A 115,343-nucleotide genomic window follows, 5' to 3' on the forward strand; every position below is an offset into this window, starting at 1 on the left:
CCAGCGCCCGGCTCAGCCGTTGTTGTGGAGAGTCGACATTTTCTTCGGCCCATTTCAGCGCCAGCGACAGCAGCAACTCGAGACCGGTAGCGCCCGGCGTTGCTTCGCCGAACGGCAGCAGTTTTTCATCATCGTCGACCGGCGTATGGTCCGAGCAGATCGCATCGATCGTGCCGTCCAGCAATCCCTGCCGGATCGCGTCACGATCGCGCTGTGAGCGGAACGGCGGCGTCATCCGCGCATTCGAGTCGAAGAAGCCGATATCGACTTCGGTCATATGGATGTGATGCGCGCCAACGTCGCAGGTGATCGGCAAACCCTCCTTTTTCGCGACGCGCACCAGCGCAACACCCGCAGCCGAGGAAATCCGGCACAAGTGCACGCGCGCGCCGGTAGCGCGTACCAACTCAAAAATCGTGTGCAAACGGATGGTCTCCGCCATCACCGGCACGCCGGACAAACCCAGTCGCGATGCCACGGCACCGCTGTTGGCTATGCCGCCATGGCCCAGGTACGGGTCCTGCGGACGCAACCAGACTGTGTAATCAAACGTCTGCGCATATTGCAGCGCGCGCAATAGCACGGTGGTGTCCAGAATCGGCTCATCGGCCTGCGCGAAGCCGATACAGCCGGCCTCGGTCAACTCGGCCATTTCAGTCAGTTCCTTACCTTTCAGGCCGACCGTCAACGCCCCTAGCGGATAGACGTGCGCCTGGTTCAGGGACTTGGCGCGATGCTTCAGCATCTCGACCAGGCCCGGTTCATCCAGCACCGGATCGGTGTCCGGCGGGCAGACCAGACTGGTCACGCCACCCTGCATCGCAGCTTGCATTTCGGATTCCAGCGTGGCCTTGTATTCGTAGCCGGGCTCGCGCAAACGTGCACTTAAATCGACCAGGCCGGGGGCGACTATCAGGCCGCTGGCGTCTATCGTTTTGCTGGCAATGAAATCGGCGGGAGGCTGGCCGACGCCGACGATCTTGCCGCCGGCGATGTACAGGTCTTGCTTGGCGTCGATGCCGTTTGCTGGGTCGACCAGGTGGCCGTTTTTAATGTGAAGTTTCATGTATTAATTTTTTCTTATCCAGGTATTTACCGAAAAACTCAATTCCCAGCCAGAATACTCATCACCGCCATCCGCACCGCAATCCCGAAAGTCACTTGCGGCAGAATCACCGCTTGCGCGCCATCTGCCACCGCAGAATCAATTTCGACACCCCGGTTCATAGGCCCCGGATGCATGACGATCGCATCCGGTTTCGCCAGCGCCAAACGCTCCGGCGTCAAACCGTAGCTCTTGAAAAACTCCTGGGCCGATGGCAGCAGTGCACCGGTCATGCGTTCATTTTGCAGACGCAGCATGATGATGACGTCGACGCCCTTCAGGCCTTCGTTCATATCGGTGAAAACCCGCACTCCCATTTGCTCCAGCCCGCTCGGCAGCAGAGTGCGCGGGCCGATCGCCCGTACTTCCGGCACACCCAGCGTTGTCAGTCCATGAATGTCGGAGCGGGCGACGCGGCTGTGCAGGATATCGCCGACGATCGCCACGGTCAGATTGGTGAAATCCTTTTTGTAGTGACGGATCGTGTACATGTCGAGCAGGCCCTGGGTTGGGTGCGCATGACGGCCGTCACCGGCATTCACCACGTGGACGTGCGACTGCTTGGTGTCGATCAGATGCTTGGCAATCAGGTACGGTGCGCCCGACTGGGCATGGCGCACCACGAACATGTCGGCGTGCATCGCTGCCAGATTGTCGATGGTGTCCAGCAGCGATTCTCCCTTGCTGGCGCTGGATGCAGAGATGTTCAGATTGATCACATCGGCCGACAAGCGCTTCGAGGCAATCTCGAAGGTGGTACGCGTGCGGGTGGAATTTTCAAAGAACAGGTTGAACACGCTTTTGCCGCGCATCAGCGGTACTTTTTTGACGTCGCGGTCGCTGATGCCGACAAACGACGATGCGGTGTCGAGTATGTGCGTGACCACCGATGTCGGCAGCCCTTCTATCGTCAGCAAATGTTGCAGTTCGCCGTTTTTATTCAGTTGGGGATTAAGCATTGTGATGCACCGTCAGGGAGAGTCCGCCATTATCGGCGCGTTGAAGTTCCAGCGATTCGCCAGCGACCAGGGTGACTGTGTCGGCGACAAAATCGGCGGCAATCGGCAATTCACGACCACCGCGATCGACCAGCGCCGCCAGCATGATTTTTGCCGGACGGCCATAGTCGAACAATTCATTGATGGCTGCACGCGTAGTGCGGCCGGTGTACAGCACGTCATCGACCAGCAGGATGGTGGCGCCGTTCACATCGAAGGAAATTTGGGTCGGCTTGACATCGGCTCGCAGCCCTTTTTCGGCAAAGTCGTCGCGATAAAACGAGACGTCGATAAAGCCCAGGCGGTCGCGGTCGGTGAGCTTCAGGGCCGCCATCAAGCGCTCGGCGAGCCAGGCACCGCCGGAATAAATCCCGACCACGGCGATATTCTCAGCGTTCGCCAGGCCGGCTTTTACTTGCGCTTCCAACACTTGATACAGCGCCTCGGCATCGAATTGCGGGGAAATTATTGTCATTGCATTATCTTTTATCAGTATTCAATCTGGTTATTCGGACCGGTCAATCAGCCAAATCGTCGAAATATTGCTGCAATATGATGGCCGCAGCCTGGTCGTCGATTAACTCGCCGCGCTGATGCGGGATCACGGCCGACGAGTAGCGCTCGTCGACCAGTACGGTGGCAACACCATAACGTCCCTGCAGTTGATTGGCAAAACGACGGCAGCGCACGCTCATCTCATGGGCCGCGCCATCCAGATGCAACGGCAGGCCGACGATACAGCGGGCCGGTTGCCACTCCTTGATCAGGGCGGCGATTTCGACAAACTTGGCATCGTGGCTGATGGCGCTGATGATGGTCAAAGGCTGCGCCTGTTTCAGCAAGGTATTGCCGACTGCAACGCCGACGCGCTTGAGCCCGAAATCGAAACCGAGGATGGTTTCCATTAACTCGCCGTCGCTGCGGCCACAGCTTGAAAAACCGTCATGAACTCAAGCACGCCCGGATTCTCCTGTCAGCATATAAGGATCGATGCCCAGCAATTTAACGGCAGCGGCAAACCGCTCCTCAATCGGCAAATCGAAAATGATGGAAGGATCGGCGACGACTGTCAGCCAGCCATTGCGACTGATCTCGTCTTCCAGTTGACCGGCGCTCCAGCCGGAGCAGCCCAGACTGACCATCAATTGCGCCGGACCGGCGCCATGGGCGACCTCCTCCAGCACATCTTTGGAGGTCGTCATCGCGATCTGGTCGGTTACCTTGAGTGTTGATGAATAGGCTTTCAGCGGCGAATGCAGGACAAAGCCGCGTTCAACCTGGACCGGGCCGCCGAACATCACGGGCCGCGAGGACATTGCATCACCGAATTTTCCTCTGCTGTCGGAGTGCGCCGCAGCATGGGTATGCTCGGGAGCGATTTCAAGCGTCAGATCGATGCGCTCAAACAGCACCTCCATAGTCATGTCGGTAGGCCTGTTGATGACTACGCCGAGCGCACCGTTAGCATTATGCTCACACAAATACACTACCGTACCGCCGAACACCGGATCCAGCATGGTGGGCATGGCGATCAGAAAATGATTCGTCAGGTCCATCATCGCTGGACCGGGAAAGTCGGAAGCAGCCGCCAGATTGTCGGGCTGCGGGGATGCTTCGGGATTTTTGTGTTGCGTGGCCATAGCCGACATTTTAGCAGTTTTAAATGTCACGATCTCGCTTTGAATGGCCGCTGTCGTCGGGTAAAGCGTCCCATTTGGAATCGTCGACAGTTGCTCTGCGGCACTCCTGAAAATGTCGGCTTTGATCGATTTTTTCTGCTCCCCTACAATATCGCCACTTCCTTTCGAATAAACGTCCCAATCGCACTCAACAACGCCTCTTCCTGATACGGCTTGCCAAGATACTCATTCACTCCCAGCTCCATCGCATAGGTCCTATGCTTGGCCGCAGTACGTGAAGTAATCATAATGACGGGGATGTGCCGGGTCCGCTCATCGTTGCGGATATTGCGCGTCAAATCAAAGCCATCCATGCGCGGCATTTCAATATCCACCAGCATGACGTCAGGTGTAATCGCCTGCAACTGCTCCAGCGCATCGACGCCATCTTTCGCCAACACCACTTGATAACCTTCACGCGATAACAAGCGCTGCGTGACACGCCGCACTGTCAGCGAATCGTCAACCACCATCACGATCTTTTGGGTACGCAAACCCTGCACCGTTTCCGCCGTGCTGTCTGGCCTAACGATTTCGGCAACGGCACCGACTGTCCGAACCGCATTCAGGGTTCCGCCGGCCTTGAGTTCCGCTACCGCAGTGGTACGCGGTGCGCGCAACTCCTGCGTATAACGTTGCGACAGCGGCACCGGATTCAAAATCAATACAATATCGCCGGAACCCAACACCGTCGCACCGACTATGCCGATCATGCGCGACAATTGCGGGCCAATATTCTTGACCACGACTTCGCGGTTACCAATGATTTCATCAACGTGGATCGCTACGCGATCGTTGTCGCTACGCAAAATCACGATCGGAGAATATTGCTGCGACACGGGCGTCACATCATGCTCACCCAGCAATGCCGATAAATAATGCAGCGGCACCCGTTGTCCCTGCCATAACACCATGCCGTCATTGTAGGCACTCGCCAGCGAATTGGCTTTCAGTTGCTGAACCTGCTCCACCAGTGCTGACGGCACGGCGTAAGTACTCCCGCCGGTCGATAACAGGACGACCTGGGTCACTGCAAGCGTCAACGGCAAGTGAATCGTGAAATGGGTTCCCTTGCCTGCTTCGCTGGCGACCGCCACCCGGCCGCCGAGCGACGCAGCCTCGGAACGCACCACGTCCATGCCGACGCCGCGACCGGCAAGTTCGGTAACATCGGTAACGGTGGAAAAACCCGGCTTGAAAATCAAATCCGTCGTCTCGACATCCGAGAGCTGCTGATCGCTGCCTAACAATCCGATCGACTTCGCCTTGTCGCGAATTTGAGGCAGGTTCAAACCCTGCCCATCGTCGGATAGCTGAATCAATACCTCATTACCGTTCTGACGGATTTCAATCCTCAGTTCACCGATATCGCTCTTGCCTGCGGCGCGCCGACCATCACGGCTTTCGATGCCATGCACGATCGCATTGCGCAGCAAATGCTCAAACGGTCCCACCATCTTTTCCAGCACGCTACGATCAATTTCAACCGTGCTGCCGCGAATATCCAGATTGACGCGCTTGTCGAGCTCTTTCGACACCTGACGCGTCAACCGATACAGGCGTTCGGCGACGCTGGCAAACTGGACCATCCGCACATGCATCAGATCCTGCTGCAAATCGCGGGTCAGGCGTCCTTGCGTCACCAGATCGGTACTGGCATCGTCGACCGTCTTGGTCAGGTTCTTCTGGAGTGAAGAAACGTCGTTGACGCTCTCAGCCATCATCCGCGTCAATTCCTGCAGGCGGGTAAAGCGATCAAACTCAAGTGGATCGAATTCACGCTCGCCGGCCAATGTCATGCGGGACGTAATCTGTGTTTCCGCCTGCATCTCGATCTCTCGCAACTGGCTCCGCAAACGTCCAACGTTTTCCGTCAGCTCCAGCAAAGATTGCTGCAAGGTGCCGATCCCGGACTCCAGTCGTGAACGGGCAATCGATACTTCACCGGCCTGATTCACCAGCCGGTCCAGAATCTCGGCATTGACCCGCACCTGCGCCACGGCAAGGTTGCTTGGCGCCGCGGCCAGCAGTGGCGCCGGAACGTTGCCATGCAAGACCGTGGCCGGCATCAAGGTCGCCAAACTGACCGGTGTGCCGGGATGCGCAGCAGGCGTCTGCTGCGGGCGCTGCAAACTCTCGAACATCTGCACGCCATGATCATAGTGCGCCAGCAATTCATCAATCACATGCGGCGACGGCGTTGCGCTATACAGCGTCGCCTCGATATGGCTTTCCATCTCATGCATATGCTGGCCAAGCACCATCGCTCCGGCCATCCGCGCACTGCCTTTGATGGTGTGCAAATGGCGCAGAATGGCTTGCGCGGTCTCTACCGGAATCGGGTTCGACGCAGAGCTGCCGGCAGCGCCATTCGCAGCATTGGCAGCATTCGTCTGCCAGCTGCGCAATGCACTTTCGATTTGCGGCAGGATGTCGCGCCCTTCCTCCAAAAACACCGGCAGCAAATCGGCGTCAAGCTCGTCTCGCAACGCCAGGGCGGGGTCGAATTCTGCCGGATTCGGTTCGAACACCGGCTGTTTCGCAGACACGACCTGACGCAGCGCAGTCAACGCCGGCGGCGCAATCGATGAAGTTTCAATATCATTTGCTGCTTGCTGCGCCGACTTGACGGTAAGGACCGGTATACCGGATGAGCCGCCAGGCAACGCGCTCTGCGGCTCGGCGGATAAGGCCTCTAAAAACGCCTCTTCCGAGGGTTCGAGATCATCAGCGCGCGCTTCCAGGCCATGCCGCAAGCCATCCAGTTCGCTCACCAACGCCGGCTCGTAATACGGCATTTCGCTCTGCGCGAATTGCTGCAACATCCACTTGGCGCGCTCGACAGCGGATTCAATCATGTCGAATTCCTGCTGACGCACTGGCGTTGGCTGCAAAGCCATCCGCTGCAAGGCCATCTCCAGCGCGTGCGCAACTTCCTGCAACGGCTTGAAGCCCACGGTGGCAGAACTACCCGCGAGCGAATGCGCAGCGTGGATCGATTGCACCGCGACCAGCCGCTCCGGCTCATGACGCCACTCGGAAAAATCGTGCGACAACAAACGCACCAACTGGTCCGTCTCTGCCAGATAAATGTTGTACAACGGCAGACTGATAGACAGGTCGCCAATTTTTTTAATGCTGTCGTCTTGCCGCGTTTCCTGCATGCCTGGAAACCTAATGACCTCGGCGCCGGCATCGGCGGGATCCGGAGGCAGAGCCGTCTCATCCGCGTCGACGTGATTGGCAGGCGTTGCCACATCCGGAAACGCAGAGATCACGTTGTGATTGGCGAATAGTGCCATCTCCGCATCGGATAGCTCCACTTCCTCCGCCTGTGTCAGCGATGGCTGCAAGGCAGCGACCTCGGCCACGGATTCGGCAGCTTCGGCAGCTTCGGCAGCTTCGGCAAATTCGGCAAATTCGGCAAATTCGATAGCTTCGATAGACTCGATAGATTCGGTAGCTTCAGTGGCCGACTCAACCAACAAAAATGTCTCGCCATCGCGTACTTGCTGTGCATACTCAGTCAGCATGTGCGCAGTGCGCGTCGAGCTTCCGTCGGCGTGGATTTCCTTCACCCAGTCCTCCAGAAACAGCCCCGCATGATCCAGCAACGCGTACAAATCCGGCGTACCGGATCTCGCCTCTGACAGCCACAAATTCAGTACTTGTTCGATACTCCAGGATGCGTCGCCGAATGCCATCAGGCCGATCATCCGGCCACTACCCTTCAAAGTATGAAAGGCGCGCCGCAATACCACCAAATGCTCCTGATGGTTTGGTGCCACGCGCGCTTGTGGCACGGTCTCGCGGACGCTGGTTAATACTTCATCTGCTTCTTCCAGGAAAATTTCCAGCAGCTCGGCATCAACCTCTTCGTCGGTCGCCTGTGCAGTTGCCGGCAACACCGTTTCCGGCGCGCTTTCCGTAACATGGAGCGGCACGATCGCGGTCACTATCTCGCTCAACGATTGTTGCGAACCCGAGAAATTCGGATCGTTCAGAATATTGATCGCGGTCTGCGCCCGCTCCGTGGCAGCCTGATCATCGCTCAATGTGGCATCGACCCGCATCTGTACCAGCGACTCTTTGAGTTGCGCCTGCAAGGCGGCATTTTGCGGTTCCGCGGTCAGTGACAGCGCCAACTCCGCTGAGCGCTGCTGGCGCTGCAATAGTTCTTCTTCTACCGTCGGCAAATCAAGAAATGACAAGGATGGCAGCGACTCAACCAATGACCCTGCGGCGTTACTGACGCCGTCAGCTTTTCCGGACCCATCATCGGCAGGAATGTTGTTGGCAACATCGGCCGGCGCAACCTGCGCGGTTGGTGTGACTGTCGGTGCCACGGCTGGCGTTGCGGCCGGCGTTACCGACCGCACCATCGGTTCGTTCAGTGACGCCGGTGCTGCAGTTCGGCGCTCCAGCAGATTCACGCGAAATACGCCGCGCTGCTCATCGAAACTCAAGTGCATATTTTGCGCATCGGACGAACCGGATTGATGCTGCATCTTCTCAATATAGAAACTCAGCGCACCAATGTTCTGGGCAATCCGTTCGAAGTCCTGCTGCTCAGGTTGCACACCGTCTTCGGCCTCGGCAAACCGCTGCAGCGCAGCGCGGGTATGGGCAACCAACGCTAACGCATCCGTCTGCTCCTGTATCGCGAGCGCCCCCTGGATCTGATGCAGGACGTGATCGATTTGAGACAACACTGCGCGTTTTGCCGGCTCATTGAAATACTCGTCGAGCAATTTTTCGATTTGACGCAAACTGGTTAACATTTCACCAGCAAGTACCTTGACAGTTTGCCGCTGCTGCGCCTCACGATAGATATGGTCCAGCCAGCCTGCCGGCTCGGTCGGTATTGCGCCCGACATGATCGATAACAAACGTGCCGTCATCGCATCCGCCCGCTCGGAAAAATTCTCCGGCAAGCGATTAATCTGCGTCAGCGTATTTTCAATAAATAGCAAACTGGTAGCGATCTCCAGTCCTATCGCATCACCTGGTTTGGAATGTGCGGCGTGGCGCGCAATACCGCTCAATTCCCGCAACAACTTGGACAAGGATGACGTGTTCAGTTTGCTGCCGGCCTCGCTCAGACCGAGCATTTCCTGCTCAAACTCATGGGCCGGATTAGCGTCACCGGCGGTCAGCCGATCCCACATATTTTTGGCTCTGGCCAGGTGCTCTTTGGCGGTACGCAAAGCGTCCAGATCGACCTGACCATAATGGCGCGTACGAAAGTCGGCAGGCACCACGCCGTCGAGCCGATAGATGCTGCAAATCTGCGCATTGTGCGCGGATGGGCTCTGTATTCTGGCGATGAAAAACAACGCATCGCGCAGTAGTCGTTCGGAGATGCTCGACGAACCCTGACTCAAGCGGCGCAGCTGTAAATTGATGCGCGCAAACAACTGCTTGACGTACAACTCGTTGGGCACCTGCGCATTCGCGACGCCGTCGGCAAAGCCCTGCATTACCCACCAGAATGCCCGTGCCTGCTGGTTACGCTGGACTTGCTCTATCTCGGCAATCACCGACTGCATGATGGCGGCATTGGCTAATTCGACTGCGCTGTCGGCACTCTTTAAAAAAGGCAGCAGCGCCATCTCGAAACGTTTGCGCAACGGTCGATAATCGATCGCCTGCTCAGTGCCTGCGTGGTCGACTGCGGCAAACTGCGGGCGTATCGTCAGGTCGGGGAAAAACAGATCGGCCGGGTGGATTCTTTCGGCGCCCCGAATTTCCAGCAACGCCTTGTAATAAGGGAATAGTTTGACCGGCTGATGAAGGCCGCCCGACAGCAACTCTTCCAGATATTCGATCAGTGCCTGATAAGCATTTTGAATGCTCTGGACATGCTCCGCGGTTAATTCGATCAGACCTGCCGCTTGCTCGGCTTGTGCGCGATCCAGCAAATCCTCAACGGTTTCGGTAATGATCGTGACACCGTCTATGTCCACCATCTGCAACGCGCCGTGCGCTTGATGCAAATACGTTTTGGCGTGATGTAATGCAGTGGCTTGATCGTGCTGCGGCTCAACCGTGCCGGCAACCTGATGTGAAGCGGGTGCATCTGACGCGGGAACGACCAGCCGCAAAGCGCTGATGGATCGCCCCAGCGCTTCGCGAATTTCGCTGATTACCCAGGACAATGGACCGGTATCGGGCTGCACCTGTGCGACTGTGGAGGAGCTGGAAAAATCGGTGGTCATGACTGCCTCATCGGTTCTAAGGGTGATCAATCGGGAGCTGACCACTACCCCGATTGATTCGACCTGATCTTCTTGAACGTAAATAGTGTGCGCGTAATTTTCTTCAAACTATGCAAGCTGATACTCGCCCAACCGAGCCTGACCTGACCTGCAGCATGGCTGCATACGACGTCTCCATGCTTTGCATGGCAGGTCAGATGGTTGGTGGTCCTAAACCCTAATTGGTGACGCGGAAGCGCGACACCGAACTCTTCAGGTCTTCCGCAAGTTTGGACAATTCACGAATCGACAAGGCCGTCTGACGCGTACCTTCCCGTGTTTTTTCCGTCACTGTAAGAATATTCTGAATGTTGGTTGCAACGCCATTTGCCGAATTCGCCTGTTGTTCGGTAGCCGATGAAATGCTTTGAATCAATTCTGCCAGTCGGTTCGACACGCGCCGGATATCCGACAGCGCAGTACCGGCAGCATCGGATAGTTTCGCGCCTTCGACCACACCCTGGGTCGATTTTTCCATCGCGACCACGGCATCGTGCGTATCGGTTTGAATCGTTCGTACCAGCGCACCAATCTGCTTGGTCGCCGCACCGGATCGTTCCGCCAGGCGCTGCACCTCTTCTGCCACCACCGAGAATCCACGGCCGGCTTCGCCAGCCGACGCTGCCTGAATCGCCGCGTTCAGCGCCAGTACGTTGGTCTGTTCGGTAATGTCGGAAATCAGTTCGGTGATTTCACCAATCTCTTGCGAGGACTCACCCAGGCGCTTGATCCGCTTTGAGGTTTCCTGAATCTGCTCGCGAATTTCGTGCATGCCGGTGATCGCGTTTTCCACCGCTTTGGCGCCCTCGTCCGCCGCGCTCACCGATTGGCGCGCAACGTCGGCCGACTCACTCGCAGACTTGGAAACATCGGTAATCTGCGTTGCCATTTCCAGTACCGCCTGCGTGGTTTCCTGAATATCGCGCGACTGTCTTTGCGACGCCGCCAGCAATTCGATTGAAATGCTTTGCGCCTGATCGGACGCTGTCGTCACTTGCTGCGCGGTGGCAGTCACCCGGCCAACCAGTCCGCGCAATTCTTCCACGGTGTAGTTCACCGAGTCGGCAATCGCACCGGTAATGTCTTCCGACACCGTCGCCTGCACTGTCAAGTCACCATCCGCAACTTCCTGCAACTCATTCATCAAGCGCAAAATCGCTGCCTGATTCTGGTCGTTGGCATTACTCGCGTCCTCTTCCTGCTTGATCGCCTGCAAGCGCTGGCCTTCCGCTTCGATACGGCGCAGATCCGCTTCGTGGGCCCGGCGACGGCCATCCTGCAGTTGCACCCAGGCGATCCCGGCAGCGGCCAGCAATGCCGCCAATGCCGACGCCAGCATCAGCCAGAACGACACGCTTTGGCCATCCTGCGTGGCCCGATAGCTGTCTTGCAACGTACTCAGGCGTTGCTTCAGTACTTCGTTTTCCGTAAAGATCAATTGTTCGGATTGCTTAGCCGACACAAAGTTTTGCATGTTGCTCAGAATCGCCGCAACCGCGACCTGATATTCGGCAAAGTTCTTTTCCAGCTCGGTCAGCTTCTCGCGCTCTTCATCGCTTTTGGCCGCTGGCAGGCGTAATACTTCGCTGCCGTTCAGGAAGCCGCTGACGATATCGCGGAAAGTATTGGTATCCTTGCCGAGCAAGAATGCGGTTTCCGGGTTTACCCCTTCGGAGGTCAGGAATTCATTGGCACTGCGGCCCAGACGCTGGGTCAACATCACCAGTTGCGAAGAGGCGGAAATTTCACGTGGCGTGCCGCCGCTTTGGGCTTTCAGCGTGGCAATCTGTTCGGACAGATCGAGCAAGACCGGTGAAATGCCATTCAGCTTTTGTAACGTCTGACCAAAACCGGTCAATTCTTTTCTCAGCGTCAAAATGGTCTCGGCTGCCTTGTCGGTATTCGACCAGACCTTCTGGACGTCTGCCGCCGCCGATGCCATGTGTGAAGTAGGTCCGGCGATGTTCTTACCCTTATATTCGCCGCCCTTGGTCAGCACACCCAGGTCCAGATTGAATTCCTTGCGGCTGTCGGCCAACTGTTTAAACGCTTCAGGATTGCCCTGGATAGCATTCGGTGTCGCTTTACCAATCCGCTGCGAGTGCATCAGCGCATCGCCGGCGATTTGGGTCTGGATCGAGCTCAGCGTCGCATTCTTGGTGTTCAGCACCAGGAAGACAACCGTCAGCACCAGGGCCGCACCCAACGCCATCAGCAGGACACGCACCTGCTGTTGTCGCGGCAATTTGCCGATCAACGGCAATGGCTTGTCCTGATACGATACGAATAACTCTTCAGGTGCATTCGGCGTGGCAGCCGCGGCTGCAAACGGCTGCGCGCCTGCAGGGCTGGCGTCAGGCCAAAAGGTCGAAGCGTGTGTCTCGAGCGTTTTTGGGAGTGGATCAAACTCCGCCGATGATTCGGCGGAGGATGTCCACTCCGGGCCTGGCGGCGTACGCTCCACCATGACGGTGTCCAGCGGGTCATTCGAAACAATGACATGCTCTCCCGATGCGGTCGCCAATGACGATGCTGACTCGTGACCTGGAAGGTCGCCGCCTTGGACCTGCTCTTCTTTTGCCGCCTTGAACAGGAACGGTAGTTTGAACGCCATTACAGAATCTCCTGATTGCAAATTCGATGCCACCGCTTGCCAACGTCAAATGCTGACATTAACCAACTGGACTCTTAAAAATTGACTTCATACACCTACATGTAAAAACCGGGGATCTTGCACGATCTGTGCCAGATTGAGTTCAGTCCAGAGCTGCGACTCACTATCCAGATAACGTGCGGCACCTGGATCATCGGCAGCTTGCGGTGCCGGCTGCAATACCATTTCGCCGACATTCCGCAGGCCGAGGACACGCGTCACCAGCAAGCCGCTATTGAATGCCAACGCCGGTGCAAACGCGACAATCCGGCTGCCTTTGTCGATCGCTGTCAAAGCCTGGCCTTGGAAGCGCGCAAAATCGATCACGCTAATCAACGTGCCGCGGATATTCGCCAGCCCGAGATACCAATCCCGGGTCAGCGGCACTTTCGTGATGCTATCGACTGCGACAATCTCGCCCGCCTCTTGCAAACGGAGTAGCCAGCGCTGTTGCCCAATCAAAAGCCCTAATTGATTTTGATTGGTATCCGCGCCGCTACGAGCGGCCTGCATCCGCTCCAGCAAATGCGACTGGAATTCGCGCAAACGACTGCGCCGGGCATCCGCATCGGCGCCTGATTTACGCGCAGGCAAGAATTCTGACGGCTGCGTTTGCAGGTCCGAGTTTGATTGACTCATGTTGGTGGGGGCGTGGGGTTAGCCGAGTGCAGCGATTTTTGCCAGCAACTCCTGCGGATTGATGGGCTTGACCAGATAATCGCGCGCGCCCTGGCGCAAACCCCAGATGCGATCCGTTTCCAGGCCTTTGCTGCTACAAATAATGATAGGAATATCTTGCACCTCAGGGTCGCGCGTAATTGAACGCGTCACCTGGAAACCGTTCTGACCCGGCATCACGACATCCATCAGGATCAGGTCCGGCTTGTCGGCCTTGATCTTGTTAAGGATGCCGTCGCCACTTTCGGAAGTGGAGACGGAGTAACCGCTCTTCACCAGAATATCTGTCAAAAAATAACGCTCGGTTGGAGAGTCATCGACAATAAGAACCTTTTGTATGGCCATGTTCAACCTTTTACTTCAATCAAGTCGGAATAGGTGCCAGTGTGGGAAATGCCACTGGCGTTACGGACGGAATGGCAGCGGCAGTCAATGCCGCGCTGGCATCCTGGGTATGCTGGCGTACAGTCTTTAGCAGACTGTCTTTGGTAAATGGCTTGGTCAGATATTCATCGGAGCCGACCATTGCACCCCGGGCACGATCGAACAAACCGTCTTTGGAAGACAGCATGACCACCGGGGTAGCATGAAATCTGGCGCTCTTCTTGATCAGGGCACAGGTCTGATAGCCATCCAGCCGCGGCATCAAAATATCGCAAAAAATCAATGCCGGATTGTGATCGTTGATTTTAGCCAGCGCATCAAAGCCATCCTCGGCGAGGATCACCTCATAACCAGCCTGCTTCAGAAAAATCTCTGCCGAGCGCCGGATCGTACTGCTGTCGTCAATCACCATGACCTTAAGGCTGGCGCTAGCAAGTGGTAGTGTCATGAGATTATCGTCCAAGCCCAATTTGATTTACGGCATCACTGTAACAAAGATCAAGATACTTTAGAACAACATTTCTTAACATTTATTTAGCGCGATAAATTGTTGTGGCTTTTATGGATCGCACCCCGAAAAAGTGGCTTCCACGACAATTATCATGAAGACAATTCGCACCAAAATCGCGACTTTAGGATTTAATTATTGGCTTAGGCGTAGTTGGGCTCAGCAAGATCGACGACTCCACGCTTAGTCCGGCAATTTAAATCGCCACCATCTCAAAATCTTCCTTGCGGGCGCCGCATTCCGGGCAGGTCCAGTTCATTGGTACGTCATCCCATAGCGTACCCGGGGCGATCCCCTCTTCCGGCAAGCCTTGCTCTTCGTCGTAAATCCAGCCGCAGATCAGACACATCCAGGTTTTATAGGCTGGCTTTGATGTTTCGTTCGTATTGCTCACGGCGACAACCCTTCAATCAAGTAAAATGCAAAGTCGGATATCTTAATCTACCCGCCGTGCAAAACCAAACTTCTCCTCTTATATTGACATTCGGCGTTGCCGACCCCGTTGGCGCCGCCGGAATTCAGGCAGATCTTGCCACATTTTCATCCATGGGCTGTCACGGATTGTCCGTGATTACCTCTATTTTGATCGGCGACACTGCGCGGATCGAGGATACCCAGCAAATTGACGCTGACTGGGTCGCTGATCAAGCCCGCGTTCTACTGGAGGATATGCCGGTCGCCGCCTTCAAGGTCGGCGCCGTCGGCAGTATCGAAAGCGTCTCGGTGATCGCTGAAATCGTCTCCGACTATCCCGACATCCCGTTGATTTTCGATCCTTTCCTGTCGGCTATGCCGGATCAGGGCCAGGATAGCGAAGACCTGCTGACCGCGATTCGCGAATTATTAATTCCGCAAAGCACGGTCCTGGTGCTGTCAGCGGTGGAATTGTCGCGCCTGGCAGAGACTTGGCGCGAGCCGTCGGCAGAAGACATGTCAACTGTCGACGCCATGCACATCATCGAGCTCGGCTGTGAATACCTGTTCATCACCGGCACGCCTGGCGCCGCAACGGAAGTCAGCAACACGCTGTTCAACGATACCGGCATTTTGCGGCAGGACAGCTGGCCACGCGTTTCCGGTTCGTTTAGCGGCGCCGGCACCACCCTTTCTGCAGCCATCGCCGCGATGCTGGCAAATGGCCTGGATGTCCCAGAAGCAGTCTCCGAAGCACAGGAATTCACACTGGCAGCGGTGATGGCGGCACAACGGCTGGGCATGGGCAAGCTGGTGCCGGATCGTTTTTTCTGGGCTCGTGAAGAGATGATGGAAGGACTTTCCGAGGATCAGGATCCGCCATCGCCTTGAGCTTTTCTGGCGACCCTGCGCCGTCGCAAACTTGTTTGATTACCGGCGCGCCGGGCGCATCACATCCTATTTTTGAATAAATGCATACCAACATGACCTCCAATAACGATACCCTGTTCGCCCGCGCGCAATTGACCACGCCGGGTGGCGTCAATTCACCTGTGCGCGCTTTCCGCTCAGTGGGCGGCACGCCACGCTTCATCACCCGCGCTGAAGGCCCCTATTTCTGGGATGCGGACGAGCGCCGCTATATCGATTACATCGGCTCGTGGGGGCCGGCCATCGTCGGTCACGCGCATCCGACCGTCATCAAGGCTGTGCAAGACGCCGCCGCACGCGGCCTGAGCTTTGGGGCGCCGACCGAAGGCGAAATCCTGATCGCCGAAGAAATTTGCAAGCTGGTGCCATCGATCGAGCAAGTCCGTCTGGTCTCCAGCGGCACCGAAGCCACCATGAGCGCATTGCGCCTCGCCCGCGGCGCGACCGGCCGCGACAAGATCATCAAGTTTGAAGGCTGCTATCACGGCCATGCCGACGCATTGCTGGTCAAAGCCGGCAGCGGCTTGCTGACCTTCGGCAATCCGACCTCGTCCGGGGTCCCGGCAGACTTCGTCAAGCACACGCTGGTACTCGACTACAACAACGTCGAGCAACTGGAAGACACGTTTAAAGAGATGGGCGACCAGATCGCCTGTGTGATTGTCGAGCCAGTTGCCGGCAACATGAATTTGATCCGCGCCACACCGGAATTCCTGCAAGCGATGCGCAGCCTGTGCACCAAACATGGCACCGTGTTGATTTTCGATGAAGTGATGTGCGGCTTCCGCGTCGCTTTGGGTGGCGCGCAAGCGCTGTACCAGATTCAGCCGGACATTACCGCACTGGGCAAAGTCATCGGCGGCGGTTTGCCGGTTGCGGCATTCGGCGGCCGCGCGGATCTGATGAAACACATGGCGCCGCTCGGTGGCGTCTACCAGGCGGGCACTCTGTCGGGTAATCCGGTCGCGGTTGCGGCCGGCATGACGACGTTGAAGCTGATTCAGGCGCCTGGCTTCTATGAGCACCTCAGCGCCCAGACCACCAAGTTGGCGCAAGGCCTGACCAAAGTTGCGGCAGATGCCGGTGTGGTTTTCTGCGCCGATGCGATCGGTGGAATGTTTGGCTTGTACTTCTCAAAAGAGGTACCGCACACTTTTGCCGAAATGATGTCCACCGACAAAGAACGCTTCAACAAATTCTTCCACGCGATGCTGGATGCCGGTGTGTATCTGGCACCGTCGGCGTTTGAGGCGGGCTTTGTCTCGGCGCAGCATGATGATGCGGTGATCGCCGCGACGCTTGAGGCGGCGCGCGGGGCATTTGCGCAGCTGAGTTAACTGCTCACAGAAAATGAAAACGGCGCTAAAGCTCTTGGTTTTAGCGCCGTTTTTTCCTTTTAGGACTTACGCAAAACGCGGCCTATTTTTGTGGCCGTGCAAGCCCCCAACCGACCTACGGCAACTCTGCCGACCCCATGCGTCGCAAAATCAATCCTGTACGCCTGGCCAGATAGCCCGAGCCCCGATTTTTGTCATAGAAACGCGGCCGCGGCAGCATCACCGCCAGGCGTGCAGCCTGACTGGTGCCGAGATTGGCCGCTGAGGTCTTGTAGTAATGCCGCGCAGCAGCTTCGGCACCGTAGACACCATTCCCCCATTCCACAACGTTCAGATAGATTTCGTAAATCCTTTCCTTATCCATCAGGAATTCCAGCATGTAGGTAATGATGAATTCCTGACCTTTGCGGAGATAACTGCGCTCACCGGATAAAAACAGATTTTTTGCCAACTGCTGGGTAATCGTCGAGCCGCCGACGGCGATTTTGCCTTTTTTACTATTTTTTTCGTAGGCCTTTTCCAGCGCGTCCCAGTCGACCCCCTCATGCTCGGAAAAGTTGGCGTCTTCGGAAGCGATAATGGCGCGCTTCAAATTGGTCGAAATGCGCTTGTACGGCACCCACGTGTATTGCAAGCGGATATTGGGATCGGTTTCCTGCAGCACCGATAGTTGATGCCGCATGAAACTGGTCGAACTCGGATTGTGATCAACCCACCACCAAATCTGCGCGAAAAAATATAACTGCAACGCCAGGATTGCGGCAATTGCGATCAGCAACAAACGCCAGACCAGCTTACCGACAGGCTTCATGTTTATTTTCCAAGCTGCGCGCGTAGTGCGGCATATACGGCGGAGGTTTGCGGACGGACACCGCGCCAGACAAAAAACGACTCCGCCGCCTGCTCGACCAACATCCCCAAACCGTCGCGGGTCGTGGCGCCATGCGCGCTGGCGAATTGCATGAAAACAGTAGCCTGTTTGCCGTACATCATGTCGTAAGCCAGCGTCTCAGGCCAAAAGACACTAGTCGCAATTGGCGGCACATCGGCTTGCAAGCTGGCAGAGGTAGCGTTGATGACGACGTCGAAGCGGTCGTGGACGTCAGCAAAGCCGCAAGCAATAATAGGGTCTTCGCCGGGGAATTTTTGCGTAAATTGTTGCGCCAACTCTTGCGCCTTGGCTACGGTCCGATTCGCCAGTACCAGTTGCGCCGGCTTTGCCTGCAGCAGCGGCAATAAGGCGCCGCGCGCCGCGCCGCCCGCACCTAGCAACAAGACGCGCTTTCCGGCTAAATCGACGCCCGCATTGCGCACGATGTCAGTCACCAGACCGATGCCGTCGGTGTTATCGCCGAGAATGTGTGCCTGATCGAACCTGAGTGTATTCACCGCGCCGGCGGCTTGGGCGCGTGCCGTCAAGGTGGTTGCCAATGCATAGGCATCCAATTTGAATGGCAAGGTGACGTTGGCACCTTTTCCGCCTCGCTGGATAAATTCCCGGACTGTTGCGGCGAAACCGTCCAGCGGGGCCAGCAGGCGCACATAGTCGATATTTTGCCCGGTCTCGCTGGCGAAGCGCGCGTGGATGTCGGGCGACTTGCTGTGCGTGATCGGGTTGCCGATGACGACGTAGTGGTCGGGATGGGTTGAAGTATCAGACATAATTTTTGCTATTTTTTAATTATTCCCGCTTCGCAATTGCGCTTCAAGCAGACCTTCGCGTGAAAAATCCATCGTCACAATGACTTCCCACACATCGTCCTTGTCACCCGAACGCATATTCGCGGGAAAACGGCCAAAAGGTGCGGCCCGTTCAATAATTCTCAGCGCTGCAGCATCGAGGCCGGAAACGTTGGAGCCTCGCTCAATGCGCAGTCCTCCGTCTCTTTTATAAATACTGCCATCCTGATAAATCGGGACCGATACCACCAGTTTCCCGTACAACTTGTTGCCATTTCTTTGCGGAAAATTCAGCGTACCGACGTGTTCTACCCGATCCGCAAAAGTTTTGTAATACATCGCGTATTCGACACCGCGCGTGCTTGGCGTGATCTGGGTTTTCTTGGGACGCTTATTGTAATCTTCGATGTTCTTGGCGATTTCCGCTTCTTTGCGTCGCAGTGCTTTGGCATTCGCCATCATATCGGTGCCGTCTTCCTGCTGTGCCGCATCGACCGACTTATCCTGCGGCGTGGCTTCCGGCACGGAAAATGGCGTTGCCTTTTGTATCTGCGATAGCATTTGCTGCTGCTTTTTCTCCAATGCAGCGATCCGTCGCTGGGCCGTGTTCAGGCTATCGCCATCCTCTGACTGACGCATGTCGGGCAAAGGCGACTTGGCGCGACCAGCATCGGCGTTACCGCCACCGTCCAGATTCGCCTGCGCCAACGCTTCCGCTTTCAGCGGCGCGTTCTTATGCTTGGCGTTGACCAGAATGACTTCCAGCGCAGGATCGGTCGGTTTCAATTTGAAGGCATCGGGCGCAGTAAAGTGCACTGCGAGCACAGCACCATGCACCAGCAACGAAATGGCGATGGCACTAAATAAAAGGCGATTTTGAGAAAGTGATTTCACGCGCAGGAAGAAGGATCGCTAAATAAGTCGTTGGAAAATGGCATAAGCAGCAACAGCTGCACAAGTGACCGGAATTCTACGACAAAGCACCATCGCTCCGTGCAATTTGTCGTAGAAGCTTGCGGAGCTGTTCAGGTTGATGGACTCAAACCGGCAGCTGTGCTGTCTGCGCTGTTGCCGACGCTGTCGTCTGCGATCTCAGCAGTGTCGTTGACCTCGGTAGCGGCATCTTCACCAGCTTCCGGTACGGCTTCGTGCGGCATATCCATTGCCGCATCGAGTTCTTCCGACACTTCGTCATCTTCCAGTTGGTCCATCTGATCGGCCTCGGTGGCAGTCGCAGGCGGCGTCAACACCTCCAGTAACCGTACCTCCACACTCAGGTCGACTTCGTCCCAGCGGATCAAATCGAGCTTCACCTGCGCCCCGCGCGCAACTTGCTGCATGCCCGGCAGCTTGATCACCAGCGGGATGTCGACCAGACGCAGAATTTCGTCTTTCAGCACCACCGCCTCAACCTGTTTCAGCTGCGCTTGCCCCAGCCAGCGCAGACACCAGTAGCGCTCCATATTCGACTGGAAATCGCCATAGCCTGAATAGGCGGCATCGAAAGCGGAAACAATCGCGAACAAATCTGCATCACGCGGTTTGAAGGGCGCCACCAGCGGCGCGGCGACGCCATTTTGGACGCACGCCAAAATCTGCCATTGATTGACCAGGTCGGTGTAACGACGCAACGGCGAGGTGCTCCACGCATATTGATCGACCCCCAAGCCCTGATGTGGCGCTGCGTGCGTCACCATGCGTACTTGCATTTTTGCAGCCCAACCGCCGTTGCCGCCACCTTGCGCGCGGTAAATGCCGGGCACGCCGTGGTCGGCCATCAACTTGCCCCAGGTGCTATTCGCAAAAATCATCAGCTCGGCAACGATCTTGTCGAGCGGTGCGCCGCGCTTGCGACGGGCGATAGTGACGACGTCGTCCTCAACGTAGAAATTGAAATCGACGCGATTGTTCTGCTCCGGGCGCAAACCAAAACTTTCACGCTTGAGCATACGGCCTTGCTCCAGCACCGCAACCCATTGCCACAGGACGGCGATATCCGCTTTATGCGGATAGTCGCCCTCACCGCTGGCCAGATTTTCCTCGGTCACCAGCGCATCCAGGGTGTTGTGGCGCAGGTTGGCGGAAATCGGCACCAGTTCGGCTTTGGTTTCAGTCCCGATCAAGCTCCAGTCCTGCGGGTTCAGCGTCGCATATAACGACAATGCCGGACAATTTTTCCCCTGATCCAGCGAGAACGCGTCAACCAGCGCATCCGGCAGCATGGTGATTTTGTCGCCGGGCATATACACGGTCGACATGCGCTGACGGGCGATAACATCAATCGCGTCGTCACGCTTGATAGCCAAAGCCGGCGCGGCGATATGAATACCGATGCGCACGTTGCCATCAGGCAGCGTGACTACCGACAACGCGTCATCGATTTCAGTGGTGGTCACGTCATCAATCGAAAACGCCTGCACATCGGCCACCGGCAATGCTGCCACCGTCGGAATGCTGATCGCTGGAAAGCCCACCCCTTTCGGGAAAAAATCAAACAGAAACCTGGAAAAGTGCAAATCCTTCGGTGATGCAATCCCGCCAACCGCCAGCATCAAGCGCTGCGGCGTCGTTTGCAGTTCATTGCAGGCGGTTTCGAGCGCCTTGTATTCAATGCTGTTTTTATCCGGCTTGAATAGCAATTGCAGCAGCAGCGGCTTCATCGCATCCGGCAACTGATGGGCTTTCAGCTGTTCGACGTATTGCGCCTGTATCAGCGCCTGTTGCTTCTTTTTCTCTACGCCCGCCAGCGCGGCTTTCAGCGATGCTTCGGGTGCGGCCTTATAACGTCCGCGACCTTTTTTATAGAAATAAATCGGTGCCGAATGCAAACGCATCAACAGTCCGGCAGCTTCGACCGGTAACGGCGCATGCCCAAAATATTCAGCGCCCAGCTCAGCAAAACCAAACTCCTCCTGACCCGCGACTTCCCACAAAAAGTCTACATCGACTTCTTGCGCAATCTTCTGTGCGTCTTCCAACAGTTGTTGTGGCGTCGGCGCGCTGTACTGCAATAACACGTCTTTCGACTTGATCTTGCTGCGCTTGCCGGTTGGCAGTTCGACCTGATAGGCCTCGCCTTGTTGCGACAAAACAGCACCTGCTTTAAAGTCGCCGGACTCTTCGAAAAATAGATTCATTGATTACTTTGCTGATGGATTCTGGGTATTACGGTGACTGCTTAGTTAGCTGATACCGCCTGCATTTAATAATCTGTACTAGCGAAAGGAGCAGCTTGGACGGCGCATGGCGCTACCCAGCGGCTGAGGCTGTTTCCAATCCAGCCTACTCTTTCTTTTTACATACACCATCAATAACGTCATTTTCAATCGCCTGACGTAACATTCGCCGCAATTCATTGATCGCCGGGAAAAACACTTCGGTCACCAGCATCACGCCGCCCTTGCGTCGAAAGGTGGAACGTCGCGCAAATAGCGGCGTGGGAAATCCACGCACCCCGGTCGCCGCACACATGCGCCGCACCAGCGGATGCCCTTGATACAAACGCGCATATTGCAGTTGCCCGCGCGCCACCAACGGATCGCCAAACAAGGTGGTGCCCAGGGAACGCTCACCCAAGGTGCCGAAAAACGGCCATTCCGACGTGGTCGCCGCCAACGACAGGACGGTGTGACCTAGCACCATCGGCCGGCCATCGCAGCGTAGCAATACATCCCGCTCCTGCACCCGTTGCCGCCGTGGCAACGACATCGCGGCATATTCGTCGGCCAGACACATCGCGTGACGCTGATGCAGGCGCTGCACCCGAAACTGCTCGCTATGCGCCATCAACTTATAGGTCAGCGAAGCGCGGTCGGTCAGCCAGTCGCGCATCAGCGCCGATGGATGGACGCCGTTCGCGTGATCATGCCAATTGGCGTAAGCATGCGAGCGCGGCATCAGCGACCTGTCGAAGACGGATTGACGTCCACTCCGCAAAACGCCAACACCGCATCGGCATAGTCCGCGAATTCGCTGATACCGTGATCGCTGCCCTCGATCACCAACTGCCGCGCTTGCGGATAATGGTCCACCATTTCATGCCAGTCGAGCACCTCGTCACCCGTCGCGGCAATCAGAAAATAACGTTGCGGCTGGGTAATCCTGGCAATTGCCAGCGCCTCCAGTTCAGCAATATATTCGCGCTTGAACTCAAACGGCGCATCGGAATGATATTGCGTATGCGTCCCGATGTATTTTTCCAGATCACGCGGCGGCTTCACCGCTGGATTCAATAACACCGCACGGCAACCTGTCTGCTCGGCCAGCCAGGTCGCGTAAAAGCCGCCGAGCGAGGAACCGATCACGGTTAATTCAGAATGATCAGCTTGCGCAATACAAGCCTGCGCGAGTTGGATGGCGGCACGCGGCGAGGCCGGCAGTTGTGGACAAATGTATGCGTTTTCCCGCCCTAATTCCTGCATGCGCTCAGCCAGCAAGCGCGCTTTGAACGACCGTGGCGATGAACGGAAGCCGTGCAGATAGAGGATCATGATCGTGCCTGGGCCGGCGCTGAAGGCGATGTTGAAGCTGACAGCGCATCCAGGATTTTTTGATGCACGCCGCCGAAGCCGCCATTGCTCATTACCAGCACCTGATCGCCTGGCCGCGCAGTCTGCGCCACGGCGGCCACCAAACGGTCGAGCTCATCGTACGCACTGGCTTTGTCACCCAACGCTGCCAACGTCTGGCCCAGATCCCATCCCAGCGCGTCTTTGCCGTTACCTTTGACACCGTAGCCGAACACCAGGTCAGCGTCGATCAGGCTAGCGGGCAATGCAGCTTTCATCGCCCCCAGCTTCATCGTGTTGGAACGCGGCTCCAACACCGCCAGAATCCGGGCGTCGCCGACTTTTTTGCGCAAGCCGGCGATGGTGGTGGCAATCGCGGTCGGGTGATGCGCAAAGTCATCGTAGACGGCAATCCGGTTAACAGTCCCGCGCAATTCCATGCGCCGCTTGACGTTCTCAAACTTGCCCAGCGCCATAATCGCCTGCGCTGCCGGCACGCCGACATGCCGCGCAGCGGCAATCGCAGCAATTGCATTCATGCGGTTATGCTCACCCGTCAACGACCACTGTACGGTCCCTTGGTGGAGACCGTTAAAGCCGACGTCGAAGCTGCCGTCGGCATGGGTAGTCAATGACCAGCCTTGCGCATCGTCCGTGCCAAATAACTCTTTATCACTCCAGCACCCACGCGCTAAAACGCGCTGCAATGCAGGTTCGCGACCGTTCACCACCAAGCGGCCCACGCCGGGCACGGTGCGCACCAGGTGATGAAATTGCGTTTCAATCGCAGCAAGATCGGGGAAAATATCGGCGTGATCGTATTCAAGATTGTTCAGAATCGCTGTTTTAGCGTGGTAGTGAACGAATTTGCTGCGTTTATCAAAAAACGCCGTGTCGTATTCATCCGCTTCAATCACAAAGAAAGGCGACGCCGAAGCATCCTGCCCTTGGCCGGACAGTCGCGCGGAAATACCGAAATTCATCGGGACGCCGCCTATCAGGAAGCCCGGATCGTAGCCGGCATCCTCCAAAATCCACGCCAGCATGGCCGACGTCGTGGTTTTGCCATGGGTGCCGGCTACCGCCAACACCCATTTATCAGCCAGGATGTGCTCGCCTATCCATTGCGGACCGGACGTATACGGCAAACCGCGATTCAAAATTTCTTCCATCAGCGGATTGCCGCGCGACACCACGTTACCTATCACGAACAAATCCGGTGCGAGCGCAACCTGCTCAGCGCCGAAGCCCTGCACCAGCGCTATCCCTTGCGCTTCAAGCTGCGTACTCATCGGCGGGTAGACGTTGGCATCGCAGCCAGTGACTTTATGCCCGGCCTGTTTTGCCAAAACAGCCAAACCGCCCATAAAGGTGCCGCAAATGCCAAGAATATGGATGTGCATTCTAAAGTGTCAACATTCGTAAAAGAAGAATATGGGATTTTACCTGACCCGCCCGTGCCGCCGCCAAAGTCATGCGCATTTATTCAAAGCGTATTTAACTGCGGGCGCATAGGCTATCTGGACCGCCAGGGTGCCATTTGAAGCGCTCTCCACCATCCGGATCTTCCGCCAGTGGGAAGTTAAGATTGAGAGGGCTACAATCACTCATCCGGCATCCTTGCCAAAACCGATAAAGTCTACGTTTGAGTTAGAAATGGAATCTTTATTTAACACCGGATTCCTGGCCGGGCCAACACAGTCCGTGGCAAAGGATCCAGCATCTTGCTGCTCTGGCAACTTGGTATTTACCTCCAAATCACATTATGATGCCGATCATGGTTACCAACCTCCCACCCGATTTTGAGCAACTGCGTACCCAAATCGCTGCCGCAGCGGCACGTCTGATCGCTGAAGATGGTGCCGGTTACGGCACCGCCAAGCGTAAAGCGGCACAACAAATCCTAGGCAATAGCCGTACGCGTGGTGACTTCATGCCGGATAACAGCCAGATAGAAGAAGAAGTGCGTTTATATAACGCTTTGTTCTTTGCCGACACGCAACCGGCCAGACTCGCGCATTTGCGTCGGATCGCAGTCGAAATGATGACCGAACTGGAAGGCTTCAATCCTTATTTGACCGGCGCAGTATTAAATGGCACCGCCGGCGAACACGCCGACATCCATTTGCATCTATTTGTCGACAGCCCAAAGGATGTCGAAATTTACTTATTAAATAAAAATGTCCAGTTCGACATTTCCGAAAGCGAAAACTTCAGCCGCCCGGTAAAACGTCATCATCGGAACGATAGCGAACCACTGGAAACCGTAAGCTTCCTGTATAAACAGGAAGGTATACATTTAGCGCTATATGAAACTGACGACTTGCGCGGTAATATCAGGTTCCCGAGCGGAAAGCGCACTGAGCGCGCCGATCTGGCCGCGGTGCGATCGCTACTCACTGAACAAGAATCCTGATAGCGCAGGCGATGGCATTTCCTGACACGAACAAAGAAACCGAATGAAACGAAAACTACTTCTATATATACCGATTGCCATTCTATTTTGCGCTATCGGCGTCTATTTCAATCTGCACCGTTTGTCGCTGGCAGCACCGCAAGCGCCGGCAGTTGCCAACTTGTTTGCACAATCGATGGTCGAAGCCAGCGGCAAGCAGGAACCCTTGTCGCACTGGAAAGGCAAACCATTAATCGTTAACTTCTGGGCAACCTGGTGCGGACCTTGCGTAGAAGAAATGCCAGAGTTGAATGCACTGCGTGCCGAACTTGTCAAAAAGAATATCCATGTCATCGGCGTCGGCATCGATTCTCAAGACAACATCGCGCAATTTGCGCAAAAGTATAAGATTACCTATCCGCTATATGTCGCTGGAATAACCGGCACGTCTCTGTTGCGGCAATTTGGCAATGACGCGGGCGGCTTACCGTTTACGGTCCTCATCGGCGCCGATGGACAAGTAAAAAAGATGTATCTTGGCAGCATTAAGTTTGACGAATTGCGGAAAGATTTAGCATTATTGTGATTTGGACAAAACCATTTAAATTTTCGTCAACTCACCGGCATTAGCGCCATAAAGTTAAGCAGAAACAAATTTCCCCTTGCCAGTCAAAGTCATTTGACGGCAAAATGCGGCCATCGTCGTCAAACGAAGCTCCATCTCCATGGCAAAAAATATCCTTCTACTCAATGGCCCTAACCTGAATTTGCTGGGCACACGTGAGCCGGAAGTCTACGGTTCGACCACGCTGGCAGATGTAGAGCTGGCAGCCAAGGCGCAGGCAGCCGCTGCAGGCGTTCGACTGGCGCATTTTCAAAGTAACCACGAAGGAGCTTTGATTGACCGCATCCATGCGGCCAAAACGGAAGGTGTGGATGCCATCGTCATCAATCCCGGCGGCTTAACGCACACCAGCGTTGCTTTGCGTGACGCATTGGCTGGCGTTGCGATCCGCTTCGTCGAAATTCACATTTCCAACGTTCACCAGCGCGAAGCCTTTCGGCATCATTCCTACCTGTCGGGCATCGCCGTCGGGGTGATTTGCGGGCTGGGCGTGGAAGGCTATCGCGTTGCCATCGAGTTCGCAGTGAATCAGCTTTAGCCTCAACAGAAATTATAAATTCGTCGCTGCAAATTCGTTGATCTGCCAACTAAAAAACAAGAATGGCAGTTATTTTCATTCGTAAATATTGTTATTCGTAAAACACACATTCTGAAGGATTGCATATGGATTTGAGAAAACTCAAAACGCTGATCGACCTGGTCGCTGAATCGGACATCGAAGAGCTGGAAGTCACCGAGGGCGAAAGCAAAGTCCGTATCGTCAAATCATCGGCATCCCATAAGCAAGTAATGATGATGCAACCACAAGTTGCCCATCAACCTGCGCAAATACAGGTTGCCGCTCCAGTGAGCGCACCGGTAGAAGCTGTGCCGGAAGGCCACATCGTCAAATCGCCTATGGTCGGCACTTTCTATCGTTCGTCAGCGCCAGGCGCGGCGGCGTTTGTAGAAGTCGGCTCGGAAATCAAGGAAGGCGAAACCTTGTGCATTATCGAAGCCATGAAGCTGCTCAACGAAATCGAAGCCGACGCGACTGGCGTGGTAAAGAAAATTCTGGTGGAAAATGGCCAGCCGGTCGAATTCGGCCAACCTTTGTTTATCATTGGTTAAGTTGCAACCAACGGAAAGCTTCTCCAGTCACGCCGGATAAGCTTGCTGATGGCGAATATGAGGGCAGTTTGCGCGCGGCGCATTTGACCTGCGTGTGTCCCTCTTCCCACCAACCTAACGCTTGATAACGCTTGATTCTTAGCGACGGATATACCATTTACTATGTTTGAAAAAATCCTCATCGCCAATCGCGGCGAAATTGCCCTGCGCATCCAACGTGCGTGTCGTGAAATGGGCATCAAAACCGTAGTGGTCCACTCGGAAGCTGACCGCGAAGCCAAATACGTGAAACTGGCCGACGAATCGGTCTGTATCGGCCCGGCACCGTCAAGCCTGAGTTACCTGAACATGCCCGCCATCATCAGCGCGGCGGAAGTGACCGATGCCGAAGCGATTCATCCCGGCTACGGTTTTCTCTCGGAAAATGCTGATTTTGCCGAGCGCGTTGAGCAATCCGGCTTTGTCTTCATCGGTCCACGACCCGCGAATATCCGTCTGATGGGCGACAAAGTCTCGGCCAAACAGGCGATGATCCGCGCTGGCGTACCGTGCGTACCCGGTTCGGAAGGCGCGCTGCCGGAAGATCCGAAGGAAATCATCAAGATCGCACGCAAAATCGGCTATCCGGTCATCATCAAGGCCTCCGGCGGCGGCGGCGGACGCGGCATGCGCGTGGTGCATACCGAAGCGGCGCTGGCCAATGCAGTCACCATGACCAAAACCGAGGCCGGTGCAGCGTTCGGCAATCCGGAAGTGTATATGGAGAAGTATCTGGAAAATCCGCGTCACGTGGAAATCCAGATCCTGGCCGACCAATTCAAAAACGCGATCTGGCTGGGTGAGCGCGATTGCTCAATGCAACGCCGCCACCAAAAAGTCATCGAGGAAGCGCCGGCGCCAGGCATCCCGCGCAAGGTCGTCGAGAAAATCGGCGATCGTTGCGCCGAGGCTTGCCGCAAGATGGACTATCGTGGTGCCGGCACCTTTGAATTCCTGTACGAAAACGGCGAGTTCTATTTCATCGAAATGAACACCCGCGTGCAAGTTGAACATCCGATCACCGAAATGATTACCGGCGTCGACATCGTGCAAGAGCAGATTCACATCGCTGCCGGTGAAAAGCTGCGCTATCGCCAACGCGATATCCAGCTGACCGGCCACTCGATCGAATGCCGTATCAACGCTGAAGACCCATTCAAGTTCACGCCATCGCCGGGTAAAATCCTGTCCTGGCATGCGCCGGGCGGTCCTGGCATCCGGGTTGATTCGCACGCCTACGCCGGCTATTACGTGCCGCCGCATTACGACTCGATGGTCGGCAAGGTGATTTCGTATGGCACCACGCGTGAACAGGCGATCAAGCGCATGCAAATCGCGCTCTCCGAGATGGTGGTCGAAGGCATCCAAACCAACATCCCGCTGCATCGTGAATTGATGATAGACGCCCGTTTCATCGAAGGCGGTACTAACATCCATTATCTGGAACACAAACTGGCCGAAAGACCAGAATTGACTAAATCTGAAAAGAAGTAAGGTTGCACATGAGCTGGACCGAAATTGTCATAGAAGTAGCTCGCAGTCACGCTGAGGCGTTGTCAGACGCGTTGATGGAAGCTGGCGCATTATCGGTCTCGGTTGAAGACGCGGACGAAGGCACTGCGGCCGAACAACCTCTGTTCGGCGAGCCCGGCATGGAACCGGAAGAAGCGGCATGGGAACGTAGCCGTGTGGTTGCGCTGAGCGACCTTGACGCCGATCATGCCGCCATCGTCAACGCCGCCGCCCTGGCTTGCGGCTTGGACGCGGCACCCGCTTATGTGCTACGCGCGGTGGCGGAACAAGACTGGGTGCGGTTAACCCAGTCGCAGTTTGCTCCTATCCATATCGGTAAAAACATCTGGGTGGTACCCAGCTGGCACGATGCGCCTGACGCCGACGGCCTGATTCTGGAGCTCGATCCCGGTCTGGCATTCGGAACCGGCAGTCACCCGACAACCCGGCTATGCATGGAATGGCTGGAAACCCATGTCGGCGCACACAAAGAAGCGTCGGTACTCGACTACGGCTGCGGCTCCGGCATTTTGGCGATGGTGGCTAAAAAGCTCGGTGCCGCGAGTGTGATCGGGGTCGATATCGATCCGCAAGCGATTGAGTCCGCTGCTTACAACAGCGCCCGTAATCATTGCGAAATCGACTACTACCTGCCGAATGATTTCGTTCAGCATTCGGCGCATGGCACCTTCGATATCGTCGTTGCGAATATTTTGTCAGGCCCCCTGAAACTGATGTCTCCCATGCTCTGCGCGCGCATTGCAGCGGGCGGCAGCCTGACTCTCTCAGGCGTATTGGCAGAACAGGCACAAGATGTCATTGCCGCTTACGCACCTTGGATACAGATGACGGTGTGGCGTGAGCAGGATGGCTGGGTTGCCTTGTCTGGAACACTGTCAGCGCTATCGAGCGGGTTGCGCAGCTAGTCATGGCTCTGGCGACCCAATGCCCGCATTGTCAGACCACCTTTCGGGTTGCCAATGACCAACTGAAATTGCGCGCCGGCCTGGTCCGCTGTGGCGCTTGCCGCGAAGTGTTCAATGGCATTGAACATTTGGTACGGCCGGACCATTCGGCATCTGCTGACGCCACAATCCATCCGTCGCCCGGCGAAAACCCCGATCAGGCCGAAGCTGCAGCAATTGCAGGGCCAATTTCAACGCCGATAGCCGCTGAAATAACCTCCGTTCCAACTGAAGCGACGAGCGCAGCCGACACCCCGCTGACACCACAGGATCGAGCCCACGTAACCGCCACCGATCAATCGCCGTCAGCGGCGACTGAAGTGGCGCCTGCGGCCCATGCCGAGCCCTTCCCTTCCGACGCCGCAAGCACCGCCGCGGATGCCAGAGAATTGCTCGCTGAGTCAGCCGGCGCAACACCGTCAGACCCCGAGCTTAACCGCGCCGAACCAACGCAAACTACCGGCGCCGCGCCGGAATCTGCTGCGCAAAAATCAACCGCGGCAGCAACCACCGCCAGATCGCCCAACGTCTGGCACCGTCCATATTTCAATAAAACCGTCAGTGCTGGCAACGAGGATGACCCGTTGCAACGCATGACCTTGTTCCAGGTGGCGCCTGCCGGCGGCGATGAGTTCGATGCTGCTGATGCGTTCGCAACCGGCCACGCAGATTCTGCCGAAGACGATGAGTTGGATCGGCTTATCGATGAATTGCAAAACAAGCCTTGGCGTGGGCAAAAGAAAAACGCTCAGGAAAACACCGTTGGCAGCGACGCCAACGTCATTTATGGCGAAGTCCGCCAGGAGAATGAACACGGCACCGCAAATTCCGGACAGGACGCGATCGCAGAACCAAGTTTTATGCAGCAGGCAAGGCGCAAACAACGCGTCGGCGGCGTCATGCGGACCGGCATGTGGGTAGGCAGTCTCTTGTTGCTGCTCGGCCTGATCGGACAAGCCGGCTACACCTTCCGCGACCAGTTGGCAGCACGCGTGCCGCAGCTCAAACCGATGCTGCACAGCGCCTGCGGCAAACTCGGCTGCCAGGTTGGATTACCGATGAAAATCGATGGAATTTCGATTGAGTCCAACGAACTGCAAGCGATCGCTCCTGCACGCAATTTATTTGCCTTGAATCTACTGATGCGCAATCGAAGCAGCACCATTCAGGCCTGGCCGAATATTGAACTGACATTGAACGACGTCAGCGAAAAAGCGATTTTGCGCCGGGTCTTCACGCCACACGACTATCTGCCGGCAGCGACTGACACGACAGCAGGCTTTGCCCGCGACACTGAGCAGTCGGTCAAGTTGACGTTCGAACTGTTACAGTTGAAGGCTTCCGGATATCGCGTTTATCTGTTTTATCCTTAAATTCTCCTGTACTGCCATTACCCTTCTTCCGATCTACCTCATTCTGAAAACGACTCATGACATCCCTCATCTCCGGTTCGTTGGCGTACGACGTCATCATGCAATATCCAGGCCGCTTCGCTGATGCTTTGCTGGCGGATCAATTACATAAAATCAACGTTTCGTTTCTGGTGCCCACCATGCGTCGTGAGTTCGGCGGTTGCGCCGGGAATATTGCCTACAACCTGAAATTGCTGGGCGGCGAACCGCTGATTCTGGCAACCGTCGGCAACGATGCCGGCCCTTATCTGGAGCGCTTGCAACAGCAAGGTATTTCCTGTGCAGGCATTCGCACCATCGAGTCCACCTACACCGCACAATGCTTTATCACCACAGACACCGACAATAACCAGATCACCGCCTTCCATCCGGGCGCGATGACGCATTCGCATGAGAATACGATCGCCGACCTGACCAGCCGCGACGCGGTCAAACTGGCCATCGTTGCACCCGACGGTCGCGACGGCATGCTGCAACATGCCGAACATGCGGTGGCGCACGGGATTCCGCTGATTTTTGATCCGGGCCAAGGGATGCCGATGTTTGACGGCGCCGAGCTGCGCCACTTTATTGACCTTGCAACCTATGTTGCCGTCAATGATTACGAAGCCGAATTGCTGACCACGCGGACCGGTCTGAGCCTGGCGCAAATTGCCGACCAGGTCACCGCACTGGTTGTGACACGTGGTGAACTCGGTGCTGAAATCTTTACCGTTGGCGGCAAAATCGACATTCCTTGCGTCAAGGCCGAGCGTGTGCTGGACCCGACCGGCTGCGGCGATGCGTTCCGTGCCGGCATGTTGTACGGTCTGAACAACGGCATGGACTGGGCTACCATCGGCCGCCTGTCCAGCTTGATGGGTAGCATCAAGATCGCTGAGCTCGGCCCGCAAAACCATGCCCCGAGTCGCGCCGAAATCGATGATCGATTCCAGCAGGCATTTGGTTACCATTTGTAAATAAAGTATCTAAATTTCACTGCTGATTTTGATACCGGGCAGAGTATATTCAAAAAATGGTGCCTGTCGTCAGTAAACAGGCACATTTATTTGATACTCCCCCTATCCCGCATTCGCAGCGCGCTGATGCGGGATTTCACACTCTGAACTTCGTCTGCGTATGCGCATCCAACTTTGCACCAGGACCACGGAGCAGAGAGTATGAAAAAAATCTTTTCGATAAGCGCGATAGGCGCAGCGCTGCTGCTCAGCGGCTGCGTTGCCGTGCCTTACGACAGCCCTTACCCATATGCCTACGGTGGCGGCCCCTACTACGCGCCATATGGCGGCTATTACGCGGCTCCTTATCCCTATATCGCACCATCGGTATCTTTTGGCTTCGGGTATTGGGGCGGTCATGGCGGTCGGGGTCGGCGCTGATAGCGGCTTTGTTTCACGTTCAATGCGCAAATAGCCATGTCAGATGGCCTCGTAGCGAGTAAGAGGAGTGCCGGAACATTGTTTCGCCGATGTCATGTCTACGCATGATATGGTTATCTTTTTTTTAATGGACCCAAAATGAAACGATGGATTGCCGGACTGGCAGTTTGCGCGACAATCATGGCACCAGCGCTGGCCGCACTCAAAGCGGGCGACAAAGCGCCTGACTTTACCGCCCAGGCTTCTCTCGGCGGCAAGGTATTTACGTACTCTCTCGCCGATGAGCTGAAAAAAGGACCGGTGGTATTGTATTTTTATCCGGCGGCATTCACCAAAGGCTGCACTATCGAAGCCCACTTGTTTGCTGATGCAACCGACAGGTACAAAGCGCTCGGGGCGACCGTTATCGGCGTTTCACACGACAATATCGACACGCTCAACAAGTTCTCGGTCAGCGAATGCCGCAGCAAATTTGCCGTCGCCGCCGACACCAGCCAGAGCATCATGAAGTCTTACGACGCGGTACTTTTTTCTAGAACCAGTTACGCCGACCGGGTCTCGTACGTGATCGCACCGGATGGCAAGATCCTGTACGAATACAGCAGCATGAACCCTGAAAAGCACGTCGAAAACACGATGCAGGCATTGCAGCAATGGGTCGCAAAAAACAAAAAATAAATCACTGGCTACGACTGCTGACACACACAAAAAAGAGCGCGCTTACGATATGTAGCGCGCTCTTTTTTTGATACGTCAAACTATCTAACCGGCTTAACCGGGCACAGTCTTGCGTCGATGCGCGTCAAGATTGGGCAGGAACGCCGCCAGCAATCCAATCAAAGGCAGGAACGAACATACCTGATAGACGAAGTTAATATCGGTCATGTCAGCCAGCTTGCCTAATGCCGCAGCACCAATCCCACCCATACCAAAAGCAAACCCGAAGAATAATCCGGACACGGTACCGACCTTGCCCGGGACCAGCTCCTGGGCGAATACCAGGATAGCCGAGAATGCGGACGCCAGAATCACACCAATAATCACTGTCAGGATGCCGGTCCAGAACAGATTCGCATACGGCAGCAGCAACGTAAATGGGGCGACGCCAAGAATCGATACCCAGATCACCAGCTTACGACCAACGCGATCGCCGATCGGGCCGCCCAACACGGTACCGGCAGCCACCGCAAACAGGAATACGAACAAGTGCACCTGCGCCGATTGCACCGACAGCTGGAATTTATTGATCAGGTAAAAAGTGAAATAGCTGCTCAGGCTGGCCATGTAAAAATATTTCGAGAAAACCAGTAGCAGCAAAATACCGATTGAAAACATGACTTTCTTGCGCGGTAGTGCGATGTACACATGATGTGCTTTCAGCGGCTTGCCCTTGCTGACGAGCCGATGCTGTTGGTACCAATTGCCGATCTGCCACAACACCGCGATCGCCAGTAACGCTGCCAGCGAAAACCAGGCAATGCTGGTTTGTCCGTGCGGAATAACGATCCATGCCGCCAGCAACGGCCCCATCGAACTGCCCGCGTTACCGCCCACCTGGAAGATTGACTGCGCCAGTCCATGTCGACCGCCGGAAGCCATGCGCGCCACACGCGACGATTCGGGATGAAAGATCGACGACCCGGTCCCGACCAGCGCCGCTGCCATCAGTAACACACCATAACTAGGTGCCATCGATAGCGTCAACAAGCCGACCAGCGTGAAACCCATGCCAACCGCCAGCGAATACGGCATCGGATGTTTGTCGGTATACAACCCAACCACTGGCTGCAAAATCGATGCGGTGATCTGATAGGTCAAGGTAATCAAACCGATCTGCACAAAACTCAGGTGGAAATTATCCTTTAGCAACGGATAAATCGACAGAATCAGCGACTGGATCATGTCATTCAAAAAATGCGCAAAACTAATCGCTCCCAACACCCGAAAACCGGTTTTTTCAGTATTTTGCTGATCCTGCGAAGAGGATATTTGGTTGGTAGCTGTTTGCATGGGGAATGAAATAAAAGGGTATCAAAAATACCACGAGAAAGTTGTCTACCTAATAATTAAAAGAGCTTGAACCGGCTCCTCGTCTTGGAATAAATGAAGTGTAAGCAAAAAGACGGCGACTGCTTTAAGATAAAATGTCATGTTCTATCGAATTTCTGCCAACCTCAACATTGATGTCGACACCAATACTGAAACATACCCGGGTAAACCTGGTGGATGTGATACCAGACTTGCATCATCCGGTGCGACTGCGAGCACGCGATCTTGACGCTGCGGCAGTACTGCCGGCGCATACGCATGCATGGGGGCAAGTCACCTACGCCCCGGAAGGCACACTCCGCGTTGCCGTCGGCAACAGCACGTGGATCGTGCCACCGTTGCGTGCCATCTGGATTCCGTCACATGTAGTGCATGAAATCAAGACAATGGAAAAGGCGCAGTTACGCGCCCTGTATATCCATACCAGCGCCACACCGTTTCATGGGAAGGAATGCATCGTACTGGAAGTATCTACGCTATTGCGCGAATTGATTGCGGCGTTATCGGAAGCTGAAGACGGGAGTGTGCGGGAATCGCTTCTGAGCCAACTCATACTGAACGAATTGGCCGATGCCGAAACCCAGGCGATACGCGTCGCATTACCTAACGAGAAGCGCCTGACTACCTTATGCCAGGCCTTGCTCGACGACCCTGGCTCTGCAATGACGCTCGGCGATTGGGCGCAGCGTGTCGGCGCGTCCGAGAGAACCTTGGCACGTTTATTCGAGCGGGATTTGGGGATGACATTCGGACAGTGGCGGCAGCAAATAAGACTAGCGCATGCGGCGCCGATGATCACACGCGGCATGCCGCTGTCACTGGTTGCCGCCGAACTGGGTTACGCTAGCCAGTCGGCGTTTTCGGCAATGTTCAAGAAGACCTTTGGAGAGTCGCCGTCGGCTTTCTTTGCACCTAAAAAAAGCCGCTCACGCAATAAGGTTCAGAACCCACAGGAAGAATGATGATGGCGCTATTACTGCGGCACAGTATCTTTAAACGACGGCCGTTCAGATAATTTATCAAACAGTTTAGTCAGCGTCGGATACGACTCACGCCACTCGATTTCAGGAAATCTGAAACTGATCCAGCCCAACGCGCAACCAACCGCGACATCGGCCAGCGAGTAATGATTGCCGGCGCAAAATGGTTTGTCAGCCAAACCGGCTGCCATTGCTTTCAACCCGGCATCGACCTTGCTGCGCTGACGGGCTATCCAGGCTTCGCTTTGTTGTTCAGGAGAACGTTGCAGACGTTCCAGCCGCATCAAGATGCCGGCGTCCAGCACGCCATCGGCCAATGCTTCCCAGCATTTGACTTCAGCCCGTTCACGCGTGTTGCTTGGGATCAGCTTACCGACCGGTGTCAGGGTGTCGAGATATTCGACAATCACGTGCGAGTCAAACATCGCACCGCCATCTTCCATCACCAGACAAGGTACTTTTCCAAGCGGATTCGAGACTTGAATCGTGGTATTTTCAGCCCAGACATCTTCCAAAACATAGGTATAGTCGAGTTTTTTTTCCGCCATTACGACACGGACCTTACGAACGTAGGGACTACCTAGGGAACCGATCAGTTTCATATGCTACTTATAGAAATAATTGGACCCGATTATAACATCGGGATGTAACATTTTCGGCCACTCCGATTGCGGGCCGACATGCAAAACAACAGATAACCGAGGTCGCAAATGGTAAAATCCGGCTCTGGTTGCATCTCCGGTATTGCATAAGTTTATGACTAATTCGGACTTCTGGACTAACCGGGAGCCGCAAAATTAGCGAAACAGTTACGCCAAAGAAACATTCGGCGCTTTGATTCACTCCTTCTGATCATCACTATCATGTCCCTTACCGCACTTTCTGCCCTGTCCCCGCTGGATGGCCGTTACGCCGCCAAAACCGACAAACTGCGTCCGATCCTGTCCGAAGCCGGGTTCATGCATCACCGCGTTAAAGTAGAAATATCGTGGCTGCAGGCGCTGTCGAATGCGGGCTTTGCCGAAATCACGCCATTTTCGGCCAATGCCAGTGCCCTGCTGGACAAGATCGCCGCTGAATTCAGTGAAGCCGATGCAGCCCGGATTAAAGAAATCGAAGCGGTCACCAATCACGACGTTAAAGCGGTTGAATACTGGCTCAAGGAACAGGTCAAGGATGTGCCTGAACTGGTTGCGGCATCCGAGTTCATCCATTTCGCCTGTACCTCGGAAGACATCAACAACACATCGCACGGCATGATGTTGAAAGCGGCACGCGACAGCGTTTTGCTGCCATCGCTACAACAATTGATCGCCAGGCTGACTGAACTGGCGCACCAGAACGCCGAACTGCCGATGCTGTCGCGCACCCACGGCCAGCCGGCCAGTCCAACCACGCTCGGCAAGGAAATGGCGAACGTGGTCGCCCGTCTGCAACGCGCCACCAAGCGTATCGCGGCTGTCGAGATACTCGGCAAAATGAATGGCGCAGTCGGGAATTACAACGCCCATCTATCCGCCTACCCGACATTTGATTGGGAAACTTTCTCCAAGAACGTCATCGAGCAACGCCTCGGCCTGACCTACAACCCGTACACGATTCAAATCGAGCCGCACGATTACATGGCCGAACTGTTCGATGCAGTGGCACGCACCAACACCATACTGCTCGACCTCAACCGCGACATCTGGGGCTACATTGCACTGGGCTATTTCAAGCAGCGCCTCAAAGCCGGTGAAATCGGTTCGTCGACCATGCCGCACAAGGTGAATCCGATTGACTTTGAAAACTCCGAAGGCAATCTGGGCATGGCCAACGCCGTTCTCAAACATATGTCGGAAAAATTGCCGGTGTCGCGCTGGCAGCGTGACTTGACCGACTCCACCGTATTGCGCAATATCGGCGTCGGCCTCGGTTACACCTTGCTGGCGTATGACAGTTGCTTGCGCGGCTTGAACAAGCTGGAAGTCAATCCGTCGCGTCTGGCAGAAGACCTCGATGCAACCTGGGAAGTATTGGCCGAACCGGTGCAAACCGTCATGCGCCGCTACGGCATCGAAAATCCATACGAGCAATTGAAAGAGCTGACACGCGGCAAAGGCATTTCCAAAGAGGCATTGCGTGAGTTCATTCTGAAACTGGAAATCCCGCAAGAAGCCAAGGATCTTTTGCTGGCAATGACGCCAGCCAATTACATTGGTTATGCGGCTGATTTGGCGAAAAAAATCTAAGGTCCATCGCTCGTCCGTTCCGCTTTTTACACTTGCAGCACCATGAAAAATGGCTACCTCAGCGGTAACCATTTTTTTGCGCGAGCAATTTAACAGTACGTCAATCTGACAACACGACGCGGCAAAAATAAATCATGCCGCTCAATTCACGCTGATTGATGAGTATCGCTCCGCGCCATTCATCCAGCCTTCCATGGCGGCCAGGCGCCACTTTCCGTCTCCCAGCAACGCCAGTTCCTGGGCATGAAACACCGCCAGACTGCTGCGATGGCCGACGCTGACCAGGATGACTTGCGGCAGCGACTGGCGTACCAGCTGATACATCGCATGTTCCAGCCCCTCATCCATGGCCGAACTGGCCTCATCGAGGAAAACAACTTGCGGCCGACTCAGCAGCACCCGGCCGATTGCCAGGCGTTGCTGTTCGCCCAGTGACAGGATGTGGGTCCAGTCGGCTTCGTCGTCCAGTCGTGCGATCAGATGAGCAAGTTGACACTTGCGCAGTATTTCAGCTGCGACATCATCGGTTTGCACGGCATGTGGATAGTGCAAAGCGGTGCGGAGTGTGCCTAACGGCAGATACGGCTTTTGCGGCAAGAACAATGCGTGCTGCGCATCCGGCCTTACGACGCTGCCATCGACGTAAGGCCATAAGCCAGAGATGGCGCGCAGCAGCGTCGTCTTGCCGACGCCGGAACGACCGCGTATCAACAGCGATGCGGCCGGCGCCAATATCAGATTCAGATTTTCCACCAGCGTCACCTGCGCCGGGGTTTTTACGGTCAGGCCATTCACTACGAACGCGTTCTGCTGGTAGCTGATTTGTACACCCGGCAGTTGTTCGGCGGCATCGATCGAGTCGAGGTAGCCGGTCAGGCGATTCATGATGGCACGGTAGCCGGCAAATTCGTCATAGGCATTCCGGAAAAACGATAGCGCGTCCTGAACCTGGCCAAATGCCTGCGCGGTTTGCATCATGTCGCCCAGCGTAATCTGTTTGCTGAAAAAGCGCGGGGCTTGAATAACCAATGGAAACACCACCGCAATCTGGCTTACGACCAAATTCAGGCCTTGAAATTTAAGGGAGCGCGAAACGATCGCCCACATGTTGCCGATCAGACTGCTAAAGCGGGTCGCCAGCGTGCCGCGCTCGACACTCTCTCCGCGAAAAAAGGCAATGCTTTCAGCGTATTCACGTATGCGTATCAATGCATAACGGAAATCCGCATTGAATTTTTCGCTCATGAACGTCAACCGCATCAACGGACGACCGACCTTTACCGCAAAAACCGTGGCGATCAGTACATAGATATAGACCAGAAACACCATGCCGCGCGGTATCTCGACGCCGAACAATGCCAGCGCGCCGGACAAACCCCACAAGATAATGCTGAACGAAAATAACGAGACTACCGAATCCAGCACCCCCATCGACAGCGTCAGCGAACTGGAGACAAAACCCTCCACATCCTGTTGGATACGTTGATCCGGGTTATCGATTTTTTGCGCGACGAACTGCGTGCGGTGATAGGCCTGATTGGCCAACCAGCGATCTACCAGGTCGTTCGTGAGCCACACGCGCCAATGAATCAAAAAAGCCTGGCGCACATAAAAATTAATCAACGCCCGGAAAACGTGCACGGTGGCCAGAATCGAAAAGATGATGATCATGGTCCAGAACACTTTGGCGTCGAGCTTTTGCAGTGCGCTGTAGATGCCGTTGTACCAAAATGAAAACAAGACATTCATCCGCACTGAGAACAGCGTCAGAAAAACAATCCCCGCCAGCCAGACCAATGGCTGCTTGCTGCGGGCAGGCCTGAAAAAATCCCATGTCAGGCGGCGAAACTGTCTTCCCCAAACGGTAAAGCGGGCCAGCATCACAACTATCAGGCTCAAACCGATCATGCTGATAACAAAAGCTTTACTCAACCAGATCAGGCTTTCCAGCAACTCATTATTCCAGTCCATATTTACTCCAGTCCGCGATGCACTAATTACTCGTTACCATTCAGGCCACAATATCCAGGCAACCCTGTCGATAGTAAAGCCGGGCCACGCAATTGTCGAGACGCTCTTGAATACAAGTTCCGACCGCTCCAGCATGGGAGATTTACGCGCTGGCCGCAACTTCCCACTGCCTGGCGAGCGGTAGCTTGAAAAAGAAATAACGCCAGATTACGTCGCCTGAACAAACTTGAAGGCGTCTGACATCGACTTAGATCAAGGCAAAAAAAACCAGTCCGAAGACTGGCTTTTTTATCCGGGCGATGCTTAGACTACGGCACCGTCAGTTTCACTTTTTTCTTTGATCGGCTTGATCAAATCTTCACGCTTCACGCCCAGCCACATGGCAATCGCAGCAGCGACGAATACCGAAGAGTAAATCCCGAACAAAATACCGATGGTCAGTGCGGCAGCGAAATAATGCAGCGTCGGACCGCCGAAGATCAGCATCGACAACACCATGATTTCAGTGCTGCCGTGGGTGATGATGGTACGGGAAATCGTGCTGGTGATCGCGTGGTTCAACACATCCGGGGTGGGCATCTTGCCGAACTTGCGGTCGCGGAAAGTTTCGCGAACGCGGTCGAACACCACCACCGATTCGTTGACTGAATACCCCAATACCGCCAGTACCGCAGCCAATACCGTCAGCGAAAACTCCCACTGGAAAAACGCGAAAAACCCCAGAATAATCACGACGTCATGCAAGTTGGCGATGATCGCTGCGACCGCGTATTTCCATTCGAAACGGATCGCCAGATAGATCACGATACCAACGATCACGAACAGCAGCGCCATCAGGCCATCGTGCGCCAGCTCATCGCCAACCTGCGGTCCGACGAACTCGGTACGTTTCAACTGAACGCCAGGATCCTTGGCCTTCAACGCTGCCAGGACGGTTTCACTTTGCTGCGATGAGCTAATGCCTTTTTTAGCCGGCAGACGAATCATGACGTCTTGCGCGGTGCCGAAGCTTTGGATCTGATTGTCGGTAAAACCAATCTCCTCAACCGTCTGGCGTATGCCTTCGATGTTCGCCGGCTGGCTATACGTGACCTCCATCACCGTACCGCCGGTGAATTCGATCGACAAATGCAGGCCCTTATGAAACAGGAAGAACACGGCCAAGACAAACGTCAACGCCGACACCGCATTCAAAATCAATGCGTGGCGCATGAACGGAATATCTTTTTTGATTCGGAAAAACTCCATCACATTCCTTTCGGTTCGACCTTGCTGCCATTTTTTACCATCCTGCGCTGCAAGATGGCGGCACCACGGTCATATCAATATCTACTTTCTTGCGATTTTTGCAGTCACCAGACGATGAATTAGTCGCCCGGCTTCCAGATTTTACCGATCGACAAAGTGGCCAGTTTCTTGCGCCGGCCGTACCACAAATTAGCCAGACCACGCGAGAAGAACACCGCTGAGAACATCGAGGTCAGGATACCCAGGCAATGCACCACCGCAAAGCCGCGAATCGCACCGGAACCGAAAATCAGCAACGCCACACCGGCAATCAATGCCGTCACGTTGGAGTCGAGAATGGTGTGCCATGCATGTTCAAAACCCAGCGCAATCGCCGCCTGCGGAGAATTTCCTTTACGCAATTCTTCGCGTATCCGTTCGTTCACCAGTACGTTGGCGTCAATCGCCATACCCAGCGTCAGCGCAATCGCAGCGATACCAGGCAAGGTCAGGGTTGCCTGCAAAGTCGACAACACCGCAACCAGCAGCAACAGGTTGACCGACAGTGCGATCACGCTGAATGCGCCGAACAGCAGGTAATAAATAATCATGAAAGCCGAGACGACCATAAATCCGTACATGGTTGAATCAAAACCTTTTTGGATATTCTCGGCACCAAGTTGTGGCCCGATGGTGCGCTCTTCGATGATTTCCATCGGTGCCGCCAACGAACCGGCGCGCATCAACAATGCCAGGTCGGCGGCCGCTTCCGGCGTACCCATGCCGGTAATCTGGAAGCTCGATCCCAACTCGCTTTGAATCGTCGCTACCGTCAGGACTTCGCCCTTGCCTTTTTCGAACAGGACCACCGCCATCGCCTTACCGACTTTGTCACGGGTGGCGGAGCGCATCTTGCGGCCGCCGTCACCATTCAGGTCGATGCTGACTGCCGGCTGATGATTCTGGTCGAAAGACACTGAAGCGTTAGATATATAGTCACCGGTCAGCACTGGATCCTTGTACAAAATCACCGGCGCGTTCTTGCCAACCTTGAACAGTTCCGAACCAAACGGCACCGCTGCGGTGGCTTCAGTACCACGCGTGACCGACTCATCGACCATGCGCACTTCCAGTGTCGCCGTACGGCCAATGATGTCCTTGGCGCGCGACACATCCTGCACGCCCGGCAATTGCACCACGATACGATCGGCACCCTGACGCTGAATGATTGGTTCGGCAACACCCAACTCATTGACGCGTTTGGACAGTGTCAGAATGTTTTGCTGCACACCTTCATCGGTGGCTTTTTTCAACATTTCCGGCTTCAGGGTCGCGCTCAGCTTCGGCTCTGCGCCGGCCGGTCCTTCTGTCAGCACCAGTTCCGGCAACTGTCCTGCCAGCAAATCCTTGGCCTTGCTCAGCGTGTCCTGATCGCGGAAGCTGATTTCAATCGCATCGCCGTTGCGGTCCAGGCCGCTGTAACGAATATCCTTGTCGCGCAGAATGCTGCGGGCACTCGATTGCAAGCCCTGGATACGCTTGTTCATGACCGCGTTGACATCGACTTGCATCAGGAAATGCACACCTCCGCGCAAATCGAGGCCGAGGAACATCGGAAACGCGTGAATGCTTTGCAGCCATTGCGGTGTATTCGGTACCAGATTGAAGGCAACGATATAGGTCGGATCGGTCGGATCGGTATTTAATTCTTTTTCCAGCAGGGCTTTGGCCTTGAACTGGGTGTCGGTATCCTTGAAACGGGCACGCACCGAACCTTGGGTGCCAGCGTTATCGAAGACCACGCTGAGTGGCGTCAAATTGGCTTGCTGCAGGGCTTGCTCCACCCGTCCGCTCAGCGTGCTGTCCACCTTCAAGGTAGACTTTCCACTACTGATTTGCACCGCAGGTGATTCGCCGAAAAAGTTCGGCAGTGTGTACAGCACGCCAAACAATAGCGCGATGACGATCACAATATATTTCCAGAGGGGGTAGCGATTCATAGTGATTCAGCGTTTTGTGTGAGTCCGCAACTTGCTACAAACTCTTACTTCTATAAATAGTGCCCGATACCGATAGGGACGCTTGGGAATACAGGGAGTCTGTCGAACTCCAGCTACGACAGACTCCTTTGGGCCTGACCATTTGAATAGAGCACCCTGGTGGGTGCCCTTGTTCGATCACGCTCAGCACACGATGTTGCGATGCCGATTACAGCGCCTTGATCGTGCCCTTGGGCAGCAACGTGGTGACTGCGCTTTTTTGCAGGGTGACTTCGGTGCCGCTGGCAATTTCCAGCGTCACGTAACCGTCGGCAACCTTGATAACTTTCCCCAATATACCGCCGGCTGTAACGATTTCATCGCCCTTGCCAAGCGCATCCATCATGGCTTTTTGTTCTTTTTGACGTTTCATCTGTGGACGAATCATCAGGAAGTACAGCACAACGAACATCAAGATGATCGGCAGGAAACTGGTCAGATTGCCACCCAAGCCGAACGGACCGGTAGAAGTGGTTGCGGCGGGCGCAGTCTGCGCATATGCAGTAGTTATGAACACGAGAATGCTCCAAGTGGTTGTTTTAAAATAGCTTCGCATTTTAGCATTGGGCGGTGCCGGAATAGCACACTGCTTATTTACCGCTAATTGCCAAGCTTGAATTATTGCCAATAGCGCTATATTTCGAGTCGCCAAAGGTCATTTTTCAGACCGTTGCCAGATGCTGGCAAGCCCTATCGACGCGGGCCTGCAAATGGGGGCAATGACCTGTTTAACAAGAGTTGCGCCTCCGGCAACGAGATCAAACCCCGCGCGCGCGCTCTGCATGAAACTGCGCCACAAACGCTGTGAACCTGCCTTCATCCAATGCATTACGGATGTTTTGCATCAAATCCAGGTAGTAATGCAGGTTATGTATCGTATTCAAGCGCGCACCAAGGATTTCGCCGGTGCGATGCAAATGATGCAAATAGGCGCGTGAGAAATTTTGACAAGCGTAGCAACCACAACTTTCATCGAGTGGCTGTGTATCTTCCTTGTAGCGTGCATTCTTGATCTTCAGATCGCCAAAACGGGTAAACAGCCAGCCGTTACGCGCGTTACGGGTCGGCATCACGCAGTCAAACATGTCGACGCCATTTTCGACGCCGGCGACCAGGTCTTCCGGCGTACCGACGCCCATCAGATAATGCGGCTTGTCAGCCGGTAATTGCGGGCCGATATGTTGCAGCACGCGCATCATCTCTTCTTTCGGCTCGCCGACCGACAGGCCGCCGATCGCAATGCCGTTGAAATCCAGCGCGTTCAAACCCGCCAGAGATTCATCGCGCAAGTGCTCAAACATGCCGCCCTGGACGATGCCGAATAAGGCGTTCGGATTTTCTCCGGCCTTGAATTCATCTTGCGAGCGCTTGGCCCAACGCAAAGACATGCGCATCGACTCCGCGGCTTCGACCTGCGTCGCCGGACGGCCATCGATTTCATACGGCGTGCATTCATCGAACTGCATCACGATGTCGGAATTCAACACTTTCTGAATCTGCATCGAGACTTCAGGCGACAGAAACAATTTATCGCCATTGATCGGCGATGAAAACTTCACGCCGGCTTCGGTAATCTTGCGCATCGCGCCCAGCGAAAACACCTGGAAACCGCCGGAGTCAGTCAGGATAGGCTTGTCCCAGCCCATGAATTTATGCAGGCCGCCAAACTTCTTGACCACTTCCAGACCGGGGCGCAGCCACAGATGGAAAGTATTCCCGAGAATGATATGGGCATCGATTTCTTTCAGCTCCAGCGGCGACATTGCCTTGACCGAACCATAGGTGCCAACCGGCATGAAGATCGGTGTTTCGACCACGCCGTGGTTCAGTTTGACGCGGCCGCGGCGCGCTTTTCCTTCGGTTTTGAGTAGCGTAAATTCAAGCATAACGATTCTTTAAATGATGTTTTCGACCTAAAATCCGGCACATCGTTAAACATGCCGGCCTCCCGTTCGGGGCGAGCGGTTTATATTTATTCATCTTGTCGATACGTCAGCAGCATGGCATCGCCGTAACTGAAGAAACGGTAGCGCTGCGCAATCGCGTGCGCGTAAGCCGCCTTGATGACCTCGTATCCGGCAAAAGCCGACACCAGCATCAGCAAGGTGGATTTCGGCAGATGGAAATTGGTAATCAGACGATCGACGGTCTTGAAACGATAACCTGGTGTAATAAATAACGCGGTGTCGGCGCTGCCGGCCTGTAATTCGCCCGCTTGCGACGCCGATTCCAGCGCTCGCAAACTGGTGGTGCCAACCGCGACCACCTTGCCGCTGGCGGCTTTGGTCGCGCGCACGGCATCCACCGTCGCGGCATCTATCGTGTACCACTCGGTGTGCATTTTATGTTCGGCAAGGTTTTCGGTACGCACCGGCTGGAACGTCCCTGCCCCCACATGCAAGGTAACGTAGGCGAAGTTGATGCCTTTTTGACGCAGGCGTTCCAGCAAAGCCTGATCGAAATGCAAGCCGGCTGTCGGCGCCGCCACCGCGCCCGGTTGCTTCGCGTACACGGTTTGGTAACGGGTCTCGTCAAACGCGTCGGCCGTGTGTTCGATATACGGCGGCAACGGCAAACGACCGTAAGTGTCGATCAGTTCAAACACATCGGCGGGAAAGATCAATGTATAAAACTCGCCGACACGCTCACCGACGGTGACATCGAATGCCTCGGCCAAGCGAATCCGGGTCCCTGCCGGCGGCGACTTCGACGCCCGTACCTGTGCGTGCACGGTACTGTGGTCGATCACACGCTCAACCAGCACTTCGACCTTGCCGCCGGTCGCCTTGACACCAAAAAAGCGTGCTTTCAATACCCGGGTATCGTTGAACACCAGCAAATCGCCGGGCGCCAGCAACGCGACCACATCGGTGAACCGACGGTCGATCAAGGTAGCGCCATCGACATGCAACAGACGCGAAGCGCTGCGTTCGCTCAGCGGCAGTTGCGCAATCAGTTCAGGCGGCAGTGTGAAATCGTAATCGGAAAGAGAATGCATGCTTAACTAAAACCGCGTAAGTAATGAAAGAATCAGGTCTACGGACACATCAGGTTAAAGCACCTTACGAATGCGTCGAGTAGCCTTTACAATGGCAAAAGACCGTCTCATGGCGCTGCGCTTGTATTGCATAAGCACCGCGTTTACCACGAACAACCCGCTATTTTACGCCCAGCCGCCCAATTTACGGCCTATATGCCTGATCCAACGCGAAAACCTGCTCCTGCCACCAGGCCCAACAAGGCCGCCAACGCCACCGCTACGAGCCGTGAAAGCAAGTTGGCGCGGCTCGGATTGCGCACGGATATGGATCTGGTACTGCATCTGCCAGCGCGTTATGAAGACGAAACCGAGGTCGTCAGCATCCACCAGGCCAGCTTGATGGGCAGCACCATTGCTCAGGTCGAAGGCATTGTCAGCAGCTGCGACATCCAGTACCGGCCGCGCCGGCAACTGGTCGTCACGCTGGCCGATGACAGCGGCCAACTGGTGATGCGGTTTCTGAATTTTTACGGTAGCCAGACCAAGCAACTGGCGGTCGGCACACGGGTGCGCGCGCGCGGTGAAATTCGGCATGGCTTCTTTGGCGCCGAGGTGGTCCATCCGACTTACAAAATCGTGCTGGAGGGTGCGCCGCTACCGAGCGCGTTGACTCCCGTGTATCCATCCGGCGAAGGCTTGTCGCAGATTTTTCTGCGCAAATCGATTACCGACGCTATGCAAAAAGTCGAATGGCGCGACACCTTATCGCCGGCGCAGCTGAAAACCTACCGCTTAACACCCTTCGAGGCGGCCGTACGGCTGCTGCACAACCCGCCGCCGGACATCGATGAAGGCGCGCTGGAAGATCGATCGCATCCGGCCTGGGTCCGGATGAAATTCGATGAATTGCTGGCGCAACAACTTTCGTTGAAACGGGCGCAAGTCGCACGTCGCGCGCAAAACGCGCGGGCGTTACCGTTGATCGGCAAATTATCCGATGCCTTTTTAAAGACCCTGCCCTTCACGCTGACCGCCGCCCAACAACGTGTAATGGCAGAAATTCGTGCTGACATCAAAGCGCCTTTTCCGATGCAACGCCTGCTGCAAGGGGATGTCGGCAGCGGTAAAACCGTGGTAGCGGCACTGGCCGCAGCGCAGGCTATCGATAGCGGCTTTCAGGCAGTGCTGATGGCCCCGACCGAAATTCTGGCAGACCAGCATTTCCGCAAAATCGCAGCCTGGATGGAACCGTTAGGCATCAGCGTCGCCTGGTTGACCGGCAGCCTGAAAAAGAAAGAAAAACAGGCCTCGCTGGAACGCATCGAATCCGGCCAGGCACAATTGATCATCGGTACCCATGCGTTGATCCAGGACACCGTGCAGTTTGCCAAACTTGGCCTGGTGATTGTCGATGAGCAGCATCGCTTTGGCGTCGGCCAGCGACTCACGCTACGAAACAAAACGGCGACCGAAAGTAGCGGCAATGGCAGCAACGACGGCTTGCCGTCGGACCTCGTCCCGCATCAATTGATGATGAGCGCCACACCGATTCCGCGCACGCTGGCGATGACCTATTACGCCGACCTGGAAATTTCGGTGATCGACGAATTGCCGCCGGGGCGCACGCCGATTGTTACCCGCAGCGTTGACCAGAACCGTCGCGATGAAGTCATCGAACGGGTCCACGCAGCCGCACAGGAAGGCCGTCAGGTGTATTGGGTCTGCCCACTGATCGAAGAGTCGGAAGCCTTGCAATTGCAAACCGCGACCGAGACCTATGCGATGCTGGCCGAAGCGCTGCCCGACCTGCGCGTCGGCCTGGTGCATGGACGCCTGAAGCAAATTGAAAAACAGGCGGTGATGGACGCATTCATCGCTGGCGCTGTCGATGTGCTGGTTGCCACCACCGTCATCGAAGTCGGCGTCGATGTGCCGAATGCATCGTTGATGGTGATCGAACATGCCGAACGGTTTGGCTTGTCGCAATTGCATCAGTTACGTGGCCGGGTTGGACGTGGCTCGGCGGCCAGCGTATGCTTGCTGCTCTATCAGAGCCCGTTGGGCCGGATCGCCAGGCAACGCCTGATGACCATGCGTGAAACCACCGACGGCTTTGAAATCGCACGCCGCGATCTGGAAATACGTGGTCCGGGAGAATTTCTGGGAGCGCGTCAGTCAGGACAGGCCATGCTGCGCTTCGCCGACTTGAGTACCGATCATTGGATAGTCGATCAGGCTAGTGCTCTGGCGCAGAACTTGTTGCATCATCCGACTCCGGAAAATGTGCTGACGGTAGAAGCGCATTTGACGCGCTGGCTCGCCGGCCGGGAGGATTTTCTGAAGGTGTAAATGGGGGTCTGTTGATGCCGGTCCGGCATGCAGCCGATCAATGTAGGCCGCCGAAACTGGCCGGTTGTCCGGTTTTAGAAGCGGCTTAGAAAATATGCGAAGATAACGACATGACACTGACCGAACTGAAATACATCGTCGCCGTGGCCCGCGTGAAGCATTTTGGCCACGCTGCAGAAGCCTGCTTTGTCGCGCAACCAACACTTTCAGTTGCCATCAAAAAACTCGAGGATGAATTAGGCGTCGTGATTTTTGAGCGTGGCGGCAGTGAGATTTCCGTCACGCCATTAGGCCTGCAGATTGTCGCTCAGGCCGAACGCGTGCTTGAACAAACCGCGACCATCCGCGAAATCGCCAACCAGAATAAAGACCCGCTGGCCGGCCCGCTACGGCTCGGCATCATCTACACCGTCGGCCCTTACCTGCTGCCTCCATTGGTGAAAACCATCATCGACCGGGTGCCCCAGATGCCACTGGTGCTGCAGGAAAACTTCACCGTGCGCCTGCTCGAATTACTGCGCCAGGGTGAACTCGACGCCGCCATCATGGCGCTGCCATTCCAGGAACACGGCCTGATGGTGCAGCCGTTATACGATGAAGATTTCGTCGTCGCCCTGCCCAAACATCACCAGTGGGCCAGCCGCGAGAGTATCCGCGCCGAAGACCTGAAAACCGAGACCATGCTGCTACTCGGGAATGGCCATTGCTTCCGCGATCAGGTACTGGAAGTCTGCCCTGAAATGTCGCGCTTCTCAACCGCCGGCGACGGCATCGCCCGCACCTTCGAAGGTTCGTCGCTGGAAACCATCCGGCATATGGTCGCCTCCGGCATCGGCATCACCGCCTTGCCACGTGCATCCGTACCGGACATCAACGCCAAGGACGGCATGCTGCGCTACGTCCCGTTCTCCTCCCCCCGCCCATCACGTCGCGTAGTGATTGCCTGGCGCAAAAGCTTCACCCGCCACGCCGCGATCGATGCGGTACAGCAAGCGGTGCTGGCTTGCGGATTGCCAGGGGTGGATTTTTTACGCAATGCGGAAGTGATTCAGGGCTAAAGATACAATCGGCCTCTTACTTTGAAGACCACATTCAATCTGGCCCGTGGCTTTCGAAGTGCCGCTCCGCTCTGACGTTGCCACATATCGCGACAATCAAAAACAGGACTTACGCAAAACCGCGCCCACAGCACCAGAACGCCATGAACCGACTCAAACTCTACTTCCAACTGATCCGCCTCGACAAACCCATCGGCATCCTGCTATTGCTCTGGCCCACCCTGATCGCCCTCTGGCTGGCCAGCGACGGCAAACCCGACTGGAAACTAGTCGCCATTTTCTGTCTGGGCACCGCACTGATGCGGTCCGCCGGCTGCGCCATCAACGACTACGCCGACCGCGACTTCGACAAATACGTGAAACGCACTGCCCAACGCCCCGTTACCAGCGGCAAGATCGCCGGCTGGGAAGCGGTAATGGTAGCGACAGTTCTTGCTCTCTTGTCATTGCTGCTCATTCTGCCGCTGAATACGCTGACCAAACAGCTATCTGTAGCGGCCGCCATCATCGCTGGCAGCTACCCCTATTTCAAACGGTTTTTTGCCATCCCGCAGGCCTACCTCGGCATTGCATTCGGCTTCGGCATCCCGATGGGTTTTGCCGCAGTCCAAAATTCGGTACCGCTTGCCGCATGGGTGTTATTGATTGCGAATATTTTTTGGGCGGTTGCCTACGATACCGAATACGCGATGGTCGATCGTGACGACGATCTTAAAATTGGCATTCAGACCTCCGCCATCACCTTTGGTCGTTTCGATGTTCTTGCAGTGATGGCTTGCTATGCCATCTGCTTCGGACTGGTGTTCCTGGTGGGATGGCAATACGGCTTGCGGGGCTGGTTTAGCGCTGGCTTGCTGGTGGCCGTCGCTTTTGCGGTTTATCATTACATACTGATCCGCAAGCGGGATCGGGCCGGTTGTTTTGCTGCATTCCGGCATAACAATTGGCTCGGTGCGGCTATATTTTGTGGCATTGCGCTGGACTATGTATTACGATAGCAACAACATTCCCAATTCTCCTCGGCAATAGGTTATCCGATCAATCCACTTGTTCACCCACATAGAAGAGGTAAATCATGGCTATCAATAACGAATCCGCAAAAGAAACCCGCGACAATCTGGCCGGTGGCCTGAAAGCCGTTATTCAGGATACCGAAGCGCTGCTGGATGAAACAAAAGATAACGTTACAGACCGCTATGCACTAGCGCGCGAGAAATTGAAATCGGCGCTGCAGACAGCGAAATCGGAACTGCCGAAAGTCACCAAAAAAGCGGTGGAAAAGAGTAAGCAGGCAGCGTATGTGACCGATGAATACGTCGGTGACAATCCATGGAAAGCAGTCGGCGTTGCCGCTGCGATCGGCTTGCTGGTTGGCGTAGTGATTGGCCGCAGCAAATAGCAGCCGTTAAAAATGCTGTAAAAAAAATGCGCAATCGCATCGCGAATTGCGCTTTTTTTTGCCCTCGATATCCCCGCGCTACGTTGTATCCCGACAAGCTAGTCGCGACCGAACTCTTCGCCCAGTTCCTTACCGCGCGCCGCTGCCGCTTTCGCCGCCGTAACAATGGCGGCTTTCACCGCACTGGCTTCCAGACTGGCCAACGCTGCGTAAGTAGTGCCGCCTTTCGACGTTACCCGTTCACGCAATACCGACACCGGCTCCGCCGACTCCGCCGCCAACTGCGAGGCCCCGACAAAGGTGGCAATCGCCAGCGCATTTCCCTGTTCTGGGGTCAGGCCCAATTCCTGCGCGGCTTGCTGTATCGCCTCAATGAAATAAAACACGTAGGCCGGTCCGCTGCCGGAAATGGCGGTAACGGAATCGATCAGCGCTTCGTCGTCCAGCCAAACGGTCGCCCCCACCGCACGCATGATCAGATCGGCCGTATCACGCTGCTGTGCCGAAACACCGGCAGTAGCTACCATGCCAGTGATGCCTTTACCGATCAATGCCGGGGTATTCGGCATGCAGCGGACGATAGCGTCGTGGCCATTCAACCAGCGGGCCAGATCAACCGCCTGAATTCCGGCCGCAATCGACAACACCAATTGGCCCGACACATGCGGCAGCAAACCGGCCACCACCTGCTTCATTTGCTGCGGTTTGACCGCCAGCACGACAACGTCGCTGCGGCTGACAGCGGCGTCGATTGCGGTCGACGTAGTCACACCAAATTGTTGCGCCAGTTTCTGCAACGCCTCCGGATTCAAATCAACCACATGAATATTCGCACCTTCGGTCACTTCCCCAGCCAGACCGCCAATCAAGGCGGTCGCCATATTGCCGCCGCCGATAAAACTGATGTTGAGCTTGTTTTTCATGTTTTTTTCCTAATCGCTGGTATGCGTTGTCTGCGTAAATAAATCTTCTGCGTGACTGTCAGGAATAATCCCGCTGCCCAAAAATAGCACTGCCGATACGAACGATCGTCGCGCCTTCGGCAATCGCCGCATCCATGTCGGCCGACATCCCCATTGACAAGGTGTCGAGCATCAGCCCCTGTTCTTGCAATTGTACAAACAATTCCCTGACCCGACGGAACGCTGCGCGCTGCTGCACCACGTCGGCAGTGGGTTCGGGGATGGCCATCAAACCCCGCAGTTTCAGGCGCGGCAAGGCAGCGATCGCCCGGGCCACCGCCAGCGCCTGATCGGGCGCAACGCCGCTTTTACTGGCTTCACCGCTGATATTCACCTGCAGGCAAACATTTAATGGCGCCAGGTCAGGCGGTCGCTGATCCGACAAGCGTTGCGCGATTTTTTCGCGCTCTATCGTGTGCACCCAATCAAAATGCTCGGCAATCGGCCGCGTCTTATTGCTTTGGATCGGCCCGATAAAATGCCATTCGAGGTTCCCGACAGGCGTTGCTGCAGTGTTCACCACAACCATCTTGTCCAACGCTTCTTGCAGGTAGTTTTCGCCAAAAGCACGTTGCCCGGCCGCGGCCGCCTCCAGTACCGCATCAGCGCCAAACGTCTTGGATACCGCCAATAGCGTCACGCTGTCAGCCGGGCGCGACGCCATGGCAAGCGCGCGGCTGATACTTTCGTGTACAGCTTGCAACTTCTGAGAGATTGAGGACATAATCGACTTGGTTGAAAAATGGCCGGTCGGCACAGAATGTGATGCGAGGCCGGCACAGCAAGCCTTCCAGCACTACCTTCCACTAATTAACTAATACAAAAACAGTACAGGGATTATAAATGGACATTACCGAACTCTTGGCCTTTTCGGTCAAGAACAAGGCTTCCGACTTGCATTTGTCTGCCGGTCTGCCACCGATGATCCGGGTACACGGGGATGTCCGCCGCATTAATCTGCCGCCGCTGGAGCACAAAGATGTGCACAGCATGATTTATGACATCATGAACGACGGCCAGCGCAAAGTTTACGAAGAAAATCTGGAGTGCGATTTTTCATTTGAAATTCCGGGGCTGGCACGGTTTCGGGTCAATGCCTTTAATCAGGACCGCGGCGCTGCAGCCGTGATGCGGACCATTCCCTCCAAAATTCTGTCGCTGGAACAACTTAACGCACCACGTATTTTTGCTGAATTATCGCTGAAGCCGCGTGGCCTGGTGCTGGTTACCGGACCGACCGGCTCCGGCAAATCGACCACGCTGGCGGCAATGGTCAATCATGTCAATGAAAATGAATATGCGCATATTCTGACCATTGAAGATCCGATTGAATTCGTCCATCAGTCAAATAAATGCCTGATCAATCAACGCGAAGTCGGTCCGCATACCCACTCGTTCGACAATGCGCTACGCTCGGCATTACGCGAAGATCCGGATGTGATTCTGGTCGGTGAGCTGCGCGACCTGGAAACCATACGACTGGCACTGACGGCGGCTGAAACCGGTCACCTGGTATTCGGTACGCTGCACACGTCTTCCGCCGCGAAGACCATCGACCGTATCGTCGACGTATTCCCTGGAGAAGAAAAAGAAATGGTCAGGTCAATGTTGTCAGAATCACTGCAAGCCGTGATTTCGCAAACATTGCTCAAGACAAAAGACGGCTCCGGCCGCGTCGCTGCCCACGAAATCATGTTGGGTACCCCGGCGATCCGCAGCCTGATTCGCGACAGCAAAATCGCTCAAATGTATTCGACGATACAAACCAGCAGCAACGTTGGCATGCAAACTCTCGACAGTAATCTGACTGATCTGGTAAAGCGCAATATGATCTCGATGGGAACCGCGCGTGCGGCGGCGAAGACACCTGACAATTTCCCCGGCTAACTTCCAATAATATATTTCTCGCATACGTCAGGACACACTATGGAACGCGATCAGGCTACCAAATTCATGCATGACTTGCTGCGCTTGATGCTGAGCAAGCGTGGCTCCGACCTGTTCATCACGGCGGACTTTCCCCCTGCGTTCAAAATCGACGGCAAGGTCACCCCGGTATCGAATCAGCCGCTCAACACCACCCACACCATTGAGCTGGCGCGGGCCATCATGAACGACAAGCAGGCCGCCGAATTCGAGGCTTCCAAAGAGTGCAATTTTGCGATTAGTCCGGGCGGCCTGGGCCGCTTCCGGGTCTCGGCATTTGTACAGCAGGGACGAGTCGGATTGGTACTGCGGACCATCACCACCGACATCCCGAAATTCGAAGATCTCGGCTTGCCCGACACGCTCAAAGAAGTGGTGATGACCAAGCGCGGCCTGGTGATCATGGTCGGCGCTACAGGCTCCGGCAAGTCAACCACGCTGGCAGCCATGATCGGCTATCGCAACGAAAACAGTCACGGCCACATCATCACCATTGAAGATCCGGTCGAATACGTTCATCCGCACAAGAACTGCATCGTCACCCAGCGCGAAGTCGGCGTCGATACCGAAAACTGGGGAATAGCACTGAAGAACACTTTGCGGCAGGCGCCCGATGTGATACTGATCGGTGAAATCCGCGACCGCGAAACCATGGACTATGCGATTGCCTTCGCCGAAACCGGCCATCTGTGCCTGGCAACCTTGCATGCCAACAGTGCCAACCAGGCGCTTGACCGGATCATCAACTTCTTCCCGGAAGAACGGCGAGCCCAATTGCTGATGGACCTTTCATTGAATTTGAAGGGCGTCGTGTCGCAACGGCTGGTACCGCTGAAAGCCACCAAGGGCCGCTGCGTCGCAGTTGAAATCATGCTAAATTCACCTCTGATATCCGATTTGATTTTCAAAGGCAACGTGCTTGAAATCAAGGAAATCATGAAGAAATCGCGTGAACTTGGCATGCAAACTTTTGATCAGGCCTTGTTCGATTTATACGAAGCTGACCAAATCACTTACGAAGACGCATTGCGCAATGCAGACTCGGTCAACGACCTGCGCCTGGCCATCAAGCTGCGCGGCAAGGATGCCAGCAGCCGCGACCTGTCTGCCGGCACCGAACATTTGGGGATTGTATGAGCAACCAAACTAATGCAGCGAACATTTACGACTTCAGCGTCGAACGACTCGATGGTACCCCCTCCACGTTGGCTGACTACCGCGGCAAGGTCGTGCTCATCGTCAACACCGCCAGTGAATGCGGGTTCACGCCGCAGTACGCAGGGCTGGAAGAAATTTATAAAAAATATCGTGACCAGGGATTTGAAGTGCTCGGCTTTCCCTGCAATCAGTTCGGTTCGCAAGAGCCGGGAACTGCGGATGAAATCGGGGCCTTTTGCGAAAAAAACTACGGCGTCGACTTTCCGCTATTCAGCAAAATCGACGTCAACGGCGAGCAGGCCGCGCCGCTCTATCAGTATCTGAAAAGTGCCGCACCCGGCTTGCTCGGCAGTGAGCGGATCAAGTGGAATTTCACCAAGTTCCTGATCAACAGGGACGGTACCGTATTCGACCGCTACGCGCCGCAAACCAAGCCGGATGCACTCACGGCGGATATTGAAAAGTTGCTGGCGAAATCCTGAGTTGATGACGCTTTACGCATCGTTATTGGCCCAGGCGGTTGCCGCAACAATCGCCCGCTGCCAGCCTTTGATATTGGCTTTGACCTCTGCCGCCGGTAAGCCCGGATGAAAGCGCCGGTCCAGCTGCCACTGCCCCCGCAGATCGTCGGTACTGCTCCAATATCCGACCGCCAGACCGGCCAGATAAGCCGCACCGAGTGCCGTGGTTTCCGTTATTTTTGGGCGGACCACATCGACGCCAAGGATATCCGACTGAAACTGCATCAACAGATTGTTTGCCGTGGCACCGCCGTCTACCCGAAGCTCAGGAATGACGATGGCGGAATCCGCTTCCATCGCCTTCAGCACGTCCATGGTCTGGTAGGCGATGCTGTCCAGCGCGGCACGGGCGTAATGCGCCGCGGTGGTGCCGCGGGTCACGCCGAACACGGTGCCGCGCGCATTCGGATTCCAGTGCGGTGCGCCCAAACCGGCAAACGCCGGCACCAGATACACGCCGTCCGTATTTTTGACGCTGCGCGCCAGACTCTCGACTTCACTCGATGATTGAATAATCCCGAGCCCATCGCGCAACCACTGCACCACCGCGCCACCGATAAAAATGCTGCCCTCGAGCGCGTAATTCACTTCCTCGCCGATCTTCCAGGCCACTGTGGTGAGCAAGTTATTTTTCGAGACGATCGGTTTGGTGCCGGTGTTCATCATCATGAAGCAACCGGTGCCATACGTATTTTTGACCATGCCCGGCTCGGTGCACATCTGGCCGAACAGCGCCGCCTGCTGATCGCCGGCGATACCCGCCAACGGAATTTCGGAACCAAACCCTGATTGCTCGGTATGACCATACACTTCACTGGACGATTTGACCGCCGGCAACATGCTGCGCGGCACGCCCATGATCTGCAATAACTCGTCGTCCCAATCCAGCGCATGGATGTTGAACAACATGGTGCGCGAGGCATTCGAAACGTCGGTGATATGCAACTTGCCGCGCGTCATATTCCAGACCAGCCAGGTATCGACGGTACCGAAAGCCAGCCGGCCTTGATCCGCCAATTGCTGCGCGCCATCGACGTTATCCAGCATCCAGCGGATCTTGGTCCCGGAAAAATAAGAGTCCACCGGCAAGCCGGTTTTTTCCCGAATTTTCTCCGCCAGGCCGCGGCTTTTCAGTTCATCGCAAAACGATGCCGTGCGACGATCCTGCCAGACGATGGCGTTGTAAATGGCTTTACCGGTTTCCCGATCCCATACGATGGTTGTTTCGCGCTGGTTGGTGATGCCGATGGCGGCAATCGAAGTGCCATTCAGGCCGACATTGGTCGATGCTTCAGCGGCGACACCGACCTGCGTCGACCAGATTTCCTGCGGATCATGCTCGACCCAACCCGGCTGCGGATAGATTTGGCGAAACTCTTTTTGCGCCGACGATACGATGTTGCCCTGGCGATCAAACAGAATGGCACGCGAACTGGTAGTACCCTGATCCAGGGCCAATATGTATTTGTCTTTCAACTTGTCTACTCCAAAGGTTGGGAGGCGTATTCAAGCGCCATTATTCTTATGCCAAGCGGATCGTCGACGTACCCGCCAATTCACCGCAAAAAACCTGCTTTTACAACATTGCCATTAGCGCTGGCCAATCGGAGCGATTGACGGGTATCGCCTACGCTCCCCCCATCGCACGCACTCAGCCATGCGCTTAAGCGCGCCACCGCTGCCGCATCCAGACGCAATCCCAACTTCGAACGACGCCAGATAATGTCCTCAGCGGTGAGCGCCCACTCATGCCGTACCAGATAGCGTACTTCCGCCTCATACAAATCAGCGCCAAACAATTCGCCCAGCCCTTCGACATCGTGGATGCCGTCCAGCAGACTTTCGACCCGGGTCCCGTAGGCATGTGCATAGCGCTGCGCCGTCGCTGCCGGCAACCAGGCGTAACGCTGCTGAAAGCGCTTGAGGAAGCTGGTGAAATCGGCATTTTCGATATCGCCGCCGGGTAACGGCGCGTGTGCGGTCCACTCTTCCGGTGTCATATAACCAAACAACGGTTGCAACTTCTCCATCACTTCTTCCGCCAGACGGCGGTAGGTTGTAATTTTTCCACCGAAGACCGACAGCACCGGCGCCAGGTTGTGCTCAGTCGTCAGCTCCAGACGATAGTCGCGCGTGACCGCCGATGGATTGGCGACCTCCTCCTCCAGCAATGGACGCACGCCAGACCATGACCAAACGACCTGCGATGGCGCTACCGCGACATCGAAATAACGGTTCACCGATTCGCACAGATAGGCCGTTTCTTCTGCCGAAATTTCCACCTTGCTCGGGTCGCCGCTGTACTCGACATCCGTGGTCCCAATCGCGGTGAAATCGTTTTCGTACGGAATCGCGAAGACGATGCGCTTGTCCGGATTCTGGAAAATGTAAGCGTGGTCATGATCGAACAAGCGCCTGGTAACGATGTGACTACCCTTGACCAGGCGAATCTGATGTTGCGCCGGTGTATTCAATGCGCCGCTAAGCAAGCTGGCAACCCAGGGCCCTGCCGCATTGACGATGCAACGCGCTTGTACCGCGATGGTTGCGCCGGTGATGGCCGACTGCAGACTCGCTTCCCAAAGTTGCGGTCCTTGCTTGGCCGCAATCAATCGTGTTTTGGTCAGAATGGTGGCGCCGCGCTCGTGCGCATCCATCGCATTCAGGACCACCAGACGCGCATCCTGAACCGCCGCGTCGGAATAAACAAAACCCTTCTTCAAGGACTTTTTCAGAGGACCGCCAGAAACATGGGTACGGAAATCGATACCGCGTGAGCCGGGCAATACTTCGCGTTTGCTGAGGTGGTCATACAAAAACAAGCCTGCGCGGATCATCCAGGCCGGACGCAGTCCGGAAACATGCGGCATCACAAAGCGCAGCGGTGAAATGATATGCGGCGCCAAACGCAGCAATACTTCGCGTTCTTGCAACGCCTTGCGCACCAGACTGAATTCGTAATGTTCCAGATAACGCAGACCACCGTGTATCAACTTGGTACTGGCCGACGAAGTATGCGCTGCCAGATCGTCCTGTTCGCAAAGCAACACGCTCAAGCCACGCCCAACCGCATCACGCGCGATCCCGGCACCGTTGACGCCGCCGCCCACCACCAATAAATCGACAATTTCACCTGTTGCCACAACTATCCCCTCGTGTCGGTAATGCGTTCACTGGACAAACGCTCCCTTCGATATGCACCAAAAGGCAAGGCTGCCATATCAACCAACATCATAAGATATTTATATTCGAAAGTATATTGTTCGAATTCGAACATTGAAAATTATTTATATTAATGACAAATCATTGTGTGATAGCAATAACATGTTGTCGTAAGAGTAATACTGCGGAGCCGCTATATGATTTTCACTTCAGGAATTGAGGCATTGGCACCGAGAACGAGTCTGCGCCATGATTGTTCCGTTGGTCGAGCGAAAGGATTGCCAGGAAGTCGGGCCTGTGCAGATGGTCATTTAGTATTGCACGGTGATGAAAAAACAGGCAGTGATGCGAATCTCACCAGACCACATCGCTGCGCGCTTAAACACCTGAACTCAGAGCAGCTTTTTTCAGGATGCGCGATGGGAATGGATGCGATGGAGCGTCGCGATACCAACATTGGCATCCGGTTATGACGCTGCATTTGCCTTGATGCGCATGGTCGGCGGTTGCCTATCCTGCCAACCGCCATTCCGTAACAGCTGACATTTAACCGGGCTGCTTGCCCAGGCGCCGGCTGCACCTCAACGTTCGGGCGCCTATTGCAACGCCTGGTCCAGCAACTCAATCCAATGCTTCACCGGCGTCGCCGTCCCCGACTGCAAATGCGTCAGGCATCCGATATTCGCCGACACGATCATGTCCGGCTGCGTCGCCTGCAAATTGCGCAATTTGTTGTCACGCAATTGATACGAGAGTTCCGGTTGCAGCACCGAATACGTCCCTGCCGAACCGCAACACAAATGGCTGTCGGCGCACAGCTGCACGTCGACACCTGCGCTGCGCAACAGGCCCTCGACCTTGCCGCGTATCTGTTGACCGTGCTGCAAAGTACATGGCGGGTGATAGGCGATACGCTGGCTGATTTTTCCTTTTAGCCTGGCGAGCAATTGCGTCTCGAACGCCGGCAGAATTTCGCTCAGATCGCGCGTCAGCGCGGATATTTTCCTGGCTTTTTCGGCGTAGGCGGCATCGCCTGCCAATAAGTGGCCGTATTCCTTGACGGTGACGCCGCAACCGGACGCGGTCATCACAATTGCTTCGATTTTTTGCCCGTTGCTGCCATCGACATATGGCCACCATGCATCGATATTCCGACGCATATCCTCCAGGCCGCCGTCCTGATCATTCAGGTGATAACGAAGCGCGCCGCAACAGCCGGCCTTGGGCGCAATCAATACCTCAACCTCCAGCGCATCCAATACCCTCGCAGTAGCGCTGTTGATATTCGGCGCCATCGCCGGCTGTACGCAGCCATCGAGCAGCAGCATTTTGCGCGCATGCCGGCGCTGCGGCCAGCGGCCGGCTGCCTGCTTTGCCGGTACTTTAACTTTCAGTTTTTGCGGCAACCAGGAGCGCAACATTTGCCCGGCCTTAAACGCTGGCGTAAATAGCCACTGGCGCGGCAATAGTTGCTTCAATGCATTCCGGGTAACGCGCTGTTCCAACGGCCTAGGCACCTGATCGTCAACCACCTTGCGGCCGATATCCAGCAGTCGTCCATATTCGACGCCGGACGGGCAGGTCGATTCGCAATTCCGGCAGGTCAGGCAGCGGTCCAGATGAAGCTGGGTCTTGGCCGTGGCTTGCTGTCCCTCCAACACCTGCTTGATCAGATAAATCCGTCCACGCGGGCCATCCAGCTCATCGCCCAGCAACTGATACGTGGGGCAGGTTGCGGTACAAAATCCGCAGTGCACACAGGCGCGCAAAATCGCCTCGGCTTCCTGGCCTTCGCGGGTGTCCTTGATGAATGCTGCTAAATTGGTTTGCATATAATCCTGTGATTGCGAGTAACGCCACGTCCATCCTACAAATCCGGATACATCCGCCCCGGATTAAAAATTCCCGCCGGATCAAACGAGGCTTTCAGATGGTGATGAATTTGCGCGATGGCAGGCGCTAAAGGCTGGAATACACCGTCACTTTTATCGCCGCCCCGATACAAGATCGCATGACCGCCGCTGGCACTCGCTGCGGCACGTATTGCCACGGGATCGGCATCGGTGACTAGCCAGCGTTGCGCCCCGCCCCATTCGATTAGCGTAGTCCCCGGCAAACCCAATGGTGGGGTCACCGATGGCACGGACAAACGCCATAGCGATGAGGCTACATCAAAAAATGCGTGGGTCTGTTCACGCACGCCATGCCAGAACGCGTCGGCGCCTGCCACTGCCTCACCGCCCATTTTTTTCTCTGCGGCACTGACCGCGGCTTGCGCGCCTGATAGCCGAATCGTCAACACGCCATCGCACCAGCAACTCGCGGAAACCGGCAGCGGTTGACCGCCCCATTCGTTCAACCAGCGTATCGCTTCGGTCTCCGCTACTGCAAAGCGCCGGCTGCTGACGGCAACCGGTCGCGGCAGGACTTTCAACGAGACTTCGAGTATCAAACCCAGTGTGCCGAGTGAGCCGGTGAGCAAACGCGAGACGTCGTAACCGGCGACGTTCTTCATGACTTGCCCGCCAAAGTGCAAGACATCGCCCTTGCCATCCATCAGTACCGCGCCCAACATAAAGTCACGCACGGCGCCGACGGCCTGACGGGAAGGGCCGGACAAGCCACTGGCAACCATGCCGCCCAAGGTCGCGCCGGCACCGAAATGCGGCGGTTCAAATGCCAGCAGCTGATGACGCTCTGCCAGCACGGCTTCAACCTCGGCCAACGGGGTCCCGCAGCGCGCGCTGATCACCAGCTCTGTCGGCTCGTAGTCGATGATCCCGCTATGCGTGCGCGTGTCGAGTATGTCGCCGTGCGGCAGCTGGCCGTACCAGTCTTTGCTGCCGCCGCCGCGAATTTGCACTGCGCTGCCGGCACTGCGTGCTGCCAGAATTTGATCCTTGAATTTTTGTACGCTCATGGTCTCGTTAGAATCTCGGCAAGTCGGGGAATTTGATTTGTCCGCGTTGCACGTGCATTTTTCCGTATTCGGCGCAACGCTGTAAGGTCGGAATCGCCTTATCCGGATTCAATAGAAATGCGGTATCGAACGCGCGCTTGACGCCAAAGAATGCCTCACGCTCCAGTGCTGAAAATTGCACACACATCGAATTGATTTTTTCGATGCCGACGCCGTGTTCGCCGGTGATGGTGCCGCCAACCTCGACACACAACTCCAGTATCTCGGCACCGAACGCTTCCGCCCGGTGGAATTCGCCATCCAGATTTGCGTCGAACAAAATCAGCGGATGCAGATTGCCGTCGCCGGCATGAAATACGTTGGCACAGCGCAGGCCGTATTTGATTTCCATCTGTTCGATGCGTAGCAATACCTGCGCCAGATTTTTACGCGGAATGGTGCCGTCCATACAGTAATAGTCAGGTGAAATACGTCCCGCCGCCGGGAACGCGTTCTTGCGTCCGGACCAGAAGCGCAGCCGCTCCGCTTCCGATTGCGAGACTTCAATCCGGGTCGCACCGCTGACGTTGAGTACCTCGCGCATGCGGCCGATTTCTTCTTCCACTTCTTCGGTGGTGCCATCCGATTCGCATAACAGAATCGCCGCCGCATCGGTGTCGTAACCGGCTTTGACAAACGGCTCGACCATGCGTGAACTGGTTCTATCCATCATCTCCAGACCGGCCGGAATGATCCCTGCGGCGATGACGTTGGCGACCGCGTTGCCGCTTTTTACCACATCGTCAAACGACGCCATGATGACCCGCGCCAGTTGCGGTTTCGGGATCAGCCTGACGGTGACTTCGGTGACGATCCCGAGCATGCCTTCAGAGCCGATAAACACCGCCAGCAAATCCAGGCCGGGCGCGTCCAGTGCGCCGCCGCCGAGTTCGACGATGTTGCCGTCGATCGTGACCATCCGCACACGCATCACGTTGTGCACGGTGAGTCCATATTTAAGGCAGTGGACGCCGCCGGAATTTTCGGCGACGTTGCCGCCTATGGTGCAGGCGATTTGCGACGAAGGGTCCGGCGCGTAATACAAGCCATGGGCGGCGGCGGCATCGGAAATCGCCAGATTGCGCACCCCCGGTTGCACCACGGCAGTCCGCGCATACGCATCCATGCTGACGATACGGTTCAGTTTCGCCGTCGACACCACCACGCCATCGGCAATCGGCATCGCGCCGCCGGACAGGCCGGTACCGGCGCCGCGCGGCACGATCGGTACTTTCAGATCGCGGCAGGTGTTGAGAACCGCCACGACTTGCGCCTCGTTTTCGGGCAGCGCAACCACCATCGGTAGTTGCCGGTATGCCGCCAGGCCATCGCATTCGTACGGACGGGTATCTTCTTCATTGAACAATACCGCGTGTGCCGGCAGCAAGGTGCGCAAGGCGGCGGCGACCTGACGTTGACGTGCAGCGAAGGATGGTGCGGCTGAAGACTCTGCGGGGGCGCTCATGCGATTCCTATGCGACTTGCCTGTAGCTGATTGGAGGGTTACTTGAGGTCGGCGGCAGCCTCAAGCAAAGCGCTCAATATGTATCAGGAAGTATAGCGAGAATGCGATTCCTCTAGCGTGCTTATATCGGTTTTGCAGTTGAAAAGCTTGTGCGGTTCAGATGAAATGTTTTCAAGCTATGTTGCTCAGAGCTGGCTGAAAGTCTTTTTTATCCAGTCGATAAAAATCGTCACTTCGGGGCGTTCATACGGTTTTTGTTCGTACACCAGATAGTAAGCATGCGGCGGCGAGGTCAGGCTGATATCAAATAATTGGACCAGCTCACCATCGGCAATCATTTTTTGCGCAAAGTGCTTGCGCGTCAAACCGACCCCGTAGCCGTGGCGGATCAATTCCAGCAACAGTCCCAGATCGTCGGCACGCAAACCCGAGGACGGCTCTGGCCAATCCAGTCCGGCGGCTTCGAACCATGGCTGCCACGGCTCCAGCGCCGAGCGCAACAAGGTTGCCTTGCGCAAGTCCGCCGGCGTCCTGATGCCGCCAATCTGTCTCAGATAGTCTGGCGTGGCGACCGCAAATGCAGGCTCTTCGAACAACTTTTCGGTCGTGGTATTGGGATATTTCCCGGCGCCGAAGCGCACTTCAATATCGCTCTCCGACAGACTCAGATCGTAGAGCGGGACCGACATGAATATCTCCACCACGATATCCGGATACTGTGCAATGAAACTGCCCAGATAGGGAATCAGCAAATGGCGCGCAAAGGTCGGCGGCACGGTGATCTTGACGCGCGGCTGCGCCTGCGCACTGCGATGCGGCATCGGAAACTCGATCAGCGTGCGCAACGCGCTGCGCACCACGTCCAGATAACGACGGCCGAATTCCGACAAGCTGACGGTACGCCCCTCGCGACTGAACAGCCGCTCGCCGACAAAATCCTCCAGCAGGCGAATCCGGTGCGATAGCGCCGACGGCGTGATACACAGCTCTTCTGCGGCCAGCGCAAACGAGTTGTGGCGGGCTGCCGCTTCAAATGCGGAGAGTGCATGGACCGGCGGCAAGCGGGTCGCGATGGAGGACTTGTTTAGCATGTTTCCTTAACGAAACCGTTCAGCATTTCAGGCCTACTTTTCAAAAAATCAGGTCACAGCGCTTTTGCAAGCTTTACCAACGGATGATTTTTCCCGGATTCATGATGTTGTTCGGATCGAACGCATGCTTCAATGCGCGCATGCTCTCAATCGCCCCCTCGCCATGTTCGGCAATCAGAAAGTCCATCTTGTGCAAGCCGACGCCATGTTCGCCGGTACAGGTTCCATCCATCGAGAGCGCCAGCGCCACCATCCGCCCATTGACACCCTCGGCGCACGCGATCTCTTCCGGATTGCCTGCATCCACCAGCATTTGCACATGGAAATTGCCATCGCCGACGTGACCGAGTATCGAATAAATCATGCGGTGCGCGTCACAATCGGCTTTGGTCGCCAGCATGCACTCTGCCAGACGCGAAATCGGTACGCAGCAATCGGTTGAAATGACGCGGGCACCGGGACGCAGCTGCAACAACGCGAAGAAAGCGTTGTGGCGCGCAGCCCACAGGCGCGAACGATCTTCCGGCTGGGTCGCCCATTCGAAGCCGATCGCATGATGTTCATCGACCACCGCCTGCACCAGTCCAGCCTGTTCCTTGACGCCGTTATCACTGCCGTGGAATTCAAACAGCAATAGCGGCTTTTCAGGCAACCCCAGCCTGGCGTGGGCGTTAATCGCCTTGACGCTGTTCTCGTCGAGAAATTCGACCCGTGCTACCGGCACACCTAACTGAATGATCTGAATCACCGCATTCACGGCATCGGCTATGCTGGCGAACGAACACACCGCAGCGGAAATCGCTTCCGGCTGCGGATACAGTCGGACCGTCACCTCGGTAATGATCCCCAGCGTGCCTTCGCTGCCGACAAAGATGCGTGTCAGGTCGTAGCCGGCGGCTGATTTTTTGGCGCGCGTGCCGGTCTTGATAATGCGGCCGTCCGCTGTGACGACGGTGAGCGCCAGGGTGTTTTCACGCATGGTGCCGTAGCGCACTGCGTTGGTACCGGAGGCGCGGGTCGCCGCCATGCCGCCGAGCGACGCATCGGCACCCGGATCAATTGGAAAGAATAGTCCGCTATCCTTGATTTCATGGTTGATCTGCTTGCGCGTAACGCCTGCCTGCACAGTCGCGGTCAGATCCTCCGCATGAATCGCCAGCACCCGGTTCATGCGTGACAAGTCGATCGAAATACCGCCTTGCAGCGCCAATATGTGGCCCTCCAGCGAAGTGCCGGAACCATACGGGATGACCGGGATTTGATGGGCGCTGCACAGCTTGACGGTGGCCGCGACATCTTCGGTCGACTCGGCAAAAACCACCGCATCCGGCAACATCGGGTCGTACGACGATTCGTCGCGGCCATGATGTTCGCGCATGGCCTGGGTGGTGGAAAGGCGCTCGCCGAATAAAGTCTTGAGGCCCGCCAGTAACGCTTCGGGCAGCGGTTTTTTCAACGCTGCCATTTCAACTATATGGTTCATGGAAGTCCTCCGTTTTGGTGAATTTTACTCTCCGATGGCAGACACCGGGAATTTGTAAAGCTATCGCGCTACTGGTGTAAAGTGCTGTTTTCCCCTCCTGATTTGGCAACCATGGGCAATCGACTCTCAAAAATAGCCACCCGCACCGGCGACAACGGCAGCACCGGCCTCGGTGATGGCAGCCGCACCGAAAAAGACAGCCTGCGCATCCATGCAATCGGTGACGTCGACGAGTTGAACTCGCAACTCGGCGTTTTACTGTGTGAGGTATTGCCGCCGCCATTGCGCGATGATTTGCTGGCCATTCAGCATGATTTGTTCGATCTCGGCGGCGAGTTGTGCATCCCCGGTTACGTGCTAATCAGCGCTACCCAGGTGGCGCAACTGGATGCACTGCTGGAAAAATACAATGCAGACTTGCCGCCCCTGCGAGAATTCATTTTACCCGGCGGCGCCCGCACTGCCGCGCTGGCGCACGTCTGCCGTACGGTTTGCCGGCGCGCAGAGCGCAGCATCGTGACGCTGGGCAAAGCGGAGACCGTGAATGCGCCGGTACGGCAGTATGTGAACCGGCTGTCGGATTTGTTATTCGTGCTGTCGCGGGTATTGAATCGACTGGATGGGGGTAGCGACATCCTTTGGAACAATCCTCGGCGCACTGATGTTTAGTCATATTAACCAGGTTTTTCCGGCAATAAAAAAGCGACGTTAACGTCGCTTTTTTATTGCAAGAATTGCATATCGCATCACTGCACGCGTTTATCGTGCTCAATCAGCGCATAGGCCGAGTGGTTATGAATCGACTCAAAGTTTTCTGCTTCCAGGACATAGGCCACGATACGTGGTTCCGCGTTCAATGCCACCGCCACGTCACGCACCAGGTCTTCAACAAATTTAGGATTGTCGTAAGCGCGTTCGGTGACATATTTTTCGTCCGGACGCTTCAGCAAGCCGAACAGTTCGCACGATGCCTGGGCTTCGATACGGGCAATCAGTTCATCGACCAGAATCTCGCCGTCCAGCACCGCATTCACCGTGATGTGTGAACGCTGGTTATGCGCACCATACGCCGAAATCTGTTTCGAGCATGGGCACAAGCTGGTCACCGGCACCAGCACTTTCAAGGTCACTTCCAGCACGCCGTGCCGGATGTCACCGGTCAGGCCGACTTCGTAATCCATCAGGCTCTGCACGCCGGAGACTGGCGCGGTCTTGTTGATGAAATAAGGGAAGGTCAGTTCGATACGACCCGATTCTGCGTCCAGCAGGCTGACCATCTTGCGCATCAAGTCGCCAAACGCGCTGACATCCAACGCGCCTTCCAGGCCGTCCAGCAGCGCGATAAAACGCGACATGTGGGTGCCCTTCTGCTGTTCCGGGAGATGCACATACATATTCCAGCTGCCGACGGTCGACAATGGCGCAGCAGCGGTCTTGACCGTTACCGGATAACGCACCGCTTTGACGCCAACGCGCTGTATCGCAAGATGTCGGGTATCAAGCGTGCTTTGCACATCGGGAATCGTCAGATTGCGGTCGCGGGTATTCATGTATGGGTTACCTGTTGAGTAAAATTGCGTAAAGGCTGCCGCAGCAGCCTTTATATTTGACGGATGTTGATTGCAGTGTGGCCGATGTATCGCCGGGAACCCCGCGGCATGCGGAGTTGTGCTTAGTTCTGATTCACCACCAAACGGGGCGCATCGTTACCAAAACGCTGGCGGATGCTCGCTGCAATACCTTCTGCATTCAATCCGCACATCGCCAGCAGTTGCGTGACATCGCCGTGATCGATAAATCGGTCCGGCAAGCCCAAATTCAAGAGCGGCTTGACACATCCCGCGGCGGCCAGCGCTTCTGCCACTGCGGCACCCGCACCGCCCATGATGGAACCCTCTTCGACCGTGACCAGGGCGTCATGGGTTTTTGCCAGTTCAAGCAACAACTCAACATCCAGCGGTTTGACAAAGCGCATGTTGGCGACGCTGGCGTTCAAGGAAGCAGCCGCGCCCAGACTTGGCGCCAGCATGGTGCCAAAGGCCAGAATCGCAATGCCCTTGCCTTGACGGCGCATTTCGCCTTTGCCAAACGGCAGCGCGGTAAGTGCCTTGTCGATCACGGCACCGACCCCGACGCCACGCGGATAGCGCACGGCAGCCGGTCCTGCGTATTGGTAGGCGGTAGTCAACATCCGACGGCATTCATTTTCATCGGAGGCCGCCATCACCACCATATTCGGGATGCAGCGCAAATAGGCGATGTCGTAATTGCCGGCATGGGTGGCGCCATCCGCACCGACCAGGCCGGCACGATCCAGCGCGAACGTCACATCCAGGTTTTGCAACGCAACGTCGTGTATCAGCTGATCGTAGGCACGCTGCAAGAAGGTCGAGTAAATCGCCACGACCGGCTTCAAGCCTTCGCAGGCGAGACCGGCCGCAAAGGTCACTGCGTGCTGTTCGGCGATGCCGACGTCGTAGTAACGGGCGGGGAAACGCTGCTCAAACTCCACCAGGCCGGAACCGCCGGCCATCGCCGGCGTGATGCCGATCAGCTTATCGTCCTGCGCCGCCATGTCGCACAACCAGTCGCTAAACACCTGGGTGTAGGTCATCTTGCTGGAAGTCGCGGGCTTGATGCCTTCGGCCGGATTGAATTTTCCCGGGCCGTGATACAGCACCGGATCAGCCTCCGCCAGCTTGTAGCCCTGTCCTTTTTTGGTCACCACATGCAGGAATTGTGGGCCTTTCAGATGCTTCAGGTTTTGCAGCGTCGGAATCAGCGATTCCAGATCATGACCATCAATCGGGCCGATATAGTTAAAACCCAATTCCTCAAACATGGTGGCAGGCACCACCATGCCCTTGGCGTGTTCTTCAAAGCGCTTGGCCAATTGCAACACGGGTGCCGGCAGCATCGACTTACCGACGTTCTTGGCCTTGGCGTAAAACTGGCCGGACATCAAACGCGCCAGATAACGATTCAACGCACCGACCGGTGGCGAGATCGACATATCGTTGTCATTCAGAATCACCAGCAAATTGATATCGTCATACACCCCGGCGTTGTTCATCGCTTCGAACACCATCCCGGCGGTCATGGCGCCATCGCCAATCACAGCAATCGCGTGACGATCGGTTTCACCTTTGGTCCTGGCTGCCAGCGCCATCCCGAGTGCCGCCGAAATCGAGGTCGACGAGTGCGCCGTGCCAAACGTATCGTACTCACTTTCATCACGTCGAGGAAAGCCGGAAATACCTTCAAACTGGCGCAAGGTATTCATCTGGTCGCGACGACCCGTCAGAATTTTGTGCGGGTAGGTTTGATGACCGACGTCCCAGACCACCCGGTCTTCGGGTGTATTAAAAACGTAGTGCAGCGCGATTGTCAGCTCGACGGTACCCAGATTCGACGACAAATGACCGCCGGTTTTCGACACCGAATCGATGACGAATTCGCGTAATTCATCCGCCAGCGGCCTCAGTTGCGCACGTGTCAGTCGGCGCAAGTCGGCCGGGCTATTGATGTTGTTAAGTAATTTCATGAGGCTTAAGCTTTCCGCTGCACGATCAGGTCTGCCAATTCACGCAGACGACGTGCCTTGTCTCCAAAGGGCGCAACTGCCAGGTGGGCGTCGTTGCGCAATTTTTCCGCCAATGCCTGCGATTCCGGCAAGCCCAGGATCGAAACATAAGTCGGTTTATTATCCGCGGCGTCTTTGCCCGCTGTCTTGCCTAGCGTAGCCGAATCGGCAGTCGCGTCAAGGATATCGTCGACCACCTGAAACGCCAATCCAATCGCCGTGCCATACGCTTCCAGCGACTGCGTTTCTGCCGCTGACAATGTCTTGCCGCTGATGGCTCCCAGCAGCACCGAAGCACGCAATAATGCGCCGGTTTTCAGCCTGTGCATCAATTCCAGTTCATCTAGCGACAGATTCAGGCCAACGCTGGCCAGATCAATCGCCTGGCCGCCACACATGCCCAGCGATCCCGAAGCCTGCGCCAGCAAGCGCAACATGGCGATCTGGCGCAGCGGTTCGACACCGTCGGCGATGTCCGACAACACGATAAATGCCTGTGACTGCAAAGCGTCGCCAACCAGCAGCGCAGTGGCTTCGTCGTATTCCACATGCACGGTCGGCTTGCCGCGGCGCAACGCATCGTCGTCCATACACGGCATATCGTCATGCACCAGCGAATATGCATGAATCATTTCAACTGCCGCCGCCGCGCGTTGTAGCGTAGCGCTCGGCGCATCAAACAATTCGCCGGCAGCAAACGCCAGCAGCGGCCGCACCCGTTTACCGCCATCCAGCACCGCGTAGCGCATGGCCTGATGCAAACGCGTCGGAACACTGGTTTCCGCCGGCAAAAATGTTGCCAATGCGGTTTCCATGGTGGCTTGCACCTGGCGCATCCAGTCGCCAAACCCTGCCGCGTTATCCATGATGTGCTCTGCAACCACAGCCGTCATTCGTCGACTCCGTTATCTTGCCCCTTAGGCTGATCCTGAGCAGTCGCAAATGGCTTCAGCATGTCGCCCTCCAGCACTTTGACCTGACTGTCGACCTTGTCGAGCTGTACTGCACAAAATTTAACCAGTTCCGAGCCGCGTTTATAGGCGGCAACGGACGCTTCCAGCGGCAACTCGCCGGCTTCCATCTGGGCGACAAGTTGCTCCAATTCAGCCATTGCCTGTTCAAATGAGGCCGGACGAGTGGCAGAGAGTGCGTTCTTTGGCATAGTTGTATAGAACCTGTTCAATATATTCTTGCCCTCATCAGCCGCTGCCGTGCATACTCGGCACCTGATTGACTGAAGTCAATTCCGGATCCGGCGCTGCGGTTGGCATCGACTGATTGCGGGTCAGCAAAGCTGAGGCCAAAGAAACTGACCAGCCTCTTAAAAGTTTAGTCCGCTATTTTAGTGCAAACAGCTATAACTCGTTGAATTTCTAGGTATTTAGCATCTAATTTATAGTCAAACCCCAAAAAAATGCATACAGATATGGCATAATCGCGGGTTCTGTCCAAAATTTCCGTTTCATATTACTTGAACACAGGTTTTTGCGGATTCTTTCTCTCTTAGGTTGGTGCAGATTAATTTGGGGACGGGAATGTCCGATCTGGCTACTTTTGCCAAGCTGGCGCGGTCCGACGCGCAACTTCCGGTCAACGTCTATTTTGACGAAACGCTGTTAAAACGTGAAATCCATCAACTATTTCAGAATGGCCCGCGTTACGCCGGCCATGAATTGATGGTGCCCAATGTCGGCGATTACGCCGCACTGGCGTCGGAAAACGAAGGTCGCATGTTAGTGCGCAATCCCGAGGGGATAGCACTGATTTCCAACGTCTGTCGTCATCGCCAGGCGAAAATGTTTGACGGTCGCGGCAACGCGCGTAACATCGTCTGTCCGCTGCATCGCTGGACTTACGACCTGAAGGGTGAATTGATCGGTGCGCCGCATTTCGGTGAAACGCCGTGTATGAACCTGTCTACGACACCGTTGCAAAACTGGAATGGCCTGCTGTTCGAGCAAAATGGCTTCAATGTCAGCGAAAAACTGAACCGGCTGGGTGTTACCAAAGACCTCGATTTCAGCAATTATCTATTCGACCACGTCGAAGTCCATGAGTGCGATTACAACTGGAAAACCTTTATTGAGGTTTATCTGGAGGATTATCACGTCGAACCGTTTCATCCGGGCCTGGGCAGCTTCGTTAGTTGCGACGATCTCAAGTGGGAATTCGGCAAGGATTACAGCGTACAGACGGTCGGCGTGAATCACGGCCTGGCGAAATCCGGCTCGCCGACCTACCGGAAATGGCAAGAACAGGTTCTCAAATTCAGCAATGGCCAACCGCCGAAATTTGGCGCAATCTGGCTGACGCTCTATCCGAACATCATGGTCGAATGGTATCCGCACGTGCTGGTCGTATCGACTTTGTGGCCGCGCGGCCCGCAAAAAACCACGAATGTGGTCGAATTCTACTATCCGGAAGAAATTGCCTTATTTGAACGCGAAATGGTCGAAGCCGAGCGCGCCGCGTACATGGAAACCTGCGTCGAAGACGACGAAATCGCGCTGCGCATGGATGCCGGTCGCCGCATTCTGATGGCGCGCGGCACCAGTGAAGTCGGGCCGTATCAATCGCCGATGGAAGATGGCATGCAACATTTCCATGAGTGGTATCGCGGCCAGATACCACTGCAGGAACAAAACGTTAGCTAGAGATACAATTGCACATCGCCGTCTAACGGGAATCCTCCAGACAGACGGCGATTTTTGAAGAGACCGACGCCTTGTATTTCAGGTCAGTTGTCCTCTCAGCTCTCCTATTAATTGCCCTTAACCACACCAACCACTTTCCCCCATGCAATCACTCTGGATGCTGGTCGCCAGCTTCATGTTTTCCATCATGGGGGTATGCGTCAAGCTGGCCTCCGAACAATACTCAATCCCGGAAATCGTTGTCAGCCGCGGCCTGGTCGGCATGCTATTCATCGTCATCATGATACGCATCAACGGCGGCACATTAAAAACGCCGTTACCGCGACAGCATATCTGGCGCGGCGTCGTCGGCGTATGCTCGCTATGGCTCTGGTATTACTCGTTCAGCCTGCTGCCGATCGCCACCGCCACCACACTCAATTACACCTCGTCGATCTGGCTTGCCGTGATGCTGTTTATCGGTATCTGGTGGCGTGGCGGCAAGCGCTTTGAATGGCGGCTGGCTACCACCATTGCATTAAGTTTTGCCGGTGTCGGACTATTGCTGCGGCCCTCAATCGACGCCAATCAAACGCTGGGCGGCATCGTTGCCCTGATTTCCGGTTTGATTGCTGCATTGGCCTATTTGCAGGTGAGGCAACTGGGCAAACTGGGAGAGCCCGAATACCGTGTGGTGTTTTATTTTTCGGGCACCTGTGCCGCTGCCGGCCTGCTCGGCAGCATCCTTTTTTACGGCGGCACCGTGCCACTCTGGCATGCGCATAGCGCCAAAGGCGTGGCATTGCTGGTGATACTGAGTCTGTCCGCCACCGTCGCGCAAATAGCGATGACCCGCGCTTACCGCCTCGGCAATGCCCTGCTCAGCGCCAATCTGCAATATGCCGGCATCATATTTTCAAGTATCTGGGGCATCGTAATCTGGCACGATCAACTCGGCTGGCTGGGATGGCTGGGCATCGGCGTGATCATTCTCGGCGGCTTGCTGGCAACGTTCTATAATCAACGGCAAGCGCGGCCAGTGCGTCCGGCAGAACCGATTGCCGAGATCGCGAGCTAAAATACAATCGTAATACCGCTACAGACACGAACAACAGGAGATTGCCATGCCCAACAAACATCCTCACACCACCCTGATTTCAGCTGCCAATCTGCTGCAAAATGCGCAACAACCGAACTGGGTCATCGTCGACTGCCGGCACGACCTGGCCGACCCGGACGCCGGTCGCGCAGCGTACGATGCCGGGCATATTCCGCTGGCCCGCTTTGCTGATCTCGATCGGGATTTGTCCGGCCCCAAGCAAGCTGCCGATGGCACGTTCAAAGGCCGCCATCCGCTGCCGCAACAGGATGCCCTGATCGCCACATTGCGACGCTGGGGCATTAACGATGACACCCAGGTAATTGCTTACGATGCGCATGGCGGCATGTTTGCAGCCCGTCTGTGGTGGCTGCTGCGTTCCATCGGCCATGCGTCAGTCGCGGTGCTGGATGGCGGACTGGCGACCTGGCTGGCGCAGGGGCAAGCGCTGTCGACCACCGAGCCGACAGTCGCGGCCGGCAATATCAGCGTCAAACCGACATTGGTCGCCAGCGTTGATGCGCATGATGTCCTGCACAACCTGACCAACCCGAAACGCACCTTGGTTGATGCCCGTGCGCCGGATCGCTTTCGCGGAGAAAACGAAACCCTGGACCCGGTCGGCGGGCACATTCCCGGCGCCAAAAATCGGTTCTTCAAAGACAACCTGCAAGCCGATGCCCGCTTCAAACCAGGTCACCAGTTGCACGAAGAATTCAACGAAATCATTAGCCAGTCACAGACTGCGGTGATGCAATGCGGCTCCGGCGTAACGGCTTGTCATAATTTGCTGGCACTGGAAATCGCCGGGCTGCATGGCGCGGCGCTGTATCCGGGATCGTGGAGCGAATGGTGCTCGGACCCTAGCCGACCAGTGGCTACCGGCGCGTAAAATACTGCACGACCGTCATCCCGGTTTGCAACCGCGCGGTATTGCGGGCGTTAGCCGTGGTGATGGGCGTGCTGGACGCCGGGGCAAGCTCCAGCCATACATAATCGATAAACATCAAATAGATAGCGTCGTGCTATTTTTTTATCCGACTGTCACTTCACCCACGGGCCGCTGCAATGGCTAGCCGGTCCGCACTCTCCTCAATCAACTCACCCCATGCTGCTTAAACCAGGCCAGCGTGCGCTTCCAGCCATCCTTGGCATCCGCTTCGACGTAACTGGGACGATAGTCCGCATTAAATGCGTGGCCCGAATTTGGATACACTACAAATGTCGATTTGCTGCTGCCTTTGGCCAACGCCGCCTTCATTTGCTGAATGCTGTCCTGCGGGATGCCGTCGTCCTTGCCGCCGTACAAGCCCAACACCGGCACTTTCAATGCCGCTGCAATATCGATGGGCTGCTGTGGATTCAGCGCACTCTTGTCGCCGACCAAACGGCCATACCAGGCAACCCCGGCTTTCACTTTCGGATTGTGCCCGCAATATAGCCAGGTAATCCGGCCACCCCAGCAAAATCCAGTGACGCCCAGCTTATCGACGTTGCCGCCGTTTTCTTTGGCCCAAGCCACGCAAGCATCCAGGTCGCCGATCACCTGATCGTCCGGCACCTGCGAAACCACCACTTTCACCAGTTCCGCGATCGAGGCGAAAGCTGCCGGATTTCCCTGACGAATAAACAAATCGGGCGCGATCGCCAGATAGCCAAGCTTGGCAAAACGACGCGCGATGTCTGCGATATGTTCATGCACACCGAAAATTTCCGAGATCACCAGCACCACCGGCAGATTGCGCTTGCCTTCCGGCTGCGCCCGATACACCGGCACCGTCAGGCCATTCATTTGCACCTCAACTGAGCCAGCGGTAAGGCCAACCGTATCTGTCTTGATCACGGTCTGCGCCGAAACCGGCAAGACCGCAGCAGCAAAACCGGTACCCAAGGCAGCCTTGATAAAAGTACGGCGATCAACATCGTCGGACAAGCGGGTCTTTCCGACCAGACTATCGAAATCATCGTTCAGGTTCTGCATCAGGACTCTCCTCAAAAAGCGGTTAAAACACTCCGATTGACATCTATCTCAGTGGTTCCCGGTCATTACAATAAGGCTAATGTGCCTCATCCCAATTCTTGCCAACCCCGACTTCGGCAATCAACGGCACCCGTAACGTTGCGACACCAGCCATCAGTTGCGGCAATTTTTCGCGCACTAACGCCAGTTCATCTTGCGGCACTTCCAGCACCAATTCATCGTGTACCTGCATCACCATTTTGGATTTCAGCTGCTGCGCTTCGAGCCAATCCTGGACGGCGATCATCGACAATTTAATCAAGTCGGCGGCAGTGCCCTGCATTGGCGCATTAATCGCGGCGCGCTCCGCACCCTGGCGGCGCGGACCGTTGGGCGAATTGATTTCCGGCAGCCACAAGCGGCGCCCAAACACGGTTTCGACATAACCTTGCGCCTTGGCTTGCAAACGCGTGTCATCCATAAACTGTTTGACGCCCGAGAAGCGCATGAAATATTTCTCGATATACATCTGTGCCGCCGCACGCTCGATGCCAAGATTGCCGGCCAGCCCGAACGCGCTCATGCCGTAGATCAAACCGAAGTTAATCACCTTGGCATAGCGGCGCTGCTCGCTGCTCACATCCGGCGGTGCGACGCCAAAAATTTCAGCGGCAGTGGCGCGGTGAATATCTTCGCCATCGGCAAACGCGCGCAGCATGTTTTCGTCGCCTGAAATATGCGCCATGATGCGCAGCTCGATTTGCGAATAATCGGCAGATACGATCACGCTATTCTCAGGTGCGACGAAGGCTTCGCGTATGCGCCGGCCTTCGGCGGTGCGGATCGGAATGTTTTGCAAATTCGGGTCGTTGGATGCCAAACGTCCGGTGACCGCCACCGCCTGCGCGTAGTTGGTATGCACGCGTCCGGTGGACTGGTTGACCATCTTCGGCAACTTGTCGGTGTAGGTCGACTTCAGTTTCGACAGGCTGCGATAGTCGAGCAAAATCTTTGGCAACGGATAATCTTCCGCCAGCTTTTGCAATACTTCCTCATCGGTCGACGGTGCGCCGGACGGGGTTTTTTTGACAATCGGCAGTTGCAGCTTTTCGAAGAAAATTTCGCCTAACTGTTTCGGTGAATTCAGGTTGAATGGCTGACCTGCCAACGTATAGGCCTGCTGCTCGATTTCGAGCATGCGCTTGCCTAATTCATGCGATTGCGCCGCCAGTAAACCGGCATCGATCAGGACACCGTTACGCTCGATTTTTTGCAATACAACTGCGGTCGGCACTTCGACTTTTTCGTAAATAAAGCGCAGCTTGTCATCCCCTTCTATATGCGGCCACATGCTCTGATGCAGGCGCAATGTGACGTCGGCATCTTCAGCCGCATAGTCGGTGGCACGACCGATGTCGACTTCATCGAAACAGATCTGCGATGCGCCCTTACCGCAGACGTCCTGAAAAGTGATGGTTTTATGGCCAAGATGGCGCAACGCCATGCTGTCCATGTCATGCGGCCGGTGCGATTCGAACACATACGATTCCAGCATGGTGTCGTGCACGATGCCGCGCAACGTCACGCCTTGATTGGCAAAAATATGGCTATCGTATTTCAGATTCTGCCCCAGCTTTGGCTTGTCAGGATCTTCCAGCCATGACTTCATTTTGGCCAGCACGACATCGCGCGACAACTGCTGCGGGCTGTCCTGCGAGCGATGCGCCACCGGAATATAAGCAGCGCTACCGGCTACGCAACACAGCGAAATACCGACCAGTTGCGCGGTCATTGGATCGAGTGAGGTGGTTTCGGTATCGACCGAGGTCAACTGCGCAGCGTCAATCAGCGCCAGCCACCGATCAAGTTGCTGTTCGGTCGATACCGTTTCGTAATGCGTCTGCACATCAGGAAACAAACTGCTTTGCGCCTCTGGCATTGCGCTGCTGACGGCTTCCGCTTGCGCAGGGCCATTCGGCTTTCCGGCACTGGCAGTCGCCGTCGCATCAGCGCTCAACTCGCGCAGCCAAGTCTTGAAATTGTAACGGGTATAGATTTCGATCAATGCGTCTTTATCTTGCGGCAACACCGCCAGCGACTCCGGAAATGACGCCATGTGTGCGCTCAGATCGCAATCGGTCTTGACGGTGACCAGCGCTTTCGCCTGCGGCAGCCAGTCGACCGCCTTGCGCAGGTTTTCACCGACTGCACCGCCGATGCTGGCAGCATTCGCGATGACTTGATCCACCGTATCGTATTGCGCCAGCCACTTGACCGCAGTCTTCGGACCAACCTTGGCAACACCGGGAATATTGTCGACGGTATCGCCGATCAAGGTCAGATAATCGACGATGCGCTCCGGTGGCACGCCGAACTTGGCGACCACGCCGGGCGGATCGAGCCGCTCGTTGTTCATCGTGTTGATCAGCGTCACATGCTGATTCACCAACTGTGCCAGATCCTTGTCGCCGGTCGAAACCACCGCCTCCATGCCGTGGGCGACCGCCTGTACCGTCAAGGTACCGATCACATCGTCGGCTTCGACCCCATCCACCATCAGTATCGGCCAGCCCATGGCGCGCACGGCAGCGTGAATAGGCGTAATCTGTTTAACTAAATCCTCCGGCATCGAAGCGCGTGTGGCCTTGTAATCGGCATACATATCATCGCGAAATGTTTTCCCTTTTGCATCGAACACACAGGCAATGTAAGCTGCGGGGTAGTCGAGTCGCAAACGGCGGAGCATATTTAAGATGCCATACAACGCGCCGGTTGGCTCGTTGGCGGCATTGCGCATGTCGGGCAGCGCATGAAAGGCCCGATAGAGATAACTGGAACCATCAACTAACAGCAGGGTTTTTTGCATATGGAATCGAACGGAAAAAATGTGCCGCGGTTGCGGCAAGTGACGGACATCGAACGCGCCACCTCTAAGAAGGCGCGCGAATCATGGCATATGTTCACGATTATGGCAGAATTTATCGAGTCGACCGAACGCCTGTCGGAGTTGCACCCGGCAATCTCGATCTTCGGCTCGGCACGAATTAAAGAGGACAACCCGTATTACGCTTTATGCGCCGACATCGCGCGCCGCTTTTCCGATGCCGGCTTCGCTGTCATTTCAGGTGGCGGGCCAGGCTTGATGGAGGCTGCCAACAAAGGCGCTTTTGAAGGTAAATCACCGTCCATCGGTCTGAACATTGAACTCCCGCATGAACAAAGCAGCAATAAATGGCAGGATATCTCCTTGAGTTTCCGTCACTTTTTTGCGCGCAAGGTTGCCTTCGTGCGTCATGCGGATGCCTACATCGTGCTACCCGGCGGCTTCGGCACGATGGATGAGCTGACTGAAGTCCTGACACTGATCCAAACCGGCAAGTGTCGGCATATTCCTATCATTCTGGTCGGCAGCACGTTCTGGGCCGGCCTGCTGGACTGGTTCCGCACACAATTGGTCACCACCGGCATGATCGCGGAAAAAGACCTGGATCTGATTCAGGTAATTGATGATCCTGCGCTGATTGTCGATGCCGTCTTTGACTTTTATGACAAAGGTGAAACATCGCTGGCCGATTCCGTGGAGCGGCATACCGGCGCATTGTTGTAATTATTAACCGGCAAGGGCCCAAGACCGACATCTTGTGCCTATCGCCGCAGCCGGTTTGCTACAATGGGGCAATTGCATTTAGCTAGTTATTTTTCAACTGGTTTTATACCTTCGCTCAACTACGGCATCCAAAAACCATGAACAACTCCAAAGTCTGGCAAGTCGCAACGCTATGTATTGCAGCGGCTGCCGCGATTGCAGCGCCATTTGTGCAGGCACAGCAGCCGGCAAATGCGCCAAAAGCAGGAAATCTCGCCCCGCCGCCGCCAGAAATGGAAAAACTGGAGGAAGGGGAAGCGCCGGCGATTACGATACGCAAGAACGAGAACAAACCTGAAGAAGCCATCACACAGCAGCGTCAGCAAGGCGTCGTTACCGACGTCAAGGTGCATAGCGGCGGCAGCACTTATCACATCAGACCCAACAGGCAAGTTGGCACTTCCGTGCCCGGCGATATTCCTGGCGCCCCCGCCAATGGTGCGCAGTGGGTAGTGAAGGAATTCGACTGGGGCCAAAAGAAGGAAAAGCCGGCAAAGCCCGGCCAGGCACAGGCTGCTGATACCAAGACAGCGCCGCCGACAGTGCCAGCCAATCAAAACTAATTTTTCCGCTTTTTGTGGCGATACAGCAAAGATGCGGTGCATAGACCGATACGTCGTGTCTTTGCACCGCATCCTTACAACTAGCGCGTCATTTCGACTTTACTCCGAACTCTCATTTTTGAATTTTTCTCATGGCAGTATTTACTCCGGTTAGCCTGGATGACCTCAGTCACTGGCTTTCGCAATTCCCTCTAGGCAAAGCACTGGCGATCAAGGGCATTTCGTCCGGTATCGAAAACAGCAATTTCTTCATCGACACCGAAGCCGGCGAATACGTGCTGACGGTCTTTGAAAAGCTAACATTCGAACAATTGCCGTTTTACCTTGAACTGATGCGCCATCTGGCCCAACGCGGCGTTGCAGTGCCGGCCCCGATTGCTAATCGGCAAGGCGCGATCATCAACGCGCTACACGGAAAACCCGCAGCTATCGTGAGCAAACTGGCAGGCGAATCCCAAATGTCGCCGACACCCGTGCATTGTCGCGAAGTTGGTGCGATGCTGGCAAAAATGCATCTGGCAGCCCAGGACTTTTCCATCCGCCAGCCAAATTTGCGCGGCCTCTCATGGTGGCGTGAAACGACACCGGTCGTGTTACCGTTTTTGCCTGAAGAGACCAGGCAACTGCTACGCTCCGAAATGCAGTTTCAGGAAGCATTCGCGGCCTCTCAAACTTATCAAAACCTGCCCAATGGACCGGTTCACGCCGATCTGTTCCGCAACAATGTGATGTTTGACGGTGACCGGCTATCGGGTTTCTTCGATTTTTATTTTGCCGGATGCGACACCTGGCTGTTCGATCTCGCCGTCACCGTCAACGATTGGTGTATCGATGTCGATACGGGCGAACTCGACGTCGCCCGGGTAACTGCAATGCTGGATGGTTACCGCGCAGTTCAACCGTTCAGCAGCGATGCGCAAATCGCCTGGCAACCCATGTTGCGCGCTGCCGCATTGCGCTTCTGGCTATCCCGGCTGTATGACTTTTATTTACCACGCGCAGCAGAAATGCTGACGCCGCACGATCCTACCCACTTTGAACGGATTTTGCGACAACGCATAGCTCACCCGGCTCCGGCCCTGTTCTGAATATAATGGAAAAATTGCCTGCAAAAACCGGCTGGATCTGGGTAAAAGAAGGCTTTGCGCTGTTCCGCAAACAACCCGCCGAAATTTCTACTCTGTTCCTCGCCTACATGTTCCTGATGCTGGCCGTCGGGATTGTACCGGTGCTGGGTCAGTTGCTGCCGCTGATTCTGGTACCGGTATTTTCGATGGCATTCATGCAGGCCTGCGTCCAGATAGAGCAAAAAAAACGCGTCTTCCCAAGCGTACTGCTGACTGGATTTCGTTCGCCGGCATTGAAGAATTTATTGGTACTTGGCTGCTTGTATCTGCTGGCCGCAATCATCGCCATTGCGGCGTCGGCGCTGATTGACGGCGGCGTCTTCTGGCAAGCGATGACGGGCCAGATTCCGCTCGACGCCAAAACTGCGCAAGAATCCAACATGTCGCTGGCGATGATGTTTTCTGCTGCGGTGTATGTGCCGTTTGCCATGGCATTCTGGTATGCAGCCCCACTGATTACCTGGCAAAAAATGGGGGTATTGAAGGCGGTCTTTTACAGCTTCTTCGCGGTCCAGCGCGAAACCAAGGCGTTCCTGGTATATGGACTGGCGTGGATCATTTTCGGCGTATTGCTGCCGGCAATCGTCAGTGTGCTGGTGGCGCTGTTGGTAGGCAGTGCATCGATTACGCTCATGGTGCTGCTGCCGCTGTCGATCGTGCTGACGGTGGTGATGTACTGCTCGTTTTATCCAACCTACACGCACGTATTTGGCAAGCCTGAAGTGGCTGACGTGGCGGAATAGCAAGTTTTCAGAACACGTTACTCCCCGCTGATCCGGGGCGTAACGCGCATTCAGGAAAACCGGCCGACCTAAACCTTCTCCAGCTTGGCGATAGTCAAATCCAGTAATTTCATCCCGTGCTTGCCAAAGTTGATATGCGCGCGGGCGTTGCCGCCGCTGCCTTCGATGTTAACGATCACGCCTTCACCGAATTTTTGATGGGCGACATTTTCGCCGATGCGCCAGCCGATATCCTTCTTGGCGAATTTTTTAGCGATGTTATTCGCACCATTCTGCGGCTCGTCGGCCCAAGCCGCTTTTGGATGCGCGAACCAGTTATGTTGCTGCGCTTGTATTTTGGTTGACAGCCACTTGAGCGCCTCCTCCGGCAACTCGTCGAAAAAACGCGAGCGCAGGTTGTAACGCGTCTGACCATGCAGCATCCGTGTCTGCGAAAAACTCATGTACAAGCGCTTCTTGGCACGCGTGATGGCGACGTACATCAGACGCCGTTCCTCTTCAACGCCGGCATCTTCCTTCTGCGAATTTTCGTGCGGGAACAAACCTTCTTCCAGACCGGTGATGAACACCGCATCGAATTCCAGACCCTTGGATGAATGGACCGTCATCAGTTGCAATGCGTCCTGTCCGGTCTTGGCCTGATTGTCGCCCGCCTCCAGAGAGGCGTGTGACAGGAACGCTGACAGCGGCGACATGATGGTCGCCAGTTGGGCGTCGGCGTCAATGATTTCGATACCGTCAGCAGTTGTGATCGAAGCGCCTGCCATCGCATCAGCCTTGGGACCAAGCAGTGCGGGTGCATCCTTCCCAAAACCCTCTTCCGAAACGAACAGGGTCGCAGCATTCACCAGCTGTTCCAGATTTTCGATCCGGTCGGCGCCCTCTCTTTCGCTACGGTAATGGGTGATCAGGCCGCTCATGTCGAGCATGATCTGGACCATCTCCGGCAACGGCAAATGCTGCGTCTCGAACCGTGCGCCTTCAATCAATTTGAGAAATGCACCGAGCGAAGCACCGGCCTTTCCCGCCACATACGGCACTGCCGCGTACAACGAAATGCCGTATTGACGCGCCGCATCCTGCAACTGCTCGAGCGAGCGAGCACCGATACCCCGGGTCGGGAAATTCACCACGCGTAAAAATGCCGAATCGTTGTGCGGGTTATCCATCAGTTGCAGATACGCGATCGCATGCTTGACTTCGGCGCGCTCAAAATAGCGTTGACCGCCGTACACCCGATACGGAATCCCGGCTGAAAACAGCGCATGTTCAATCACCCGCGATTGTGCATTGGAACGATACAGCACCGCAATTTCACTGCGCGCAGCGCCGTCGTTAATCAGGCTCTTGGTCTCGTCGATAATCCACTGCGCTTCCTGTAAATCGCTGGTCGCCTCGTAAATCCGTACCGGCTCACCGTGACCGGCGTCAGTACGCAGATTTTTACCGAGACGCTTGCTATTGTTGGCGATCAGGGTATTCGCGGTATCCAGAATATGGCCATGCGAGCGATAATTTTGCTCCAGCTTGATCAGGTTTTCGACATGGAATTCACGCTCGAAGGCGCCCATGTTGCCTACATTGGCGCCACGAAATGCGTAAATACTTTGATCGTCGTCACCGACCGCAAACACGGCGCCATTCTGCCCGGCCATCAATTTCAGCCATTTGTATTGCAGGTCGTTGGTATCCTGAAATTCGTCCACCAGGATATGTTTAAAGCGGGCCTGATAATGTTCGCGTAACGGCTGGTTGCGGCTCATCAATTCGTAGGTACGCAATAGCAACTCGGCGAAATCGACCACGCCTTCGCGCTGGCATTGCTGGTCGTACAACTCATACAACTCGACAAACTTGCGGTTGTACTCGTCGTTGGCGTCGACCTCATTGGCACGCAAACCCTGATCTTTGGCGCCATTGATAAAGTACATCAAATTGCGCGGCGGATATTTGTCATCATCGACATTCAACGATTTCAGCAAGCGCTTGATCGCCGATAGCTGGTCTTGCGAATCCAGAATCTGAAATGTCGACGCCAGGCCGGCGTCCTTATGATGCGCACGCAACAGGCGATTGCACAATCCGTGGAAAGTCCCGATCCACATCCCGCGTGTATTGATCGGCAACATCGCCGATAACCGCGTCATCATCTCCTTGGCTGCCTTGTTGGTAAAAGTGACAGCCAGCACGCCGGATGGCGATACTTGTCCGGTTTGAATCAGCCAGGCGATACGGGTGGTCAACACGCGCGTCTTGCCCGATCCGGCGCCGGCAAGAATCAGCGCTGCCTGTGCGGGTAAGGTAACTGCTGCGAGTTGTTCGGGATTGAGGTTATGAAGGAGATTTTGCATCCCGCCATTATAAGCCTCGCAGCTACCCAACCGCCGCAGATACGGCCTCGGCAAGCAATGATTCCGCCTGAAGCGTAAAATGCTGCACTGCACTAGCAATTAGCAACAGCGCTGCCGGTCCCACTCAAAAATACATTACGTTGTCTATCATGCCCGAACAAGCCCGCCTGGAACGCGTTGCCCCGCCCGTTTCGCAGAGCGCTATTACTTTTCATATTGTCTCTACCGCTTTTTTCACTTTCCTCTGCTATCTGACCATCGGCCTGCCGCTGGCAGTGTTGCCCGGTTATGTCCACGTCGACCTCGGCTACAGCTCGGTGCTGGCCGGACTTGCCATCAGTGTGCAATATCTGGCGACCATGCTGAGCCGTGCCCACGCCGGGCGTATCGCCGATTCGGTCGGCCCCAAAACAGCGGTGCTGTATGGCTTGATGGGATGCGCTGTAAGCGGTGCCATTCTGATGGTCGCTGCCCTATTGACGCATATTCCGTGGCTTAGCCTGTGTGTGTTGATGATTGGCCGGCTGGTACTCGGTTCTGCCGAAAGCCTGGTCGGCACCGGTGCGATTACCTGGGGTATTGGGCGGGTCGGCGCCGAACATACCGCGCGCATGATTTCGTGGAATGGTATCGCTACCTATGGCGCACTGGCGGTGGGAGCGCCGCTTGGCGTCGTGATCGTCCATGCCTGGGGCTTACCGCTGGTGGGCGCGGCGGTAGTCGCGCTGGGGGTCATCGGCTATTGCCTGGCCCGCCTCAAACAGGCGACTGCCGTGATCAAAGGTGAGCATCTGCCGTTTCGCCATGTGTTGCGACGCGTGTTGCCGCACGGCCTCGGCCTGGCGCTAGGGTCGATCGGATTCGGCTCGATCGCTACCTTTATCACGCTGTTTTATGCCAGCCATCATTGGTCGAATGCCGCCTTTGCGCTGACCTTGTTTGGCAGCTTCTTTGTCGGCGCGCGCCTGATATTTGCCGGCATGATCGGCCGCTTCGGCGGGTTCCGGGTTGCGGTAGTCTGCTTTGCGGTTGAAGCGCTAGGACTGCTGCTGCTGGGATTTTCCACTGCCCCCTGGGTGGCGTTGTGTGGAGCGGCACTGACCGGGTTTGGCTTTGCACTGGTTTTCCCGGCGCTCGGCGTCGAAGCGGTACGCATAGTACCGCAGCATAATCGCGGCAGTGCCCTGGGTGCGTATTCGGTGTTTCTGGATGTCGCGCTCGGCATTACCGGGCCACTGGCCGGATTGATCGCCACTGCATTTGGTTATCCCGAAGTCTTCCTGTTCGCTGCGCTGGCAGCATTGGCCGGCGTCGCATTGACAATCGCGCTTTTTCGGCGCGCGGAGCAAGCGATGGGAAATATGTCGATCGAATAAATAGGCATCCGCCTTATTAGCCAGTTTTTCACTATTGCACAAATTGACATAAAATAGTCCGGCACCAGCCCCTTGGCAAATCCCATACTCACGGAAGGAATCATGCAATGGCAAAAACAGCTGCGAAGAAAAACGTCGCCGCAATCAACATCGGCATCAACGATAAAGATCGCAAGAAAATTGCAGATGGCCTCAGCAAATTACTGGCCGATACTTACACGCTGTATCTGAAAACCCATAACTTTCACTGGAATGTCACCGGGCCGATGTTCAATACATTGCACCTGATGTTTGAGGGGCAGTACAACGAACTGGCACTGGCCGTCGATCTGATTGCAGAACGCATCCGCGCACTCGGTTATCCGGCGCCAGGTTCGTATGCCGCATTTGCCAAGCTGTCGTCTATCGCCGAAGCAGAAGGTGTTCCAGGCGCCGCAGCGATGATTCAGCAACTGGTGGAAGGTCAGGAGTCCGTCACCCGTACCGCGCGTTCTATCTTCCCGGTGGTCGATGCGGCTTCGGACGAACCGACAGCTGACCTGCTGACGCAACGTATGCAACTGCATGAGAAAAATGCGTGGATGTTGCGCAGCTTGCTGGAAGGTTGATGTAAGCTTGCCGCCGATTGGCATTCAGTCGTAAAAAACGGTGCAGACAGCACCGTTTTTTTATGGCGACGCAGCCATTCGGCAGCAGCCCGTCTATTTTGCAAACAGATCGACAAACGCACGCGCTGCCGCAGCCGGATCTTGCGCCGAATAAACGCTGCTAATCGCCGCCACCATATCCGCGCCGGCAGCCACCAACGGCACTGCGTTCTGCTGCGTCATGCCACCGATCACCACATTCGGCAATGGAATCTCGACCTTGGCCGCCGTCACAATCGCCGGCTGCGTACTCACCTCGTACTGCTTCACCCGCGATGGATAAAACCCGCCAAAGGCAATATAGCTGGCGCCGGAACGGTAAGCCTGGTGCGCCAGTTCCATGCTGCCGTAGCAGGATGCGCCAACGATTTTGTCCGGACCGACCTTGGCACGCACCTCCGCCACGCCGGCATCGGTACCGCCGACATGAATGCCATCCGCATCCAGCGCCAGACACAACGCAACGTCATCATTGATGATGAACGGCCGCTGATAGCGACGGCACAGCGCCAGCAGTTGCTCAGCCTGTTGTTGACGTAGCGCCGCATCGGCAGTCTTGTGGCGATACTGCAACAACGCCGCACCACCCTGTAACGCCTGTTCGCTGACCGCCAGTAACATTGCCGTGTCATCCCAATCGGGCGTGACAATATACAGACCTTTCATGCGGCTATCTTTCATGCTTGTTCCTTCGTTTGCTGTAAAAATGGCAGCGTGCGATTGGGTATACGCTGACCATCGGCAATCGCATATGACGATGCGAGCGCCTGTTGGCAATACGTCTGCGCCGCCGCGATCGCCTGCTCCATCGCCATTCCCTGCGCCAGCAATGCCGACAGCGCAGCGGCCAAGGTACAACCGCTGCCATGAAATTCGCCCGCCAAGCGCGGCCAGCGCCAGCTGCGCTGTTGATCTTGGGTGTACCAACGATTCAACACATGATCCTGCTCCGGGCCATGCCCGCCCTTCAGCAGCACATGCTGACAACCGCGTGCCAGCAGATGTTGCGCCTGGAGGTCGGGATGTTGCTCATCACCGCAGATGCGGTTGGCTTCAATCCGATTCGGCGTAATCACCGTTGCTAGCGCAAACAACGGCGCAAGCGCAGCTATCGGATCTTCATTCGACAACGTATCGCCGGCACCATTGGCCAGCACCGGATCAAACACCACCGGCAAGTTCGACTGGCGCGTGCGCAAGTCTCGTATGATCGCGGCGATCACTTCAGCATTGGCGCGATTGCCGACAATACCGAGCTTGACCGCAGCAATCTCGATCCGGTCCACCAGTACCTGCGCCTGTTGACGTACCAGATCGGCAGCCACTGGATAAACCCCGAAGACACGCTGGTTATCCTGCACCGTCAGAACCGTCACTACCGACATCGGGTGCGCACCAAGTGCGGCGATCGCTGTGATGTCGGCTTGCAGGCCGGCACCACCGCTTGGGTCGGAGCCGGAAAATACCAGAACGCAGGGTGGCGTCATCCGCTTCGACGTGCTTAAGTTCACTTGATGCGCCCTGCCATCGGCGACGACGGCGAAGCGGCAAACCGCTTTGGAATCCGCCCCGCCAGATAAGCTTCGCGCCCAGCCTCAACCGCCAGTCGCATTGCCCGCGCCATGCGAATCGGATCGCGCGCGCCGGCTATCGCGGTATTCATCAGGACGCCGTCACAACCCAGCTCCATTGCAATCGCCGCGTCGGAAGCGGTGCCGACGCCTGCGTCGACCAGCACCGGCACTTTGGCTTGCTCGATGATCAGCGACAGATTCCACGGGTTCAAAATACCCATGCCGGAGCCAATCAGTGAAGCCAGCGGCATCACTGCAACACAGCCGATTTCTTCCAGAATACGCGCCTGGATCGGATCATCGCTGCAATACACCATCACATCGAAACCATCTTTGACGAGGATTTCAGCGGCCTTCAAGGTCTCCGGCATATTCGGAAACAAGGTCTTTTCATCACCAAGGACTTCCAGCTTTGCCAGCTTGTGACCACCCAATAATTCACGCCCCAGCTGCAAGGTATACACCGCATCTGCAGCGGTATAACAACCGGCGGTATTCGGCAATATCGTATAGCGCGAAGGCGGCACGACGTCCAGCAAACTCGGTGCGCTCGGGTCCTGGCCGATATTCACGCGTCGGATCGCCACCGTGATGATTTCGGCACCGCTGGCTTCGGTCGCCTCGCGCGTTTGTTCCAGATCGCGATATTTACCGCTGCCGACCAGTAGGCGCGAACGGTAAGTTTTTCCAGCGATGGTCAGCCCTACATCTTGTTGTTTTTCTGGAGGGGTATCGTTCATGTTCATGATGTATCCTTTCCTGCTGCTTTGGAGGTTGGGTGGAGCTCGGCGCTACCCGACAACTGACGTCGCCAACAACGATAAGCGTTGCGGGTGCGGGTGTTGGGCGTTACCGCCCAACCAGCCCGTCGTCGTGGCGTAATCCGCCCTGCTATCCCCCACCGATTGCGCGCACCATGTCGACTTTGTCCTGCGGCTGCAGCACATGCTGCGGCCACAAGTGCGACGGCACCACCTGACGATTGACCGCCACTGCAATCGCTTTGCCAGACAGCGCAAGCGCCGCTACCAACTGTTGCAATGTCTGCCTGTCATCGAGTTGATGCGGCGCGCCGTTAAGTTCGATTTCCATCATCGCGCTCACTGTTTGCTGTAAATTTCCGCACCGTTTTTGATGAATTCGATGGACTTCACTTCCATCCCTTTCTTCAGCGCGGCAATCTCAGTGATCCCTTGCGCTGCGGCGTATTCGCGGACTTCCTGCGTGATCTTCATCGAACAGAAATGCGGACCGCACATCGAGCAGAAATGCGCTACTTTGGCCGAATCTTTCGGCAAGGTTTCGTCATGGAATTCACGCGCCTTGTCCGGATCGAGGCCGATGTTGAACTGGTCATCCCAACGGAATTCGAAACGCGCTTTAGACAGTGCATTGTCACGAATCTGTGCACCAGGGTGGCCCTTGGCCAGATCGGCGACGTGGGCGGCGATTTTGTAGGTGATGATGCCGTCCTTGACGTCAGCCTTGTTCGGCAAGCCCAGATGTTCTTTCGGCGTGACATAGCACAGCATCGCCGTACCGTACCAACCGATGGTCGCGGCGCCGATACCGGAAGTGATGTGGTCGTAACCCGGTGCAATATCGGTGGTCAACGGTCCCAGCGTATAGAACGGTGCTTCGTCACATTGCTCCAGTTGCAGATCCATGTTTTCCTTGATCAGATGCAGCGGCACGTGGCCGGGGCCTTCGATCATCACCTGGACGTCGTGCTTCCAGGCGATCTGGGTCAACTCGCCCAGCGTTTTCAACTCACCCAGTTGCGCTTCATCATTGGCGTCATAGATCGAGCCTGGACGCAGGCCATCACCGAGACTGAACGAAACGTCATAGGCCTTCATGATTTCGCAGATGTCTTCAAAGTGCGTGTACAGGAAAGATTCCTCGTGATGCGCCAGACACCATTTCGCCATGATCGAACCGCCACGCGAAACGATGCCGGTCAAGCGTTTGGCCGTCATTGGCACGTATTGCAAACGCACGCCCGCATGGATGGTGAAGTAATCGACACCCTGTTCGGCTTGCTCAATCAGTGTGTCGCGGAAAATTTCCCAGGTCAGGTCTTCAGCCTTGCCATTGACCTTTTCCAGCGCTTGATAAATCGGCACCGTACCAATCGGCACCGGGGAGTTGCGGATGATCCATTCGCGGGTTTCGTGGATGTGTTTGCCGGTCGACAAATCCATGACGTTATCGCCGCCCCAACGAATCGCCCAGGTCATCTTTTCGACTTCTTCGCCGATCGATGAAGTGACAGCCGAGTTGCCGATGTTGGCGTTAATCTTGACCAGGAAATTGCGCCCGATAATCATCGGCTCGATTTCCGGATGATTGATGTTGGCAGGAATAATCGCACGACCGCGGGCGATTTCCGAGCGCACGAATTCCGGCGTAATTTCTGCCGGAATACTGGCCCCGAACGACTGCCCCGGATGCTGACGCCCCATCAAATCCGCCAACCGGTTGCCCATTGGACCGGATGCTTTCAACTCTTCCAGATATTCCTGGCGACGCATGTTTTCGCGGATGGCGACATATTCCATCTCCGGCGTAATGATGCCCTGACGCGCATAGTGCATTTGCGAGACATTTTTACCGGTTTTGGCGCGGCGCGGCTTGCGATGCAGGTTGAAGCGCAGTTCTGCCAGCTTCGGATCGTTTAAGCGTTCGATGCCATAGTCGGAACTAGGTCCCGGCAATTCGTCGGTATCATCCCGTTCCAGTATCCATGGCGTGCGCGGTGTCGACAGCCCGGAACGGATGTCGATCTTGACGTCAGGATCGGAGTACGGTCCCGACGTGTCATACACATAAATCGGTGGATTTTTTTCAGCACCGAACGAAGCTGCAGTATCGGATTGGCTGATTTGTCGCATCGGCACGCGAATATCCGGGCGCGATCCGGTGACATAGATTTTGCGGGAATTCGGTAGTGGCTGAATGGCAGCTTCATCCACCGTGGCTGTGGCGGATAGAAATTTTGGATTGGCGTTCATTGTGGCTCCTTTGCGTGGTTGTCTTGGCTTGGAGCCAGCAAAGGAGTTTTCGAGGAATGCGGCGCAATAACGGAGTTACGGTGTATCGGCCAACAACAAACTCGACAGCTTCCCTTCGCTGGCATTACCCAGATCAGGTTCGGAGGGTGTTTCTCACCCAATTGCCAGCGTTAATTGTTTAACACGTGCAACCAGGACCCCTAGCGTTTTGCCAACTCAGGATTATATCCTGAGTCAGCGTTGTGGATTCTAACACCTACCTCTGGCCCGCCGTCAAGATTTACATTTAATCTCGCGCGTCAATCAACGAGAACAAACAAAAAAAGCCAACCATATTGCAACCAGGCAAGTTTAATCGCCACTCGCCGCAAATATGTCGTCCCTATCTGCCGAAGCAAACAGTGTCGTCCTTTATAATCACTGTTTTAGCAAAAAACACCACTAAATCATGGAATTAGCCAAGTCTTTCGACCCTGCCGAGATTGAACAATTTTGGCGTAGCGAGTGGGAAAAGCGCGGGTATTACGCCGCCACCACCGATGCCAGCAAACCATCGTTCAGCATCCAGCTGCCGCCGCCGAATGTGACCGGCACTTTGCATATGGGCCACGCATTCAACCAGACCATCATGGATGGCCTCGTACGCTATCACCGCATGCGCGGTTTCAATACCGCGTGGATTCCCGGCACCGACCACGCCGGTATCGCTACCCAGATCGTGGTCGAGCGTCAACTCGATGCACAGAAAATTTCACGCCATGATTTAGGCCGTGAAAAATTCATCGAAAAAGTCTGGGAATGGAAAGAACAATCCGGCTCCGCCATCACCGGCCAGATGCGTCGTCTCGGCTCGTCCACCGATTGGGATCGTGAATATTTCACAATGGACCCGAAGTTGTCGGGCACGGTGACCGAAGTCTTTGTACGCCTGTTCGAACAAGGTTTGATTTATCGCGGCAAGCGCCTGGTCAACTGGGACCCGGTGTTAGGCACTGCGGTCTCCGACCTGGAAGTGGTATCGGAGGAGGAAGACGGTTCGATGTGGCATATCCATTATCCGCTCGCCGACGGCAGCGGTCATGTGACGGTTGCCACTACCCGTCCCGAAACCATGCTGGGTGACGTCGCCGTCGCCGTTGATCCGACCGATGAGCGGTATGCGCATCTGCTTGGCAAGATGCTGACGCTACCGTTGTGCGGCCGTCAAATTCCTGTCATCGCCGATGAGTACGTTGACAAAGCGTTCGGCACCGGCTGCGTCAAGATCACGCCGGCGCATGATTTCAACGACTATGCCGTTGGTCAGCGACACAACCTGGACAAGATCAATATCCTGACGCTGGATGCCAAAATCAACGACAACGCGCCAGCTCAATATCAAGGCCTGGACCGCTTCGTTGCCCGCAAGCAAATCGTCGCCGACCTTGACGCCCAGGGTTTGCTGGAATCCGTCAAACCGCATAAATTGATGGTGCCGCGTGGCGACCGTACCGGCGTCGTGATCGAGCCGATGCTGACCGATCAATGGTTTGTGGCGATGAGCAAGGCTGCGCCGGAAGGCACCCATTTCCCGGGCAAATCGATTGCTGAAGTCGCGCTGGAAAAAGTCGCCAATGGTGAAATCAAGATGGTGCCGGAGAACTGGACCACCACTTACAACCAGTGGCTCAACAATATCCAGGACTGGTGTATTTCGCGTCAACTGTGGTGGGGTCATCAGATTCCCGCATGGTATGACGAAGACGGAAAAATCTACGTCGCGCGTACCGAAGCGGAAGCACAGGCGCAAGCCGGCGGCAAGACCATCAGGCGCGATGAAGACGTGCTCGATACCTGGTTCTCCTCTGCGCTGGTGCCATTCTCGACACTCGGCTGGCCGCAAGAAACACCCGATTACAAGATGTTCCTGCCATCGTCGGTGCTGGTGACCGGTTTTGACATTATCTTCTTCTGGGTTGCGCGCATGGTCATGATGACCACCCACTTCACCGGCAAAGTACCGTTCGGCACGGTGTATGTGCACGGACTGGTGCGCGACGGCAGCGGTCAGAAAATGTCGAAATCGAAGGGTAATACCCTCGATCCGATTGATCTGATTGATGGCATCGATGTTGAAACGTTAGTCGCCAAACGCACCGCAGGCCTGATGAATCCGAAGCAGGCTGACAGCATCGCCAAGGCCACACGCAAGGAATTTTCCGATGGCATTCCGGCGTTTGGCACCGATGCGCTGCGGTTTACCTTTGCCTCGCTGGCAACACTCGGCCGCAACATCAATTTCGACCTGAGCCGTTGCGATGGCTATCGGAATTTCTGCAACAAATTGTGGAATGCCACCCGCTTCGTGCTGATGAATACCGAAGGCAAGGATTGCGGTTTTGAAGGCCATACACCGGGCGAGTGCAACAAAGAGAAGCTGGATTTCTCGTATGCCGATCGCTGGATCGTTTCGCAATTGCAACGGACCGAAGGCGAGATCGCCAAAGGCTTCGCCGACTATCGTTTCGACAACATTTCGTCGGCAATTTACAAATTTGTCTGGGATGAGTATTGCGACTGGTATCTGGAAGTCGCAAAAATCCAGATGCAACACGGCAGCGCGGCGCAACAGCAAGCCACTCGCCGTACACTGCTGCGCGTACTCGAAACAGTTTTGCGTCTGGCGCATCCGATCATTCCGTTCGTGACCGAAGCGTTGTGGCAAAGCGTTGCGCCATTGACCGGTCAGGTGCTGGATCCGGCTGGCGACTCGATCATGCGTCAATCCTACCCGGAACCACGGCCAGAGAAAGTCGATGAAAAAGCCGAAGCGTGGATGACAGAGCTGAAATCCCTGACCGACGCCTGCCGCAATCTGCGCGGCGAAATGCAGCTATCACCGGCTTTGCGGGTACCGCTGATTATCGCGGGCGATGCAGCGCAGCAAGCCGCATTGCGATCGTTCGCCCCGTATCTGCAAGGATTGGCGAAATTATCTGAAGTACAAGTATTAGAGCTATTACCCGAATCGCCGGCACCGGTATCCATCGTCGGTAATGCTAAGCTGATGCTCAAGGTCGAAATTGATGTTGCCGCAGAACGTGAACGCCTTACCAAGGAAATCACACGTTTGGAAGCGGAAATCACCAAAGCACAGGCAAAACTTGGCAATGAAAGCTTTGTTGCACGGGCACCAGCGCAGGTGGTGGCTCAGGAACAGGAACGCGTAGCTAACTTTTCTGCAACCCTGCTCAACCTGCGCGAACAGTTTGGCAAACTGAAGGATTAACAACAAGTCACAAAGCGCATTGCACAAGAAAGTCCTGTAAGTCGCTGTGCGTAAGCGGATCGGTAGCCAAGATCAGGTTACGCACGGCAAAAACAAAAGGAGACAAGTGCATGAAAAAACTTTCGGTCGGTATTCTCGTCGTCAGCCTGCTGCTGGCATCCGGCGCCTTTGCGCAAACCGCAACGCCGGTTGGCCTGTGGAAAAGCATCGATGACCAGAGCGGCAAACCAAAAGCGCTGATTCGGATTAGCGAATCAAATGGCGAACTAAGAGGGAAGATCGAAAAGCTATTCCGTGACGCCAGCGAAGATCAGAATCCGAAATGTGTCAAATGCGAGGGCGACGAAAAGGACAAACCGCTTATCGGCATGACGATTTTGCAGGGCATGAGGCCGGATGGTAGCGATTACAGCGGCGGCAAAATCCTGGATCCGGCCAATGGCAAAGTCTACAAGAGCAAGATGTCACTGGTCGAGAATGGCAAGAAGTTGAATGTGCGCGGGTATATTGGTGTTCCGATGCTGGGACGGACACAGACTTGGGTACGTGAAGAATAGCAGTACGCACCAGCAATAAAAAATGCCGCGCAATTTATAGACTGCGTGGCTTTTTTGGGGGGGATTCGCTGCTTACCAGCGGTAAAACGTGCAGCGCATGTATTTATATGAAAGACACAGTCAAGCCAGGTAACGCGATGCCGGAAAATGCCGTGACCCACGTTTGTCCAGGCTGTACCGGATAAGCGTCCGTCCAAGTACCTGTGGTAATAATTTCGCCAGCAGTCAACGGCGCAAATTGCGGTTGCGCATTAAGTAGCTGATGCAACTGCCAAAGTGCGTGGAGTGGACTGTCCAACACATCGCTGCCGAAACCGGCACCGCACAACGTCACCGAATCCTCGGTGCAGCAAGACAATGAAACGCTGGCATTGGCCAGTATTTCACCCAAATTGCGCCGTGTCGCCGCCGACAGCACGTGCGGCTCACCAATGATCAGGGTGCCATGCAGGCCAAACGCTGCGATTGCATCCGCCGCCTCGAACTTCCAATCAGGAAAAGGGCAAACATCGATTTCAAAAGCGTGCGCCATCCACTCGATACATTCCGCTAATTCGTCGATACTCGCATTCGGTGATGGCGTAGTTGCCAACTTGAACACAATCTCAGGCTCAATCCGTGGTTGCACCGCACCTTCGAGGCTCTGGATGCCGCGATTGTCATCGGCATAACGCACCGTACTCTCAAAAATATGCGCCCAAATGAGCGCACGGATGGGTTCGTTGACACCATATTTCGGCCATAAGGTGCGATTCGTAAAGCCAAGCTTGCGCCCTACTGGTACTTCGCCCTGGCTAATGCTGACATCAAGGACCCGTTTTGCGATGTCATAACCGTCGGCAAGCGATAACACCTCGCCATCTGACAATGGTGGTAGCAGTCGAGCATTGGCTCTCGCATCAATAAGTTGATGCGCATACCGATTAGCTTTGGTGGACATGAGCATGGTTCGCTTACACAAATTAGTGAAGACTATCGCATTGTCTGTGACGTTTAATTTTTACACAAGCAGCAGATTATGGAATGCAAAATTTCTGTAAATGGCGATCGAGCTGGGCCGCAAATGCGTGCCGGTCACTCTGGCTAAATGCTGCCGGGCCACCGGTTTCGACACCGGAACCACGCAACTCATCCATAAAATTACGCATCGTCAAATGCTGCTGAATATTGTCTTTGGTATAAAACTCACCGCGTGGATTGAGCGCATCGCCACCCTTTTCAAGGACTTCTGCTGCCAACGGGATGTCCGCGGTAATCACCAAATCTCCCGCACGTAGCAAACGTACGATTTCCTGGTCGGCGACATCAAATCCTGACGGCACCTGAATCGCCTTAATAAAACGTGACGGGGGCGTTCGCAGTAATTTATTCGCAACCAGCGTGACGGCAATTTGATGTCGGTCGGCGACCCGAAACAGGATTTCCTTAACAACATTGGGGCATGCGTCAGCATCCACCCATATCTGGATTTGCACTGGTTGCGGCGCCGAAACTCCACTGTTGACACGGTTATTGATTTTGCCCCCACAATTCGCCGTTGGGCCCGGTCTGCGGTGCGCTAACGCCAAAGTGAGCGTAGGCCGCCGGGGTGGCAATCCGGCCACGCGGTGTGCGTTGAAGAAATCCTTGCTGTATCAGATACGGTTCCAGCACATCCTCGATGGTGTCGCGCTCTTCGCCTATCGCTGCAGCCAGATTGTCGAGACCGACCGGACCACCACCGAATTTAAACAATACGGCTTCCAGCAACTTGCGATCCATCACGTCAAAGCCGACCGGATCGACGTCCAGCATGATGAGCGCCGCATCCGCCATTACCTTGGTGATTTCACCATTTCCCTTGACCTCGGCATAGTCACGCACACGACGTAAAAGCCGGTTGGCGATGCGCGGCGTGCCACGGCTGCGCTTGGCAATTTCAAAAGCCCCGTCACCGACTATCGGCGCGTTTAACAACGCGGAGCTGCGGGTGACGATCTTGGTCAGTTCTTGCGGCGTATAAAACTCCAGCCGCGCCACGATGCCGAAGCGATCGCGCAGCGGATTGGTCAGCATCCCGGCGCGCGTGGTTGCCCCAACCAGCGTAAATGGCTGCAAGTCGAGCCGGACCGAACGGGCGGCCGGACCTTCGCCAATCATAATATCTATTTGATAATCTTCCAGCGCCGGATACAAAATTTCTTCCACAACTGGTGAAAGACGATGAATTTCATCGATAAACAGGACGTCGTTGGCCTCCAGATTCGTCAGCAACGCCGCCAAGTCGCCAGCACGCTCCAGTACCGGTCCCGAAGTTTGACGTAAATTAACACCCATTTCGCGAGCGATAATGTGAGCAAGAGTCGTTTTGCCAAGTCCCGGTGGGCCAAACAACAACGTGTGATCCAGCGCTTCCTTGCGTTGCCGGGCTGCAGTAATAAAAATTTCCAGCTGCTCACGGATCTTTTGCTGCCCGACGTATTCATCCAGATGCTTGGGCCGCAACGCACGCTCAATTGCCTCCTCATTTGCGGAGGCTGGTGTCGCTGCGATGATGCGCTGCTCGGTAAAGTCGTCGGTTTGAATGCTCATGGTCGGATTGTAGCCGGGCTGGATAAGTTGTATATGGCTGACAACAACATATTAGAATGTTTAAGGAGTCTTAGCGCTATAACTTGGATAGCGCCTTCAAGGCCAGTTTGATGCCATCCGACACCGTGGCATCGGCAGGTATTTGCTTCAGCGCCAGCAACGCTTCCTTGTCCGAATAGCCCAATGCGATAAGCGCATTCAAGATATCCCCAGTCGCATCGCTAACCGCACGTCCGCCTGCCGCGCCGATATCGGCACCCAGTTTTCCTTTTAGCTCAAGCAACAAGCGCTCGGCCGTCTTTTTACCGATACCCGGGACCTTCGTCAAACGCCCCGCTTCCTGCAGCGTAACTGCCTGAGCCAAATCAGGTACAGACATACCGGACAGGATCGAAAGAGCGGTACGGGCGCCGACGCCGCTGATCTTGATCAATTGCTTGAACACGGTGCGCTCTTCGGCAGTACCGAAACCGAACAGCACATGCGCGTCCTCACGTATCGCCAAATGGGTCAGCAATACAATTTTTTCACCAATTCCAGGAAGATTGTAAAAGGTACTCATGGGCACTCCGACTTCATAGCCGACGCCATTGCAATCAATCAACAGTTGCGGCGGATTTTTTTCAAGCAACGTTCCAGAGAGACGACCTATCATCGGAGTATGACCTTAGTAAGAAGTAAGGCAAATCATACAGGACAACTGGTTAAAAACACAGTAGTTGTACAGTTTCGCGCTTAAGCGCTGTAGAAATGCCCAATAACAAAGGTCGATATTTCCCAATCGCAATAAAAATTACTTGTCTGGCAGCTAGGTAACTCAGTCCTCCTTTAATCGTTAAGAAGCGAATCCGCTATCGAAATCAGCTAAGTCAGCGCTAATGAGCGGGATTTTCGACGCTTCCACCAGAGTTGGTAGTAGTTCTTAGGCGGAGCGGTACCCGCGTCTTGGCATAAGGCGGGGGTTTGCAACCCTGTCCAGTTGCGGGGGAAGCGCGCGCTGCCATCGGCGGCAAGGCAGGAAGCGCCGCCCCAAAGCAAAAACCCTCCCCGATTGCTCGGGGAGGGTTTTCTAATAAGAGCCTGACGATGACCTACTTTCACACTGGTTGCAGCACTATCATCGGCGCAAAGTCGTTTCACGGTCCTGTTCGGGATGGGAAGGGGTGGTACCAACTCGCTATGGTCATCAGGCATAAACTGTAGTGTTGTTTGTTCCCAATAGGGCAACAAGCAACGCAATCCGGAAGAAGTAAAGTATGTTTTTTTTGTACTGCAGAGACCTGATTGATCAGGTGCCTGCAGCACTGGGTATGATTGCACATTTCTGGCAAACAAATAAGCTCACCATATAACCTGCTAAGGTTATAGGGACAAGCCTCACGGGCAATTAGTACTGGTTAGCTTAACGTATTACTACGCTTCCACACCCAGCCTATCAACGTCCTGGTCTCGAACGACCCTTTAGGGGAATCTAGTTCCCGGGAAATATCATCTCAAGGCAAGTTTCCCGCTTAGATGCTTTCAGCGGTTATCTCTTCCGAACTTAGCTACCCGGCAATGCCACTGGCGTGACAACCGGTACACCAGAGGTTCGTCCACTCCGGTCCTCTCGTACTAGGAGCAGCCCCCTTCAAATTTCCAACGCCCACGGCAGATAGGGACCAAACTGTCTCACGACGTTTTAAACCCAGCTCACGTACCACTTTAAATGGCGAACAGCCATACCCTTGGGACCGGCTACAGCCCCAGGATGTGATGAGCCGACATCGAGGTGCCAAACTCCCCCGTCGATATGAACTCTTGGGAGGAATCAGCCTGTTATCCCCAGAGTACCTTTTATCCGTTGAGCGATGGCCCTTCCATACAGAACCACCGGATCACTATGTCCTACTTTCGTACCTGCTCGACTTGTCAGTCTCGCAGTTAAGCACGCTTATGCCATTGCACTATTAGCACGATGTCCGACCGTACCTAGCGTACCTTCGAACTCCTCCGTTACACTTTGGGAGGAGACCGCCCCAGTCAAACTGCCTACCATGCACTGTCCCCGATCCGGATAACGGACCAAGGTTAGAATCTCAAACAAACCAGGGTGGTATTTCAAGGTTGGCTCCACGCAAACTAGCGTTCACGCTTCAAAGCCTCCCACCTATCCTACACAGATTGGTTCAAAATTCAATGCAAAGCTACAGTAAAGGTTCATGGGGTCTTTCCGTCTAGCCGCGGGTAGATTGCATCATCACAAACATTTCAACTTCGCTGAGTCTCGGGAGGAGACAGTGTGGCCATCGTTACTCCATTCGTGCAGGTCGGAACTTACCCGACAAGGAATTTCGCTACCTTAGGACCGTTATAGTTACGGCCGCCGTTTACTGGGACTTCAATCAAGAGCTTGCACCCCATCATTTAATCTTCCAGCACCGGGCAGGAGTCACACCATATACGTCCACTTTCGTGTTTGCATAGTGCTGTGTTTTTATTAAACAGTCGCAGCCACCTTTTTATTGCAGCCCTTTCACCCTCATGGCGCAAGCCAGTCAAGCTACCGGGGCGTACCTTATCCCGAAGTTACGGTACAAATTTGCCGAGTTCCTTCTCCCGAGTTCTCTCAAGCGCCTTAGAATACTCATCTCGCCCACCTGTGTCGGTTTGCGGTACGGTCTCGTGTGACTGAAGCTTAGAGGCTTTTCTTGGAACCACTTCCGATTGCTTCGTGAACAAGTTCACTCGTCTCAACCCCTTGAATTACGCTGCCGGATTTGCCTAACAGCCTTCTCTGAGCCAAAAACCGACTATTCCAACAGTCGGACAACCTTCCGCGATCCGTCCCCCCATCGCATCACACGACGGTGCAGGAATATTAACCTGCTTCCCATCAGCTACGCATCTCTGCCTCGCCTTAGGGGCCGACTCACCCTGCTCCGATGAACGTTGAACAGGAAACCTTGGGCTTACGGCGTGGAGGCTTTTCACCCCCATTATCGCTACTCATGTCAGCATTCGCACTTCTGATACCTCCAGCATCCTTTACAAGACACCTTCGCAGGCTTACAGAACGCTCTCCTACCATATCAATAAATTGATATCCGCAGCTTCGGTGACTGGCTTAGCCCCGTTACATCTTCCGCGCAGGACGACTCGATCAGTGAGCTATTACGCTTTCTTTAAAGGATGGCTGCTTCTAAGCCAACCTCCTGACTGTTTTAGCCTTCCCACTTCGTTTGCCACTTAGCCAATCTTTGGGACCTTAGCTGGCGGTCTGGGTTGTTTCCCTCTTGACGTCGGACGTTAGCACCCGGCGTCTGTCTCCCAAGCTCGCACTCATCGGTATTCGGAGTTTGCAATGGGTTGGTAAGTCGCAATGACCCCCTAGCCATAACAGTGCTCTACCCCCGATGGTGATACTTGAGGCACTACCTAAATAGTTTTCGGAGAGAACCAGCTATTTCCAAGTTTGTTTAGCCTTTCACCCCTACCCACAGCTCATCCCCTAATTTTTCAACATTAGTGGGTTCGGACCTCCAGTGCGTGTTACCGCACCTTCATCCTGGCCATGAGTAGATCACTTGGTTTCGGGTCTACACCCAGCGACTGAACGCCCTATTCGGACTCGATTTCTCTACGCCTTCCCTATACGGTTAAGCTTGCCACTGAATGTAAGTCGCTGACCCATTATACAAAAGGTACGCAGTCACGGAACAAGTCCGCTCCTACTGTTTGTATGCACACGGTTTCAGGATCTATTTCACTCCCCTTCCGGGGTTCTTTTCGCCTTTCCCTCACGGTACTGGTTCACTATCGGTCGATTACGAGTATTTAGCCTTGGAGGATGGTCCCCCCATGTTCAGACAGGATTACACGTGTCCCGCCCTACTTGTCGCAAACTTAGTTCCACACCACCGATTTCATGTAAGGGGCTATCACCCTCTATGGCCACCATTTCCAGGGTGTTCCATTATCGCTGATGCTAAATCTTGCAGGCTGTTCCCATTTCGCTCGCCACTACTTTGGGAATCTCGGTTGATTTCTTTTCCTGTAGCTACTTAGATGTTTCAGTTCGCCACGTTCGCCTTGCATACCTATGTATTCAGTATGCAATACCCTAAAAGGGTGGGTTTCCCCATTCGGAAATCTGCGGATCAATGCGTGTTTGCTCGCTCCCCGCAGCTTATCGCAAGCTACTACGTCCTTCATCGCCTGTAATCGCCAAGGCATCCACCATGTGCACTTATTCACTTGTCCCTATAACGTTAGCTTCTGCCTGCGTTCACAGACAAAAAGCGGCTATAGAGGTATTTCTATGAGTTTAGCGTTTGCCGTATCCAAAGTGTTTTCGCATCGCATGCTTAACGCATGCTCTTTTGAGAACTCTTTACATACTTTTTGATTTGATACAATCATACCCATCCACAATGCTGTCGCATCATGGACGAATCTTTACTTCTTCTAGATTGTTAAAGAACAAAACAGCCAATGATCTTGAAAAGATCAAACCTAAATCCAAACGCTCGCGCGTTCGACTTAGGTTTGATTTTTGGTGGAGGCTAACGGGATCGAACCGATGACCCCCTGCTTGCAAAGCAGGTGCTCTCCCAGCTGAGCTAAGCCCCCGAAACTTGTGGTGGGTCTGGTTGGGCTCGAACCAACGACCCCCGCGTTATCAACACGGTGCTCTAACCAACTGAGCTACAGACCCGTTTGGATCAGTAATCAGCAGGCAGTCCGTCAGCATCTTCCGCTCACAAACAGCGCACCTAATAACTGTTCTTCTTTATTAACACACCGATAAGTGTGGACGCTTAATGTCCGTACAAACTCTAGAAAGGAGGTGATCCAGCCGCACCTTCCGATACGGCTACCTTGTTACGACTTCACCCCAGTCACGAATCCCACCGTGGTAAGCGCCCTCCTTGCGGTTAGGCTACCTACTTCTGGTGAAACCCGCTCCCATGGTGTGACGGGCGGTGTGTACAAGACCCGGGAACGTATTCACCGCGACATGCTGATCCGCGATTACTAGCGATTCCAACTTCATGTAGTCGAGTTGCAGACTACAATCCGGACTACGATACACTTTCTGGGATTAGCTCCCCCTCGCGGGTTGGCGGCCCTCTGTATGTACCATTGTATGACGTGTGAAGCCCTACCCATAAGGGCCATGAGGACTTGACGTCATCCCCACCTTCCTCCGGTTTGTCACCGGCAGTCTCATTAGAGTGCCCTTTCGTAGCAACTAATGACAAGGGTTGCGCTCGTTGCGGGACTTAACCCAACATCTCACGACACGAGCTGACGACAGCCATGCAGCACCTGTGTACTGGTTCTCTTTCGAGCACTCCCTCATCTCTGAAGGATTCCAGCCATGTCAAGGGTAGGTAAGGTTTTTCGCGTTGCATCGAATTAATCCACATCATCCACCGCTTGTGCGGGTCCCCGTCAATTCCTTTGAGTTTTAATCTTGCGACCGTACTCCCCAGGCGGTCTACTTCACGCGTTAGCTGCGTTACCAAGTCAATTAAGACCCGACAACTAGTAGACATCGTTTAGGGCGTGGACTACCAGGGTATCTAATCCTGTTTGCTCCCCACGCTTTCGTGCATGAGCGTCAGTGTTATCCCAGGGGGCTGCCTTCGCCATCGGTATTCCTCCACATCTCTACGCATTTCACTGCTACACGTGGAATTCTACCCCCCTCTGACACACTCTAGCCGTGCAGTCACAAATGCCATTCCCAGGTTAAGCCCGGGGATTTCACACCTGTCTTACACAACCGCCTGCGCACGCTTTACGCCCAGTAATTCCGATTAACGCTTGCACCCTACGTATTACCGCGGCTGCTGGCACGTAGTTAGCCGGTGCTTATTCTTCAGGTACCGTCATTAGCCCCAGGTATTAACCAAGACCGTTTCTTCCCTGACAAAAGAGCTTTACAACCCGAAGGCCTTCTTCACTCACGCGGCATTGCTGGATCAGGCTTGCGCCCATTGTCCAAAATTCCCCACTGCTGCCTCCCGTAGGAGTCTGGGCCGTGTCTCAGTCCCAGTGTGGCTGGTCGTCCTCTCAGACCAGCTACTGATCGATGCCTTGGTGAGCCTTTACCTCACCAACTAGCTAATCAGATATCGGCCGCTCTATGAGCATGAGGTTCTTGCGAATCCCCCACTTTCATCCGTAGATCGTATGCGGTATTAGCTAATCTTTCGACTAGTTATCCCCCACTCAAAGGCACGTTCCGATATATTACTCACCCGTTCGCCACTCGTCAGCGGAGCAAGCTCCCTGTTACCGTTCGACTTGCATGTGTAAGGCATGCCGCCAGCGTTCAATCTGAGCCAGGATCAAACTCTTCAGTTTAATCTCTGTTTTGTGGCATTGCTGCCTAGCATCGCTGCTATCGCTCACTCAAAATACTGACAGGCGCTCCCCAAGTTTGACCTTGCGAAGCATCCTATTTTCTTCTTTTGTGAACATTTAATGTTTTAAGTTTTACGCAAACCGCCGAAGCAATTCACGCTGCACTTCCATTAAACGCCCACACTTATCGGCTGTTAATTGTTAAAGAACTTCCCCTGCTTTGCGTCACACCGTAGTGTTCGCAGCACCGACAAATCGTTTTGTTTGCCGGCAGCAGAGAGATGAGATTATGTGGCGTTGCGTGCTTTTCGTCAACTGCTTTTTAAATCATTTTTACAAACAACTTAAATGCTTTTAACGCTTCCACACCCTGCAAACACCCGCACTGCAACCTCGTTTCCATCTCCAACTTCGCCCCCGAATCAGCCTGCGCTGCTTCCGGTATTGCGCGTCGTTTTCAACAGAGGCCGAACTATAGCAAGGCGCTCCGCCACTGGCAAGCGGTTTTGTCACAATTCTTAAATATTTTTAAAGACAGGTAAACGCTTCTCTAAAAATGCCTGCATTCCCTCTTTCTGATCTTCAGTAGCGAAGGTGCTGTGGAACAGGCGACGCTCGAATTGAATGCCTTCCGCCAATGTCGTTTCATATGCGCGATTGACCGACTCTTTAATCATCATCACTGCCGGCAGAGACATGTTCGCGATCACAGTTGCGGCCTCTAGTGCCTCTGCAATCAACTGATCCAAAGGCACTATCCGCGACACCAATCCTGCGCGCTCCGCTTCGACCGCATCCATCATGCGCGCGGTCAGACACATGTCCATCGCCTTGGCTTTCGACACCGAACGCGGCAGGCGCTGCGTACCGCCAGCACCTGGGATCACGCCAAGCTTAATTTCCGGCTGACCAAACTTCGCATTGTCTGCAGCAATAATGAAATCGCACATCATCGCCAGCTCACAACCACCGCCTAACGCGAAACCTGCAACCGCAGCAATCACTGGCTTACGCACACGACGTATTTCTTCCCAGTTGCGGGTAATGTAATCACCTTTAAACGCATCCATATATGAGTAGCCAGCCATGGCGCCAATATCCGCGCCTGCTGCGAACGCTTTTTCACTACCGGTAATGATGATGCAACCAATCTCTGCATCGGCGTCGAACTTCAGGAGCGCTTGACCCAGCTCGCTCATCAACTGATCATTCAAAGCGTTCAGCGCTTTCGGGCGATTCAAACGAATCAGTCCGACTTTTCCTTGCGTCTCAACCAGAATAGCTTCATATGACATAACGTTTCCCATTCAACAGTAGGTGGATAAATAGTATTAACTAGGTTTAATTGTAGCGCCACAAGATAACAGATACGATGTCCAGAACGACCAATACGACCCGAGGTATTGGGCATCCGGAATTTATCCGCCGCTATTCTGTCTATATAGCGATAACGGCTAGAGCTGACCACCATTGCAAAGCAGATACATCTTCTTCATCCATAGCAGGGGGACTCCATGTTCAAGACCATACTGGTACCAACCGACGGCTCGGCACTGTCGGATAAGGCAATTACAGCAGCGATTGAATTTGCCAAATTTAGCAATGGCAAGGTGATCGGCTTGTCCGTGGCAGAACCCTATCCGTTTTCACCGATGGCAGAAAGTACTATGGCTGCGGATCCCGGTACCTATGAAGAGAATATGCTGGCGCTGGCGCAACTACATGTGCAAAAAATCGCCGATGCGGCAAAGACGGCTGGGGTGGCTTGCGAGATACTCACTGCGCAAGCCTTCAATCCCGATGAGGAAATCATTAACGTGGCGGAAAGGTATGGATGTGACGTGATTTTCATGGCCTCACACGGCCGTAGCGGCCTAAGCCGACTATTCCTGGGCAGCAAAACGCAAAGAGTCCTGGCGCATTCCACCATTCCGGTACTGGTATTGCGGTAACCACAAACCGCTAAACTTCCGGTAGTTAGTAGTTAGACATCAGGCGTGACTCGACGCCAGCAGGCGTCGAGTAGGTGAGCAAGACAAGCACTATATATAATCACCGGCCAGCAACGGTCGACAATTTCGGCAGCAGCACCCACATCGTGCCACGCTGCTTCATTCTCCCCGCTTTCTCCCCCGCGTCATTGCCAAAGCCCCAAAACAAATCGGCTCGCACCGCGCCCTTGATCGCGCCACCGGTGTCCTGCGCCACAACTAACTGCTGCAGGTTTTTCACGCTGTTGGGCTGCGTTGTCGCCAAAAATACTGGTACGCCCAATGGAATGAAATGGGGATCGACCGCAATCGAACGCTGCGGCGTCAATGGCACGCCCTGCGCACCTTTCGGTCCCTGATTAGGGTCCAGGACTTTTTCCTCTTTAAAGAAGACATAACTCGGATTGGAATTCAACAATTCCTGCTGACGCGAAGGATTTGCAGCCAGCCAGGCTTTGATTCCTTGCGCGGAAGCCTGCGCCAGCGTCAACTCTCCCTTATCAATCAGATAACGACCGATCGATTTATACGGATAACCATTTTGATCAGCATAAGCGACGCGTAATATTTCGCCATTCGCCATTTGGATTCGCCCTGAACCTTGCACTTGCAGAAAAAAAGCATCAACCGGATCATCGACCCAGACAATTTCCTTGCCACTCAGGTTAGCTGTTTTATCCAGTTCGGCCCGATTCGGATACGGCACTATGCGATTTCCGACCAGGCGACCACGCAAGCGCAATCCTTTTAGTTCCGGATAGACGCTCGCAAGATCTATCGTCAGCAAATCTTCCGGCGCACGATAAAGCGGTGTTTGATAAACGCCGCCGCGCTTGCGCGCACCGCGCAACAACGGTTCGTAATATCCAGTCACCAGACCATTGTCGCTGCCATCCGCATTAATAACTTGATAAGGCGTAAAAAATGCTTCGAAGAATGTCCGTATCGCGCTTTCGTTCGCCGCATCAAGATCACGCGCAACGGTGCATGGCTCCATCCAGTCCGCTCTTTTCACCATGGTTGAACAGGATGCCAGAAAAGCCGGCATTGCCTGTCGCAGATCATCACTTTTCCAACCGGGCAACGCCGCGAAAGAACTTGCCCGCAACGTTCCTGCTGGCGCTTTGATATCTGGCAATGGTGCGGTGGAGCTTGTCGGCGGCGGCTTTTTCTCTGGCGCCGTCGGTGACGTCAGCGTGGGAGAAGTGGTACAGGCAACCATGCTGAGGGCGATAATTAGAGCCGAAACGGGTAGACTTATGCGCTTGAATGACATTGAGGATTCTTTATGTGGTTATTGATTCTTGAGGCGTCCGTTGCCTTCTTTTTATTTGTATTTATTGTCTGGTGGACCATGATGTCTGGACGCAAACCGGATCAGCCCCCACAGCGTAAAGCATCGCCACCAAAGAACGATGACGATCAGGAGGCCTAATAGCGCTTAACAATGAAATTAATGCAGTGTGCGCGGCAGCGACAAAACGAATTCGGGAATCCGCGACTCGAACTGCTCGCCATCTTCTGCCACGCAGAAAAATTCGCCAAACATGGAGCCCTGCGGCGTTGCCAGCGATGTGCCGCTGGTGTACTCGAAATTCTCACCTGGCTGCAGCAGCGGCTGATGGCCAATCACTCCCAGCCCGCGGACTTCTTGCACGTAATTATTGGCATCCGTGATAACCCAGTGACGCGAGATTAACTGCGCAGCCACCTGTCCGGTATTTTTGATCGTGATTGCGTAGGCGAAAACATAGTGATCGCGATCCGGCTCGGATTGCTCTTCCAGATATTGGGTCCTGACATTAACGGTAAATTCATAAGCGGCCATGCAGATTTCCTTTATTTCAGGCAGTAGTTCAGTGAGCTCACTGAATGGTCGACCGACAACTTCAGCGCCACATCCTTGTATCTAACGGATCATTGCACACGAAATTACCGGCAGACGCAAGCGCTACCCTGAACATCACAAACCCACAGAGTAAAATAGCGCATCTTTTTTGCATCTTCTCTTTTAAGTGACTGCCATGCCAACCACACCAACCTACCGTATCGCCCCAAGTATTTTGTCTGCGGACTTCGCCCGCCTCGGCGAAGAAGTCCGCAACGTCGTTAGCGCCGGTGCCGACATCATCCATTTTGACGTCATGGACAATCATTACGTTCCCAACCTGACGATCGGCCCCCTGGTGTGCGAAGCGATTCGCCCACACGTGCAGGTGCCAATTGACGTTCATCTGATGGTCAAACCGGTGGATCGCATCATTCCGGACTTTGCCAAGGCCGGCGCCAACATCATCACTTTCCATCCGGAAGCATCGGAACATATCGACCGTTCGCTGCAACTGATCCGCGATAACGGCTGTAAAGCCGGCCTGGTATTCAATCCGGGTACACCACTGCATTTTCTGGATCATGTGATGGACAAGCTCGACATCATCCTGATCATGTCGGTCAATCCAGGCTTTGGCGGCCAGTCCTTTATTCCTGAAGCGCTGAAAAAAATCGCGAAAGTTCGTCGGCTGATTGACGAATCCGGTCGCAATATCATGCTGGAAGTCGATGGCGGCATCAAAATCGACAACATCGCCCAGGCTGCAGCAGCTGGCGCAGACACTTTCGTCGCTGGTTCAGCGATTTTCGGCAAGCCGGACTACAAGGCTGTGATCGATGCAATGCGTGGCGAATTGGCAAAAGTATGATGTTGAGTACTCCAAAGGCGGCAACTGAAGCAGCCCTGCCGGTCATATTGACCGGCATCGCCGCTGCCATCATCGATCTGGACGGCACCATGCTGGATACAGCGCCGGACTTTCATGTCGCCATCAATCGCATGCGTGCCGATTTCGATTTGGCACCGTTGACCCAGCAAACCATTATCAATTTCGTCGGCAAAGGATCGGAAAACCTGATTCGTCGCGTGTTAAGTGTGGATTACGCAGCAGCGCAGGCCGATGTGCATTTCGATGCGGCGCTGGCGTCGTATCAACGCCACTATCTGACAATCAACGGCAACTACGCGACGCTCTATCCCGAGGTAATTGAAGGACTCCAGGCCATGCGCGGCAAGGGATTGCGGCTGGCTTGCGTCACCAACAAGCCGATCGCGTTTGCCCTGCCGTTACTGGAAAAGACCGGATTACGCGGTTTTTTTGAACTGGTATATGGCGGCGACTCCTTTTCCAGGAAAAAACCCGACCCGATGCCGCTGCTGGCAGTTTGCCGAGAATTCAACTTGCAGCCAGCACAAGTGGTTGCTGTTGGCGACTCTTCGAACGATGCGCAGGCCGCGCGCGCAGCCGGTTGCAGGGTGTTGAATGTGCCGTACGGATACAATCACGGCGAGTCTATACAAGACGTCGATTCGGATGGTATAGTACCAACGCTGCTTTCGGCGGCACACCATATATCGACATAAATCCAAACATATTTCTTAAAATGTTTCTCGACAAAAAACGTAATGTCCCACTAGCCGCCCCTGAGGCCTGGCTCTGGCGACGCTGGCAATCCTGGGCTAAGTAACCCCCTGATCGCCGCTGTCTGTTTTTTCGTCCTTTTTTAAAGCACGTCGCAGACAACGTTTTTTGCAGTCGACCACCGCTGTTCTACAATAGCGGCCTGGAGAGAAACATGACCGAACTCGAATTCAAATCGCTGGCCGCACAAGGCTATAACCGTATTCCGCTGATCGCCGAAGCTTTGGCCGATCTCGAAACCCCTTTGACGCTGTATCTGAAGCTGGCGCAAACCCAGCAGACCGGCAAGAATACTTTCCTGCTGGAATCTGTGGTTGGCGGCGAACGCTTTGGACGCTACTCATTTATCGGCTTGCCGGCATCGACGCTCTTGCGCAGCTATGGCACCCGTATCGAAGTCGTCAAGAACGACAAGATAATCGAGACCGCAGAAGGTAATCCGCTCGACTTCATCACCGAATTCCAAGCGCGCTACAAAGTAGCGATACGCCCGGGCATGCCGCGCTTCTGCGGCGGTCTGGCTGGCTACTTCGGCTATGACACGGTGCGTCACATCGAAAAACGGCTGGCAAACACTGCACCTAAAGATGACCTGGGCTTGCCGGACATTCAATTATTGCTGACTGAAGAATTGGCGGTAATCGATAATCTCTCCGGCAAGCTGTACCTGATCGTGTACACCGATCCGACTCAGCCCGAAGCGTTCTCAAAGGGTCGTCAACGCCTGAAAGATTTACGAGCGATGTTGCGCCGCCCAGCCGACGCGCCCGTCACATCCGCCTCGGTACGGACCGAAACCATACGCGAATTCAAAAAAGACGACTACCTGAAAGCCGTCGCCAAGGCCAAGGAATATGTCATGGCGGGTGACCTGATGCAGGTACAGATCGGCCAACGCATCAAAAAACCCTACGTTGATTCACCGCTCATGCTGTATCGCTCGTTACGTTCGCTGAATCCGTCGCCGTATATGTATTTTTACAATTTCGGCGACATGCAGATTGTGGGCTCGTCGCCAGAAATCCTGGTGCGCAACGAGCAAACAGCCGCAGCGACTGCAACGACCGAAGCCAAACGGAAAATCACGATCCGCCCACTGGCAGGAACCCGCCCACGTGGATCGACCCCGGAGCGCGACGAACAGCTGGCAATCGAATTACTCGCTGATCCAAAAGAAATTGCCGAGCACGTGATGCTGATCGACCTGGCACGCAACGACATCGGCCGCATTGCCGAAACCGGTAGCGTCAAAGTCACTGACCAGATGGTCATCGAAAAATATTCGCACGTGCAGCACATCGTTTCCAACGTCGAAGGCGTGCTGAAATCCGGCTTGTCGAACCTGGATGTCCTGAAAGCCACCTTCCCTGCCGGCACACTATCCGGCGCACCAAAAGTACGGGCGATGGAAATCATCGACGAACTGGAACTGACCAAGCGCGGTATTTACGGCGGTGCTTGCGGTTACCTGTCGTTCGGCGGTGAAATGGATGTCGCCATCGCGATTCGTACCGGCGTCATTAAAGACGGCATGTTGTATGTACAGGCAGCCGCCGGTATCGTCGCCGACTCGGTGCCTGAAACCGAATGGGAAGAAACCGAAAATAAGGCCCGCGCAGTATTACGCGCAGCGGAACAAGTGCAAGACGGTCTGGATGGAGAAATCTGATGCTGCTAATGATCGACAACTACGATTCCTTCACCTACAACCTGGTGCAATATTTCGGTGAACTCGGTGAAGATGTGCGGACCTTCCGCAACGACGAAATCACGCTCGACGAAATTGCTGCGCTCAAGCCGGAGCGCATCTGTTTATCGCCCGGCCCCTGCAGTCCAAAAGAAGCAGGCATCTGCGTCGAACTGCTGCAAAAGCTGGGCGGTACGCTGCCTATCCTTGGCGTCTGCCTGGGTCATCAGGCAATTGGCGAAGCCTTCGGCGGCAAAGTAGTGCGTGCTCAACAAGTGATGCATGGCAAAACTTCGCCGATTAACCATACTGGCGTCGGCGTCTTCAAGGGTTTACCTGATCCGTTCACCGTGATTCGCTATCACTCGCTGGCAATCGAACGCGCATCGCTACCGGACTGCCTGGAAATCACGGCGTGGACCGATGACGGTGAAATCATGGGCGTGCGTCACAAGACGCTGGATGTCGAGGGTGTGCAATTTCACCCTGAATCGATCCTGTCCGAACATGGCCATGCCCTGCTGAAAAACTTTTTGCAGCGTTAATCGATAATTGTACGTCGGGCTTAGCAAGCGCAACCCTACCTACAATCTCAAGAGGATTCCATGCCGATTACTGAACAAGAAGCGCTATTGCGTTGCATTGAACATCGCGAAATTTTCCACGACGAAATGTTGCACCTGTTCCGCAAAATCATGAAAGGCGAAATGTCGCCAGTCATGATCGCAGCCTTGACGATGGGCTTGCGCGTCAAAAAAGAAACCATCGGCGAAATCGCCGCCGCCGCGCAAGTCATGCGCGAATTCGCGACCCCGGTTCCCACCACGAATACCAGCAACCTGCTCGATATCGTCGGTACTGGCGGCGATGGTGCGCAGACCTTCAATATTTCAACGGCAACCATGTTCGTCGCCGCAGCCGCCGGCGCCCGCATCGCCAAGCATGGCGGTCGCAGCGTGTCATCGTCGTCCGGCAGTGCCGATGTACTGGAATCACTCGGGGCCAATATCAATCTGACACCGGCACAGGTCGCGCAGTCGATAGACCAAACCGGCATCGGTTTCATGTTCGCTCCGAACCATCATGCGGCGATGAAATATGCAGCGCCGGTGCGCAAAGAACTCGGCGTGCGCACTATTTTCAATATTCTGGGACCGCTCACCAATCCCGCTGGCGCGCCGAATATCCTGATGGGCGTATTTCATCCTGACCTGGTTGGGATACAGGTGCGCGTGTTACAACGACTTGGCGCCCAGCGCGCAGTGGTGGTCTGGGGCCGCGACAACATGGATGAAGTCTCGCTCGGCGCGGCAACGCTGGTGGGTGAACTGATCAATGGCGAAATTCATGAATATGAAATACACCCTGAAGATTTCGGCATGCAAATGATCGCCAGCCGCAATCTGAAGGTTGCCAATTCGATCGAATCAAAAGAAAAGATTTTTGAGGCACTCGGCGACGTGCCGGGCCCGGCACGTGACATCGTCGCGCTGAATGCTGGCACGGCACTATATGCTGCAGGCATTAGCAACTCAATTGCCGATGGGCTGGTCAAGGCGCGCGAAGTGATGGCCTCCGGGGCAGCACGTGTCAAACTGGACCAGTTCATTCAAACCACACGAGCACTTGGCGCCAGCGCCTGAAACGCATAGTTCGCATTCAGCGTGCGCGCCGGGAACACGAAAGGAACACCAACATGTCCGATATTCTGAATAAAATTCTCGACATCAAAGCCGATGAAATCGCTCGCGCGAAAAAACAGCGCGACCTCGCCAGCCTGCGCCGGGAAGTCGAAACCGATGCCGACGCCCGGAATAACTTGCGTGATTTTGAAGCCGCACTGCGTACCAAGATCGATGCCGGCCACGCTGGCGTCATCGCCGAAATCAAAAAGGCGTCACCGTCCAAAGGTGTGATTCGCCCTAACTTCCACCCTGCCGATATCGCCGTCGACTACGCCGCGCATGGTGCCGCCTGTTTATCCGTGTTGACCGATGAAAAATTCTTTCAGGGTTCGCCGGAATACATGCAGCAAGCACGTGCCGCCTGCGCGCTCCCAGTGTTGCGCAAAGATTTCATGATTGATCCGTATCAGATTTATCAGGCGCGTCATTGGGGTGCGGACGCGATTTTGCTGATCGTCGCCGCGCTCGATCACGGCTTGATGGCAGAGATGGAAGCAATCGCGCTTGAGCTTGGCATGAGCGTGCTGGTGGAAGTCCACAGCGCCGAAGAACTGACCGCAGCGCTCAAGCTAAAAACAGCGCTGCTGGGCATCAACAACCGCAATCTGCGCACATTTGAAACATCCCTGGAGAACACGCTGACGTTGCTGCCGCGCATTTCACCGGACAAGCTGGTAGTGACTGAGTCCGGGATCCAGACGGCGGATGACGTGAAGCGCATGCGCGACGCCAATGTCCATGCATTTTTGGTAGGTGAAACGTTTATGCGTGCGCCGGAGCCCGGAGTTGAGTTGGCGCGCTTGTTTAACACCTAAAGAAGCGGATACATTTATGGGGCGGAGGGCGCTATGCTTTACCGCCTTCGTCATCACCGCGATGCAGCGACTTCCCCCATCCAATAGACATTCAGCTTGTCCAGTTCACGGGCGATGCCAACAGCTTTGCCCGGATTCCACTGCTCTCGCGGGGCCGCAACAAATGCGGAACTGCATTTTCCAAAAGAGTGCCGCAAATCAACGCTTCACCAAGCCCGGCACATTTGCCGCGACAGCATCAAGACTGAGGCGGCTTACCGATGTAATGCGGATTGGGTGAGGTGCTGCTAGTTATCAATACTGACAGGTATTTTTCTGCCACCGCATGTACTCATGACACTAGGCGGCTAATGCTTCTCAAGTTGCTCCTGTCCCAGGCTACCGTTTCAAAATAATTCCACATAGAAATAAAGTGCTAGGATGGTAACAAAGCCTCAAGTGCCAATAGAGGCTCATGGCCATTTGTCGTCATTAGCTTGCTCTAGGCTGCATAGCCAAAAAAATTGAACTCGCTGAACGATGACGTTATTCAGAGCGCCACAGGTTTTTTGAATTTAAAAGGAGGGACCAATGCCTATCGATTTCGAATGGCCAATACCACCGCACTTCGAGTTGACCTCTACATCCACAACGAATAACAGCAAGGTGCCATGCATTGTTACCTTGAACGATGGGCACCAGAAAGTCGGCAAGCTGGTACGTTTTGACCCGGAAGCATCAATTCTCGAGTTTCATCCCGATCGTGCTGTCGACAAGGTTCGTATCGGGTTTTCCAGCATCCAAAGTATCCGCCTAACACACCCTATAGAACTGAAAAGGCTGGAATTACCTTTAGCGGCAGGAATACACGAAGCTCCCCCGATCTCCATCAAGAAAAAGTGCATGGTTTTCTTCAAGGATGGGGAGCGCTTGATATCTGAAACAGAAGGTTTCGTTTCGCGAGAAATCGGGCTTTTTCTATTTGTTGCCAGTACTGGCAACAACGTCTTACGTTGGTTCATTCCGGCTGAAGCGATTGCCAGTTATCAGATTGGCGACAAGCTTGGCAAGATGTTAGTAGACAAGAAAATTGTGTCGGCGGGTGCTGTTGATGCAGGCCTGAAAAAACAAAGCGAGCTCCGGGCATCCAAGCTGGGGGACTATCTGCAGCGGGAGCATCTGGTCACAGAACAGCAAGTGGAAATGGCCCTGAAAAGACAAAAATCGATGCCTCATCTCAGACTTGGGGAAGCATTGATTCACGAGAACCTGATCACCGAAGAACAACTCGTGCAAGCGCTCCAGAGGCAGGCGGCGGACCGGAAGATGCATTTAGGCGAAATTCTTTGCGACATGGGTGTCGTCGACAAGGAAATCATCAAGAGAGTATTGGCACAAAAACTTGGCATTCCTTTCGTTACTTTGCCCAAATTTCAGTTCGACCTGAACCTGATTAGGATCGTCCCTGGAGACCTCGTACGCAAATACACCGTGATGCCGCTATACCGAGCACAGTCACGTATGGTGGTCGCGATGGAAGACCCCCTGTCATCGGACGCATTGCAGGCATTAGCGTTTTACACCAAGCACACGATTGATCCCGTCATGGCATCCGAGGAGGACTTGGTCACTGTCATTTCGAAATTTTATAGCACGCAGGGAGAACGTCAGAATATTGCTGATTTGGTTTCAAGATTAGACGAGGGTAACGGCATCGAAATGGGTCAGGTTGTGGATGAGGTGATTACAGAATCCGACAACACAATGGTTCGCCTGGTCAACAAGATTATCCTCGACGCGTTTGAACAAGGCGCGTCTGACATCCATATCGAAACAATGAAAGGGAATGAGCCCAGCCAAGTCCGGTTTCGCAAAGATGGCGTCATGATTGATTACTCCGACATTCCGGCGAACTACCGCAATGCTTTGATTTCTCGTCTTAAAATCATGAGCCGTCTGGACATTTCCGAGAAACGACGCTCGCAGGATGGGAAGATGAATTTTGAGCAGTTTGGTCCGGCCAAAATCGAGCTTCGCGTAGTAACCATGCCCACTACCGAAGGTCTCGAAGACATCGTCATGCGCATCCTTGCCGCTCCCAAGGCGCTGTCTTTAGCTGCAATAGGTCTGACCCCCTCTGTGCTGGAAAAACTCCAGAAACTTGCCATCAAGCCTCACGGGCTCTTATTTGTCTGCGGCCCGACCGGGTCAGGCAAGACGACAACGTTGCATTCCTTACTCAGTTACATCAACACCCGCGACCGCAAAATATGGACGGTCGAAGACCCAATAGAAATTACCCAAAAAGGTCTGCGACAAGTTCAAGTGCATGCAAAAATCGACTGGACTTTTGCCACCATATTGCGCAGCTTTTTGCGCGCAGATCCTGATGTCATCATGGTAGGGGAAACACGTGATCCAGAAACCGCCAGGACCGTCATTGAAGCGTCACTCACTGGTCATCTGGTGTTTTCAACCATGCATACCAACAGTGCGGTGGAAAGCGTTGTAAGGCTGTTGGATCTCGGTCTGGATCCGTTTAATTTTGCAGATGCGTTACTGGGGGTCGTCGGTCAAAGACTCACACGCAAATTATGCACAACCTGCCTTCAGCGTTATGCCGCCACCGATGAGCAAATCCAAATGCTTGCTTATGAATATTGCTTCGAAACAGAACTCCGACAGGACGAGATAATAGCGGGATGGCACAAGCAATATGGACGGGACGACAACTCACTAATATTATGCAAGGCGGTGGGCTGCGAAAAATGCGATAAGAGCGGTTACAAAGGTAGATTAGGGGTGCATGAGTTGCTGCTTAACACGGCCGCTATCAAGAAAAAAATACATGCGAAAGCAAATGTCCCTGAGATATTGCAAACCGCCATCAGTGAAGGTATGCGTACCTTAAAACAAGACGGGATAGATAAGATATTTCAGGGGTTAACCGACTGGGAGCAAATAAGAATGCTATAGGGAGAGGAAGATCGAAAAACATTCCCCTTCCCGCTCAGACGGTGCGGGGATTTTATCCAGAAACAATCAAGAATTATTTACCTTCTCCTCTCG

99 protein-coding genes, 2 tRNA genes, 3 rRNA genes and 1 riboswitch (2 of these 105 cut by a window edge) are annotated in these 115,343 nt (G+C 55.0%); of the genes, 44 read left to right on the plus strand and 60 right to left on the minus strand.

Going from position 1 to position 115,343, the window contains the following annotated elements; genetic code table 11:
• The 11 genes from AC3CHX_RS23800 to AC3CHX_RS23850 all read right to left on the minus strand — a co-directional run.
• Positions 1–1,066, minus strand: the 5' portion of a protein-coding gene (locus AC3CHX_RS23800) for a dihydroorotase (protein WP_488630446.1). 236 nt of this gene lie to the left of the window's left edge; only the first 1,066 of its 1,302 coding nucleotides appear in the window; its start codon is at positions 1,064–1,066; its stop codon lies off the left edge, out of view.
• A 38-nt stretch (positions 1,067–1,104) separates the two neighbouring features.
• Positions 1,105–2,064: an aspartate carbamoyltransferase catalytic subunit gene (locus AC3CHX_RS23805; RefSeq protein WP_488630447.1), complete on the minus strand. Its 960-nt coding sequence runs from the start codon at positions 2,062–2,064 to the stop codon at positions 1,105–1,107.
• On the minus strand, positions 2,057–2,578 hold the full coding sequence (gene pyrR, locus AC3CHX_RS23810; protein ID WP_488630448.1) for a bifunctional pyr operon transcriptional regulator/uracil phosphoribosyltransferase PyrR: 522 nt from the start codon (positions 2,576–2,578) through the stop codon (positions 2,057–2,059). Before pyrR ends, AC3CHX_RS23805 begins: the two co-directional genes overlap by 8 nt.
• A gap of 43 nt (positions 2,579–2,621) precedes the next feature.
• A complete protein-coding gene (gene ruvX, locus AC3CHX_RS23815; RefSeq protein WP_488630449.1) occupies positions 2,622–3,008 on the minus strand; it encodes a Holliday junction resolvase RuvX in 387 nt (128 codons plus the stop codon).
• Positions 3,009–3,053: 45 nt separating this feature from the next.
• Positions 3,054–3,662, minus strand: a complete 609-nt coding sequence (locus AC3CHX_RS23820) for a YqgE/AlgH family protein (RefSeq protein WP_488644914.1) — start codon at positions 3,660–3,662, stop codon at positions 3,054–3,056.
• Between the two features lie 224 nt (positions 3,663–3,886).
• Entirely contained in the window at positions 3,887–10,000 is a 6,114-nt protein-coding gene (locus AC3CHX_RS23825; RefSeq protein WP_488630450.1) for a hybrid sensor histidine kinase/response regulator, read from the minus strand.
• A gap of 217 nt (positions 10,001–10,217) precedes the next feature.
• On the minus strand, positions 10,218–12,653 hold the full coding sequence (locus tag AC3CHX_RS23830) for a methyl-accepting chemotaxis protein (RefSeq protein ID WP_488630451.1): 2,436 nt from the start codon (positions 12,651–12,653) through the stop codon (positions 10,218–10,220).
• An 87-nt stretch (positions 12,654–12,740) separates the two neighbouring features.
• Positions 12,741–13,331 (minus strand): chemotaxis protein CheW, encoded by a 591-nt coding sequence (locus AC3CHX_RS23835; protein WP_488630452.1) that lies wholly within the window; start codon positions 13,329–13,331, stop codon positions 12,741–12,743.
• A gap of 18 nt (positions 13,332–13,349) precedes the next feature.
• Positions 13,350–13,715, minus strand: a complete 366-nt coding sequence (locus AC3CHX_RS23840) for a response regulator transcription factor (RefSeq protein ID WP_488630453.1) — start codon at positions 13,713–13,715, stop codon at positions 13,350–13,352.
• A gap of 19 nt (positions 13,716–13,734) precedes the next feature.
• On the minus strand, positions 13,735–14,202 hold the full coding sequence (locus tag AC3CHX_RS23845) for a response regulator (RefSeq protein WP_488630454.1): 468 nt from the start codon (positions 14,200–14,202) through the stop codon (positions 13,735–13,737).
• A gap of 256 nt (positions 14,203–14,458) precedes the next feature.
• Positions 14,459–14,611: a rubredoxin gene (locus tag AC3CHX_RS23850; RefSeq protein ID WP_488644915.1), complete on the minus strand. Its 153-nt coding sequence runs from the start codon at positions 14,609–14,611 to the stop codon at positions 14,459–14,461.
• A 101-nt stretch (positions 14,612–14,712) separates the two neighbouring features.
• Between AC3CHX_RS23850 and thiD (AC3CHX_RS23855) the strand changes: the two genes are divergently transcribed.
• Positions 14,713–15,567, plus strand: coding sequence for a bifunctional hydroxymethylpyrimidine kinase/phosphomethylpyrimidine kinase (thiD, locus tag AC3CHX_RS23855; protein WP_488630455.1), 855 nt, complete (start codon positions 14,713–14,715; stop codon positions 15,565–15,567).
• A gap of 92 nt (positions 15,568–15,659) precedes the next feature.
• The gene (gene hemL / locus AC3CHX_RS23860; protein ID WP_488630456.1) at positions 15,660–16,943 is read left to right on the plus strand and encodes a glutamate-1-semialdehyde 2,1-aminomutase; all 1,284 of its coding nucleotides are present in this window, start codon (positions 15,660–15,662) and stop codon (positions 16,941–16,943) included.
• A gap of 115 nt (positions 16,944–17,058) precedes the next feature.
• On the opposite strand, the gene mtgA is transcribed toward hemL, so the two are convergent.
• The 7 genes from mtgA to mpl form a co-directional block, all read right to left on the minus strand.
• Positions 17,059–17,754 (minus strand): monofunctional biosynthetic peptidoglycan transglycosylase, encoded by a 696-nt coding sequence (gene mtgA / locus AC3CHX_RS23865; protein WP_488630457.1) that lies wholly within the window; start codon positions 17,752–17,754, stop codon positions 17,059–17,061.
• Between the two features lie 2 nt (positions 17,755–17,756).
• Positions 17,757–18,605, minus strand: coding sequence for a shikimate dehydrogenase (gene aroE, locus AC3CHX_RS23870; protein ID WP_488630458.1), 849 nt, complete (start codon positions 18,603–18,605; stop codon positions 17,757–17,759).
• 15 nt (positions 18,606–18,620) lie between these two features.
• Positions 18,621–19,517: an energy transducer TonB gene (locus tag AC3CHX_RS23875; protein WP_488630459.1), complete on the minus strand. Its 897-nt coding sequence runs from the start codon at positions 19,515–19,517 to the stop codon at positions 18,621–18,623.
• 131 nt (positions 19,518–19,648) lie between these two features.
• Complete coding sequence (locus AC3CHX_RS23880) at positions 19,649–21,760, minus strand: ribonuclease catalytic domain-containing protein (protein ID WP_488630460.1); 2,112 nt, start codon at positions 21,758–21,760, stop codon at positions 19,649–19,651.
• Between the two features lie 145 nt (positions 21,761–21,905).
• Positions 21,906–22,520, minus strand: a complete 615-nt coding sequence (locus tag AC3CHX_RS23885; protein WP_488630461.1) for a chorismate--pyruvate lyase family protein — start codon at positions 22,518–22,520, stop codon at positions 21,906–21,908.
• On the minus strand, positions 22,520–23,113 hold the full coding sequence (locus tag AC3CHX_RS23890) for a YqiA/YcfP family alpha/beta fold hydrolase (RefSeq protein WP_488630462.1): 594 nt from the start codon (positions 23,111–23,113) through the stop codon (positions 22,520–22,522). The genes AC3CHX_RS23885 and AC3CHX_RS23890 overlap by 1 nt, the downstream gene beginning before the upstream one ends.
• On the minus strand, positions 23,110–24,534 hold the full coding sequence (mpl, locus tag AC3CHX_RS23895) for a UDP-N-acetylmuramate:L-alanyl-gamma-D-glutamyl-meso-diaminopimelate ligase (RefSeq protein WP_488630463.1): 1,425 nt from the start codon (positions 24,532–24,534) through the stop codon (positions 23,110–23,112). The genes AC3CHX_RS23890 and mpl overlap by 4 nt, the downstream gene beginning before the upstream one ends.
• A 374-nt stretch (positions 24,535–24,908) precedes the next feature.
• Between mpl and AC3CHX_RS23900 the strand changes: the two genes are divergently transcribed.
• From AC3CHX_RS23900 to AC3CHX_RS23945, 10 genes are all read left to right on the plus strand, one after another.
• Positions 24,909–25,547 carry a hypothetical protein gene (locus AC3CHX_RS23900; protein WP_488630464.1) on the plus strand — a complete coding sequence of 213 codons (639 nt, stop codon included), beginning with the start codon at positions 24,909–24,911 and terminating at the stop codon, positions 25,545–25,547.
• A 175-nt stretch (positions 25,548–25,722) separates the two neighbouring features.
• Entirely contained in the window at positions 25,723–26,112 is a 390-nt protein-coding gene (locus tag AC3CHX_RS23905; RefSeq protein WP_488630465.1) for a TlpA family protein disulfide reductase, read from the plus strand.
• A gap of 139 nt (positions 26,113–26,251) precedes the next feature.
• The gene (gene aroQ, locus AC3CHX_RS23910; RefSeq protein WP_488630466.1) at positions 26,252–26,689 is read left to right on the plus strand and encodes a type II 3-dehydroquinate dehydratase; all 438 of its coding nucleotides are present in this window, start codon (positions 26,252–26,254) and stop codon (positions 26,687–26,689) included.
• A gap of 125 nt (positions 26,690–26,814) precedes the next feature.
• A complete protein-coding gene (accB, locus tag AC3CHX_RS23915) occupies positions 26,815–27,261 on the plus strand; it encodes an acetyl-CoA carboxylase biotin carboxyl carrier protein (protein WP_488630467.1) in 447 nt (148 codons plus the stop codon).
• Positions 27,262–27,423: 162 nt separating this feature from the next.
• Positions 27,424–28,794, plus strand: a complete 1,371-nt coding sequence (gene accC / locus AC3CHX_RS23920; RefSeq protein WP_488630468.1) for an acetyl-CoA carboxylase biotin carboxylase subunit — start codon at positions 27,424–27,426, stop codon at positions 28,792–28,794.
• An 8-nt stretch (positions 28,795–28,802) separates the two neighbouring features.
• Positions 28,803–29,738, plus strand: coding sequence for a 50S ribosomal protein L11 methyltransferase (gene prmA / locus AC3CHX_RS23925; protein WP_488630469.1), 936 nt, complete (start codon positions 28,803–28,805; stop codon positions 29,736–29,738).
• A 2-nt stretch (positions 29,739–29,740) separates the two neighbouring features.
• Positions 29,741–31,150: a DUF3426 domain-containing protein gene (locus AC3CHX_RS23930; protein WP_488630470.1), complete on the plus strand. Its 1,410-nt coding sequence runs from the start codon at positions 29,741–29,743 to the stop codon at positions 31,148–31,150.
• A gap of 56 nt (positions 31,151–31,206) precedes the next feature.
• Complete coding sequence (locus tag AC3CHX_RS23935; RefSeq protein ID WP_488630471.1) at positions 31,207–32,148, plus strand: carbohydrate kinase family protein; 942 nt, start codon at positions 31,207–31,209, stop codon at positions 32,146–32,148.
• Positions 32,149–32,349: 201 nt separating this feature from the next.
• Positions 32,350–32,568 carry a hypothetical protein gene (locus AC3CHX_RS23940; RefSeq protein WP_488630472.1) on the plus strand — a complete coding sequence of 73 codons (219 nt, stop codon included), beginning with the start codon at positions 32,350–32,352 and terminating at the stop codon, positions 32,566–32,568.
• Between the two features lie 138 nt (positions 32,569–32,706).
• Positions 32,707–33,246, plus strand: coding sequence for a peroxiredoxin (locus tag AC3CHX_RS23945; RefSeq protein ID WP_488630473.1), 540 nt, complete (start codon positions 32,707–32,709; stop codon positions 33,244–33,246).
• 93 nt (positions 33,247–33,339) lie between these two features.
• On the opposite strand, the gene AC3CHX_RS23950 is transcribed toward AC3CHX_RS23945, so the two are convergent.
• Entirely contained in the window at positions 33,340–34,578 is a 1,239-nt protein-coding gene (locus tag AC3CHX_RS23950; RefSeq protein ID WP_488630474.1) for an MFS transporter, read from the minus strand.
• A gap of 134 nt (positions 34,579–34,712) precedes the next feature.
• On the opposite strand from AC3CHX_RS23950, the gene AC3CHX_RS23955 reads away from it, so the two are divergent.
• A complete protein-coding gene (locus AC3CHX_RS23955; protein ID WP_488630475.1) occupies positions 34,713–35,579 on the plus strand; it encodes an AraC family transcriptional regulator in 867 nt (288 codons plus the stop codon).
• Between the two features lie 11 nt (positions 35,580–35,590).
• Here the strand turns inward: AC3CHX_RS23955 and AC3CHX_RS23960 are convergent, their stop codons facing one another.
• Positions 35,591–36,199 (minus strand): glutathione S-transferase family protein, encoded by a 609-nt coding sequence (locus AC3CHX_RS23960; protein ID WP_488630476.1) that lies wholly within the window; start codon positions 36,197–36,199, stop codon positions 35,591–35,593.
• 261 nt (positions 36,200–36,460) lie between these two features.
• On the opposite strand from AC3CHX_RS23960, the gene purB reads away from it, so the two are divergent.
• Positions 36,461–37,828: an adenylosuccinate lyase gene (gene purB / locus AC3CHX_RS23965; RefSeq protein ID WP_488630477.1), complete on the plus strand. Its 1,368-nt coding sequence runs from the start codon at positions 36,461–36,463 to the stop codon at positions 37,826–37,828.
• Between the two features lie 141 nt (positions 37,829–37,969).
• Here purB and AC3CHX_RS23970 read toward each other — a convergent pair whose 3' ends face one another.
• The 6 genes from AC3CHX_RS23970 to queA all read right to left on the minus strand — a co-directional run bounded on the left by AC3CHX_RS23970 (position 37,970) and on the right by queA (position 46,063).
• Complete coding sequence (locus AC3CHX_RS23970) at positions 37,970–39,799, minus strand: ABC transporter ATP-binding protein/permease (RefSeq protein ID WP_488630478.1); 1,830 nt, start codon at positions 39,797–39,799, stop codon at positions 37,970–37,972.
• 303 nt (positions 39,800–40,102) lie between these two features.
• Positions 40,103–41,047 (minus strand): protein translocase subunit SecF, encoded by a 945-nt coding sequence (gene secF / locus AC3CHX_RS23975; protein ID WP_488630479.1) that lies wholly within the window; start codon positions 41,045–41,047, stop codon positions 40,103–40,105.
• A 119-nt stretch (positions 41,048–41,166) separates the two neighbouring features.
• Positions 41,167–43,026, minus strand: coding sequence for a protein translocase subunit SecD (gene secD / locus AC3CHX_RS23980; protein WP_488630480.1), 1,860 nt, complete (start codon positions 43,024–43,026; stop codon positions 41,167–41,169).
• A 208-nt stretch (positions 43,027–43,234) separates the two neighbouring features.
• Positions 43,235–43,621: a preprotein translocase subunit YajC gene (yajC, locus tag AC3CHX_RS23985; RefSeq protein ID WP_488644916.1), complete on the minus strand. Its 387-nt coding sequence runs from the start codon at positions 43,619–43,621 to the stop codon at positions 43,235–43,237.
• A 202-nt stretch (positions 43,622–43,823) separates the two neighbouring features.
• Entirely contained in the window at positions 43,824–44,951 is a 1,128-nt protein-coding gene (gene tgt / locus AC3CHX_RS23990; RefSeq protein ID WP_488630481.1) for a tRNA guanosine(34) transglycosylase Tgt, read from the minus strand.
• A gap of 86 nt (positions 44,952–45,037) precedes the next feature.
• Positions 45,038–46,063 (minus strand): tRNA preQ1(34) S-adenosylmethionine ribosyltransferase-isomerase QueA, encoded by a 1,026-nt coding sequence (gene queA / locus AC3CHX_RS23995; RefSeq protein WP_488630482.1) that lies wholly within the window; start codon positions 46,061–46,063, stop codon positions 45,038–45,040.
• A 195-nt stretch (positions 46,064–46,258) separates the two neighbouring features.
• Between queA and recG the strand changes: the two genes are divergently transcribed.
• The 4 genes from recG (at position 46,259) to AC3CHX_RS24015 (ending at position 50,851) form a co-directional block, all read left to right on the plus strand.
• Positions 46,259–48,394 carry an ATP-dependent DNA helicase RecG gene (recG, locus tag AC3CHX_RS24000; protein WP_488630483.1) on the plus strand — a complete coding sequence of 712 codons (2,136 nt, stop codon included), beginning with the start codon at positions 46,259–46,261 and terminating at the stop codon, positions 48,392–48,394.
• A 110-nt stretch (positions 48,395–48,504) separates the two neighbouring features.
• On the plus strand, positions 48,505–49,452 hold the full coding sequence (locus tag AC3CHX_RS24005; RefSeq protein ID WP_488630484.1) for a LysR substrate-binding domain-containing protein: 948 nt from the start codon (positions 48,505–48,507) through the stop codon (positions 49,450–49,452).
• A 143-nt stretch (positions 49,453–49,595) separates the two neighbouring features.
• On the plus strand, positions 49,596–50,450 hold the full coding sequence (ubiA, locus tag AC3CHX_RS24010; RefSeq protein ID WP_488630485.1) for a 4-hydroxybenzoate octaprenyltransferase: 855 nt from the start codon (positions 49,596–49,598) through the stop codon (positions 50,448–50,450).
• A 77-nt stretch (positions 50,451–50,527) separates the two neighbouring features.
• Positions 50,528–50,851: an ElaB/YgaM/YqjD family protein gene (locus AC3CHX_RS24015; RefSeq protein WP_488630486.1), complete on the plus strand. Its 324-nt coding sequence runs from the start codon at positions 50,528–50,530 to the stop codon at positions 50,849–50,851.
• A 98-nt stretch (positions 50,852–50,949) separates the two neighbouring features.
• Here AC3CHX_RS24015 and proC read toward each other — a convergent pair whose 3' ends face one another.
• Both proC and AC3CHX_RS24025 read right to left on the minus strand, forming a co-directional pair.
• The gene (gene proC / locus AC3CHX_RS24020; RefSeq protein WP_488630487.1) at positions 50,950–51,774 is read right to left on the minus strand and encodes a pyrroline-5-carboxylate reductase; all 825 of its coding nucleotides are present in this window, start codon (positions 51,772–51,774) and stop codon (positions 50,950–50,952) included.
• A gap of 58 nt (positions 51,775–51,832) precedes the next feature.
• Positions 51,833–52,537, minus strand: a complete 705-nt coding sequence (locus AC3CHX_RS24025) for a YggS family pyridoxal phosphate-dependent enzyme (protein WP_488630488.1) — start codon at positions 52,535–52,537, stop codon at positions 51,833–51,835.
• Between the two features lie 119 nt (positions 52,538–52,656).
• Here AC3CHX_RS24025 and AC3CHX_RS24030 point away from each other — a divergent pair, with 119 nt between their 5' ends.
• From AC3CHX_RS24030 to AC3CHX_RS24040, 3 genes are read left to right on the plus strand one after another with little or no spacing between them, the layout of a single operon-like run.
• On the plus strand, positions 52,657–53,700 hold the full coding sequence (locus tag AC3CHX_RS24030) for a type IV pilus twitching motility protein PilT (RefSeq protein ID WP_488630489.1): 1,044 nt from the start codon (positions 52,657–52,659) through the stop codon (positions 53,698–53,700).
• Between the two features lie 39 nt (positions 53,701–53,739).
• Positions 53,740–54,876 (plus strand): PilT/PilU family type 4a pilus ATPase, encoded by a 1,137-nt coding sequence (locus AC3CHX_RS24035; RefSeq protein ID WP_488630490.1) that lies wholly within the window; start codon positions 53,740–53,742, stop codon positions 54,874–54,876.
• Positions 54,873–55,379 (plus strand): glutathione peroxidase, encoded by a 507-nt coding sequence (locus tag AC3CHX_RS24040; RefSeq protein WP_488630491.1) that lies wholly within the window; start codon positions 54,873–54,875, stop codon positions 55,377–55,379. The genes AC3CHX_RS24035 and AC3CHX_RS24040 overlap by 4 nt, the downstream gene beginning before the upstream one ends.
• Positions 55,380–55,391: 12 nt before the next feature.
• Here AC3CHX_RS24040 and glpK read toward each other — a convergent pair whose 3' ends face one another.
• Complete coding sequence (gene glpK, locus AC3CHX_RS24045; RefSeq protein WP_488630492.1) at positions 55,392–56,894, minus strand: glycerol kinase GlpK; 1,503 nt, start codon at positions 56,892–56,894, stop codon at positions 55,392–55,394.
• Between the two features lie 80 nt (positions 56,895–56,974).
• On the minus strand, positions 56,975–58,561 hold the full coding sequence (glpD, locus tag AC3CHX_RS24050) for a glycerol-3-phosphate dehydrogenase (protein ID WP_488630493.1): 1,587 nt from the start codon (positions 58,559–58,561) through the stop codon (positions 56,975–56,977).
• 216 nt (positions 58,562–58,777) lie between these two features.
• Between glpD and AC3CHX_RS24055 the strand changes: the two genes are divergently transcribed.
• Complete coding sequence (locus AC3CHX_RS24055) at positions 58,778–59,053, plus strand: hypothetical protein (protein ID WP_488630494.1); 276 nt, start codon at positions 58,778–58,780, stop codon at positions 59,051–59,053.
• Positions 59,054–59,176: 123 nt separating this feature from the next.
• Here the strand turns inward: AC3CHX_RS24055 and glcF are convergent, their stop codons facing one another.
• The 5 genes from glcF to AC3CHX_RS24080 all read right to left on the minus strand — a co-directional run bounded on the left by glcF (position 59,177) and on the right by AC3CHX_RS24080 (position 65,578).
• Positions 59,177–60,412, minus strand: a complete 1,236-nt coding sequence (glcF, locus tag AC3CHX_RS24060; RefSeq protein WP_488630495.1) for a glycolate oxidase subunit GlcF — start codon at positions 60,410–60,412, stop codon at positions 59,177–59,179.
• A gap of 35 nt (positions 60,413–60,447) precedes the next feature.
• Positions 60,448–61,500 carry a glycolate oxidase subunit GlcE gene (glcE, locus tag AC3CHX_RS24065; protein WP_488630496.1) on the minus strand — a complete coding sequence of 351 codons (1,053 nt, stop codon included), beginning with the start codon at positions 61,498–61,500 and terminating at the stop codon, positions 60,448–60,450.
• Between the two features lie 7 nt (positions 61,501–61,507).
• Positions 61,508–63,004, minus strand: a complete 1,497-nt coding sequence (locus AC3CHX_RS24070) for an FAD-linked oxidase C-terminal domain-containing protein (protein WP_488630497.1) — start codon at positions 63,002–63,004, stop codon at positions 61,508–61,510.
• 185 nt (positions 63,005–63,189) lie between these two features.
• The gene (locus AC3CHX_RS24075) at positions 63,190–64,077 is read right to left on the minus strand and encodes a LysR substrate-binding domain-containing protein (RefSeq protein WP_488644917.1); all 888 of its coding nucleotides are present in this window, start codon (positions 64,075–64,077) and stop codon (positions 63,190–63,192) included.
• 91 nt (positions 64,078–64,168) lie between these two features.
• Complete coding sequence (locus AC3CHX_RS24080; protein WP_488630498.1) at positions 64,169–65,578, minus strand: FAD-binding oxidoreductase; 1,410 nt, start codon at positions 65,576–65,578, stop codon at positions 64,169–64,171.
• 111 nt (positions 65,579–65,689) lie between these two features.
• On the opposite strand from AC3CHX_RS24080, the gene AC3CHX_RS24085 reads away from it, so the two are divergent.
• Entirely contained in the window at positions 65,690–66,247 is a 558-nt protein-coding gene (locus AC3CHX_RS24085; RefSeq protein ID WP_488630499.1) for a cob(I)yrinic acid a,c-diamide adenosyltransferase, read from the plus strand.
• Between the two features lie 77 nt (positions 66,248–66,324).
• Here AC3CHX_RS24085 and folE2 read toward each other — a convergent pair whose 3' ends face one another.
• The 4 genes from folE2 to AC3CHX_RS24105 form a co-directional block, all read right to left on the minus strand.
• The gene (folE2, locus tag AC3CHX_RS24090; protein ID WP_488630500.1) at positions 66,325–67,128 is read right to left on the minus strand and encodes a GTP cyclohydrolase FolE2; all 804 of its coding nucleotides are present in this window, start codon (positions 67,126–67,128) and stop codon (positions 66,325–66,327) included.
• 122 nt (positions 67,129–67,250) lie between these two features.
• Positions 67,251–69,122, minus strand: a complete 1,872-nt coding sequence (gene dxs, locus AC3CHX_RS24095) for a 1-deoxy-D-xylulose-5-phosphate synthase (protein ID WP_488630501.1) — start codon at positions 69,120–69,122, stop codon at positions 67,251–67,253.
• A gap of 5 nt (positions 69,123–69,127) precedes the next feature.
• Positions 69,128–70,054 carry a polyprenyl synthetase family protein gene (locus AC3CHX_RS24100; RefSeq protein ID WP_488630502.1) on the minus strand — a complete coding sequence of 309 codons (927 nt, stop codon included), beginning with the start codon at positions 70,052–70,054 and terminating at the stop codon, positions 69,128–69,130.
• On the minus strand, positions 70,051–70,323 hold the full coding sequence (locus AC3CHX_RS24105; RefSeq protein ID WP_488630503.1) for an exodeoxyribonuclease VII small subunit: 273 nt from the start codon (positions 70,321–70,323) through the stop codon (positions 70,051–70,053). The genes AC3CHX_RS24100 and AC3CHX_RS24105 overlap by 4 nt, the downstream gene beginning before the upstream one ends.
• 373 nt (positions 70,324–70,696) lie before the next feature.
• On the opposite strand from AC3CHX_RS24105, the gene AC3CHX_RS24110 reads away from it, so the two are divergent.
• The 3 genes from AC3CHX_RS24110 (at position 70,697) to AC3CHX_RS24120 (ending at position 73,785) form a co-directional block, all read left to right on the plus strand.
• Complete coding sequence (locus AC3CHX_RS24110) at positions 70,697–71,815, plus strand: aromatic ring-hydroxylating oxygenase subunit alpha (protein ID WP_488630504.1); 1,119 nt, start codon at positions 70,697–70,699, stop codon at positions 71,813–71,815.
• A gap of 142 nt (positions 71,816–71,957) precedes the next feature.
• The gene (locus AC3CHX_RS24115; RefSeq protein ID WP_488630505.1) at positions 71,958–72,872 is read left to right on the plus strand and encodes a DMT family transporter; all 915 of its coding nucleotides are present in this window, start codon (positions 71,958–71,960) and stop codon (positions 72,870–72,872) included.
• A gap of 46 nt (positions 72,873–72,918) precedes the next feature.
• Positions 72,919–73,785 carry a sulfurtransferase gene (locus AC3CHX_RS24120; protein ID WP_488630506.1) on the plus strand — a complete coding sequence of 289 codons (867 nt, stop codon included), beginning with the start codon at positions 72,919–72,921 and terminating at the stop codon, positions 73,783–73,785.
• Between the two features lie 204 nt (positions 73,786–73,989).
• On the opposite strand, the gene AC3CHX_RS24125 is transcribed toward AC3CHX_RS24120, so the two are convergent.
• Together AC3CHX_RS24125 and polA are read right to left on the minus strand one after the other, a co-directional pair.
• Positions 73,990–74,874, minus strand: coding sequence for a dienelactone hydrolase family protein (locus AC3CHX_RS24125; RefSeq protein WP_488630507.1), 885 nt, complete (start codon positions 74,872–74,874; stop codon positions 73,990–73,992).
• 76 nt (positions 74,875–74,950) lie between these two features.
• A complete protein-coding gene (gene polA, locus AC3CHX_RS24130) occupies positions 74,951–77,719 on the minus strand; it encodes a DNA polymerase I (RefSeq protein ID WP_488630508.1) in 2,769 nt (922 codons plus the stop codon).
• Here polA and AC3CHX_RS24135 point away from each other — a divergent pair, their 5' ends adjacent.
• The 4 genes from AC3CHX_RS24135 (at position 77,720) to AC3CHX_RS24150 (ending at position 80,932) form a co-directional block, all read left to right on the plus strand.
• Positions 77,720–78,460: an LOG family protein gene (locus AC3CHX_RS24135; RefSeq protein ID WP_488630509.1), complete on the plus strand. Its 741-nt coding sequence runs from the start codon at positions 77,720–77,722 to the stop codon at positions 78,458–78,460. It begins immediately after the preceding gene.
• Between the two features lie 137 nt (positions 78,461–78,597).
• The gene (locus AC3CHX_RS24140) at positions 78,598–79,062 is read left to right on the plus strand and encodes a hypothetical protein (RefSeq protein WP_488630510.1); all 465 of its coding nucleotides are present in this window, start codon (positions 78,598–78,600) and stop codon (positions 79,060–79,062) included.
• A gap of 131 nt (positions 79,063–79,193) precedes the next feature.
• Positions 79,194–80,150 carry a homoserine kinase gene (locus AC3CHX_RS24145; RefSeq protein ID WP_488630511.1) on the plus strand — a complete coding sequence of 319 codons (957 nt, stop codon included), beginning with the start codon at positions 79,194–79,196 and terminating at the stop codon, positions 80,148–80,150.
• A 5-nt stretch (positions 80,151–80,155) separates the two neighbouring features.
• Positions 80,156–80,932 carry a BPSS1780 family membrane protein gene (locus tag AC3CHX_RS24150; RefSeq protein ID WP_488630512.1) on the plus strand — a complete coding sequence of 259 codons (777 nt, stop codon included), beginning with the start codon at positions 80,156–80,158 and terminating at the stop codon, positions 80,930–80,932.
• Between the two features lie 68 nt (positions 80,933–81,000).
• Here AC3CHX_RS24150 and AC3CHX_RS24155 read toward each other — a convergent pair whose 3' ends face one another.
• Entirely contained in the window at positions 81,001–83,283 is a 2,283-nt protein-coding gene (locus AC3CHX_RS24155; protein WP_488630513.1) for a UvrD-helicase domain-containing protein, read from the minus strand.
• Between the two features lie 149 nt (positions 83,284–83,432).
• Between AC3CHX_RS24155 and AC3CHX_RS24160 the strand changes: the two genes are divergently transcribed.
• Together AC3CHX_RS24160 and AC3CHX_RS24165 are read left to right on the plus strand one after the other, a co-directional pair.
• Positions 83,433–84,659: an MFS transporter gene (locus AC3CHX_RS24160; protein ID WP_488630514.1), complete on the plus strand. Its 1,227-nt coding sequence runs from the start codon at positions 83,433–83,435 to the stop codon at positions 84,657–84,659.
• Positions 84,660–84,766: 107 nt separating this feature from the next.
• A complete protein-coding gene (locus AC3CHX_RS24165; RefSeq protein WP_488630515.1) occupies positions 84,767–85,267 on the plus strand; it encodes a Dps family protein in 501 nt (166 codons plus the stop codon).
• A gap of 93 nt (positions 85,268–85,360) precedes the next feature.
• On the opposite strand, the gene thiE is transcribed toward AC3CHX_RS24165, so the two are convergent.
• The 5 genes from thiE to thiC all read right to left on the minus strand — a co-directional run bounded on the left by thiE (position 85,361) and on the right by thiC (position 89,894).
• Positions 85,361–85,972, minus strand: coding sequence for a thiamine phosphate synthase (gene thiE / locus AC3CHX_RS24170; protein WP_488644918.1), 612 nt, complete (start codon positions 85,970–85,972; stop codon positions 85,361–85,363).
• Positions 85,973–85,983: 11 nt separating this feature from the next.
• Positions 85,984–86,793, minus strand: a complete 810-nt coding sequence (gene thiD, locus AC3CHX_RS24175; RefSeq protein WP_488644919.1) for a bifunctional hydroxymethylpyrimidine kinase/phosphomethylpyrimidine kinase — start codon at positions 86,791–86,793, stop codon at positions 85,984–85,986.
• 20 nt (positions 86,794–86,813) lie between these two features.
• The gene (locus AC3CHX_RS24180) at positions 86,814–87,626 is read right to left on the minus strand and encodes a thiazole synthase (RefSeq protein ID WP_488630516.1); all 813 of its coding nucleotides are present in this window, start codon (positions 87,624–87,626) and stop codon (positions 86,814–86,816) included.
• Between the two features lie 145 nt (positions 87,627–87,771).
• Positions 87,772–87,972: a sulfur carrier protein ThiS gene (thiS, locus tag AC3CHX_RS24185; protein ID WP_488644920.1), complete on the minus strand. Its 201-nt coding sequence runs from the start codon at positions 87,970–87,972 to the stop codon at positions 87,772–87,774.
• 8 nt (positions 87,973–87,980) lie between these two features.
• Positions 87,981–89,894, minus strand: coding sequence for a phosphomethylpyrimidine synthase ThiC (gene thiC, locus AC3CHX_RS24190; protein WP_488630517.1), 1,914 nt, complete (start codon positions 89,892–89,894; stop codon positions 87,981–87,983).
• 93 nt (positions 89,895–89,987) lie between these two features.
• A riboswitch (TPP riboswitch) is annotated at positions 89,988–90,106 on the minus strand.
• A 236-nt stretch (positions 90,107–90,342) separates the two neighbouring features.
• Between thiC and AC3CHX_RS24195 the strand changes: the two genes are divergently transcribed.
• Together AC3CHX_RS24195 and AC3CHX_RS24200 are read left to right on the plus strand one after the other, a co-directional pair.
• Positions 90,343–93,162, plus strand: a complete 2,820-nt coding sequence (locus tag AC3CHX_RS24195; protein ID WP_488630518.1) for a valine--tRNA ligase — start codon at positions 90,343–90,345, stop codon at positions 93,160–93,162.
• A gap of 110 nt (positions 93,163–93,272) precedes the next feature.
• A complete protein-coding gene (locus tag AC3CHX_RS24200) occupies positions 93,273–93,719 on the plus strand; it encodes a DUF2147 domain-containing protein (RefSeq protein WP_488630519.1) in 447 nt (148 codons plus the stop codon).
• 103 nt (positions 93,720–93,822) lie between these two features.
• Here AC3CHX_RS24200 and AC3CHX_RS24205 read toward each other — a convergent pair whose 3' ends face one another.
• The 10 genes from AC3CHX_RS24205 to AC3CHX_RS24250 form a co-directional block, all read right to left on the minus strand.
• Positions 93,823–94,665 (minus strand): 2-keto-4-pentenoate hydratase, encoded by an 843-nt coding sequence (locus AC3CHX_RS24205; RefSeq protein WP_488630520.1) that lies wholly within the window; start codon positions 94,663–94,665, stop codon positions 93,823–93,825.
• Positions 94,666–94,735: 70 nt separating this feature from the next.
• On the minus strand, positions 94,736–95,188 hold the full coding sequence (locus AC3CHX_RS24210) for a YaiI/YqxD family protein (protein WP_488644921.1): 453 nt from the start codon (positions 95,186–95,188) through the stop codon (positions 94,736–94,738).
• 40 nt (positions 95,189–95,228) lie between these two features.
• Entirely contained in the window at positions 95,229–96,290 is a 1,062-nt protein-coding gene (gene ruvB / locus AC3CHX_RS24215; protein ID WP_488630521.1) for a Holliday junction branch migration DNA helicase RuvB, read from the minus strand.
• A 76-nt stretch (positions 96,291–96,366) separates the two neighbouring features.
• Positions 96,367–96,945, minus strand: a complete 579-nt coding sequence (gene ruvA / locus AC3CHX_RS24220; protein WP_488630522.1) for a Holliday junction branch migration protein RuvA — start codon at positions 96,943–96,945, stop codon at positions 96,367–96,369.
• Positions 96,946–97,368: 423 nt separating this feature from the next.
• Positions 97,369–97,481 (minus strand): 5S ribosomal RNA (rrf, locus tag AC3CHX_RS24225).
• Between the two features lie 175 nt (positions 97,482–97,656).
• Positions 97,657–100,532, minus strand: a 23S ribosomal RNA gene (locus AC3CHX_RS24230).
• 293 nt (positions 100,533–100,825) lie between these two features.
• Positions 100,826–100,901: transfer RNA gene (locus AC3CHX_RS24235), tRNA-Ala, on the minus strand.
• Positions 100,902–100,909: 8 nt separating this feature from the next.
• Positions 100,910–100,986: transfer RNA gene (locus AC3CHX_RS24240), tRNA-Ile, on the minus strand.
• 125 nt (positions 100,987–101,111) lie between these two features.
• Positions 101,112–102,644, minus strand: a 16S ribosomal RNA gene (locus tag AC3CHX_RS24245).
• Together the 16S, 23S and 5S rRNA genes with 2 tRNA genes alongside form the textbook arrangement of a ribosomal RNA operon.
• Positions 102,645–103,162: 518 nt before the next feature.
• Entirely contained in the window at positions 103,163–103,939 is a 777-nt protein-coding gene (locus AC3CHX_RS24250) for an enoyl-CoA hydratase (protein WP_488630523.1), read from the minus strand.
• A gap of 219 nt (positions 103,940–104,158) precedes the next feature.
• Between AC3CHX_RS24250 and AC3CHX_RS24255 the strand changes: the two genes are divergently transcribed.
• A complete protein-coding gene (locus AC3CHX_RS24255) occupies positions 104,159–104,596 on the plus strand; it encodes a universal stress protein (protein WP_488630524.1) in 438 nt (145 codons plus the stop codon).
• A 100-nt stretch (positions 104,597–104,696) separates the two neighbouring features.
• Here the strand turns inward: AC3CHX_RS24255 and mltA are convergent, their stop codons facing one another.
• On the minus strand, positions 104,697–105,683 hold the full coding sequence (gene mltA, locus AC3CHX_RS24260) for a murein transglycosylase A (RefSeq protein ID WP_488630525.1): 987 nt from the start codon (positions 105,681–105,683) through the stop codon (positions 104,697–104,699).
• On the opposite strand from mltA, the gene AC3CHX_RS24265 reads away from it, so the two are divergent.
• Both AC3CHX_RS24265 and AC3CHX_RS24270 read left to right on the plus strand, forming a co-directional pair.
• Complete coding sequence (locus tag AC3CHX_RS24265) at positions 105,619–105,936, plus strand: hypothetical protein (protein ID WP_488644974.1); 318 nt, start codon at positions 105,619–105,621, stop codon at positions 105,934–105,936. The genes mltA and AC3CHX_RS24265 overlap by 65 nt on opposite strands.
• Positions 105,924–106,070: a hypothetical protein gene (locus tag AC3CHX_RS24270; protein WP_488630526.1), complete on the plus strand. Its 147-nt coding sequence runs from the start codon at positions 105,924–105,926 to the stop codon at positions 106,068–106,070. The genes AC3CHX_RS24265 and AC3CHX_RS24270 overlap by 13 nt, the downstream gene beginning before the upstream one ends.
• An 18-nt stretch (positions 106,071–106,088) precedes the next feature.
• Here the strand turns inward: AC3CHX_RS24270 and apaG are convergent, their stop codons facing one another.
• Positions 106,089–106,463 (minus strand): Co2+/Mg2+ efflux protein ApaG, encoded by a 375-nt coding sequence (gene apaG / locus AC3CHX_RS24275; RefSeq protein WP_488630527.1) that lies wholly within the window; start codon positions 106,461–106,463, stop codon positions 106,089–106,091.
• Between the two features lie 196 nt (positions 106,464–106,659).
• Here apaG and rpe point away from each other — a divergent pair, with 196 nt between their 5' ends.
• The 7 genes from rpe (at position 106,660) to AC3CHX_RS24310 (ending at position 115,250) form a co-directional block, all read left to right on the plus strand.
• Positions 106,660–107,334 (plus strand): ribulose-phosphate 3-epimerase, encoded by a 675-nt coding sequence (gene rpe, locus AC3CHX_RS24280; protein WP_488630528.1) that lies wholly within the window; start codon positions 106,660–106,662, stop codon positions 107,332–107,334.
• Positions 107,331–108,050: a phosphoglycolate phosphatase gene (locus AC3CHX_RS24285; protein WP_488630529.1), complete on the plus strand. Its 720-nt coding sequence runs from the start codon at positions 107,331–107,333 to the stop codon at positions 108,048–108,050. Before rpe ends, AC3CHX_RS24285 begins: the two co-directional genes overlap by 4 nt.
• A gap of 212 nt (positions 108,051–108,262) precedes the next feature.
• Positions 108,263–109,777, plus strand: coding sequence for an anthranilate synthase component I (gene trpE, locus AC3CHX_RS24290; RefSeq protein ID WP_488630530.1), 1,515 nt, complete (start codon positions 108,263–108,265; stop codon positions 109,775–109,777).
• Positions 109,777–110,340 carry an aminodeoxychorismate/anthranilate synthase component II gene (locus tag AC3CHX_RS24295; RefSeq protein WP_488630531.1) on the plus strand — a complete coding sequence of 188 codons (564 nt, stop codon included), beginning with the start codon at positions 109,777–109,779 and terminating at the stop codon, positions 110,338–110,340. Before trpE ends, AC3CHX_RS24295 begins: the two co-directional genes overlap by 1 nt.
• 60 nt (positions 110,341–110,400) lie before the next feature.
• The gene (gene trpD / locus AC3CHX_RS24300) at positions 110,401–111,438 is read left to right on the plus strand and encodes an anthranilate phosphoribosyltransferase (RefSeq protein ID WP_488630532.1); all 1,038 of its coding nucleotides are present in this window, start codon (positions 110,401–110,403) and stop codon (positions 111,436–111,438) included.
• 53 nt (positions 111,439–111,491) lie between these two features.
• Positions 111,492–112,295 (plus strand): indole-3-glycerol phosphate synthase TrpC, encoded by an 804-nt coding sequence (gene trpC, locus AC3CHX_RS24305; RefSeq protein WP_488630533.1) that lies wholly within the window; start codon positions 111,492–111,494, stop codon positions 112,293–112,295.
• Between the two features lie 570 nt (positions 112,296–112,865).
• Positions 112,866–115,250 carry a GspE/PulE family protein gene (locus tag AC3CHX_RS24310; protein WP_488630534.1) on the plus strand — a complete coding sequence of 795 codons (2,385 nt, stop codon included), beginning with the start codon at positions 112,866–112,868 and terminating at the stop codon, positions 115,248–115,250.
• A gap of 66 nt (positions 115,251–115,316) precedes the next feature.
• Here AC3CHX_RS24310 and AC3CHX_RS24315 read toward each other — a convergent pair whose 3' ends face one another.
• Positions 115,317–115,343, minus strand: partial view of a hypothetical protein gene (locus AC3CHX_RS24315; protein WP_488630535.1) — the final stretch only. The gene runs 399 nt beyond the window's last position; 27 of the gene's 426 nt are visible here — the last part of the coding sequence; the start codon falls outside the window, past its right edge; the stop codon is at positions 115,317–115,319.

The organism is Glaciimonas sp. OK215, assembly GCF_057787885.1.

Bases quoted from the DNA above. Each gene is read 5' to 3' on its own strand.
- AC3CHX_RS24015 (WP_488630486.1), top strand. From the start codon at position 50,528: ATGGCTATCAATAACGAATCCGCAAAAGAAACCCGCGACAATCTGGCC.
- pyrR (WP_488630448.1), bottom strand. From the start codon at position 2,578: ATGACAATAATTTCCCCGCAATTCGATGCCGAGGCGCTGTATCAAGTG.
- AC3CHX_RS24080 (WP_488630498.1), bottom strand. From the start codon at position 65,578: ATGAACCATATAGTTGAAATGGCAGCGTTGAAAAAACCGCTGCCCGAA.
- AC3CHX_RS24165 (WP_488630515.1), top strand. From the start codon at position 84,767: ATGGCAAAAACAGCTGCGAAGAAAAACGTCGCCGCAATCAACATCGGC.
- AC3CHX_RS24025 (WP_488630488.1), bottom strand. From the start codon at position 52,537: ATGTCCTCAATCTCTCAGAAGTTGCAAGCTGTACACGAAAGTATCAGC.
- thiD (WP_488644919.1), bottom strand. From the start codon at position 86,793: ATGACGCCACCCTGCGTTCTGGTATTTTCCGGCTCCGACCCAAGCGGT.
- folE2 (WP_488630500.1), bottom strand. From the start codon at position 67,128: ATGAATACCCGCGACCGCAATCTGACGATTCCCGATGTGCAAAGCACG.
- AC3CHX_RS24110 (WP_488630504.1), top strand. From the start codon at position 70,697: ATGTCCGATCTGGCTACTTTTGCCAAGCTGGCGCGGTCCGACGCGCAA.
- glcE (WP_488630496.1), bottom strand. From the start codon at position 61,500: ATGAGCGTACAAAAATTCAAGGATCAAATTCTGGCAGCACGCAGTGCC.
- AC3CHX_RS24140 (WP_488630510.1), top strand. From the start codon at position 78,598: ATGAACAACTCCAAAGTCTGGCAAGTCGCAACGCTATGTATTGCAGCG.
- AC3CHX_RS24155 (WP_488630513.1), bottom strand. From the start codon at position 83,283: ATGCAAAATCTCCTTCATAACCTCAATCCCGAACAACTCGCAGCAGTT.
- AC3CHX_RS23900 (WP_488630464.1), top strand. From the start codon at position 24,909: ATGGTTACCAACCTCCCACCCGATTTTGAGCAACTGCGTACCCAAATC.
- AC3CHX_RS23845 (WP_488630454.1), bottom strand. From the start codon at position 14,202: ATGACACTACCACTTGCTAGCGCCAGCCTTAAGGTCATGGTGATTGAC.
- AC3CHX_RS23945 (WP_488630473.1), top strand. From the start codon at position 32,707: ATGAAACGATGGATTGCCGGACTGGCAGTTTGCGCGACAATCATGGCA.
- AC3CHX_RS23930 (WP_488630470.1), top strand. From the start codon at position 29,741: ATGGCTCTGGCGACCCAATGCCCGCATTGTCAGACCACCTTTCGGGTT.
- AC3CHX_RS24285 (WP_488630529.1), top strand. From the start codon at position 107,331: ATGATGTTGAGTACTCCAAAGGCGGCAACTGAAGCAGCCCTGCCGGTC.
- AC3CHX_RS24115 (WP_488630505.1), top strand. From the start codon at position 71,958: ATGCAATCACTCTGGATGCTGGTCGCCAGCTTCATGTTTTCCATCATG.
- polA (WP_488630508.1), bottom strand. From the start codon at position 77,719: ATGCAAAAAACCCTGCTGTTAGTTGATGGTTCCAGTTATCTCTATCGG.
- trpD (WP_488630532.1), top strand. From the start codon at position 110,401: ATGCCGATTACTGAACAAGAAGCGCTATTGCGTTGCATTGAACATCGC.
- AC3CHX_RS24135 (WP_488630509.1), top strand. From the start codon at position 77,720: ATGGAATCGAACGGAAAAAATGTGCCGCGGTTGCGGCAAGTGACGGAC.
- AC3CHX_RS23955 (WP_488630475.1), top strand. From the start codon at position 34,713: ATGTCATGTTCTATCGAATTTCTGCCAACCTCAACATTGATGTCGACA.
- AC3CHX_RS24040 (WP_488630491.1), top strand. From the start codon at position 54,873: ATGAGCAACCAAACTAATGCAGCGAACATTTACGACTTCAGCGTCGAA.
- aroQ (WP_488630466.1), top strand. From the start codon at position 26,252: ATGGCAAAAAATATCCTTCTACTCAATGGCCCTAACCTGAATTTGCTG.
- AC3CHX_RS24105 (WP_488630503.1), bottom strand. From the start codon at position 70,323: ATGCCAAAGAACGCACTCTCTGCCACTCGTCCGGCCTCATTTGAACAG.
- AC3CHX_RS23835 (WP_488630452.1), bottom strand. From the start codon at position 13,331: ATGAGTCAATCAAACTCGGACCTGCAAACGCAGCCGTCAGAATTCTTG.
- rpe (WP_488630528.1), top strand. From the start codon at position 106,660: ATGCCAACCACACCAACCTACCGTATCGCCCCAAGTATTTTGTCTGCG.
- AC3CHX_RS24180 (WP_488630516.1), bottom strand. From the start codon at position 87,626: ATGAACATGAACGATACCCCTCCAGAAAAACAACAAGATGTAGGGCTG.
- AC3CHX_RS23970 (WP_488630478.1), bottom strand. From the start codon at position 39,799: ATGGACTGGAATAATGAGTTGCTGGAAAGCCTGATCTGGTTGAGTAAA.
- prmA (WP_488630469.1), top strand. From the start codon at position 28,803: ATGAGCTGGACCGAAATTGTCATAGAAGTAGCTCGCAGTCACGCTGAG.
- secF (WP_488630479.1), bottom strand. From the start codon at position 41,047: ATGGAGTTTTTCCGAATCAAAAAAGATATTCCGTTCATGCGCCACGCA.
- AC3CHX_RS24150 (WP_488630512.1), top strand. From the start codon at position 80,156: ATGGAAAAATTGCCTGCAAAAACCGGCTGGATCTGGGTAAAAGAAGGC.
- mpl (WP_488630463.1), bottom strand. From the start codon at position 24,534: ATGCACATCCATATTCTTGGCATTTGCGGCACCTTTATGGGCGGTTTG.
- dxs (WP_488630501.1), bottom strand. From the start codon at position 69,122: ATGAAATTACTTAACAACATCAATAGCCCGGCCGACTTGCGCCGACTG.
- AC3CHX_RS24005 (WP_488630484.1), top strand. From the start codon at position 48,505: ATGACACTGACCGAACTGAAATACATCGTCGCCGTGGCCCGCGTGAAG.
- proC (WP_488630487.1), bottom strand. From the start codon at position 51,774: ATGAAAAACAAGCTCAACATCAGTTTTATCGGCGGCGGCAATATGGCG.
- AC3CHX_RS23890 (WP_488630462.1), bottom strand. From the start codon at position 23,113: ATGATCCTCTATCTGCACGGCTTCCGTTCATCGCCACGGTCGTTCAAA.
- AC3CHX_RS23850 (WP_488644915.1), bottom strand. From the start codon at position 14,611: ATGTGTCTGATCTGCGGCTGGATTTACGACGAAGAGCAAGGCTTGCCG.
- hemL (WP_488630456.1), top strand. From the start codon at position 15,660: ATGACCTCCAATAACGATACCCTGTTCGCCCGCGCGCAATTGACCACG.
- AC3CHX_RS24160 (WP_488630514.1), top strand. From the start codon at position 83,433: ATGCCCGAACAAGCCCGCCTGGAACGCGTTGCCCCGCCCGTTTCGCAG.
- AC3CHX_RS24145 (WP_488630511.1), top strand. From the start codon at position 79,194: ATGGCAGTATTTACTCCGGTTAGCCTGGATGACCTCAGTCACTGGCTT.
- ruvX (WP_488630449.1), bottom strand. From the start codon at position 3,008: ATGGAAACCATCCTCGGTTTCGATTTCGGGCTCAAGCGCGTCGGCGTT.
- thiS (WP_488644920.1), bottom strand. From the start codon at position 87,972: ATGGAAATCGAACTTAACGGCGCGCCGCATCAACTCGATGACAGGCAG.
- mltA (WP_488630525.1), bottom strand. From the start codon at position 105,683: ATGCCGGCTTTTCTGGCATCCTGTTCAACCATGGTGAAAAGAGCGGAC.
- aroE (WP_488630458.1), bottom strand. From the start codon at position 18,605: ATGTCTGATACTTCAACCCATCCCGACCACTACGTCGTCATCGGCAAC.
- yajC (WP_488644916.1), bottom strand. From the start codon at position 43,621: ATGCGAAGCTATTTTAAAACAACCACTTGGAGCATTCTCGTGTTCATA.
- thiE (WP_488644918.1), bottom strand. From the start codon at position 85,972: ATGAAAGGTCTGTATATTGTCACGCCCGATTGGGATGACACGGCAATG.
- AC3CHX_RS23805 (WP_488630447.1), bottom strand. From the start codon at position 2,064: ATGCTTAATCCCCAACTGAATAAAAACGGCGAACTGCAACATTTGCTG.
- tgt (WP_488630481.1), bottom strand. From the start codon at position 44,951: ATGCTTGAATTTACGCTACTCAAAACCGAAGGAAAAGCGCGCCGCGGC.
- AC3CHX_RS24250 (WP_488630523.1), bottom strand. From the start codon at position 103,939: ATGTCATATGAAGCTATTCTGGTTGAGACGCAAGGAAAAGTCGGACTG.
- AC3CHX_RS24295 (WP_488630531.1), top strand. From the start codon at position 109,777: ATGCTGCTAATGATCGACAACTACGATTCCTTCACCTACAACCTGGTG.
- AC3CHX_RS24100 (WP_488630502.1), bottom strand. From the start codon at position 70,054: ATGACGGCTGTGGTTGCAGAGCACATCATGGATAACGCGGCAGGGTTT.
- ruvB (WP_488630521.1), bottom strand. From the start codon at position 96,290: ATGAGCATTCAAACCGACGACTTTACCGAGCAGCGCATCATCGCAGCG.
- AC3CHX_RS24085 (WP_488630499.1), top strand. From the start codon at position 65,690: ATGGGCAATCGACTCTCAAAAATAGCCACCCGCACCGGCGACAACGGC.
- queA (WP_488630482.1), bottom strand. From the start codon at position 46,063: ATGCATTCTCTTTCCGATTACGATTTCACACTGCCGCCTGAACTGATT.
- AC3CHX_RS24035 (WP_488630490.1), top strand. From the start codon at position 53,740: ATGGAACGCGATCAGGCTACCAAATTCATGCATGACTTGCTGCGCTTG.
- purB (WP_488630477.1), top strand. From the start codon at position 36,461: ATGTCCCTTACCGCACTTTCTGCCCTGTCCCCGCTGGATGGCCGTTAC.
- AC3CHX_RS23935 (WP_488630471.1), top strand. From the start codon at position 31,207: ATGACATCCCTCATCTCCGGTTCGTTGGCGTACGACGTCATCATGCAA.
- AC3CHX_RS23825 (WP_488630450.1), bottom strand. From the start codon at position 10,000: ATGACCACCGATTTTTCCAGCTCCTCCACAGTCGCACAGGTGCAGCCC.
- ruvA (WP_488630522.1), bottom strand. From the start codon at position 96,945: ATGATAGGTCGTCTCTCTGGAACGTTGCTTGAAAAAAATCCGCCGCAA.
- mtgA (WP_488630457.1), bottom strand. From the start codon at position 17,754: ATGAAGCCTGTCGGTAAGCTGGTCTGGCGTTTGTTGCTGATCGCAATT.
- AC3CHX_RS23950 (WP_488630474.1), bottom strand. From the start codon at position 34,578: ATGCAAACAGCTACCAACCAAATATCCTCTTCGCAGGATCAGCAAAAT.
- ubiA (WP_488630485.1), top strand. From the start codon at position 49,596: ATGAACCGACTCAAACTCTACTTCCAACTGATCCGCCTCGACAAACCC.
- AC3CHX_RS24070 (WP_488630497.1), bottom strand. From the start codon at position 63,004: ATGAGCGCCCCCGCAGAGTCTTCAGCCGCACCATCCTTCGCTGCACGT.
- AC3CHX_RS23830 (WP_488630451.1), bottom strand. From the start codon at position 12,653: ATGGCGTTCAAACTACCGTTCCTGTTCAAGGCGGCAAAAGAAGAGCAG.
- AC3CHX_RS24125 (WP_488630507.1), bottom strand. From the start codon at position 74,874: ATGCAGAACCTGAACGATGATTTCGATAGTCTGGTCGGAAAGACCCGC.
- secD (WP_488630480.1), bottom strand. From the start codon at position 43,026: ATGAATCGCTACCCCCTCTGGAAATATATTGTGATCGTCATCGCGCTA.
- AC3CHX_RS24030 (WP_488630489.1), top strand. From the start codon at position 52,657: ATGGACATTACCGAACTCTTGGCCTTTTCGGTCAAGAACAAGGCTTCC.
- AC3CHX_RS24200 (WP_488630519.1), top strand. From the start codon at position 93,273: ATGAAAAAACTTTCGGTCGGTATTCTCGTCGTCAGCCTGCTGCTGGCA.
- glcF (WP_488630495.1), bottom strand. From the start codon at position 60,412: ATGCAAACCAATTTAGCAGCATTCATCAAGGACACCCGCGAAGGCCAG.
- AC3CHX_RS24255 (WP_488630524.1), top strand. From the start codon at position 104,159: ATGTTCAAGACCATACTGGTACCAACCGACGGCTCGGCACTGTCGGAT.
- thiC (WP_488630517.1), bottom strand. From the start codon at position 89,894: ATGAACGCCAATCCAAAATTTCTATCCGCCACAGCCACGGTGGATGAA.
- AC3CHX_RS23840 (WP_488630453.1), bottom strand. From the start codon at position 13,715: ATGGCCATACAAAAGGTTCTTATTGTCGATGACTCTCCAACCGAGCGT.
- AC3CHX_RS24205 (WP_488630520.1), bottom strand. From the start codon at position 94,665: ATGCTCATGTCCACCAAAGCTAATCGGTATGCGCATCAACTTATTGAT.
- AC3CHX_RS24055 (WP_488630494.1), top strand. From the start codon at position 58,778: ATGATTTTCACTTCAGGAATTGAGGCATTGGCACCGAGAACGAGTCTG.
- accC (WP_488630468.1), top strand. From the start codon at position 27,424: ATGTTTGAAAAAATCCTCATCGCCAATCGCGGCGAAATTGCCCTGCGC.
- AC3CHX_RS24310 (WP_488630534.1), top strand. From the start codon at position 112,866: ATGCCTATCGATTTCGAATGGCCAATACCACCGCACTTCGAGTTGACC.
- AC3CHX_RS23880 (WP_488630460.1), bottom strand. From the start codon at position 21,760: ATGAATCTATTTTTCGAAGAGTCCGGCGACTTTAAAGCAGGTGCTGTT.
- accB (WP_488630467.1), top strand. From the start codon at position 26,815: ATGGATTTGAGAAAACTCAAAACGCTGATCGACCTGGTCGCTGAATCG.
- apaG (WP_488630527.1), bottom strand. From the start codon at position 106,463: ATGGCCGCTTATGAATTTACCGTTAATGTCAGGACCCAATATCTGGAA.
- trpE (WP_488630530.1), top strand. From the start codon at position 108,263: ATGACCGAACTCGAATTCAAATCGCTGGCCGCACAAGGCTATAACCGT.
- AC3CHX_RS23820 (WP_488644914.1), bottom strand. From the start codon at position 3,662: ATGATGGACCTGACGAATCATTTTCTGATCGCCATGCCCACCATGCTG.
- AC3CHX_RS24195 (WP_488630518.1), top strand. From the start codon at position 90,343: ATGGAATTAGCCAAGTCTTTCGACCCTGCCGAGATTGAACAATTTTGG.
- recG (WP_488630483.1), top strand. From the start codon at position 46,259: ATGCCTGATCCAACGCGAAAACCTGCTCCTGCCACCAGGCCCAACAAG.
- AC3CHX_RS23940 (WP_488630472.1), top strand. From the start codon at position 32,350: ATGAAAAAAATCTTTTCGATAAGCGCGATAGGCGCAGCGCTGCTGCTC.
- AC3CHX_RS23885 (WP_488630461.1), bottom strand. From the start codon at position 22,520: ATGCCGCGCTCGCATGCTTACGCCAATTGGCATGATCACGCGAACGGC.
- trpC (WP_488630533.1), top strand. From the start codon at position 111,492: ATGTCCGATATTCTGAATAAAATTCTCGACATCAAAGCCGATGAAATC.
- AC3CHX_RS23960 (WP_488630476.1), bottom strand. From the start codon at position 36,199: ATGAAACTGATCGGTTCCCTAGGTAGTCCCTACGTTCGTAAGGTCCGT.
- AC3CHX_RS23905 (WP_488630465.1), top strand. From the start codon at position 25,723: ATGGTCGAAGCCAGCGGCAAGCAGGAACCCTTGTCGCACTGGAAAGGC.
- AC3CHX_RS24120 (WP_488630506.1), top strand. From the start codon at position 72,919: ATGCCCAACAAACATCCTCACACCACCCTGATTTCAGCTGCCAATCTG.
- AC3CHX_RS24270 (WP_488630526.1), top strand. From the start codon at position 105,924: ATGTGGTTATTGATTCTTGAGGCGTCCGTTGCCTTCTTTTTATTTGTA.